Origin of the sequence: Rhodococcus erythropolis R138, from assembly GCF_000696675.2 — a bacterium.
Classification (GTDB): domain Bacteria; phylum Actinomycetota; class Actinomycetes; order Mycobacteriales; family Mycobacteriaceae; genus Rhodococcus_F; species Rhodococcus_F erythropolis.
Genome location: NZ_CP007255.1, coordinates 3,574,865 through 3,690,207 on the forward strand (window position 1 = coordinate 3,574,865; position 115,343 = coordinate 3,690,207).

At 62.2% G+C, this 115,343-nt stretch carries 104 protein-coding genes, 3 tRNA genes, 3 rRNA genes and 1 riboswitch (2 of these 111 running past the window's edge); of the genes, 73 read left to right on the forward strand and 37 right to left on the reverse strand.

Annotated features, from left to right (window positions below; all coding sequences use genetic code 11):
- Positions 1-655, forward strand: partial view of a phenylalanine--tRNA ligase subunit beta gene (gene pheT, locus H351_RS16420; protein ID WP_029255457.1) — the 3' end only. The gene continues 1,832 nt to the left of window position 1, outside the view; 655 of the gene's 2,487 nt are visible here — the last part of the coding sequence; the start codon falls outside the window, past its left edge; it ends in the stop codon at positions 653-655.
- Positions 656-713: 58 nt separating this feature from the next.
- Here the strand turns inward: pheT and H351_RS16425 are convergent, their stop codons facing one another.
- Positions 714-1,778, reverse strand: a complete 1,065-nt coding sequence (locus tag H351_RS16425; RefSeq protein WP_029255456.1) for an Lrp/AsnC family transcriptional regulator — start codon at positions 1,776-1,778, stop codon at positions 714-716.
- Positions 1,779-1,834: 56 nt separating this feature from the next.
- On the opposite strand from H351_RS16425, the gene H351_RS16430 reads away from it, so the two are divergent.
- The 14 genes from H351_RS16430 to H351_RS16495 all read left to right on the forward strand — a co-directional run bounded on the left by H351_RS16430 (position 1,835) and on the right by H351_RS16495 (position 17,585).
- Positions 1,835-3,154 carry a flavin-containing monooxygenase gene (locus H351_RS16430; protein WP_029255455.1) on the forward strand — a complete coding sequence of 440 codons (1,320 nt, stop codon included), beginning with the start codon at positions 1,835-1,837 and terminating at the stop codon, positions 3,152-3,154.
- Positions 3,154-4,065, forward strand: a complete 912-nt coding sequence (locus H351_RS16435; RefSeq protein WP_029255454.1) for a bile acid:sodium symporter family protein — start codon at positions 3,154-3,156, stop codon at positions 4,063-4,065. The genes H351_RS16430 and H351_RS16435 overlap by 1 nt, the downstream gene beginning before the upstream one ends.
- Entirely contained in the window at positions 4,062-4,997 is a 936-nt protein-coding gene (locus H351_RS16440) for an SDR family oxidoreductase (RefSeq protein ID WP_029255453.1), read from the forward strand. The genes H351_RS16435 and H351_RS16440 overlap by 4 nt, the downstream gene beginning before the upstream one ends.
- A 116-nt stretch (positions 4,998-5,113) precedes the next feature.
- Positions 5,114-5,575 (forward strand): hypothetical protein, encoded by a 462-nt coding sequence (locus tag H351_RS16445; RefSeq protein WP_021344370.1) that lies wholly within the window; start codon positions 5,114-5,116, stop codon positions 5,573-5,575.
- A 38-nt stretch (positions 5,576-5,613) separates the two neighbouring features.
- Positions 5,614-6,684, forward strand: a complete 1,071-nt coding sequence (argC, locus tag H351_RS16450; RefSeq protein WP_019748609.1) for an N-acetyl-gamma-glutamyl-phosphate reductase — start codon at positions 5,614-5,616, stop codon at positions 6,682-6,684.
- Positions 6,685-6,704: 20 nt separating this feature from the next.
- Positions 6,705-7,955 carry a bifunctional glutamate N-acetyltransferase/amino-acid acetyltransferase ArgJ gene (gene argJ, locus H351_RS16455; RefSeq protein WP_051253176.1) on the forward strand — a complete coding sequence of 417 codons (1,251 nt, stop codon included), beginning with the start codon at positions 6,705-6,707 and terminating at the stop codon, positions 7,953-7,955.
- Positions 7,952-8,875: an acetylglutamate kinase gene (argB, locus tag H351_RS16460; RefSeq protein ID WP_029255451.1), complete on the forward strand. Its 924-nt coding sequence runs from the start codon at positions 7,952-7,954 to the stop codon at positions 8,873-8,875. Before argJ ends, argB begins: the two co-directional genes overlap by 4 nt.
- Positions 8,872-10,071 (forward strand): acetylornithine transaminase, encoded by a 1,200-nt coding sequence (locus tag H351_RS16465; RefSeq protein WP_020969719.1) that lies wholly within the window; start codon positions 8,872-8,874, stop codon positions 10,069-10,071. Before argB ends, H351_RS16465 begins: the two co-directional genes overlap by 4 nt.
- Entirely contained in the window at positions 10,068-11,018 is a 951-nt protein-coding gene (argF, locus tag H351_RS16470; RefSeq protein WP_019748605.1) for an ornithine carbamoyltransferase, read from the forward strand. The genes H351_RS16465 and argF overlap by 4 nt, the downstream gene beginning before the upstream one ends.
- Entirely contained in the window at positions 11,015-11,494 is a 480-nt protein-coding gene (locus H351_RS16475) for an arginine repressor (RefSeq protein ID WP_019748604.1), read from the forward strand. The genes argF and H351_RS16475 overlap by 4 nt, the downstream gene beginning before the upstream one ends.
- Positions 11,495-11,541: 47 nt before the next feature.
- Entirely contained in the window at positions 11,542-12,741 is a 1,200-nt protein-coding gene (locus H351_RS16480; protein WP_007736221.1) for an argininosuccinate synthase, read from the forward strand.
- Positions 12,742-12,744: 3 nt separating this feature from the next.
- Positions 12,745-14,187, forward strand: a complete 1,443-nt coding sequence (argH, locus tag H351_RS16485) for an argininosuccinate lyase (RefSeq protein WP_029255450.1) — start codon at positions 12,745-12,747, stop codon at positions 14,185-14,187.
- A gap of 170 nt (positions 14,188-14,357) precedes the next feature.
- The gene (locus H351_RS16490) at positions 14,358-17,339 is read left to right on the forward strand and encodes an acyl-CoA synthetase (protein WP_019748602.1); all 2,982 of its coding nucleotides are present in this window, start codon (positions 14,358-14,360) and stop codon (positions 17,337-17,339) included.
- Positions 17,340-17,378: 39 nt separating this feature from the next.
- The gene (locus H351_RS16495) at positions 17,379-17,585 is read left to right on the forward strand and encodes a Trm112 family protein (RefSeq protein ID WP_003944045.1); all 207 of its coding nucleotides are present in this window, start codon (positions 17,379-17,381) and stop codon (positions 17,583-17,585) included.
- Here H351_RS16495 and H351_RS16500 read toward each other — a convergent pair.
- The 3 genes from H351_RS16500 to H351_RS16510 are packed head-to-tail and all read right to left on the reverse strand — an operon-like array spanning position 17,582 to position 19,688.
- On the reverse strand, positions 17,582-18,205 hold the full coding sequence (locus H351_RS16500; protein WP_019748601.1) for a TetR/AcrR family transcriptional regulator: 624 nt from the start codon (positions 18,203-18,205) through the stop codon (positions 17,582-17,584). The two genes, H351_RS16495 and H351_RS16500, sit on opposite strands and share 4 nt — an antisense overlap.
- A complete protein-coding gene (locus H351_RS16505; RefSeq protein WP_029255449.1) occupies positions 18,202-18,957 on the reverse strand; it encodes an ABC transporter permease in 756 nt (251 codons plus the stop codon). The genes H351_RS16500 and H351_RS16505 overlap by 4 nt, the downstream gene beginning before the upstream one ends.
- A complete protein-coding gene (locus tag H351_RS16510) occupies positions 18,954-19,688 on the reverse strand; it encodes an ABC transporter ATP-binding protein (RefSeq protein WP_037120370.1) in 735 nt (244 codons plus the stop codon). Before H351_RS16510 ends, H351_RS16505 begins: the two co-directional genes overlap by 4 nt.
- 86 nt (positions 19,689-19,774) lie before the next feature.
- Here H351_RS16510 and H351_RS16515 point away from each other — a divergent pair, with 86 nt between their 5' ends.
- From H351_RS16515 to H351_RS16630, 23 genes are all read left to right on the forward strand, one after another.
- On the forward strand, positions 19,775-20,383 hold the full coding sequence (locus H351_RS16515; RefSeq protein ID WP_020969717.1) for a DNA-3-methyladenine glycosylase: 609 nt from the start codon (positions 19,775-19,777) through the stop codon (positions 20,381-20,383).
- Between the two features lie 19 nt (positions 20,384-20,402).
- Positions 20,403-21,680 carry a tyrosine--tRNA ligase gene (gene tyrS / locus H351_RS16520; protein ID WP_020907871.1) on the forward strand — a complete coding sequence of 426 codons (1,278 nt, stop codon included), beginning with the start codon at positions 20,403-20,405 and terminating at the stop codon, positions 21,678-21,680.
- A gap of 573 nt (positions 21,681-22,253) precedes the next feature.
- A 16S ribosomal RNA gene (locus tag H351_RS16525) occupies positions 22,254-23,771 on the forward strand.
- A gap of 347 nt (positions 23,772-24,118) precedes the next feature.
- Positions 24,119-27,253 (forward strand): 23S ribosomal RNA (locus H351_RS16530).
- A 159-nt stretch (positions 27,254-27,412) separates the two neighbouring features.
- Positions 27,413-27,529: ribosomal RNA gene (gene rrf / locus H351_RS16535) — 5S ribosomal RNA — on the forward strand.
- The 16S, 23S and 5S rRNA genes sit together here, the layout of an rRNA operon.
- 61 nt (positions 27,530-27,590) lie before the next feature.
- Positions 27,591-28,532 (forward strand): tetratricopeptide repeat protein, encoded by a 942-nt coding sequence (locus H351_RS31445; protein WP_073513327.1) that lies wholly within the window; start codon positions 27,591-27,593, stop codon positions 28,530-28,532.
- On the forward strand, positions 28,529-29,512 hold the full coding sequence (locus tag H351_RS16550) for an HAD-IIA family hydrolase (RefSeq protein ID WP_029255447.1): 984 nt from the start codon (positions 28,529-28,531) through the stop codon (positions 29,510-29,512). The genes H351_RS31445 and H351_RS16550 overlap by 4 nt, the downstream gene beginning before the upstream one ends.
- A 76-nt stretch (positions 29,513-29,588) precedes the next feature.
- Positions 29,589-29,831, forward strand: coding sequence for a hypothetical protein (locus H351_RS16555; protein WP_019748595.1), 243 nt, complete (start codon positions 29,589-29,591; stop codon positions 29,829-29,831).
- A 1-nt stretch (position 29,832) separates the two neighbouring features.
- Positions 29,833-30,690, forward strand: coding sequence for a TlyA family RNA methyltransferase (locus tag H351_RS16560; RefSeq protein ID WP_029255446.1), 858 nt, complete (start codon positions 29,833-29,835; stop codon positions 30,688-30,690).
- On the forward strand, positions 30,687-31,634 hold the full coding sequence (locus tag H351_RS16565; protein WP_019748593.1) for an NAD kinase: 948 nt from the start codon (positions 30,687-30,689) through the stop codon (positions 31,632-31,634). Before H351_RS16560 ends, H351_RS16565 begins: the two co-directional genes overlap by 4 nt.
- 2 nt (positions 31,635-31,636) lie before the next feature.
- The gene (gene recN, locus H351_RS16570) at positions 31,637-33,415 is read left to right on the forward strand and encodes a DNA repair protein RecN (protein ID WP_003946143.1); all 1,779 of its coding nucleotides are present in this window, start codon (positions 31,637-31,639) and stop codon (positions 33,413-33,415) included.
- Positions 33,416-33,501: 86 nt separating this feature from the next.
- A complete protein-coding gene (gene steA, locus H351_RS16575) occupies positions 33,502-34,686 on the forward strand; it encodes a putative cytokinetic ring protein SteA (RefSeq protein ID WP_020969713.1) in 1,185 nt (394 codons plus the stop codon).
- On the forward strand, positions 34,683-35,636 hold the full coding sequence (locus H351_RS16580; protein WP_019748590.1) for a copper transporter: 954 nt from the start codon (positions 34,683-34,685) through the stop codon (positions 35,634-35,636). The genes steA and H351_RS16580 overlap by 4 nt, the downstream gene beginning before the upstream one ends.
- Positions 35,637-35,792: 156 nt before the next feature.
- Positions 35,793-37,553 (forward strand): CTP synthase, encoded by a 1,761-nt coding sequence (locus tag H351_RS16585; protein ID WP_029255445.1) that lies wholly within the window; start codon positions 35,793-35,795, stop codon positions 37,551-37,553.
- A 6-nt stretch (positions 37,554-37,559) separates the two neighbouring features.
- Positions 37,560-38,192, forward strand: coding sequence for an NUDIX domain-containing protein (locus tag H351_RS16590; protein WP_019748589.1), 633 nt, complete (start codon positions 37,560-37,562; stop codon positions 38,190-38,192).
- Between the two features lies 1 nt (position 38,193).
- Positions 38,194-39,117, forward strand: coding sequence for a site-specific tyrosine recombinase XerD (gene xerD, locus H351_RS16595; protein ID WP_019748588.1), 924 nt, complete (start codon positions 38,194-38,196; stop codon positions 39,115-39,117).
- Between the two features lie 143 nt (positions 39,118-39,260).
- Positions 39,261-40,274, forward strand: coding sequence for a ParA family protein (locus H351_RS16600; protein WP_020969711.1), 1,014 nt, complete (start codon positions 39,261-39,263; stop codon positions 40,272-40,274).
- The gene (locus H351_RS16605; protein ID WP_020969710.1) at positions 40,274-41,146 is read left to right on the forward strand and encodes a segregation and condensation protein A; all 873 of its coding nucleotides are present in this window, start codon (positions 40,274-40,276) and stop codon (positions 41,144-41,146) included. The genes H351_RS16600 and H351_RS16605 overlap by 1 nt, the downstream gene beginning before the upstream one ends.
- A complete protein-coding gene (gene scpB / locus H351_RS16610; protein ID WP_029255444.1) occupies positions 41,143-41,871 on the forward strand; it encodes an SMC-Scp complex subunit ScpB in 729 nt (242 codons plus the stop codon). The genes H351_RS16605 and scpB overlap by 4 nt, the downstream gene beginning before the upstream one ends.
- A gap of 77 nt (positions 41,872-41,948) precedes the next feature.
- Positions 41,949-43,394 (forward strand): pseudouridine synthase, encoded by a 1,446-nt coding sequence (locus tag H351_RS31450; RefSeq protein WP_080910933.1) that lies wholly within the window; start codon positions 41,949-41,951, stop codon positions 43,392-43,394.
- Between the two features lie 11 nt (positions 43,395-43,405).
- Positions 43,406-44,086 carry a (d)CMP kinase gene (gene cmk, locus H351_RS16620; RefSeq protein ID WP_029255443.1) on the forward strand — a complete coding sequence of 227 codons (681 nt, stop codon included), beginning with the start codon at positions 43,406-43,408 and terminating at the stop codon, positions 44,084-44,086.
- Positions 44,083-45,510 (forward strand): ribosome biogenesis GTPase Der, encoded by a 1,428-nt coding sequence (gene der / locus H351_RS16625; RefSeq protein ID WP_019748583.1) that lies wholly within the window; start codon positions 44,083-44,085, stop codon positions 45,508-45,510. Before cmk ends, der begins: the two co-directional genes overlap by 4 nt.
- Before the next feature lie 102 nt (positions 45,511-45,612).
- A tRNA-Pro gene (locus tag H351_RS16630) sits at positions 45,613-45,686 on the forward strand.
- 101 nt (positions 45,687-45,787) lie between these two features.
- Here H351_RS16630 and H351_RS31455 read toward each other — a convergent pair.
- Complete coding sequence (locus H351_RS31455; protein ID WP_075833294.1) at positions 45,788-47,104, reverse strand: tyrosine-type recombinase/integrase; 1,317 nt, start codon at positions 47,102-47,104, stop codon at positions 45,788-45,790.
- An 829-nt stretch (positions 47,105-47,933) separates the two neighbouring features.
- On the opposite strand from H351_RS31455, the gene H351_RS16640 reads away from it, so the two are divergent.
- The 8 genes from H351_RS16640 (at position 47,934) to H351_RS16685 (ending at position 55,914) form a co-directional block, all read left to right on the forward strand.
- The gene (locus H351_RS16640; protein ID WP_029255442.1) at positions 47,934-48,329 is read left to right on the forward strand and encodes a hypothetical protein; all 396 of its coding nucleotides are present in this window, start codon (positions 47,934-47,936) and stop codon (positions 48,327-48,329) included.
- 121 nt (positions 48,330-48,450) lie between these two features.
- A complete protein-coding gene (locus H351_RS16645; protein WP_051636477.1) occupies positions 48,451-48,993 on the forward strand; it encodes an HNH endonuclease signature motif containing protein in 543 nt (180 codons plus the stop codon).
- Positions 48,990-51,344 carry an AAA family ATPase gene (locus tag H351_RS16650; RefSeq protein ID WP_037119516.1) on the forward strand — a complete coding sequence of 785 codons (2,355 nt, stop codon included), beginning with the start codon at positions 48,990-48,992 and terminating at the stop codon, positions 51,342-51,344. Before H351_RS16645 ends, H351_RS16650 begins: the two co-directional genes overlap by 4 nt.
- 1,091 nt (positions 51,345-52,435) lie before the next feature.
- Positions 52,436-52,714, forward strand: a complete 279-nt coding sequence (locus H351_RS16660) for a hypothetical protein (protein WP_029255439.1) — start codon at positions 52,436-52,438, stop codon at positions 52,712-52,714.
- Between the two features lie 18 nt (positions 52,715-52,732).
- Positions 52,733-53,395, forward strand: a complete 663-nt coding sequence (locus H351_RS16665) for a hypothetical protein (RefSeq protein ID WP_029255438.1) — start codon at positions 52,733-52,735, stop codon at positions 53,393-53,395.
- 40 nt (positions 53,396-53,435) lie between these two features.
- Complete coding sequence (locus H351_RS16670) at positions 53,436-54,308, forward strand: hypothetical protein (protein WP_144440114.1); 873 nt, start codon at positions 53,436-53,438, stop codon at positions 54,306-54,308.
- 469 nt (positions 54,309-54,777) lie between these two features.
- Positions 54,778-55,107, forward strand: a complete 330-nt coding sequence (locus tag H351_RS16680; protein WP_029255435.1) for a hypothetical protein — start codon at positions 54,778-54,780, stop codon at positions 55,105-55,107.
- 51 nt (positions 55,108-55,158) lie between these two features.
- Positions 55,159-55,914 carry a hypothetical protein gene (locus tag H351_RS16685; RefSeq protein ID WP_029255434.1) on the forward strand — a complete coding sequence of 252 codons (756 nt, stop codon included), beginning with the start codon at positions 55,159-55,161 and terminating at the stop codon, positions 55,912-55,914.
- Between the two features lie 463 nt (positions 55,915-56,377).
- Here H351_RS16685 and H351_RS32300 read toward each other — a convergent pair whose 3' ends face one another.
- Both H351_RS32300 and H351_RS16695 read right to left on the reverse strand, forming a co-directional pair.
- Positions 56,378-56,539: a hypothetical protein gene (locus H351_RS32300; RefSeq protein WP_200865134.1), complete on the reverse strand. Its 162-nt coding sequence runs from the start codon at positions 56,537-56,539 to the stop codon at positions 56,378-56,380.
- A 219-nt stretch (positions 56,540-56,758) separates the two neighbouring features.
- Entirely contained in the window at positions 56,759-57,184 is a 426-nt protein-coding gene (locus tag H351_RS16695; protein WP_029255433.1) for a hypothetical protein, read from the reverse strand.
- A 337-nt stretch (positions 57,185-57,521) separates the two neighbouring features.
- On the opposite strand from H351_RS16695, the gene H351_RS16700 reads away from it, so the two are divergent.
- The gene (locus H351_RS16700; RefSeq protein WP_020969705.1) at positions 57,522-57,977 is read left to right on the forward strand and encodes a hypothetical protein; all 456 of its coding nucleotides are present in this window, start codon (positions 57,522-57,524) and stop codon (positions 57,975-57,977) included.
- Here the strand turns inward: H351_RS16700 and H351_RS16705 are convergent, their stop codons facing one another.
- The 8 genes from H351_RS16705 to H351_RS16740 all read right to left on the reverse strand — a co-directional run bounded on the left by H351_RS16705 (position 57,978) and on the right by H351_RS16740 (position 65,600).
- Positions 57,978-58,319 (reverse strand): hypothetical protein, encoded by a 342-nt coding sequence (locus tag H351_RS16705; RefSeq protein ID WP_029255432.1) that lies wholly within the window; start codon positions 58,317-58,319, stop codon positions 57,978-57,980.
- A gap of 35 nt (positions 58,320-58,354) precedes the next feature.
- The gene (locus H351_RS16710) at positions 58,355-59,035 is read right to left on the reverse strand and encodes a hypothetical protein (protein WP_029255431.1); all 681 of its coding nucleotides are present in this window, start codon (positions 59,033-59,035) and stop codon (positions 58,355-58,357) included.
- Between the two features lie 166 nt (positions 59,036-59,201).
- On the reverse strand, positions 59,202-60,086 hold the full coding sequence (locus H351_RS16715) for an SCO6745 family protein (RefSeq protein ID WP_037119509.1): 885 nt from the start codon (positions 60,084-60,086) through the stop codon (positions 59,202-59,204).
- 65 nt (positions 60,087-60,151) lie between these two features.
- A complete protein-coding gene (locus H351_RS16720) occupies positions 60,152-61,012 on the reverse strand; it encodes an ABC transporter permease (protein WP_037119506.1) in 861 nt (286 codons plus the stop codon).
- Positions 61,009-61,971, reverse strand: coding sequence for an ABC transporter permease (locus H351_RS16725; protein WP_158510646.1), 963 nt, complete (start codon positions 61,969-61,971; stop codon positions 61,009-61,011). The genes H351_RS16720 and H351_RS16725 overlap by 4 nt, the downstream gene beginning before the upstream one ends.
- An 80-nt stretch (positions 61,972-62,051) precedes the next feature.
- A complete protein-coding gene (locus tag H351_RS16730; protein WP_060939856.1) occupies positions 62,052-63,578 on the reverse strand; it encodes an ABC transporter substrate-binding protein in 1,527 nt (508 codons plus the stop codon).
- Positions 63,579-63,714: 136 nt separating this feature from the next.
- Positions 63,715-64,689, reverse strand: coding sequence for an oligopeptide/dipeptide ABC transporter ATP-binding protein (locus H351_RS16735; protein ID WP_020907850.1), 975 nt, complete (start codon positions 64,687-64,689; stop codon positions 63,715-63,717).
- A complete protein-coding gene (locus H351_RS16740) occupies positions 64,689-65,600 on the reverse strand; it encodes an ABC transporter ATP-binding protein (protein ID WP_244891362.1) in 912 nt (303 codons plus the stop codon). The genes H351_RS16735 and H351_RS16740 overlap by 1 nt, the downstream gene beginning before the upstream one ends.
- A gap of 275 nt (positions 65,601-65,875) precedes the next feature.
- On the opposite strand from H351_RS16740, the gene H351_RS16745 reads away from it, so the two are divergent.
- Positions 65,876-66,433 carry a QsdR family transcriptional regulator gene (locus H351_RS16745; RefSeq protein ID WP_020969699.1) on the forward strand — a complete coding sequence of 186 codons (558 nt, stop codon included), beginning with the start codon at positions 65,876-65,878 and terminating at the stop codon, positions 66,431-66,433.
- A gap of 84 nt (positions 66,434-66,517) precedes the next feature.
- Here the strand turns inward: H351_RS16745 and H351_RS16750 are convergent, their stop codons facing one another.
- Together H351_RS16750 and H351_RS16755 are read right to left on the reverse strand one after the other, a co-directional pair.
- Positions 66,518-67,339, reverse strand: coding sequence for a class II glutamine amidotransferase (locus H351_RS16750; RefSeq protein WP_029255424.1), 822 nt, complete (start codon positions 67,337-67,339; stop codon positions 66,518-66,520).
- Between the two features lie 21 nt (positions 67,340-67,360).
- The gene (locus tag H351_RS16755) at positions 67,361-67,804 is read right to left on the reverse strand and encodes a DUF7144 family membrane protein (RefSeq protein WP_037119503.1); all 444 of its coding nucleotides are present in this window, start codon (positions 67,802-67,804) and stop codon (positions 67,361-67,363) included.
- Positions 67,805-68,141: 337 nt separating this feature from the next.
- Here H351_RS16755 and H351_RS16760 point away from each other — a divergent pair, with 337 nt between their 5' ends.
- From H351_RS16760 to H351_RS16780, 5 genes are all read left to right on the forward strand, one after another.
- Positions 68,142-68,870 (forward strand): hypothetical protein, encoded by a 729-nt coding sequence (locus tag H351_RS16760; RefSeq protein WP_029255422.1) that lies wholly within the window; start codon positions 68,142-68,144, stop codon positions 68,868-68,870.
- Positions 68,867-69,481 carry a class F sortase gene (locus H351_RS16765; RefSeq protein WP_244891363.1) on the forward strand — a complete coding sequence of 205 codons (615 nt, stop codon included), beginning with the start codon at positions 68,867-68,869 and terminating at the stop codon, positions 69,479-69,481. Before H351_RS16760 ends, H351_RS16765 begins: the two co-directional genes overlap by 4 nt.
- A gap of 93 nt (positions 69,482-69,574) precedes the next feature.
- Complete coding sequence (gene thiD / locus H351_RS16770) at positions 69,575-70,375, forward strand: bifunctional hydroxymethylpyrimidine kinase/phosphomethylpyrimidine kinase (RefSeq protein WP_029255420.1); 801 nt, start codon at positions 69,575-69,577, stop codon at positions 70,373-70,375.
- Between the two features lie 48 nt (positions 70,376-70,423).
- Positions 70,424-72,907, forward strand: coding sequence for an aminopeptidase N (gene pepN, locus H351_RS16775; RefSeq protein ID WP_029255419.1), 2,484 nt, complete (start codon positions 70,424-70,426; stop codon positions 72,905-72,907).
- A gap of 65 nt (positions 72,908-72,972) precedes the next feature.
- Positions 72,973-74,262 (forward strand): alpha/beta hydrolase, encoded by a 1,290-nt coding sequence (locus tag H351_RS16780; RefSeq protein WP_029255418.1) that lies wholly within the window; start codon positions 72,973-72,975, stop codon positions 74,260-74,262.
- Here H351_RS16780 and H351_RS16785 read toward each other — a convergent pair.
- Together H351_RS16785 and H351_RS16790 are read right to left on the reverse strand one after the other, a co-directional pair.
- Positions 74,224-76,491, reverse strand: coding sequence for a DUF2254 family protein (locus H351_RS16785; RefSeq protein ID WP_029255417.1), 2,268 nt, complete (start codon positions 76,489-76,491; stop codon positions 74,224-74,226). The two genes, H351_RS16780 and H351_RS16785, sit on opposite strands and share 39 nt — an antisense overlap.
- 4 nt (positions 76,492-76,495) lie before the next feature.
- Complete coding sequence (locus H351_RS16790) at positions 76,496-78,631, reverse strand: bifunctional lysylphosphatidylglycerol flippase/synthetase MprF (RefSeq protein WP_020969693.1); 2,136 nt, start codon at positions 78,629-78,631, stop codon at positions 76,496-76,498.
- 139 nt (positions 78,632-78,770) lie between these two features.
- Here H351_RS16790 and H351_RS16795 point away from each other — a divergent pair, with 139 nt between their 5' ends.
- The 11 genes from H351_RS16795 (at position 78,771) to gcvP (ending at position 88,715) form a co-directional block, all read left to right on the forward strand.
- Entirely contained in the window at positions 78,771-79,385 is a 615-nt protein-coding gene (locus tag H351_RS16795) for an NUDIX hydrolase (RefSeq protein WP_020969692.1), read from the forward strand.
- 109 nt (positions 79,386-79,494) lie between these two features.
- Complete coding sequence (locus tag H351_RS16800; RefSeq protein ID WP_020907837.1) at positions 79,495-80,094, forward strand: CDP-alcohol phosphatidyltransferase family protein; 600 nt, start codon at positions 79,495-79,497, stop codon at positions 80,092-80,094.
- Positions 80,091-80,957 (forward strand): DUF881 domain-containing protein, encoded by an 867-nt coding sequence (locus tag H351_RS16805; protein WP_029255416.1) that lies wholly within the window; start codon positions 80,091-80,093, stop codon positions 80,955-80,957. Before H351_RS16800 ends, H351_RS16805 begins: the two co-directional genes overlap by 4 nt.
- 13 nt (positions 80,958-80,970) lie before the next feature.
- Positions 80,971-81,321 (forward strand): small basic family protein, encoded by a 351-nt coding sequence (locus H351_RS16810; RefSeq protein WP_003946178.1) that lies wholly within the window; start codon positions 80,971-80,973, stop codon positions 81,319-81,321.
- A 3-nt stretch (positions 81,322-81,324) separates the two neighbouring features.
- Positions 81,325-82,104 carry a DUF881 domain-containing protein gene (locus tag H351_RS16815; RefSeq protein WP_021344355.1) on the forward strand — a complete coding sequence of 260 codons (780 nt, stop codon included), beginning with the start codon at positions 81,325-81,327 and terminating at the stop codon, positions 82,102-82,104.
- Positions 82,105-82,148: 44 nt separating this feature from the next.
- Positions 82,149-82,553, forward strand: coding sequence for a glycine cleavage system protein GcvH (gene gcvH, locus H351_RS16820; protein ID WP_019748557.1), 405 nt, complete (start codon positions 82,149-82,151; stop codon positions 82,551-82,553).
- A 211-nt stretch (positions 82,554-82,764) separates the two neighbouring features.
- Positions 82,765-83,259 carry a glycogen accumulation regulator GarA gene (gene garA, locus H351_RS16825; RefSeq protein ID WP_003946166.1) on the forward strand — a complete coding sequence of 165 codons (495 nt, stop codon included), beginning with the start codon at positions 82,765-82,767 and terminating at the stop codon, positions 83,257-83,259.
- Entirely contained in the window at positions 83,259-83,996 is a 738-nt protein-coding gene (gene ftsR, locus H351_RS16830; RefSeq protein ID WP_003946161.1) for a transcriptional regulator FtsR, read from the forward strand. The genes garA and ftsR overlap by 1 nt, the downstream gene beginning before the upstream one ends.
- Before the next feature lie 93 nt (positions 83,997-84,089).
- Positions 84,090-84,563, forward strand: coding sequence for a bifunctional nuclease family protein (locus H351_RS16835; RefSeq protein WP_003946194.1), 474 nt, complete (start codon positions 84,090-84,092; stop codon positions 84,561-84,563).
- Positions 84,564-84,898: 335 nt separating this feature from the next.
- On the forward strand, positions 84,899-85,453 hold the full coding sequence (locus tag H351_RS16840; RefSeq protein ID WP_021344354.1) for a MerR family transcriptional regulator: 555 nt from the start codon (positions 84,899-84,901) through the stop codon (positions 85,451-85,453).
- A 220-nt stretch (positions 85,454-85,673) separates the two neighbouring features.
- A riboswitch (glycine riboswitch) is annotated at positions 85,674-85,803 on the forward strand.
- A 53-nt stretch (positions 85,804-85,856) separates the two neighbouring features.
- Entirely contained in the window at positions 85,857-88,715 is a 2,859-nt protein-coding gene (gene gcvP, locus H351_RS16845) for an aminomethyl-transferring glycine dehydrogenase (protein ID WP_029255415.1), read from the forward strand.
- 22 nt (positions 88,716-88,737) lie between these two features.
- Here gcvP and H351_RS16850 read toward each other — a convergent pair whose 3' ends face one another.
- The 8 genes from H351_RS16850 to H351_RS16885 all read right to left on the reverse strand — a co-directional run bounded on the left by H351_RS16850 (position 88,738) and on the right by H351_RS16885 (position 97,943).
- Entirely contained in the window at positions 88,738-89,886 is a 1,149-nt protein-coding gene (locus tag H351_RS16850; RefSeq protein ID WP_020907834.1) for a metallophosphoesterase, read from the reverse strand.
- Positions 89,886-91,580, reverse strand: a complete 1,695-nt coding sequence (locus tag H351_RS16855; protein WP_029255414.1) for a VWA domain-containing protein — start codon at positions 91,578-91,580, stop codon at positions 89,886-89,888. Before H351_RS16855 ends, H351_RS16850 begins: the two co-directional genes overlap by 1 nt.
- A gap of 159 nt (positions 91,581-91,739) precedes the next feature.
- Positions 91,740-93,923: a malate synthase G gene (locus H351_RS16860; protein WP_029255413.1), complete on the reverse strand. Its 2,184-nt coding sequence runs from the start codon at positions 93,921-93,923 to the stop codon at positions 91,740-91,742.
- Positions 93,924-94,075: 152 nt separating this feature from the next.
- The gene (locus H351_RS16865) at positions 94,076-95,326 is read right to left on the reverse strand and encodes a saccharopine dehydrogenase family protein (RefSeq protein ID WP_029255412.1); all 1,251 of its coding nucleotides are present in this window, start codon (positions 95,324-95,326) and stop codon (positions 94,076-94,078) included.
- Positions 95,327-95,370: 44 nt separating this feature from the next.
- Complete coding sequence (locus tag H351_RS16870; RefSeq protein WP_029255411.1) at positions 95,371-95,802, reverse strand: universal stress protein; 432 nt, start codon at positions 95,800-95,802, stop codon at positions 95,371-95,373.
- Positions 95,803-95,959: 157 nt separating this feature from the next.
- Positions 95,960-97,501 carry an SDR family NAD(P)-dependent oxidoreductase gene (locus H351_RS16875; protein ID WP_003946151.1) on the reverse strand — a complete coding sequence of 514 codons (1,542 nt, stop codon included), beginning with the start codon at positions 97,499-97,501 and terminating at the stop codon, positions 95,960-95,962.
- A 108-nt stretch (positions 97,502-97,609) separates the two neighbouring features.
- Positions 97,610-97,695, reverse strand: a tRNA-Leu gene (locus H351_RS16880).
- Between the two features lie 162 nt (positions 97,696-97,857).
- A tRNA-Leu gene (locus H351_RS16885) sits at positions 97,858-97,943 on the reverse strand.
- Positions 97,944-98,061: 118 nt separating this feature from the next.
- Here H351_RS16885 and H351_RS16890 point away from each other — a divergent pair.
- Both H351_RS16890 and H351_RS16895 read left to right on the forward strand, forming a co-directional pair.
- Positions 98,062-99,414 carry a M20/M25/M40 family metallo-hydrolase gene (locus H351_RS16890; protein ID WP_003946170.1) on the forward strand — a complete coding sequence of 451 codons (1,353 nt, stop codon included), beginning with the start codon at positions 98,062-98,064 and terminating at the stop codon, positions 99,412-99,414.
- 65 nt (positions 99,415-99,479) lie between these two features.
- Positions 99,480-100,016 carry a YbhB/YbcL family Raf kinase inhibitor-like protein gene (locus H351_RS16895; protein WP_029255410.1) on the forward strand — a complete coding sequence of 179 codons (537 nt, stop codon included), beginning with the start codon at positions 99,480-99,482 and terminating at the stop codon, positions 100,014-100,016.
- Positions 100,017-100,074: 58 nt separating this feature from the next.
- On the opposite strand, the gene H351_RS16900 is transcribed toward H351_RS16895, so the two are convergent.
- The 3 genes from H351_RS16900 to H351_RS16910 form a co-directional block, all read right to left on the reverse strand.
- Positions 100,075-101,145, reverse strand: coding sequence for a quinone-dependent dihydroorotate dehydrogenase (locus H351_RS16900; RefSeq protein ID WP_029255409.1), 1,071 nt, complete (start codon positions 101,143-101,145; stop codon positions 100,075-100,077).
- A 75-nt stretch (positions 101,146-101,220) separates the two neighbouring features.
- Positions 101,221-101,469 (reverse strand): DUF5703 family protein, encoded by a 249-nt coding sequence (locus H351_RS16905; protein ID WP_003946171.1) that lies wholly within the window; start codon positions 101,467-101,469, stop codon positions 101,221-101,223.
- On the reverse strand, positions 101,469-102,494 hold the full coding sequence (locus tag H351_RS16910) for an NHL repeat-containing protein (protein WP_019748546.1): 1,026 nt from the start codon (positions 102,492-102,494) through the stop codon (positions 101,469-101,471). Before H351_RS16910 ends, H351_RS16905 begins: the two co-directional genes overlap by 1 nt.
- 183 nt (positions 102,495-102,677) lie before the next feature.
- Between H351_RS16910 and H351_RS16915 the strand changes: the two genes are divergently transcribed.
- Complete coding sequence (locus tag H351_RS16915; protein ID WP_020969683.1) at positions 102,678-103,100, forward strand: hypothetical protein; 423 nt, start codon at positions 102,678-102,680, stop codon at positions 103,098-103,100.
- Here H351_RS16915 and H351_RS16920 read toward each other — a convergent pair.
- From H351_RS16920 to H351_RS16940, 5 genes are all read right to left on the reverse strand, one after another.
- Positions 103,081-103,944, reverse strand: a complete 864-nt coding sequence (locus H351_RS16920; protein WP_029255408.1) for a heme ABC transporter ATP-binding protein — start codon at positions 103,942-103,944, stop codon at positions 103,081-103,083. The genes H351_RS16915 and H351_RS16920 overlap by 20 nt on opposite strands.
- Positions 103,941-105,038, reverse strand: a complete 1,098-nt coding sequence (locus H351_RS16925) for a FecCD family ABC transporter permease (protein WP_019748543.1) — start codon at positions 105,036-105,038, stop codon at positions 103,941-103,943. Before H351_RS16925 ends, H351_RS16920 begins: the two co-directional genes overlap by 4 nt.
- A gap of 63 nt (positions 105,039-105,101) precedes the next feature.
- On the reverse strand, positions 105,102-106,109 hold the full coding sequence (locus tag H351_RS16930; protein ID WP_029255407.1) for a heme/hemin ABC transporter substrate-binding protein: 1,008 nt from the start codon (positions 106,107-106,109) through the stop codon (positions 105,102-105,104).
- Positions 106,106-106,792, reverse strand: coding sequence for a biliverdin-producing heme oxygenase (locus H351_RS16935; protein WP_003946162.1), 687 nt, complete (start codon positions 106,790-106,792; stop codon positions 106,106-106,108). The genes H351_RS16930 and H351_RS16935 overlap by 4 nt, the downstream gene beginning before the upstream one ends.
- Positions 106,793-106,884: 92 nt before the next feature.
- On the reverse strand, positions 106,885-107,820 hold the full coding sequence (locus tag H351_RS16940; RefSeq protein ID WP_003946175.1) for an aldo/keto reductase: 936 nt from the start codon (positions 107,818-107,820) through the stop codon (positions 106,885-106,887).
- Positions 107,821-108,048: 228 nt separating this feature from the next.
- Between H351_RS16940 and H351_RS16945 the strand changes: the two genes are divergently transcribed.
- Genes H351_RS16945 through H351_RS16960 form a run of 4 tightly spaced genes read left to right on the forward strand, consistent with a single transcriptional unit; the run spans position 108,049 to position 111,114 of the window.
- Entirely contained in the window at positions 108,049-108,894 is an 846-nt protein-coding gene (locus H351_RS16945) for an undecaprenyl-diphosphate phosphatase (protein WP_019748539.1), read from the forward strand.
- A gap of 58 nt (positions 108,895-108,952) precedes the next feature.
- A complete protein-coding gene (locus H351_RS16950; RefSeq protein WP_029255406.1) occupies positions 108,953-109,648 on the forward strand; it encodes a histidine phosphatase family protein in 696 nt (231 codons plus the stop codon).
- A 55-nt stretch (positions 109,649-109,703) separates the two neighbouring features.
- Entirely contained in the window at positions 109,704-110,303 is a 600-nt protein-coding gene (locus tag H351_RS16955; RefSeq protein WP_019748537.1) for a DUF3090 domain-containing protein, read from the forward strand.
- 4 nt (positions 110,304-110,307) lie between these two features.
- Positions 110,308-111,114, forward strand: a complete 807-nt coding sequence (locus H351_RS16960; protein WP_029255405.1) for an SCO1664 family protein — start codon at positions 110,308-110,310, stop codon at positions 111,112-111,114.
- Here H351_RS16960 and H351_RS16965 read toward each other — a convergent pair.
- Entirely contained in the window at positions 111,111-111,572 is a 462-nt protein-coding gene (locus H351_RS16965) for a MarR family winged helix-turn-helix transcriptional regulator (RefSeq protein ID WP_003946187.1), read from the reverse strand. The genes H351_RS16960 and H351_RS16965 overlap by 4 nt on opposite strands.
- Positions 111,573-111,602: 30 nt before the next feature.
- On the opposite strand from H351_RS16965, the gene H351_RS16970 reads away from it, so the two are divergent.
- A complete protein-coding gene (locus tag H351_RS16970) occupies positions 111,603-113,792 on the forward strand; it encodes an MMPL family transporter (RefSeq protein WP_244891364.1) in 2,190 nt (729 codons plus the stop codon).
- A gap of 10 nt (positions 113,793-113,802) precedes the next feature.
- A complete protein-coding gene (mshC, locus tag H351_RS16975; protein ID WP_020969678.1) occupies positions 113,803-115,044 on the forward strand; it encodes a cysteine--1-D-myo-inosityl 2-amino-2-deoxy-alpha-D-glucopyranoside ligase in 1,242 nt (413 codons plus the stop codon).
- Positions 115,045-115,101: 57 nt separating this feature from the next.
- Here the strand turns inward: mshC and H351_RS16980 are convergent, their stop codons facing one another.
- Positions 115,102-115,343 carry the 3' end of a TIGR02680 family protein gene (locus H351_RS16980; protein ID WP_029255403.1) on the reverse strand. 3,934 nt of this gene lie beyond the right edge of the window, so 242 of the gene's 4,176 nt are visible here — the last part of the coding sequence; its start codon lies off the right edge, out of view — the gene reads right to left on this strand; its stop codon occupies positions 115,102-115,104.

The following is a 115,343-nucleotide window of genomic DNA, read 5'->3' on the forward strand; positions in this document are numbered from 1 at the left end:
GCAGATCGCGAACCTGATCGCGTCGTTGCCGGCTCAGCCCGTGCACATCGCTGCAGTGTTGAGTGGTTTGCGTGAGCCGAGCGGCCCCTGGGGTCCTGGCCGTCAGGCCGAGGCTTCGGACACTTTTGCAGCAGTGCGGGTCATTGCAGCTGCAGCAGGCGTCGAGGTGGAACTGCGTGCGGCGCAGTACCTGCCGTGGCATCCCGGCCGTTGCGCCGAGGTTGTCATTGACGGCAACGTAGTCGGTCATGCGGGCGAACTGCATCCGGCTGTTCTCGAGCGTGCGGGATTGCCTGCGCGCACTTGTGCACTGGAGATCGACCTCGACGCTTTGCCGTTGGTCGAGAACCTGCCGGCGCCGCGCATTTCGCCCTTCCCCGCAGTGCTCCAGGACGTGGCGGTTGTTGTCGATCGCGATATTCCTGCGGCGAAGGTCCAGGAAGCTCTGCGTTCCGGCGGCGGCGAACTTCTCGAAGACATTCGCCTCTTCGACGTCTTCGAGGGCGAGCAGGTCGGTGAAGGCCGCAAGTCGCTCGCGTTCGCGTTGCGATTCCGTGGTGTCGACCGGACACTGACCGAGGACGAGGCAAGCGCGGCTCGCGATGCCGCGGTCGAGGCTGCCTCCAAGGCAGTCGGTGCGCAGATGCGCGGCTGATCTACTCAACTGATCACAGAGCCCACGTCCACTCCCGGTGGTCGTGGGCTCTGTTGTGTTATCGGTTTTCCGGTGAATCGGTGCGGCTCGGCAACCACACATCCGGGGCGATAGTCGAGGTTCTGCGCCCGTCCTGATCGAGTACGTGACCGAGCAGTTTGCGCAGGTGCAGCACGATGGATCGTTCGGTGACGTAAAGCCCCGAAATCTCCTTGCGCAGACGAATTTCGAATGCATCGAGTTCTGCAGGAGAATGCAGCCACAACTGAACCACCAGATTGTCGGCGCCCACCACCGCGAAACAGTTTCGGACTTCCGGCGCTCGGCTCAGTAATCGGCCCGCAGTATCGAGAAGTTCGGGTTCGACGCGGCACCACAGTGTGGCGAGCACGGGAAGCCCGGCCAGCGGCCGGGCAAATTCACACCGCAGCGCCACCAACCCCGAAGACGTGAGCCGGTCGATCTGGCGTTTGCACGCAGCCGGACTGACACCGATCGCGTCGGCCAACTCCTTCATGGGAGTGCGCCCGTCGTAGGCGAGGATCGTGAGAACCTTGCGATCCTGTTCGGAAATGCCGGTCGACCGAGCGCGCACGGCAGTACGGTTTTCGCTGGTGGTCAGTACACCCTTCTCGGACGGTGCCAGCGCATTGAGTCTCCATCGCCCACCTTCGGTGAACCAGCGTGTGATGATCGAGGTTCGTGTCGCGAGTACGCCGTCGATCGTTGCGATCTCTTCCGAGATGAAGCGCGACATCGACGCCAAGTCCGCAGTACCGGCTGTGACGAGCAGATCGGCTCTACCTGTTGATACTTCGATGGTCACGGCGTGGGCCAAGACGGTGAGACGTGCCGCGACGGTGTCGAGAAGTTCTGGTGAGCAATCGATTTCGATGATCGCTGTGACGATGGTGCCCAGCACCTGTGGCCCCGGAGTAACCGTGACCCAGGCCAACGACGATTCGGACAGTCGATTCCAACGCCGGGCGAGAGTCGCGGCGTCGAGTTCGAGTGGGCCGGCCAACGAAAGCCACTTCGATCGCGGTGCGAGCTGCAGCGCATTGATTATCCTCAGATCGATTTCATCTATCCCGCGATCGTTGTCGGCATCGAGTGCGCTCATAACGTCATTATCCTGCACATTGCCGCAAGATTCGAACTATCTGCGACGCTCGACCCATGAGCACAGAGGCCAAGTACGCGCTGATCGGAGCGGGTCCGTCTGGATTGGCCGGCGCGCGAAACCTCGATCGAGCCGGAATAGCGTTCGACGGCTTCGAGAGCCACGACGACGTCGGTGGGCTCTGGGACATCGACAACCCGCACAGCACCGTCTACGAGTCGGCGCACCTCATTTCGTCGAAGGGCACCACCGCATTCGCGGAGTTCCCGATGGCGGATTCGGTTGCCGACTACCCGAGCCACGTCGAACTTGCCGAGTATTTCCGCGACTACGCCGATACCCACGATCTTCGCAGGCACTTTGCCTTCGGCACTACCGTCATCGACGTTTCGCCGGTCGATTCGCTGTGGAAGGTCACCACGCGTAGTCGCAGCGGTGAGACGACAGTCGCGCGGTATCGAGGCGTGATCATCGCGAACGGAACGCTGTCGAAGCCGAACATACCGACGTTCCGGGGCAACTTCACCGGCACGTTGATGCACACGAGCGAGTACCGCAGCGCCGAGATCTTCCGCGAAGGGCGGGTACTGGTCATCGGAGCGGGCAACAGTGGATGCGACATCGCCGTCGATGCCGTCCACCAGGCCGAGTGCGTCGATTTAAGCGTTCGGCGAGGCTACTACTTCGTCCCCAAGTATCTGTTCGGACGACCCTCGGACACCTTGAATCAGGGAAAGCCTTTGCCGCCGTGGATCAAACAACGCGTCGACACCTTGGTACTCAAGCAGTTCACGGGAGATCCGGTGCGGTTCGGATTTCCGGCACCGGACTACAAGATCTACGAATCGCATCCGGTCGTGAACTCGTTGATCCTGCACCACATCGGGCACGGTGACGTGCACGTGCGCGCTGACGTCGACCGGTTCGAGGGGAAGACGGTGCGGTTTGTCGACGGATCGTCTGCCGACTACGACGTCGTTCTCTGCGCCACGGGGTATCACCTCGACTATCCCTTCATCGCGCGCGAGGACCTGGACTGGTCGGGCGCTGCCCCGGACCTGTTCCTCAACGTCGCGAGTCGCCGTCACGACAATCTCTTTGTGCTCGGCATGGTCGAAGCATCCGGTCTCGGGTGGCAGGGCCGTTACGAGCAGGCCGAGTTGGTGGCCAAATTGATCACCGCACGCACCGAAGCCCCCGCCGCGGCGCGCGAATTCTCGGCAGCGGCGGCCGGCCCTCCTCCCGATCTGTCCGGGGGATACAAGTACCTGAAGCTGGGACGAATGGCCTACTACGTGAACAAGGACGCCTACCGATCGGCGATCAGACGGCACATCGGACTGCTCGATGCCGCTCTGACGAAGGGAGGTCAGTGATGCCGATCGACGACGTGGTGCTCAACTTCAACCCGGGATCGTTGATGATCCTCAACGTGGTGCTGGCCGCGATCATGCTGGGGATCGCCCTCGACACCTCGGTCGACGACTTCCGTCGTGCGCTCACCAAACCCAAGGCGATGGCGGTGGGTATCGCTGCCCAGTTCCTGCTGCTGCCGGCAGTGACTTTTCTGCTGACGCTGATTCTCTCGCCCGCTCCTTCGGTAGCGCTCGGCATGATCCTGGTGGCGTGCTGCCCGCCGGGCAATATCTCGAATGTCCTGACTCACCGGGCGGGCGGCGACGTCGCACTCTCGGTGTCCATGACGGCGGTGTCGAACGTCTTCGCGATCTTCCTCATGCCGCTCAATCTCGCGTTCTGGGGGAGCCGACGCCCGGAGACCGACGATCTGTTGCAGTCCGTGAACCTGAATGCGCTCGAGATGGTCGCGCAAATCGCCCTGATCATCGGCGTGCCGTTCGTTCTCGGCATCTGGGCGGCACAAAAGTTCCCGGAGATCGCCGCGAAAGCGCAGCCGTGGGTGAAAAACGGTTCGTTGGTGGCGTTGTTGATCTTCATCGTCGCGGGGGTGTCAGGGAATGCGTCGTACTTCGTCGACTACATCGGGGTGGTACTGCTCGCGGTCTTCCTGCACGACACGGTTGCCCTCGCACTGGGATACTTCTGCGGCGCCGTCACCGGGTTGAACGAATACAGCCGTCGCGCCGTCTCTTTCGAGGTCGGCATCCGCAATGCCGGACTGGGGCTCGGCCTGGTGTTCACGTTCTTCGACGGGCTCGGTGGCATGGCCGTCGTGGCCGGCTGGTGGGGGATCTGGGACATCATCGCCGGGCTGGCTCTGGCGACGATCTGGTCCAAGCGACGCGCCCGAAAGGCGGTACCGGCATGACCGTCGCACTCGTCACGGGCGGGAACGGGTTCCTGGGTACCGCTGTCATCGACGCACTGATCGCGCAGGGCATCACCGTCGTCTGTGTCGACCTCACCGTCAAGGACACGCCGGACGATCGCATCCGCCGCGTTAGGGCGGACGTCTGCGACCCCACAGAATTGGGGCGGGTGTTCGGTCAGTACCGACCGAACGTCGTGATCCACCTTGCGTCCATCGTGAATCCCGGCAAGAACACGACTGCAGAGCAGGAGTACCACGTCGACGTCGACGGGACACGAAACGTGCTCGCGGCCTGCGTCGAACACGGGGTTGGACGGATCGTCGTGTCTTCGTCCGGAGCGGCGTACGGCTACCACTCCGACAACCCACCGTGGATCACCGAGGACGTACCTGTCCGAGGCAACGACGAATTCACTTACAGTCGCCACAAACGCATGGTCGAAGAGATGCTCGCCGAATATCGCGTCGAACACCCGGAGTTGGAACAAGTTGTCTTCCGGATCGGCACGATCTTGGGTGAGAGCGTCGACAATCAGATCACCGCGTTGTTCGATCGCCGCAAGCTGCTCAAGGTTGCCGGGAGCGACAGCCCCTTCGTGTTTGTCTGGCACACCGATGTCGCGGGCGCTTTTGCGGAGGCCGTGACCGGAAACCAAGTGGGCATCTTCAACGTCGCGGGCGACGGCTCGTTGACCGTCGACGAGTTGGCTTCCCGGATGGGCAAGCGCACGGTGACGCTTCCTGCATGGCTGTTGCGAGGCGTTCTACGCGTCGGACGGCGATTGGGCGTAACGGAACACGGTCCGGAGCGCGTCGGATTTCTCCAGTACCGACCCGTTCTCGACAATCGGCGGCTCAAGGAACAGTTCGGGTACGTCCCCGAATATTCGAGCGAGGACGCGTTTGCCGCTTACCTCGCCTCACGCTGACCCCTTCGGCAGACAGTCGTGGAAGGATCGGAGTTGTCCGTCGGCATTTCGAGAAGGGACTGACAGTGTCACGAAATGATGGGCCCGAACATGATGGGTCCGAGCACGATGGTTCCGTGCACCAGGTGGTCGAGGCCGCCAGTGCACTCGACGACAAGGACTTCCTCGCGGTCGTTCGCGCAGTGGTCGAGCGTCGTCCGAGCTTGTCGGTCCTTCTTTCCGTGGTGGACACCGCTGCCGCGAGCCTCGAGCCGCACCGTGTAGAGGACGACAACACGATCACCGACGCCGAAGAAGTCGAACTGCCCGACACCGTTGTGGAGGTCGACGAGATCATCGACGTCCCGGTGGTACTTGCGACCGACCCGAGAATTCCCGAACCCGACTACACCGAAGGGGGAGTCCCCACTTTCGACCGTGTTCGGGAGAAGATAGAGGGGCGCTTCGGTACTTCCATAGGTTCGGCCGAATTGGCACACGAGAGTCCTGCCGGAAAGTCCGTCGACGAGCAGTGGGACGAGCGCCAGAAGGCCGCAAAAGCCAAGCTCGAGGAGATCCGGCGATCCATGGGTAAGTAATTATGCATTCCGATGCACAATGATGCATACTGTGTGACATGACTGAAGGTGGTACGACCGAGAACGCACGCAAGCCGATCAGAGTCGCCGTTGCCGGCGCCAGTGGGTACGCGGGTGGTGAGGTTCTGCGTCTGCTCCTCGGGCACCCGTCCTACGCCGACGGCAGTCTGGTGATCGGTTCGCTGACCGCCGGTGGCAACGCCGGTTCGACGCTCGGTGAGCATCATCCGCACTTGCTCCCACTCTCTTCGCGGGTACTCGAAGAGACCACTGTCGAAATCCTCTCGGGTCATGACGTCGTCTTCCTCGGTCTCCCACACGGAAATTCGGCTCAGTACGCCAAGTTGCTGCCCGAGTCGACGGTCATCATCGACTGCGGCGCGGACTTCCGGCTGCAGGATCCCGCAGCCTGGGAGAAGTACTACAAGAGCACTCATGCCGGTACCTGGCCATACGGTCTTCCTGAATTGCCCGGTGCCCGTGAGAAATTGGTAGGCGCAACCCGCATTGCCGTTCCGGGCTGCTACCCGACGGCAGCGAGCCTCGCGCTGGCCCCCGCCGTTGCCGCGGGGATCGTGGACTCACACGTGAACGTGGTTGCGGTCAGTGGTACTTCGGGCGCCGGCCGGGCGCCGAAGGCCGATCTGCTGGGTTCCGAGGTCATGGGCTCCGTCCGGGCATACGGTGTCGGAGGTGTCCATCGCCACACCCCTGAGATCATTCAGAATCTCTCGGCCGCAGGCGGCAAGGACATCAGTGTTTCTTTCACTCCAGTCCTCGCGCCCATGCCGCGCGGCATCCTCGCGACCTGCACGGCAGCCACCACGGCCACCGAAGAGCAAGCGCGCGAAATCTACGAAAAGGCATACAACGACGAGCCGTTCATCCACGTGCTGCCTGCCGGAGTCTTCCCGCAGACCGGTGCCGTGATCGGATCCAATGCCGTGCAGATCGGGGTCACCGTTGACGCCGACGCCGGTCAGCTCGTTGTCATCTCGGCAATCGACAATCTCACCAAGGGCACCGCCGGTGGCGCGGTGCAATCGATGAATCTCGCCCTTGGCCTACCCGAGACCGCAGGTCTCTCTACCGTGGGAGTAGCTCCGTGAGCACCGACAATCCGCAGCAGATCGACAACGCAACCGAGCCTGACGCGACAGTTGCAGACGTGGTTCACGTCGCCGGGGGACGTCTGCTCCGCACACAGGGCGTTACCGCACCTGCCGGATTCCGCGGTGCCGGAATTGCTGCCGGTATCAAGAAGAGTGGCAAGTCGGACCTCGCATTGGTGCTCAACGAGGGACCCGATCTGGCCGCTGCCGGCGTCTTCACCCTGAACAAGGTCAAGGCTGCTCCGGTGCTGTGGTCTCAGCAGGTTTTGACGACGGGCAAGCTGCGCGCGGTCGTGCTCAACTCGGGCGGCGCAAACGCGTGTACCGGCGCGGGTGGATTCCAGGATGCGCACAAGACTGCCGAGGAAGTTGCCTCGGCACTGAGCAACTGGGGAACCGAGACGGGCGCGATCGAGGTCGCCGTCTGTTCGACCGGCCTGATCGGTGACCGCTTGCCCATGGACAAGGTGATCCCCGGTGTCACCGAGGTAGTGCACGAACTCGCCGGCGGAATCTCCGGCGGTACCGACGCGGCGTACGCGATCATGACCACCGATACCGTGCCGAAGCAGGCGTCGCTGCACCACGCGAACAAGTGGAACGTCGGCGGAATGGCCAAGGGTGCAGGCATGCTCGCGCCCGCACTGGCGACGATGCTGTGCGTCGTCACGACCGATGCTGTCGCAACGGCCGAGCAGCTCGATACCGCTCTGCGCGCCGCCACCCACCTGAGCTTCGATCGCCTCGACGTCGACGGCGCCACGTCCACGAACGACACGGTGCTCCTGTTGGCCTCCGGCGCCAGCGGTGTCACACCGACCCAGGACGAACTCAACGCCGCGGTCTTCGCAGTGTGCGACGATCTCGCGGATCAGTTGATGGCAGACGCCGAGGGCGTCACCAAGCGGGTCAAGGTGACGGTTCGCGGCGCAGCGTCCGAGTCCGATGCGTTGATCGGCGCCCGCACCATCGCCCGCGACAGCCTGGTCAAGACGGCACTGTTCGGATCCGATCCGAACTGGGGCCGCGTCCTCGCAGCAGTGGGTATCGCTCCCATCGAGCTCGATCCCGATCGAATCAGTGTGTCCTTCAACGGGAGTCCCGTCTGCATCGACGGCGTCGGCGCTCCGGGAGCGCGTGAGGTGGACCTGAGCGGGATCGACATCGAACTTGACATCGACCTGGGAATCGGCAACGAGTCCGTGAGCATTCGCACCACGGACCTCTCGCACGCGTACGTCGAAGAGAACTCGGCGTACTCGTCATGACCGAGACGTATCCCGTGATCAGCGAGCATCAGAAGGCGCATGTCCTCGCCGACGCGCTGCCGTGGCTGCAGCGATTCCGAGACAAGGTGGTCGTGGTCAAGTACGGCGGAAACGCCATGATCGACGAGACACTCAAGACCGCCTTCGCCGCGGACATGGCGTTCCTGCGGACTGTCGGCATCCACCCCGTCGTCGTGCACGGCGGCGGCCCGCAGATCAACGCGATGCTGGCACGCCTTGGCATGAAGGGTGAGTTCCGCGGTGGTTTCCGGGTCACGACGCCCGAGGTGATGGACGTCGTCCGGATGGTGCTCTTCGGTCAGGTGGGCCGTGAACTCGTCGGCCTGATCAACGCGCACGGTCCGTACGCGGTCGGTATCTCCGGTGAAGATGCGCACCTGTTCACCGCTACTCGACGCACTGTTGCGGTCGAGGGGGAGCAGACCGACATCGGCCTGGTCGGAGACGTCACCACCGTGAACCCAGACGCGGTACTCGATCTCATTGCGGCAGGACGCATTCCGGTGGTCTCGACCATCGCGCCCGATGCCGACGGCGTCGTCCACAACATCAACGCCGATACCGCCGCTGCCGCACTGGCCGAGGCGATCGGTGCCGAGAAGCTCGTTGTCCTCACCGACGTCGAAGGCCTGTACACCGATTGGCCGGACCGATCCTCGCTGGCCACCGAAATCGACACCGACGCCCTGGCCCAGTTGTTGCCGACTCTCGATGCCGGCATGGTGCCCAAGATGGAGGCCTGCCTTCGCGCGGTGCGCGGAGGTGTGCCGTCGGCGCACGTGATCGACGGCCGGCTCGAACATTCAGTCCTACTCGAACTTTTCACCGGTGAAGGAATCGGCACGATGGTCGTGCCCGGCTCCTCGGTCGCCGGTCCCCAGCAGGGAGCTACTTCATGAGCACGATCGATCTGCAGCAGCGGTGGTCCGCTTCGCTGATGAACAATTACGGCGTACCCCGGGTTGCTCTCGTCCGCGGTGACGGCGCCGTACTCACCGACGCCGACGGCAAGCAGTACGTCGACTTCCTTGCCGGAATCGCCGTCAACATCCTCGGACACGGACATCCGGCCGTCGTCGAAGCCGTCACTACTCAGTTGTCGACACTCGGCCATGTTTCCAACCTGTACGCCAGCGAGCCGGTCGTCGAGTTGGCGGAGCAGTTGCTCGCTCATCTCGGCAACGTCACCGGGCGCGCGTTCTTCTGCAACTCCGGTACCGAGGCGAACGAGGCTGCCTTCAAGCTCGCTCGCGCCACTGGCCGGAAGAAGATCATCGCGGCCGAGGGCTCTTTCCACGGTCGCACGATGGGGGCACTCGCTCTGACGGGTCAGCCGGCCAAACGGGCGCCGTTCGAACCGATGCCCGCCGGTGTCGAGTTCGTGCCGTACGGCGATGTCGAGGCACTGGAGCGGGCAGTCGATTCCGACACCGCTGCTGTGTTCCTCGAACCGATCATGGGTGAGGGTGGCGTCGTGGTGCCACCCGAGGGATACCTAGTCGAGGCTCGGCGGATCACCGCCGAACGCGGGGCGCTGCTCGTACTCGACGAAGTTCAGACCGGCATCGGCCGGACCGGCTGGTTCTACGCACATCAGGCAGTCGGCATCGTGCCGGACGTCATCACTCTTGCGAAGGGACTCGGCGGCGGAATGCCGATCGGCGCCTGCATCGCGACCGGGGCAACGGCAGAGTTGTTCGGACCGGGCAAGCACGGTACGACGTTCGGTGGCAATCCGGTGTGCGCTGCGGCGGCGCTTGCCGTGCTGAAAACCATTGCAGCGGAAGACCTGATCTCACGCGCCGACAGCTTGGGCAAATCGATCTCGGCGGGCATCGAAGATCTGGGCCATCCGTTGGTCGACTACGTACGGGGATCAGGACTGTTGCTGGGTGTCGTGCTGACAGAGGACGTCGCGCCGGCAGTGGAAAATGCCGCGCGCGAAGCCGGGTACCTTGTGAATGCAGCGCAACCCGGAGTGATCCGGTTGGCGCCGCCGCTCATCCTCACAGATGAGCAGGCCGAAACCTTCGTGGCAGCACTACCTGCCATCTTCGACAGTGCACTATCGGCTGACCAGCCGGGGGAGAAGTGACTACCGTGGTGAAACACTTTCTCAGGGACGACGATCTGACTCCTGCGCAGCAGGCCGAAGTTCTGGAACTCGCTGCGATTCTCAAGAAGGACCCGTTCGCTCGGCGTCCACTCGAGGGTCCTCGCGGAGTCGGCGTCATCTTCGAGAAGAACTCGACGCGTACACGTTTCTCGTTCGAGATGGGCATCGCGCAGATGGGCGGCCACGCCGTCGTCGTCGACGGGCGTAGTACCCAACTCGGTCGTGAAGAGACGTTGGCGGACACCGGACGCGTACTCTCCCGCTATGTCGACGCCGTCGTGTGGCGCACGTTCGGCCAGAAGCGCTTGGAGCAAATGGCAACGGGTGCAACGATTCCCATCGTCAATGCGTTGTCCGACGAATTTCATCCCTGTCAGGTTCTGGCCGATCTGCAAACGCTGATCGAGCAGAAGGGTGAGCTCAAGGGACTGAAGCTGACCTACCTGGGCGACGGCGCCAACAACATGGCTCACTCGCTGATGCTCGGCGGAGTCACCGCAGGCATCGACGTCACCATCGCAAGTCCCGCGGGCTTCGAACCGGCGGACTGGGTAGTAGCAGCAGCGCGCACACGCGCCGCGGAAACCGGCGCGACCATCACGCTGACGCAGGACCCGCAGGCCGGCGTCGTCGGTGCCGACGCGTTGGTCACCGATACCTGGACCTCGATGGGTCAGGAGAACGACGGGCTCGATCGGGTCGGACCGTTCCGTCCGTTCCAGATCAACAAGGAACTCCTCGCCAAAGCAGATCCGAAGGCTGTCGTCCTGCACTGCCTGCCGGCCCATCGCGGCGAAGAGGTCACCGACGAGGTTCTCGACGGACCCCAGAGCGTCGTCTGGGACGAGGCGGAAAACCGTCTGCACGCCCAGAAGGCGTTGCTCGTGTGGCTGCTGGAACAGCGAACCCAACTGGACCAGGCGTGAGCGTCGCTCCCACTCGGGCCGGTCGCCAGTCGCGCATCATCGCGCTGCTGGCGGCGCACCCCGTCCGAAGTCAGACGGAGTTGGCGGCGTTGCTCGGTGCCGAGGGCATCGAAGCGACGCAGGCCACCCTCTCGCGTGACCTCGAAGAGCTGGGAGCGGTGAAACTGCGTGCCGCCGACGGCGGCGCCGGTGTTTACGTGGTGCCGGAGGACGGGAACCCGGTACGCGGTGTGTCCGGCGGTACCGACCGCCTCTCACGGCTGTTGGGTGAGCTGTTGGTCTCCACCGATTTCAGCGGCAACATGGCGGTTCTCCGGACACCGCCGGGAGCCGCGCACTACCTCGCGAGCGCACTGGATCGGTCCTCGATGCCCGACATCGTGGGAACGATCGCCGGAGATGACACCATCTTCGTGGTGGCCCGAGAACCGCTTTCCGGAGCGGAACTCGCGGCCATGATCGAATCGCTCGCCTGACCCCTTATTCTTTGATAGAGATTTTCAACCGAAGGAGCACAAAAACCATGGCCGATCGCGTCGTACTCGCCTACTCGGGCGGGCTGGACACTTCTGTTGCCATCAGTTGGATCGGTAAGGAGACCGGCGCTGAAGTTGTCGCCGTCGCCATCGATCTGGGGCAGGGTGGCGAGGACATGGAGGTCGTGCGTCAGCGCGCGATCGACTGCGGCGCAGTCGAATCCGTTGTCGTCGACGCCCGCGACGAGTTCGCGGACGAGTACTGCCTGCCGACCATTGCGGCCAACGCCCTCTACATGGACCGCTACCCGCTGGTCTCGGCCATCAGCCGTCCGCTGATCGTCAAGCACATCGTCGAAGCTGCACGCTCGCACGGCGGCACCATCGTCTCGCACGGTTGCACCGGTAAGGGCAACGACCAGGTTCGCTTCGAGGTCGGATTCGGCGCCCTCGCGCCCGACCTTCAGGTCATCGCACCGGTCCGCGACTACGCCTGGACCCGCGAGAAGGCCATCGCCTTCGCCGAAGAGAACAACATCCCGATCAACGTCTCCAAGAAGTCGCCGTTCTCGATCGACCAGAACGTCTGGGGCCGCGCCGTCGAAACCGGATTCCTCGAGGATCTGTGGAACGCACCGACGAAGGACGTCTACGACTACACCCAGGACCCGACGGTCAACTGGAACGCGCCCGACGAGCTCATCATCAGCTTCGACAAGGGTCGCCCGGTTGCCATCGACGGCCGCCCGGTGTCGGTTCTCGAAGCCATCCAGGAACTGAACAAGCGCGCAGGCGCTCAGGGCGTCGGTCGCCTCGACGTCGTCGAGGACCGTCTCGTGGGCATCAAGAGCCGTGAGATCTACGAAGCTCCCGGCGCCATGGTTCTCATCACCGCGCACCAGGAACTCGAGCACGTCACCCTCGAACGCGAACTCGGTCGCTACAAGCGTCAGATGGAGCAGCGTTGGTCCGAGCTGGTCTACGACGGCCTCTGGTTCTCGCCCCTCAAGGACGCACTGGACACGTTCGTCAACAAGACGCAGGAGCGCGTCACCGGCGACATTCGTCTCTTCCTGCACGGTGGAGCCATCACCGTCAACGGTCGTCGTAGCCCGGAGTCGCTCTACGACTTCAACCTCGCGACGTACGACGAGGGCGACAGCTTCGACCAGTCCGCATCGAAGGGCTTCGTCGAGATCCACGGTCTGTCGTCGAAGGTCGCCGCGAAGCGCGATCTGGGACTCTGAGCCATGACGGCTCACGGTGACGGAGACGCTCAGAAACACGGCACCAACGAAGGCGCGCTGTGGGGCGGACGGTTCGAGTCCGGACCGGCCGCTGCCATGGCGGCGCTGAGCAAGTCGACTCACTTCGACTGGGTCCTCGCTCCGTACGACGTGCGTGCGTCGCAGGCGCATGCTCGCGTGCTGAACAAGGCAGGCCTGCTCAGCGAGGCCGACCTCGCAACAATGCTCGACGGTCTCGACCGTCTGGCGGCAGATGTTGCCAGTGGCGCCTTCGGACCGAGTGATTCGGACGAGGACGTACACGGCGCACTCGAACGCGGTCTGATCGAGCGTGTCGGGCCTGAGGTCGGCGGACGCCTGCGTGCTGGTCGTTCGCGAAACGACCAGGTGGCCACGCTGTTCCGAATGTGGCTTCGGGATGCGGTTCGCCGCATCTCCACCGGCGTTCTCGACGTGGTCGACGCATTGGCGACTCAGGCCGGGGCTCACCCGGATGCCGTGATGCCGGGCAAGACGCACCTGCAGGCTGCTCAACCGGTCTTGTTGGCACATCACCTGCTCGCCCATGCGCATCCGCTGTTGCGCGACGTGCAACGTCTTCGCGACTTCGACGTACGAGCTGCGGTGTCCCCGTACGGTTCCGGTGCACTCGCCGGTTCCTCGCTCGGTCTCGACCCCGAAGCCATTGCAGCGGAATTGAAGTTCGACAGCTCGGCCGAGAACTCGATCGACGCAACCGCTTCGCGTGATTTTGCGGCCGAGGCAGCGTTCGTGCTTGCGATGATCGGTGTCGATCTCTCACGCATGGCGGAAGAGATCATCATCTGGAGCACACCGGAATTCGGCTACATCACGCTTGCCGACGCGTGGTCGACAGGTTCGTCGATCATGCCGCAGAAGAAGAATCCGGATGTCTCGGAACTCACGCGCGGTAAGTCTGGTCGTTTGATCGGTAACCTCACCGGCCTGCTGGCGACGCTCAAGGCTCAGCCGCTGGCGTACAACCGCGATCTGCAAGAGGACAAGGAACCGGTCTTCGACTCGGTTGCGCAGCTGGAGATGTTGCTCCCGGCCATCACCGGCCTGGTGCAGACTCTCGAGTTCCACACCGCGCGTATGGCGGAACTTGCTCCGGCAGGGTTCACGTTGGCCACCGACATCGCGGAGTGGATGGTGCGCCAGGGCGTGCCGTTCCGGGTTGCACACGAGGCTGCTGGAGCGTGTGTGCGTGTCGCCGAAGCGCGAGGCGTCGGACTCGAAGATCTCACGGACGAGGAACTGGCCGGCGTCGACAGCGCGCTGACACCCGCTGTTCGTGAGGTGCTGACAGTCGAGGGTTCCATCGCTTCGCGTAATGCGCGAGGCGGCACCGCGGGGGTGCGGGTAGCAGAACAGTTGGACGGAGTCCGAGCAGTGGCCCAGTCGCTGCGGGAATGGACCCTCTGACCTTGCGGTCACGAGTGTTTCCTCTCTCTTTTCGGCAGTAGTCCTTCGGTCGTACGCGGTCAGGGAGCAGAATTTGCTCCCTGACCGCGTACGCGTATTCGTCGTCAGTAGGCTTGTTGCGCGCGGGAAAAATGAGACTGACGTCACATGGTGAGTAACTTGGGAGTGAAATGGTGGGATTGAATTCCAAGTCTGTGCTGGGCCCGATTCGTCGGGTGGTTGCGACAGCACAAAACGGCCTCGAGGTCGTCCGGTTGGGTGGGCTGGAAACGGATGCGACCACGTCGCCGTTCGAGATCGTCGAGCGCGCAGCGATGTACCGGCTTCGCCGCTACTTCCCGGACAGCGATCCGGAAACCGTTGGTGCACCGATCGTGCTGATCCCGCCGATGATGATGTCGGCGAACGTGTACGACGTGACCCGCGACCAGGGTGCTGTGGGAATTCTGCACGAGATGGGCCTGGACCCCTGGGTAGTCGATTTTGGTTCGCCCGACTCCGAAGAGGGCGGTTGGGATCGCAATCTCGCCGATCACATCATCGCTCTCAGCGACATCATCGACCACATCCACCGTCACACCGGTAAAGATGTTCACATCTCCGGCTATTCGCAGGGCGGCATGTTCGCCTATCAAGCTGCCGCGTATCGGCGTAGTCGAAACATCGCCAGCGTCATCACCTTCGGCAGTCCGGTCGACACACTCGCCGCGTTGCCCTTCGGTATCCCGGCCGGACTGGCCACCAAGGGTGCGGATTTCCTCGCCGATCACGTCTTCAATCGCCTGGCGGTCACCGGGTGGATGGCTCGCACCGGGTTCCAGTTGCTCGATCCCGTGAAGACGTTGAAGATGCGCGTCGACTTCCTGCTTCAACTGCACGACCGTGAGGCTTTGCTGCCGAGGGAGCAGCAGCGACGCTTCCTCGCGACCGAGGGTTGGGTCGCGTGGTCCGGGCCCGCGGTTGCCGAACTGCTCAAGCAGTTCATCGTGCACAACCGAATGATGACCGGTGGGTTTGTCATCAAGGATCAATTGGTCTCGCTCGCCGAGATCACCTGCCCCATCCTGGCATTCGTCGGCGAGGTCGACGACATTGGTCAACCTCAGGCGGTTCGTGGGATCAGCCAGGCAGCGCCGCGGGCCAAGGTCTACGAATCTACCTTGCGCGCAGGTCATTTCGGATTGGTTGTCGGTTCCACCGCGGCCAATCACACCTGGCCGACCACCGGTGAATTCGTGCAGTGGACCGAGACGGGTGGACCCCTCCCGGACCGTATCGCGAACATGGTCTACGGCGCCGACCTCGAAGACCAGACCGGTGTGTCGATCAGCAATCGGATCATCCACACTGTCGCCTCGGTCGCTGAAGTAGGTGCAGGAGTCACCAAGGGAATCAGTGACCTTGCAGCCGGTGCGTTGCGCGGGACTTTCGAATTGTCCGGCGAAGCGGCACGCGCGTTGCCACGTCTTGCGCGACTCAACCAAATTCAGCCACACACCAAGATCTCGCTGAGCCAATTGCTCGCGGAGCAGCGTCGAAAAGCACCGAACGGCGAGTGCTTCCTCTTCGACAATCGTGTGCACACCTACGAAGCGGTCAACGCCCGCATCGACAATGTCGTGCGTGGATTGATTTCCGTGGGAGTGCGTCCGGCAGCGCACGTCGGTGTCCTGATGGAGACCCGCCCCAGCGCGCTCGCGGCCATCGCGGCCCTGTCGCGCCTTGGTGCCGTTGCCGTCATGCTTCCGCCGGGGTCCGACATCTCGGCGGCGGTCAAGCTGGGATCGGTTGATCGGATCATCACCGATCCGGAGAACGTCGACGCTGCGGTGGTTACCGGTAGGCCGGTCTTGGTACTCGGCGGCGGCGATGCCCGCGGACTCGAGGTGGATCCGTCACACGACGTGATCGATCTCGAACAAATCGATCCGACGAAGGTCAATCTGCCCGGTTGGTACCGGCCGGATCCCGGCGTCGCCCGTGAACTCGCATTCATCATCTTTGCGGAATCGGGCGGTGTGCTCGAAGCCAAGCAGATCACCAACTACCGGTGGGCACTGTCTGCCTTCGGAACGGCCACGGCGGCAGATCTCGATCGCGGTGACACCGTGTACTGCCTTGCACCACTCCATCATTCGTCGAGTCTGCTCGCGACCATCGGTGGCGCCATGGCCGGTGGCTCACGGATTGCGCTCTCACGCGGACTGAATCCGGCTCGATTCGTCGAGGAAATCCATCGCTACGGTGTGACCGTCGTGAGTTACACGTGGTCGATGATGCGCGAGATCCTCGACGAGGATCTTCTTCTCATCGACGGTAGCCATCCGGTCCGACTGTTCATCGGTTCGGGAATGCCTCACGGGCTGTGGAAGCGGACCACGGAGGCGTTCGACCCCGCGCAGGTACTCGAGTTCTATGCGTCGACCGAAGGTGACGTGATTCTTGCCAATGTCGCGGGCTCCAAAGTTGGTTCCAAGGGCCGCCCGTTGCCGGGTAGCGCGCAGGTGCGGTTGGCGGCATACGACCCGCTGAGTGGTCGGCTCCTCGAAAACGGAAACGGATTTGTCCGTGAGTGCGCCGAAGACGAAGTCGGGTTGCTACTCGGGCGCGCGGGATTCACTGCCGATCTCTCGGGCGGAGCCATGCGGGGACTCTTCCAAGCGGGTGATTCGTGGATTCCCACGGAGAATCTCTTCCGCCGGGACGCCGACGGCGACTACTGGCTGATCGATCACAAGAACACGGTCATTTCGACGCTCCGCGGTCCCGTGTTCACCCAGCCGATCGTCGACGCGTTGTCGAGTGTGGCGCGGGTGGATCTTGCCGTCGCATACGGCGTCGGTGACGCGCCACATCAGCTGGCGGTCGCTGCCGTGACATGGCGTCCGGGGCGGCAGTTCCGTTCCGCCGAGCTTGCGGAGGCTCTCTCGCGCATCGCTTTTGATGCGCGCCCGGATATCGTGCACGTGGTTGACGAGATCCCGGTGGGTTCGTCGTACCGTCCGAGTTCCACTGCATTAGCTGCGGCCGGATTGCCGGCGCCAGGACCACGGACCTGGTTCCTCGATTCCGAGACGCAGTCGTACAAGCGGCTGACCAAGGCAATTGCCGCGCAGTTGATGCCGACGAGGGTGGGCACCGGAGCACGGTAGCCTGAGGACATTCTGTTTGATCGGTTCGAGAGGACTCACGTGGCTATTGATTCGACGTTGCTCAGCATTTTGGCCTGCCCCCAGGACAAAGGCCCGCTGTTGCTGGTCGGGGACGAGTTGCTCTACAACCCGCGCCTGCGGCGTGCATACCCGATCGAGAACGGCATTCCCGTTCTGTTGATCGACGAAGCACGCGATGTGGCGGACGACGAGCACGAGAAGTTGCTCGCGCGGGCTGAAGGCTAGATCGGTAATTCACCGGTCAGGTACCGCTGGAGGTTCGGAGCCACCAGCGGTACCAACGCGTCAACGCACAATGATGCGAGTGGTTCGAGTCCGAGCACATATCGCGTGACCAGCAGGCCGGCCATCTGAGATGCCACCAACTCCGCTCTGATCAAGCCGCTACCAGGTGGTGTGTCCACCCGCGGAATGATGTCGCGCAATACGACATCGAGCAGAAAGCTCTGGATCAACTGCGCTCCGTCGCCGGAAACCGCCGATCGAAAAGCCGCCAGAATCGCCGGCTGGTGTTCCGATTCCCACAACCCGATCACTGCTCTGAGTAGATTTTCGCCGAGATTTTCGGTCGGAGAGGCGTGAACCGGTCCCAATACCTGGACTGGATCGATCGGTAGCGCGATCGCAGCGGTGAACAACTGCTCCTTGCTTCCGAAATGATGATGAATCATGGCCGGATCGACGTCAGCGGCCGCAGCTATCGATCGAACGGTTGTTCGTCGAAAACCGTTCTGAGAGAACGCCCGTCGCGCCGAATCGAGGATCTGCGCGCGAGTCTCCGACTTGCCCGGTCGTCGCCCCGAACGAATCGGTGCAGGTGCAGGCGCCGTGTCGTTGTCGGTCATGGAGTGCGGCGATCGAGTGTTGCCGCGGCCAGCGAGAGCGCTGCGGCGGCGAAGCCCGCCATGACGGCGAGATCACGCCACATCTGACCCGTCGCGTCGGCATGCATCGACACTTGCTGAAGTGCGTCGACGGCGTAGCTCAAGGGGAGGACGTTGCTGATCCATTCGAGCCAGGTCGGCAATTGATCGCGGGGCACCAGGAGTCCAGAGAGGAACAGTTGGGGGACCACAACTACCGGCATGAACTGCACCGCTTGGAACTCGGTCTTCGCGAATGCGCTGGCCAACAGGCCGAGCGCAACGCCGAGTATTGCGCCGAGAACTGCAATGACGATGACCCAGGCAAGACTGCCGGCGATGGTGAGTCCGAGAAATCCGAAAGCAACCGCGCACGCGAGAGCCGCCTGAGCGGCGGCCGAGAGCGAAAATGCCGCGCCGTATCCCGCCAGAAGATCGAGTTTGCCCATCGGGGTGGTGAGCAGGCGTTCGAGTGTTCCTGAACTGCGTTCGCGCTGCATGGCGATGGACGTGACCAGGAACATGACCACAAACGGCAAGATTCCCAACATGGTGATCGCCACCCGTTGGAACAGCGAAACCTGGCCGGGCGGCGTGGGTACGTCTTGGTAGAGGAAATACAGCAAAATCATCAACAACGACGGGACCAACAAGATCATGGCCACCGTGCGATGGTCCTGGCGGAGCTGAAGCAGAATGCGTACGGTCGTAGCACCGAAGATCCTGATGCTCATGATATTTCGCCTCCGACGGGTGAAGTCCGAATCAGCTCGAGAAAGGCGTCCTCGAGCCGTTCACATCTGGTTTTGGCGCGCAATTCATCGGGTGTGAGTTGAGCGAGGAGATGCCCGTCTCGCATCAGGATCAGTTCAGCGCAGTGGTCGGCCTCATCCATGACGTGGCTGGAGACCAACAGGGTGGTTCCGCTGCGAGCAAGGTCGGCAAATCGTTCCCACAATTCGACACGAAGCACCGGATCCAGACCAACGGTCGGTTCGTCGAGGATCAACACATCAGGTGATGCCACCAACGCGCATGCCAGCGAGACTCGACCGCGTTGACCTCCGGACAGATCGGCGGCGGTCTGGTCGGCGTATCGGCTCAATCCGACGGCGTCGACCGCTGCTGCGACGTCTACGCCGGACTTGCCGTACAGAGCGCCGAAGTACTGGACGTTTCGAGTGACCGTCAGGTCGCCGTACACGCTGGGGGATTGGGTGACGTATCCGACCCGGCGGCGAAGAGCAACGGACCCCGCGAGGTCGCCCAGGACTCTGACCTCACCACTTTCGACGATCTGGGTTCCGACTATCGCGCGCATCAGGGTTGTCTTGCCGCAGCCGGACGGGCCGAGCAGTCCGGTGATCGATCCTGCCGAAACCTGCAGGTCGAGTGAGTGAAGAACTTCGTGCTTGCCGCGAATGACTCGTAGTCCGCGGATGTCTATTGCCGGCGTGGTGGTCACGGTTCGCCTCATTTCGATAATTCATCACTTGTTGAATTATGCGACTCGGCCGACCGATGAGTCAACGGCGTGGGCACAATCGAAGGGTGAGTATCGAGACCTTGGAAAATGTGAAGAACCCGTTGGAAGCGGGCCTGACAATTCTCGGCTCGACCCTGATCGTCGACGACATCTCGCTGAGGATTGTCGAGGTCGAGGCGTACGGAGGGGAGAAGGACGGGCCCTGGCCAGATCCGGCAGCACATTCGTATCGGGGGCAAACGCCGCGGAACAGCGTGATGTTCGGGCGGGCGGGCCGTCTCTACGTCTACCGCAGCTACGGAATGCACTTTTGTATGAACATCTCGTACGGCCCGGATGGTGTCGCGGGTGGTGTTCTGCTCCGAGCGGCCGAAATCGAGGCCGGTCACGATGTGGTGTCTGCTCGGAGATCGCCGGATCGACCATCTCACCAATGGGCCAGAGGGCCAGGTAATCTCGGCGCTTCCGTTGCAATCACGTTGGCGGACAACGGAACAGACGTGTTCAACCCTGCCTCGCGGGTTCGGCTCGAATTGGGGGAGTCGAAGGAATGGGTCAGTGGACCGCGGGTGGGGGTCAGTACTGCGGCCGAGGTCCCGTGGCGCCTCTGGATTCCGGACTCGCGAGCGGTGTCCGCGTACCGCCGAAGCCCGCGAGCGCCGGTCATTTCGTGAAGATGGGATGATCGAGTCCGTGACTGAGAATATTCTCGACGAACTGACCTGGCGTGGGCTGATCGCCCAATCAACTGATCTCGACGCTTTGCGTAAAGATCTCGAGGCCGGACCGGTCACGTTGTATGCGGGCTTCGACCCGACCGGACCGAGCCTGCACGCAGGTCACCTGGTTCCGCTCCTCGCGCTCAAGCGGTTTCAGCGTGCCGGTAACCGTCCGATCGTTCTTGCCGGCGGCGCAACAGGCCTGATCGGTGATCCCCGTGACGTCGGGGAACGGACGATGAACTCCGCCGATACCGTTGCGGACTGGGCAGGTCGCATCCGTGGTCAGCTCGAACGATTCGTGGATTTCGACGATTCACCGACGAGTGCGGTCATCGAGAACAACATGAACTGGACCGGCAAGATGTCGGCCATCGACTTCCTGCGTGATGTCGGCAAACACTTCTCCGTGAACGTCATGCTTGCGCGTGACACCGTGAAGCGTCGTCTCGAGTCGGACGGGATGTCGTACACCGAGTTCAGCTACATGCTGCTCCAAGCCAACGACTACCTGCACTTGCGACGCGATCTCGGCTGCACTCTGCAGGTCGGTGGGTCCGATCAGTGGGGCAACATCATCGCGGGCGTCGAACTCAACCGTCGTGTCGACGGCGAGAGTGTTCACGCAATGACCGTTCCGCTGGTGACCTCGGCTGATGGGAAGAAGTTCGGAAAGTCGACCGGTGGCGGAAGCTTGTGGCTCGACCCCGAGATGACCAGCCCGTACGCGTGGTACCAGTACTTCGTGAACACCGGCGACGCCGACGTGATCAAGTACCTGCGCTGGTTCACGTTCCTGACCGCAGACGAACTCGCGGAACTCGAGACGGCAACGGCGGAGCGTCCGCATGCGCGCGAAGCGCAGAAGCGATTGGCTGCGGAGATGACGACCTTGGTTCACGGAGAACACAACACTCGCGCCGTCGAGCTCGCCAGCCAGGCGTTGTTCGGCAAGGCGGAATTGGCGGAACTCGACGAGTCGACGCTCGCCGCGGCGCTGAAGGAAGCATCTGTCAGCGAATTGGCGCCGGGGGAGCCGCGCACGATCATCGATCTGCTTGTGACGAGCGGTTTGTGTGAGAGCAAGGGAGCTGCTCGACGCGCAGTGAAGGAAGGCGGCGCTTCGGTGAACAACCAGAAGGTGTCGGCCGACGACTGGGAGCCCGCCGCATCCGATCTGCTTCACGGCAGCTGGTTGGTCGTCCGGCGCGGAAAGCGCAATTTCGCCGGCGTGAAAATACTTTCGAACTGACGTGTGTGGGGTCACAGTTGTCTCGCGGGGCTCCTGTGGCCGTTGGTGGCCCGCCTGCGGGCGGGCTACCAGCGGATTTAACCTGACGAACACCTGCGACCTGCACGTTTGACGCTCAGTTTTCATTCGCGTAACTTTGTCCAAGTCAGAGCGACACGGACACCAACCCCGACCGAGAGGCCGGGGACACGCGGTTGGACGAAGTCGGAGACATTCACGCTCGACGGGAACTTGCTTCCTGGGAGCGAACAAGCTAAGATTGTAACCCTTGCCCCGGAGCTCTCAACCAGTTTGAAGCGATGGTGTGTGCGTGTTCTTTGAGAACTCAACAGTGTGTCGATGAATGTCAGTGCCAAATATTTTTTTGGTACTTCGCATGTCGGATGATGTTCCGGGCCTTCGGGTTTCGGTTCTGATGTTCGGGGTGTGAGTATTTTTCGTCGGTGATTGTTCATTCTTCCGTCTGAATGGTTGCCGACACATTTTTTGCTAGTTGAGTTTTTTTGCTAGTGATTTGACTCTTTTTGTCTATGACTGATTAGCCGGCCTTCGGGTTGGTGATATCTAGAGTCTTCAACGGAGAGTTTGATCCTGGCTCAGGACGAACGCTGGCGGCGTGCTTAACACATGCAAGTCGAGCGGTAAGGCCTTTCGGGGTACACGAGCGGCGAACGGGTGAGTAACACGTGGGTGATCTGCCCTGCACTTCGGGATAAGCCTGGGAAACTGGGTCTAATACCGGATATGACCTCCTATCGCATGGTGGGTGGTGGAAAGATTTATCGGTGCAGGATGGGCCCGCGGCCTATCAGCTTGTTGGTGGGGTAATGGCCTACCAAGGCGACGACGGGTAGCCGACCTGAGAGGGTGACCGGCCACACTGGGACTGAGACACGGCCCAGACTCCTACGGGAGGCAGCAGTGGGGAATATTGCACAATGGGCGAAAGCCTGATGCAGCGACGCCGCGTGAGGGATGACGGCCTTCGGGTTGTAAACCTCTTTCAGCAGGGACGAAGCGCAAGTGACGGTACCTGCAGAAGAAGCACCGGCTAACTACGTGCCAGCAGCCGCGGTAATACGTAGGGTGCAAGCGTTGTCCGGAATTACTGGGCGTAAAGAGTTCGTAGGCGGTTTGTCGCGTCGTTTGTGAAAACCAGCAGCTCAACTGCTGGCTTGCAGGCGATACGGGCAGACTTGAGTACTGCAGGGGAGACTGGAATTCCTGGTGTAGCGGTGAAATGCGCAGATATCAGGAGGAACACCGGTGGCGAAGGCGGGTCTCTGGGCAGTAACTGACGCTGAGGAACGAAAGCGTGGGTAGCGAACAGGATTAGATACCCTGGTAGTCCACGCCGTAAACGGTGGGCGCTAGGTGTGGGTTCCTTCCACGGAATCCGTGCCGTAGCTAACGCATTAAGCGCCCCGCCTGGGGAGTACGGCCGCAAGGCTAAAACTCAAAGGAATTGACGGGGGCCCGCACAAGCGGCGGAGCATGTGGATTAATTCGATGCAACGCGAAGAACCTTACCTGGGTTTGACATATACCGGAAAGCTGCAGAGATGTGGCCCCCCTTGTGGTCGGTATACAGGTGGTGCATGGCTGTCGTCAGCTCGTGTCGTGAGATGTTGGGTTAAGTCCCGCAACGAGCGCAACCCCTATCTTATGTTGCCAGCACGTTATGGTGGGGACTCGTAAGAGACTGCCGGGGTCAACTCGGAGGAAGGTGGGGACGACGTCAAGTCATCATGCCCCTTATGTCCAGGGCTTCACACATGCTACAATGGCCAGTACAGAGGGCTGCGAGACCGTGAGGTGGAGCGAATCCCTTAAAGCTGGTCTCAGTTCGGATCGGGGTCTGCAACTCGACCCCGTGAAGTCGGAGTCGCTAGTAATCGCAGATCAGCAACGCTGCGGTGAATACGTTCCCGGGCCTTGTACACACCGCCCGTCACGTCATGAAAGTCGGTAACACCCGAAGCCGGTGGCTTAACCCCTTGTGGGAGGGAGCCGTCGAAGGTGGGATCGGCGATTGGGACGAAGTCGTAACAAGGTAGCCGTACCGGAAGGTGCGGCTGGATCACCTCCTTTCTAAGGAGCATTCTCCAATCCAATGTTCACACAGGTGGATGGTTGGTTGGCAGAGCCTGTTTCGGATCCACTTGTGGTCCGGCAGGAGCTCATGGGTGGACGCTGACAAACTTCCTCGCATCACGGCAGATCACATGATCTGCCGGCGAGTGCAATATATCGACATACTGTTGGGTCCTGAGAGAACACGCGAGTGTTTCCTCTCTAGGAAGTAACGACAACACTGGAATGTGGGTCATACCGCGAATAGGTAACTGAGGTGACTTGGTTGGTGTTCGGCTGGTGCTCACGGGAGTTCTGGGGTTGTGTGTTGTTTGAGAACTGCACAGTGGACGCGAGCATCTTTGTTGTAAGTAATGAAGAGCGTACGGTGGATGCCTTGGCACCAGGAGCCGATGAAGGACGTAGGAGGCTGCGATAAGCCTCGGGGAGCTGTCAACCGAGCTGTGATCCGAGGATGTCCGAATGGGGAAACCCAGCACGAGTGATGTCGTGTTACCCGCGCCTGAATATATAGGGCGTGTGGAGGGAACGTGGGGAAGTGAAACATCTCAGTACCCACAGGAAGAGAAAACAACCGTGATTCCGTGAGTAGTGGCGAGCGAAAGCGGAAGAGGCTAAACCATGGGTGTGTGATAGCCGGCAGGTGTTGCATTCGTGGGGTTGTGGGGTTCATTTTGTCTGTTCTGCCGAGCAGGCCAACAGTAAGAAATCACAGGGTTAGTGGAAGTGGTCTGGAACGGCCTGTCGTAGAGGGTGAGAATCCCGTACACGAAAACTTTGTGACTGTTGTAATGGAAACCCAAGTAGCACCGGGCCCGTGAAATCTGGTGTGAATCTGTCGGGACCACCCGATAAGCCTGAATACTCCCTGGTGACCGATAGCGGACTAGTACCGTGAGGGAAAGGTGAAAAGTACCCCGGGAGGGGAGTGAAATAGTACCTGAAACCGTGCGCTTACAATCCGTCAGAGCCTTCGAACAGTTTACTGTTGGGGGTGATGGCGTGCCTTTTGAAGAATGAGCCTGCGAGTTAGTGGCATGTCGCGAGGTTAACCCGTGTGGGGTAGCCGTAGCGAAAGCGAGTCCGAATAGGGCGATCGTAGTGGCATGCTCTAGACCCGAAGCGGAGTGATCTACCCATGGCCAGGTTGAAGCGACGGTAAGACGTCGTGGAGGACCGAACCCACTTAGGTTGAAAACTGAGGGGATGAGTTGTGGGTAGGGGTGAAAGGCCAATCAAACTCCGTGATAGCTGGTTCTCCCCGAAATGCATTTAGGTGCAGCGTCGCGTGTTTCTCACCGGAGGTAGAGCTACTGGATGGTCTAGGGGGCCCACAAGCTTACCGAAATCAGCCAAACTCCGAATGCCGGTGAGTGAGAGCGCGGCAGTGAGACTGCGGGCGATAAGGTTCGTAGTCGAGAGGGAAACAGCCCAGATCGCCAGCTAAGGTCCCTAAGCGTGTACTAAGTGGAAAAGGATGTGGGGTCGCGAAGACAACCAGGAGGTTGGCTTAGAAGCAGCCACCCTTGAAAGAGTGCGTAATAGCTCACTGGTCAAGTGATCCTGCGCCGACAATGTAGCGGGGCTCAAGTACACCACCGAAGCTGCGGCATTCACGCAATAGCCCCCAGTTGATCCAAGGATTTTCTGGCAGGTGTGTGGATGGGTAGGGGAGCGTCGTGTGGCCATGGAAGCGGCAGGGTGACCTAGCCGTGGAGGCCACACGAGTGAGAATGCAGGCATGAGTAGCGAAAGACGAGTGAGAAACTCGTCCGCCGAATGACCAAGGGTTCCTGGGCCAGGTTAATCCGCCCAGGGTGAGTCGGGACCTAAGACGAGGCCGACAGGCGTAGCCGATGGACAACGGGTTGATATTCCCGTACCCGTGTGAACGCGCCCATGGTGAATCAGTGATACTAACCATCCTGAAGCCACGAGAAGACCTTCGGGTCTCGAGTTGGTGGATGCATGGGACCTGATCTGGTAGTAGCCAAGCGATGGGGTGACGCAGGAAGGTAGCTGAGCCAGTCAGTGGTAATACTGGTGTAAGCGTGTAGGGCGTGACCTAGGCAAATCCGGGTCACACATAGCCTGAGACGTGATGCGTAGCCGATTGAGGCGAATTCAGTGATCCTATGCTGCCGAGAAAAGCCTCTAGCGAGCTTTCACACGGCCCGTACCCCAAACCGACACAGGTGGTCAGGTAGAGAATACTAAGGCGATCGAGATAACTATGGTTAAGGAACTCGGCAAAATGCCCCCGTAACTTCGGGAGAAGGGGGGCCCTGTTTGGTGACGACATTTACTGTCTGAGCTGGGTGGGGCCGCAGAGACCAGTGAGAAGCGACTGTTTACTAAAAACACAGGTCCGTGCGAAGTCGTAAGACGATGTATACGGACTGACGCCTGCCCGGTGCTGGAAGGTTAAGAGGACCGGTTAGTTCCTTCGGGAGCGAAGCTGAGAATTTAAGCCCCAGTAAACGGCGGTGGTAACTATAACCATCCTAAGGTAGCGAAATTCCTTGTCGGGTAAGTTCCGACCTGCACGAATGGCGTAACGACTTCTCAGCTGTCTCAACCGTAGACTCGGCGAAATTGCATTACGAGTAAAGATGCTCGTTACGCGCGGCAGGACGAAAAGACCCCGGGACCTTCACTACAGCTTGGTATTGGTGTTCGGTTCGGTTTGTGTAGGATAGGTGGGAGACTGTGAAACGGTGACGCCAGTTATCGTGGAGTCGTTGTTGAAATACCACTCTGATCGAATTGGACCTCTAACCTCGGACCATGATCTGGTTCAGGGACAGTGCCTGGTGGGTAGTTTAACTGGGGCGGTTGCCTCCCAAAATGTAACGGAGGCGCCCAAAGGTTCCCTCAGCCTGGTTGGCAATCAGGTGTCGAGTGCAAGTGCACAAGGGAGCTTGACTGTGAGACTGACAGGTCGAGCAGGGACGAAAGTCGGGACTAGTGATCCGGCACCGGCAAGTGGAAGCGGTGTCGCTCAACGGATAAAAGGTACCCCGGGGATAACAGGCTGATCTTCCCCAAGAGTCCATATCGACGGGATGGTTTGGCACCTCGATGTCGGCTCGTCGCATCCTGGGGCTGGAGTAGGTCCCAAGGGTTGGGCTGTTCGCCCATTAAAGCGGCACGCGAGCTGGGTTTAGAACGTCGTGAGACAGTTCGGTCTCTATCCGCCGCGCGCGTTAGAAACTTGAGGAAGGCTGTCCCTAGTACGAGAGGACCGGGACGGACGAACCTCTGGTGTGCCAGTTGTTCCGCCAGGAGCACCGCTGGTTAGCTACGTTCGGAAGGGATAACCGCTGAAAGCATCTAAGCGGGAAGCCTGTTCCAAGATGAGGTTTCTCACCCCCTCGAGGGGGTAAGGCCCCCGGCAGACCACCGGGTTGATAGGCCAGAACTGGAAGTGCAGTAATGCATGCAGGTGACTGGTACTAATAGGCCGAGGACTTACCACAAAGAAGCTACGCGTCCACTGTGCGGTATCTGAAACAACACACAGATACTGATGAGAAACTCTGTTTTCTCCGTCATCCATCCACCCGGTAACGGGTTCGGGTTGGTGCACGGTGAAACCAGGTGATCAGAAGTTGGTTACTGTGACAGTTTCATAGAGTTACGGCGGTCATAGCGAAGGGGAAACGCCCGGTCCCATTCCGAACCCGGAAGCTAAGCCCTTCAGCGCCGATGGTACTGCACTCGACAGGGTGTGGGAGAGTAGGACACCGCCGAACACCCGTTAACCGAAAGGGGACCCAACATATTGGGTCCCCTTTCGTGCGTTGTATGAGAGGAATGACTGTGTCGGAGAATGGCGACGAGCGTCGGTCCTTCCGTGGGGGAGGAGCGCCTCGATCAGGTGGCCCCCGTCGTGACAACGACGGGCGTGGATCACGCGGCGCTGCAGGCGGAGACCGCCGCGGTGGTGCCGGAGACAACAACCGTGGCGGTGCTGGAAACAGTAACCGTGGCGGCGGATTCAACGGCGGACAGCGTCGCGGCGGCGAGGGTGGGTTCACCCCTCGTGGACGCGACGGCGACCGCAACCGTCAGCAAGCACGACCTGACGAACCGGATTTGCCCGACAACGTAGAGCCCACCGAGTTGGATCCGGCCGTTCGTCGGGATCTGCTCAGCCTCGACAAGGACAACGCCAACACAGTTGCGCGTCACCTGGTCATGGCAGGCAAGCTTGTCGACGAAGACCCGGAACTTGCACTGCTCCACGCTCGTGCTGCTCGTCAGCGCGCCGGCCGAATTGCGGTCGTTCGTGAAGCTGCTGGAATCACCGCGTACCACGCCGGTGAATGGGCTGAAGCTCTCTCCGAGCTTCGTGCTGCCCGTCGAATGGCTGGTGGACCGGGTCTGATCGCTGTCATGGCCGACTGCGAACGCGGTTTGGGTCGACCCGAACGCGCCATCGAGCTCGGCCGTAGCGACGAGGCTGCCCTGCTTTCCGGCGACGAGGCTTCGGAGTTGAGGATCGTGGTCGCCGGCGCCCGCATGGATCTCGGTCAGTTCGATCAGGCAGTTGTCACACTGCAGACCAAGGATCTGGACGCAGCGCGTACCGGTGAAGCGGCGGCTCGGCTTTTCTATGCGTACGCTGATGCCCTCGTTGCAGCAGGTCGTGTCGAAGACGGATTGAAGTGGTTCCTCAATGCTGCAGCTGCAGACCTCGAGGGTGACACGGATGCTGAAGAACGGGTGGCCGAGTTGACCGGAGAAGATCAGTGACCGTGCTTCGTACTCAGTACGACGTACTTTTGCTCGATCTCGACGGCACGCTGTACGCCGGAGCTCATGCGATTCCCGGCACCCAGGCTGCGTTGGGTCAGGGTGCGCAGGCTTTGTACTACGTGACCAACAATGCGAGTCGCTCGCCTTCGGCAGTGTCCGCGCATCTGACCGAACTCGGTTTCGATTCCGAAGACGATCGCGTGGTCACCAGTTCTCAGACGGCGGTGCGTCTGTTGGCTGAGCGTCTCGAACCCGGTGCCGCTGTACTCGTCGTCGGTACCGATGCATTGGCCGACGAGGTGACGCGCGTCGGGTTGCTTCCGGTGCGCGAATTCGCGGATTCCCCGGTTGCAGTCGTCCAAGGACATTCGACGGAGACCAACTGGTCGATCCTCGCCGAGGCATGCTTGGCGATCAGGGCCGGGGCGCTGTGGGTGGCTGCAAACCTGGACACCACACTGCCGTCGGAACGAGGTTTGGTGCTCGGCAACGGCTCGATGGTGGCGGCTCTGCGCGCCGCCACGAGGCAGGAACCCTTGGTGGCAGGCAAGCCTGCTGCTCCGCTGATGGAGGATGCGCTTGCACGCAGTGGGTGCTCGCGTCCACTGGTCGTCGGCGATCGCTTGGACACTGATATCGAAGGCGCACATGCTGTTTCGATCGACTCACTGTTGGTAATGACCGGTGTGAGCACGCCGGGCGACGTACTGCGGGCTCCGATTGAGCAGCGCCCCACCTACATTGCAGCAACTCTGGATTCGCTCAATCAGCCGGCTGTCGAATCGCTGGTCGGTGCGGACTCCAAGTGGTCTGTCTCCGTGAACGGGTCGGCGCTGGTTGTCGACGGCCCGGTTGTCGGGGACGAAATGTCACTTCTACGTGCGGTTGCGCCTGTCGCATGGGCTAATCCGTCGTTCCAGACGCTGGAAGCGTCGGATGCCGGCGTGGCGGATCTGTTTGCTTCCTGGCTGGCCTGATTTCTCGCATATGTGTTCGACTCGCGGGGGTGCGGGTGTATGCGCAACGGAGAGTCATGCACTAACGTTGTGCCCGATGAGCACGCCGACACCGCACCCCGGAAACTCGAGCAACGGATCACCGCTGCCCGGGTCACGCCCTACCGTCGATCCGGAACGAATACGTTCTGACGTCGACGGTTTGCTGGCACGCCTCGGCGGCATCGAACACGATCCGAACGATCATCACGGAGCAGGTGTGATTCCGCAGAAGGCACATATTTTGGAACAGGCACACGAGGTGCTCGTCCAGGCACTCGCCTCTGTGGACAGGGCTTGACGTGGCACGTAGAGCACGGGTGGACGCCGAATTGGTCCGTCGCGGTCTGGCACGATCGAGAGATCATGCGCAAGAACTGATCTCCGCGGGCCGAGTTCTCATTTCCGGAGCAGTTGCGACCAAGCCCGCGACGGCGATCGAAGCCGGAACGCCACTTCGGGTCGTCGAGGTGGAGCAGGAAGTTTCGTGGGCGTCGCGCGGTGCTCACAAACTGATCGGTGCCCTTGACGCCTTCGGTACCGAAGGATTGACGGTCGAAGGTCGCCGGTGCCTCGACGCCGGCGCTTCCACCGGCGGGTTCACGGACGTTCTGCTGACACGCGGTGCGAAGGAAGTTGTCGCCGTCGACGTCGGTTACGGCCAATTGGTGTGGCGCCTGCAGTCCGACGACCGAGTGCATGTCATCGACCGAACCAATGTTCGCGCTATCGATGCCGAGACGATCGGCGGAACTGTCGATCTCGTTGTCGCGGACCTGTCGTTCATCTCTCTCAAACTGGTACTCGGGGCGTTTGTCGCCTGTACCGCTGACGGCGCGGACCTGGTTCCGATGGTCAAGCCTCAGTTCGAGGTGGGCAAGGACCGCGTCGGTGCCGGTGGCGTCGTACGAGATCCGGAACTGCGAATCTCCGCTGTGCTCGACGTGTCGGAGGCTGCTGCAAAGGTAGGTCTGCGGACGTTAGGTGTCGTGGCCAGCCCATTGCCCGGTCCGTCGGGAAATGTCGAGTATTTCCTGTGGCTTCGAAAGTCGGGTACATCCGGCGACGAAGAGACGGATACCGACGCCGAGACGAACACCGAGGGAATTCCTACGGTGGAGGACATGATTCGCAAGGCTGTAGAGGAAGGGCCCCAGTGAACGCGGTCACGAACGGCGAGTCGCGCGAGATCCTTCTTGTCGCACACCCTGGTCGACGTGACATCACGGAAACTGCCAAGCGGGTCGGGAAGATCTTCGAGCGCGCGGGAATTGGACTGCGAGTCCTCGTCGACGAAGCAGACAGCTCGCGCATCGAAGCAATGACGGAACCAGAGGGTTTCTCTGCGCCGGGTCTCGACGTCACGGTTGTTCATCCCGGCCCTGATGCTGCCGTTGGATGCGAGTTGGTACTTGTTCTCGGTGGCGACGGCACGTTTCTGCGCGCCGCCGAACTCGCTCAAGAAGCGTCCATTCCTGTACTGGGCATCAACCTCGGACGGATCGGATTTCTGGCAGAGACCGAGGCCGAGCATCTCGACGAGGCTCTCGCACAGGTAGTTCGCAAGGAATATCGCGTCGAGTCCCGTATGACACTCGACGTCGTGATTCGGGTGGACGACGAGATCATCGACCGCGGGTGGGCGCTCAACGAGGCCAGTATCGAGAACCGTTCGCGTCTGGGAGTTCTCGAAGTTGTCCTCGAAGTCGATGGCAGACCGGTGTCCGCGTTCGGTTGCGACGGTGTTCTCGTGTCCACTCCCACAGGCTCGACCGCTTATGCATTTTCCGCAGGCGGCCCCGTCGTGTGGCCCGAACTCGAAGCATTGCTCGTCGTACCCAGCAACGCGCATGCGCTGTTCGCGCGGCCGTTGGTCACCAGCCCGAATTCGATCATCGCGGTGGAGACCGTCGCAGGCAGCCACGACGGCCTGGTCTTCTGCGACGGCCGTCGTACCTTGGAACTGCCTGCCGGCGCTCGCGTCGAGATCGTTCGCGGCGCCACTCCCGTCAAGTGGGTCCGGTTGGACTCTGCGCCTTTCGCTGATCGGATGGTTCGCAAGTTCGAGCTTCCGGTTACCGGATGGCGAGGAAGGAAGCCTTAATCGTGCTCGCAGAGATCCGTATCGACAGTCTTGGTGTGATCTCCGAGGCCAGCGCCCAGTTTCACGAGGGCCTGACCGTCCTGACCGGTGAAACCGGCGCAGGTAAAACGATGGTCGTCACCAGCTTGCACCTCCTCAGCGGAGCGCGAGCGGATGCCGGTCGAGTGCGGTTGGGCGCGTCGCGAGCCGTTGTCGAAGGACGATTCATCGCCGACGACGTCTCACCGGCCACCGAGCGTGAGATCGTCCGAATCCTGGAATCGTCCGGCGCCGAGCGCGACGAGGACGGGACCATCATCGCCGTGCGGACAGTCGGCAGCGATGGGCGGTCTCGGGCTCATCTCGGCGGACGAAGCGTGCCGGCGGGAGTTCTCTCCGAATTCACGGACCCACTTCTGACTGTCCACGGACAGAACGATCAGCTGCGATTGCTTCGTCCCGACCAGCAACGCAACGCGCTGGACCGCTTCGGGGACAAGGCAATCGGAACGCTGCTGACGAGGTACCGCAAACACCGTCGTGAATGGCTCGATGCTCGTTCGGAGTTGATCGAGCGCACGTCGAAGGCTCGTGAACTGGCACAAGAAGCAGATCAGTTGACCTTCGCGCTCAACGAAATCGACGGCGTGGCACCCGAGCCCGGCGAGGACACGGCGATCGTTGCCGAAGTTCGTCGACTCAGTGAACTCGATTCGCTCCGCTCGGCTGCGGAAGAGGCGCACGCTGCGCTCGCCGGTAGTGACGACATGGCAAGCGGCGACGTCGGTGTCATGCCGGCGCTAGACCTGATGTCCGAAGCGAGGGCGCGCATCGAGTCGGTCACCGACGCCGATCTGGATGGCCTCGGTTCCCGGTTGGCCGACGCTATTGCCGTCGTCACCGACGTTGCCGGTGACCTGAACACCTACCTGTCCGGGCTGCCCGCAGACCCGGGTGCTCTGGACTCTTTGTTGTCGCGGCAATCGGAACTGAAGACTCTGACTCGCAAGTACGCCGCCGATGTCGACGGTGTTCTCGAATGGGCAGATACTGCTCGCGCTCGTCTATCCAAACTCGACGTGTCCTCGGATGCGTTGTCACTGTTGGCCAAGCAGGTCGAGGAGACGGCTGGCCTGACCGCGGAAGCCGCTACCAAGCTGAGCGCCGCGCGAGTCAAGGCGGCGGCAAAGCTCGCCAAAGCCGTCAGCGCGGAACTCGCCGGTCTGGCGATGGGACGTGCGGGCCTCGAAGTGACTGTGCGTTCGCAGCCTGCCGGCCCGCAGGACTCGGCGCCGCTCAGTGTCGGGGGAGTAGACCTGCATGCCGGGTCTGCCGGCGTCGACGAGGTGGAATTTCGCCTGTCAGCGCACAGTGGGGCACCGTCACTTCCGATCAGCAAGAGCGCTTCGGGTGGCGAGCTGTCACGCGTCATGCTGGCGCTCGAGGTTGTTCTCGCTGGTAGCGACACCGGTGCGACGATGGTTTTCGACGAGGTGGACGCGGGGGTTGGTGGCCGCGCTGCTGTCGAGATCGGCCGCCGATTGGCGAAACTTGCTCGTACGCATCAGGTTATCGTTGTCACCCACCTTCCGCAGGTTGCTGCGTTTGCCGACACCCACCTCGTGGTGGACAAGGTCGACGACAAAGGCGGAGTGGTGAGCAGTGGCGTGCGGACCTTGTCGGATTCGGATCGGGTGGTCGAATTGGCCCGTATGTTGGCAGGGCTGGACGACACCGAAACCGGTCGTGCGCACGCCGAAGAACTGCTCGAGATCGCGAATGCGGCCCGCGTCACAGATTGAAGGTTCTGTGGTGTTGGTGTGACTGATGTGGTAGTTGTCGGCGCGCCTCCACCGGTCAACGCGGTTTCAGGTTCATCATCGAAGCCATGAAGATGCCCGGATTGCTCTCACGTAACACCGAATCCTTGCCTGGGATCAGTGGCATCGCCAGGGCCGATCGGAACACGGCGAAGCTTCTGCGCCGTGTCGGTCCTGGAGACATCGTGATCCTCGACGAAGTCGACATCGATCGCCGGACCGCCGATGCTCTGGTGAAAGCCGGAGTCATGGCCGTGGTCAACGCGTCGCCGTCGATTTCGGGGCGGTACCCCAACCTCGGACCGGAAGTGATCGTCGCCAACGACATCGTCCTGATCGATGCCGTCGACGGTGATGTCTTCAAGAACATCAAGGACGGAAGCAAGATCCGCCTGCACGAGGGCGAGATCTTCAACGGCGAGAAGAGCCTCGTCAAGGGTGAAGAGCAGACCGAGGCCGAAATCTCCGACCGGATGATCGAGGCCAAGACCGGCCTGGTCGATCACTTGGAAGCGTTCTCGGGTAACACCATCGAGTTCATCCGCACCGAAAGCCCGTTGCTCATCGACGGAATCGGTGTTCCGGACATCGATATCGACTTGAAGGACCGCCATGTCGTGGTCGTCTCCGACGGCCCCGAACGCGAGACCGATCTGAAGAACCTCAAGCCCTTCATCAAGGAGTATTCGCCGATCCTGATCGGTGTCGGCGCAGGTGCGGACGTGTTGAGCAAGGCCGGATACCGCCCCGATCTGATCGTGGGCGACCCGGAGGAAATCACCAGTTCCACGCTCAAGTCCGGCGCGGAAGTTGTTCTGCCTGCAGACCAGGACGGTCATGCGGCGGGACTTTCCCGAATCCAGGATCTCGGTATCGGGGCGATGACGTTCCCGGCGACCTGCTCACCGACCGACCTTGCGCTGCTGCTTGCCGATCACCACGGAGCTTCACTGATCGTGACGGTCGGCAACGTGGTGTCCTTGGACGAGTTCTTCGACCGTGGGCGTCGTGAAAGCAATCCGTCGGCGTTCATGACACGGCTCAAGGTTGGACCGAAACTGGTCGACGCCAAGGCTGTGGCAACGCTGTATCGAAGTCGAGTGTCCGGCGGCGCGATCGCGCTCCTGGTGCTTGCCGCCCTGGTGGCAGTGATCGTCGCCCTGGTCGTGTCCAATGCCGGTAGTGAAGTTCTCGACTGGGCAATCGCAACGTGGAACAGCTTCGCGCTGTGGGTTCAGGGGCTCTTCAAGTGATTTCGATGCGTCAACATGCAATTTCCATAGCGGCAATCTTTCTGGCACTCGCGATCGGCGTGGTGCTCGGTTCCGGAATGCTGTCGAGTGGATTGCTGTCCGGTCTGCGTGACGACAAGGCGGACCTGCAGAACGAGATCGAAGACCTCAATCAACAGTCCAATCAGCTTCAACAGCAACTCAATTCCGCGGACGGCTTCGATGCCGCTGTCGGCGGTCGCGTCGTGCGTGACAGTCTCGCTGGTCGCACCGTCGTCGTCATCACGGCACCGGACGCGGATCCCAGTGATCTCGACGGCGTCAACCGACTCGTCACTGCCGCCGGCGGCGCCGTGACCGGACGCGTCTCGCTCACCGATTCGTTTGTCGACGCCACCGGCGGTGACCGTTTGCGGACCGTCGTCACCAATGTCATCCCTGCGGGGATCACCCTCAAGACCGGTGCGGTCGATCAGGGCAGTCTCGCAGGTGATCTACTCGGGTCGGTCCTGCTTCTCAACGGGCAGAACAGCGAACCGCAGAGCACTCCGGACGAGATGAATCTCGCGCTCGACTCGCTGCGTAGCGCCGGTTTCATCAGCTACGACGACGGAGCGGTCAAGCCGGCTCAGCTCGCCGTGGTTCTCACCGGCGACAACAAGAGTGAATCCGACGCAGCCACGGGTAACCGCGGCGCCGTCATCGCCCGGTTTGCCGGTGCTCTCGACGGACGCGGCGCAGGAACGATTCTCGCGGGCCGGCCTGGCTCGGCCGAGGGCAGTGGTCCGGTTGCCGTTGCACGTGCGGACGCGGCGCTCTCAGCGGGCTTGACGACCATCGACAACATCGACCGGGAATCGGGCAAGATCACGACGCCGTTGGCACTTCAGGAACAGTTGAACGGCGGCGCCGGCCGCTACGGCACGGGACCGGGAGCGGCGGCGGTTACCGTCGGCGCACCCACCAACTGAACACCCCGGTATTGATACGCCGGTCACATCGGGGGCGGAAAGTCGGCGCGTTGTAGGCACCGACCCCCGATAGGTGTTACCGTGAAATCCCGTGGGTCGGCAGGCCCCAGCATGCTTCATCAGACCAAGCCCTGCACAGTCGTCACGGGAGCCCCTTTGCCACAGTCACGCACTAACACGCGTACCGCCACCAAGCACATCTTCGTCAGCGGAGGTGTAGCTTCCTCGCTCGGCAAAGGTTTGACCGCCTCGAGCCTGGGACAGTTGTTGACCGCGCGGGGAATGCGCGTGACCATGCAGAAGCTCGATCCCTATCTCAATGTGGATCCGGGCACCATGAACCCCTTCCAGCACGGCGAGGTCTTCGTCACCGAAGACGGTGCCGAGACCGACCTCGACGTCGGGCACTACGAGCGGTTCCTCGACCGTGACCTGTCCGGTCAGGCGAACGTCACCACCGGCCAGGTGTACTCGACGGTCATCGCCAAGGAACGCCGTGGCGAGTACCTCGGTGACACCGTTCAGGTCATCCCGCACATCACCGACGAGATCAAGCGTCGCATCCTCGAGATGAGCGGCCCGGATCTGCAGGGACACCGCCCGGATGTCGTGATCACCGAAATCGGTGGAACCGTCGGCGACATCGAATCGCAGCCCTTCCTCGAAGCCGCTCGCCAGGTCCGCCACGATGTCGGCCGCGACAACGTCTTCTTCCTGCACGTCTCCCTCGTGCCGTACCTCGGCCCCTCCGGAGAACTCAAGACCAAGCCCACGCAGCACTCGGTTGCGTCGTTGCGCAGCATCGGCATTCAGCCCGACGCGCTGATCCTTCGTTGCGATCGTGACGTTCCGCAGGGCCTCAAGAACAAGATCGCGCTGATGTGCGACGTGGACGTCGACGCCTGCATCTCGACGCCCGACGCTCCCTCGATCTACGACATCCCGAAGGTTCTGCACCGTGAGGGCCTCGACGCCTACGTCGTTCGCCAGCTCGGTCTCCCGTTCCGCGACGTCGACTGGACCGTGTGGGGCAACCTCCTCGATCGTGTTCACCAGCCGCGTGAGACCGTGCGGGTCGCGTTGGTCGGCAAGTACGTCGACCTGCCCGACGCATACCTCTCCGTCACCGAGGCTCTGCGCGCCGGTGGATTCGCGAACCGGTCCAAGGTCGAGATCTCCTGGGTCCCGTCGGACGCCTGTGAGACCGAAGCCGGAGCGCAGGCCGCTCTCGGTGACGTCGACGGTGTTCTGATCCCGGGCGGCTTCGGCATCCGCGGCATCGAGGGCAAGCTCGGCGCGATCCGTTTCGCACGCGCACGCAAGCTGCCGCTGCTGGGTCTGTGTCTGGGTCTGCAGTGCGTCGTCATCGAAGCTGCTCGCAGCGTCGGCCTCGACGATGCCAACTCGGCCGAGTTCGAGCCGGACACCAAGCACCCGGTCATCTCCACGATGGCTGATCAGGAAGACGTCATCGCCGGTGACGCCGACCTCGGTGGCACAATGCGTCTGGGTGCTTACCCGGCCGTGCTGACCAAGGGTTCCGTCGTCGCTCAGGCCTACGGAACCGAGGACGTCTCCGAGCGTCACCGTCACCGCTACGAGGTCAACAACACGTACCGCGACCGGATTGCCAAGTCCGGCTTGCAGTTCAGCGGAACCTCGCCGGACGGTCACCTGGTCGAGTTCGTCGAGTACCCGCGTGAGCAGCATCCGTTCTTCGTTGCCACCCAGGCACACCCGGAGCTCAAGAGCCGCCCGACGCGCCCGCACCCGCTGTTCGCCGCCTTCGTCGAAGCAGCGTTGACGTACAAGCTCGAAGAGCGCCTGCCCGTCGACGTCCACGGTGACGAGAAGATCGACACCGCTGCCACCGAGACGGCGCTCGACGCTGCAGTCGAGAACGTGGAAAAGGTCTAGCCACAGATGAGCGATCCCGGTCGGCACGAATTCGACACCCTCGGCTCCAAGACGGTCTACACCGGCGCGATCATCGCGTTGCGCGTCGACACCGTTGCGATGCCTGGTGGTCAGCGTGCCGATCGGGAAGTCGTCGAACACCACGGCGCCGTTGCTGTCGTGGCACTGGACGAGCACGACAACCTGGTGCTGATTCACCAGTACCGTCACCCGCTCGGGCACCGGTTGTGGGAAATCCCCGCTGGTCTGCTCGACGCTGCGGGGGAGAGCCCGGTCGAGGCGGCAGCGCGCGAGCTGGGCGAAGAAACCGGACTCGGCGCCGATCGATGGTCGGTGCTGGTCGATGTAGCTCTCTCACCCGGGTTCACGGACGAGGCGGTTCGCGTCTTCCTCGCCGAGGGGCTGCACGAGGTGGAGCGCGACGATCCCGAACACGAAGAAGCCGATCTCGAGATTTCGCGAGTTCCGCTCGCCGACGCCGTCGACATGGCTCTGCGCGGCGACATCGTCAATGCCACCGCGGTGTCGGGCATTCTCGCGATCGCTACCGCACGCGCGACGGGAAAGCCGCTGCGCCCGGCTGACGCACCGTGGCCCGATCGTCCTCGCGCATTCGGAGAACGCAAGTCGCGAGCCTGAAGTGCTTGCCCGACAGGTGGACTCGTATCTCGACCATCTAGCGGTCGAGCGAGGATCTGCGCGCAACACTCTGCTTTCGTATCGCCGCGACCTGAATCGGTATGCGGAGTACCTGAACGGGCGCGGCATCGACGACGTCGCGGGCGTGACGGAAAACGACGTCACCGAATTCGTGACTCATCTGCGCCTGGGTGACAAAGATGCCGGCGTCGTACCGTTGGCCGCCAGTTCGGCAGCGAGGACCCTGATCGCGGTCCGCGGATTCCACAAGTTCTCCGCCGCCGAGGGCCTGGTCGGTGTCGATGTGGCTCGAACGGTCAAGCCGCCGACGCCCGGACGCAAGTTGCCCAAGGCTCTGCCGCTCGACGACGTGATCGCCCTACTCGACGCTTCGGGTGGCGGTGCGGCCGGTGACGGGCCCCGCGACCTGAGGGATCGCGCTCTCTTAGAGCTTCTGTACTCGACCGGAGCACGCATCACCGAGGCGATCGATCTGGACGTCGACGACATCGACACCGAAACCCGTTCCGTGCTGCTCAAGGGCAAGGGCGGCAAGCAGCGGATCGTCCCCGTCGGCAGGCCGGCGATCGCCGCCGTCGACGCGTATCTCGTCCGCGGGCGCCCCAGCCTCGCGACGCGTGGTGTTCCTGCCCTCTTTCTCAACGCTCGCGGGGGACGCCTCTCGCGTCAGAGTGCATGGCAGATTCTTCAGGACGCGGCCGCGTCGGCCGGGATCAAGGCGGACGTCTCACCCCATACGCTCAGGCACTCGTTTGCCACACACCTGCTCGACGGCGGCGCGGACGTACGCGTCGTGCAGGAACTTCTCGGTCACGCTTCGGTAACCACGACGCAGATCTACACACTGGTCACCGTCACAGCGCTGCGCGAAGTGTGGGCTCAGGCACACCCACGCGCCCGTTAGGCGTTGGTTGGCTCATGCGTGTCTGCGAGACCATTCGGTGATGTAAGCGGTAGCGTTCAAGGAGCGCGAGCGGCCTCCACCGCAGTTTCGGAGGTTTGCCGGCGCCGAGAGCAACCGCCGAAAGAGTAGGGGAGCATCGGACCGTGTCGACATCGCAGCCACCAGCGGCGGAGTCCGCGCCGCCGCATGTCAATGCCCAACTCTTCGAGCGCGTGAACGAATCAGCACCAGCTGTACCCTCCGAACCAGAGGCGATGTTCGAAATAGATACGACGCCAGTAGCCTCTCCACCTGCGGAAACCCCTGCTGTTTCCACGGAAGAACTCGGTCCGACGGGCCGGCCGGTCCGCGAGGTACCCCAACCGACACCGTTGGCGCATCACGGACCCGCGATGATCATCGCGATGTGCAACCAGAAGGGCGGCGTCGGCAAGACGACGTCAACCATCAACCTGGGTGCGTCGTTGGCCGAATACGGTCGCCGAGTGCTCCTGGTGGATCTCGATCCCCAAGGAGCGTTGTCTGCTGGTCTGGGCGTTCAGCATCACGACCTGGAACTGACCGTCCACAATCTCCTGGTCGAACCGCGTGTGTCCATCGACGACGTGTTGATGCGCACTCGGGTGGACGGTCTGGACCTGCTCCCCAGCAACATCGACCTTTCGGCCGCCGAGATTCAATTGGTCACCGAGGTCGGGCGTGAGCAGACTTTGGGACGCGTGTTGCACCCGGTTCTCGATCGGTACGACTACGTGCTCATCGACTGCCAGCCGTCGCTTGGCCTGCTCACGGTGAATGCGCTGGCGTGCGCCGATTCGGTCATCATTCCGATGGAATGCGAGTACTTCAGCCTGCGCGGCCTGGCACTTCTCAACGACACCGTCGAAAAGGTGCACGACCGTCTCAATCCGAAGCTCGAGTTGGCCGGCATCGTCGTCACGATGTTCGACGCCCGGACCCTGCACGCTCGTGAGGTGATGGCGCGAGTGGTCGAGGTGTTCGGCGACGTCGTCTACGACACGGTGATCAACCGCACCGTTCGATTCCCCGAAACCAGCGTCGCCGGTGAGCCGATCACGACGTGGGCGCCGAAATCGGCTGGCGCCGAGGCATATCGAGCCTTGGCCCGCGAGGTCATTCACCGGTCTGGTCGTTAGTGGAACTGATTGCATCGCAAGAAGATCCGGTCGAAGTCGAGCCGGATTCGATCGATCCGAACGTGCCGACCGACGCTCAGACCGCAGCCAAGGCTGCCGGTTTCCGAGTCACTCTCCGAAACTTCGAAGGCCCGTTCGATCTGCTGTTGAACCTGATCAATCAACGGCAGCTCGACGTCACCGAAGTCGCCCTTCACACCGTCACGGACGATTTCATCGCGTACACCAAGGAACTCGGCAGTGCGATGGGCCTTGATCAGACGACGGAATTCCTGGTCGTCGCAGCTACGCTCCTGGATCTGAAAGCGGCCAGATTGTTGCCCGCCGGGCAGGTCGAGGACGCGGAGGATCTGGCGCTTCTCGAAGCACGCGATCTTCTCTTCGCGAGACTGCTGCAGTATCGGGCGTACAAACAGGTTGCGGCGCTGTTCGGTGAGTTGGAGGAAGCAGCGCTGCGGCGCTATCCGCGCTCGGTTGCCGTCGAGGATCAGTTCACCGAACTCCTGCCCGAGGTGTTGTTGGGCGTCGACCCTCAGCGTTTTGCGGAGATCGCGGCGACGGTGTTCACACCGCGTCCGGTGCCGACAGTGGGCCTCGATCACCTCCATGTGTCCAATATCTCGATACCCGAACAGGCCGAGCGAATTCTCGAGTTGCTGCGCGAGCGAGGCATCGGGGAGTGGACACCATTCGGGGACCTCGTTGCCGAGTGCGAAATCACCGTCGAGATAGTGGCAAGGTTTCTCGCATTGCTCGAGCTGTATCGCCGGCAGGTCATCGTATTCGAGCAATCCGAGGCTCTCGGACCGCTGATGGTGAGTTGGACCGGAGACGACCCGGCCGCGCCGGTCACAGAGGAGGACTACGGATGAATGCCGAACCGACGGAATCAGAGTCTTCGCAGCTAGACGAGATTATCGAGCCTGCCGACCCCGCCTCGGAGCCCGAAGAGTCTGCACCCGATTTCGACCTCGACGACGATCAACTCGACGCAGTGCTGGAGTCGCTTCTGCTTGTCGTGGATTCGCCGGCGGAAGTGAACCAACTCGCATCTGTCACCGGAACCGCGCCGGACCGCGTCGAAGAACGCCTGACGTCGATGTCGGCCGCATTGACCGCTCGCGGCAGCGGAATGGACCTTCGCTACGCGGGCGACGGATGGCGTCTGTACACGCGACAAGAGTTTGCCCCGTACGTGGAAAAGCTGCTATTGGACGGCGCACGCACCAAATTGACCAGGGCGGCATTGGAAACTTTGGCCGTAGTCGCATACCGTCAACCGTTGACTCGTGCGCGGATCAGTGCGGTACGAGGCGTCAACGTGGACGGGGTGGTACGCACCCTCCTTGCCCGCGGACTGATCGCGGAAGCCGGGCCTGACCCGGACACCAACGCGACACGGTACTCCACGACCGAACTGTTCCTCGAACGGCTCGGGCTGGCCTCGCTCAGCGAGCTCCCGGAGTTGGCCCCGCTCTTGCCTGATGTCGATCTCATCGACGACATCAGCGAAAGCCTGGAATCCGATCCGCGATTTGCGAGAATGAACAAGGCAGACGTGCCCACTGAGGTAGTGGACACCGAAGTCGACGACTGACCGGAATACCGGCCGTCGTCAGCACCGAGAAAGACCCGACCACGCTCGGGAAACAGTAGAAAACTGACAGGAAAAAAGTGAACAATCCCGCTCGCCGAGATGGCACACCGGACCGTAACAACTCCCGCGACAACCGCGGCGCACGCAGCGATGCCCCCCGTGGTGGTCGCAGCGACGCCCCTCGCGGCGCACGTAGCGAAGCGCCCCGTGGTGGACGCAGCAACACTTCCCGCAGTACCTCCGGATACGACCGCAACGCCGGATCCGACCGTCCCCGCACGGACGACCGTCGCGGTGGATTCAATGATGACCGTCGCCCGCCGCGCAGCGATGACCGTCGCCCGCCGCGCAGCGACGACCGTCGCCCTCCGCGCAGCGATGACCGTCGCCCCGCACGTACGGACGACCGTCGTGGTGGCTACAACGACGACCGTCGCGGACCGCGCACTGACGACCGCCGCGGACCCCGCAGCGATGACCGCCGGACCCCCCACGTAGACGCCCGTCGGGCACCGCGCGGTGGCGCCGACCGTCGCAGTGACGATCAGCGCGGCGCACGCCCCGACGCTCCTCGCGGCGGCGCATGGTCGAACGCACCTCGTGGATCCAAGTTCGACGGACCTCCGCGCAAGCGCCCGGCAGCTCCCACACCGCCGGCGACCAACAAGCGTGGCAAGCCGAAGACCGAGAAGCCGCAGCGTGTCGTCTCTCAGAACCCGTTGGTCTCCAACGCCAAGCCTGCACGTCATCAGCACGCCGAGATCACCAAGCACGACGGCCCGCCGAAGGGCGACGGCGTCCGCTTGCAGAAGGTGCTGGCTCAGGCCGGCGTCGCATCACGCCGTGCAGCTGAAGAACTGATCGACCAGGGTCGCGTCGAGGTCGACGGCCGCATCGTGGTCGAACAGGGTCTGCGTGTCGACCCCGAGAACGCAGTGGTTCGTGTCGACGGCGTCCGCGTCGTCGTGCAGAAGGACCTCGTCTACCTCGCGATGAACAAGCCGCGTGGCTGGCAGTGCACCATGTCCGACGATCTCGGTCGTCCGTGCGTCGGTGACATCGTCTCCGAGCGCGTTCAGTCGGGTCAGCGGCTCTTCCACGTCGGCCGTCTCGACGCCGACACCGAAGGCTTGCTCCTCTTCACCAACGACGGCGACTTGGCTCACCGCCTGATGCACCCGTCGTTCGAGGTTCCGAAGACGTACCTCGCCACGGTTCACGGCGTTGTCGAGCGCAGCACCGGCAAGCAGCTGCGTGACGGTGTCACTCTCGATGACGGTCCGGCCAAGGTGGACGCGTTCACCGTGCTCGAGATCAACGAGGGCAAGACGCTCGTCAAGCTCGTACTGCACGAGGGTCGCAAGCACATCGTGCGTCGCCTCCTCGATGCCGTCGGTCACCCCGTTGTCCGTCTGGTTCGCACCAACGTCGGAGTTGTCGCTCTCGGCGATCAGCGTCCGGGAACGCAGCGCGTCCTCGGACGTAGCGAGGTCGGAGGACTGTACGAGGCGGTCGGCCTGTGACCGATTCGTCCATGCCGCTGGTGGTCGCGATGGACGGACCGTCCGGAACCGGCAAGTCCAGCGTCTCTCGCGCGTTGGCGCAGCGTTTGGGTGCTCGCTACCTCGACACCGGAGCCATTTACCGGATCGCGACCCTGCACGTGCTTCGTCAGGGAATTGATCTGGCGGATTCCGCCGCGATCACTGCCGCCGTTGCGGCATTGCCGTGGTCCATCGGTACCGATCCGAGCAGCGAGCAGGTGCACCTCGACGGCGCGGACGTCAGCGAGGAGATCCGCGGCGACGCGGTCACCAAAGCTGTCTCCGCGGTGTCGGCCGTACCCGAGGTTCGCGACCTGCTGGTCGCCACTCAGCGTGAGCTGGCGGCCGGAGCGGAGCGGATCGTCGTGGAAGGTCGCGACATCGGAACCGTCGTACTCCCCGATGCAGACGTCAAGATCTTCTTGACCGCATCGGCGGAAACCCGTGCAGCACGGCGCAATACGCAGAACGTCGGCCAAGGCCGTGAAGACAATTACGAAGCGGTGCTGGCTGATGTGCAGCGCCGTGACCATCTCGATTCGACTCGGGCAGTGTCGCCGTTGCGCCCTGCCGAGGATTCCATCCTGGTGGATACGAGCGAATTGGGAATTGAAGATGTGATCGCCAAGTTGCTGTTGGTGGTCAGCGACAGAACTGGAGCAGTGCAGTGAGCGACGATCTGGTAACCGAATATGCCGGTGACGGAACTTGGTCCGAGGAATCGGAGTGGGATTACGCCGATCTCGAAGCGGACGGCGAAGGCGAAGCGCACATTGCCGTCCCGACCTTGGCTGTTGTCGGTCGACCGAACGTCGGCAAGTCGACGCTCGTCAACCGCATCATCGGCCGTCGTGAAGCGGTAGTCGAGGACATCCCCGGCGTTACCCGTGACCGCGTCTCGTACGAGGCGAACTGGGCCGGACGGCGCTTCCTCGTCCAGGACACCGGCGGATGGGAACCCGACGCAAAGGGTCTTCAGCAGGCCGTTGCCCGCCAGGCCGAATTGGCCATGGGAACGGCTGACGCCATTCTCCTGGTCGTCGACGCCGTTGTCGGCGCTACGACGACGGACGAAGCTGTCGCTCGAGTGCTTCGCCGCTCGAAGACTCCGGTCATCCTCGTTGCCAACAAGGTGGACGACGGACGCACCGAGTCCGAGGTTGCAGCGCTGTGGTCCTTGGGCCTCGGTCAGCCGTACTCAGTGAGTGCGACGCACGGACGCGGTACCGGCGACCTGCTCGACGAGGTTCTCGAGAAGCTGCCGGAAACCCCTCGCGAAGGTATCCCCGGCGGCGGTCCGCGTCGTGTTGCTCTCGTCGGAAAGCCGAACGTCGGAAAGTCCAGCTTGCTCAACAAGCTGTCCGGTGACGAGCGGTCCGTCGTGCATAATGTTGCCGGCACCACCGTCGACCCGGTCGACTCGATCGTCGAACTCGGTGGTCGCCCTTGGCGTTTCGTCGACACGGCTGGTCTGCGCAAGCGCGTCAGCCATGCCAGCGGCGCGGAGTTCTATGCGTCGCTGCGTACGAAGAGCGCGATCGAGGCCGCTGAGGTTGCGATCCTGCTGATCGACGCGCACGAGCCGATCACCGAGCAGGACCTGCGTGTTCTGAGCATGGTGGCCGACACGGGTCGTGCATTGGTGATCGCATTCAACAAGTGGGACCTCGTGGACGAGGACCGTCGACTCATGCTGGACAAGGAAGTCGACCGCGATCTGGTCCGCGTTCCGTGGGCTCAGCGAGTCAACATCTCCGCCCACACCGGTCGCGCCGTGGCGAAGCTTGTGCCGGCTCTCGACACGGCTCTGGAGTCCTGGGACAAGCGCATCCCCACGGGTCGCCTGAACACCTGGCTCAAGGAAGTTGTGGCAGCAACGCCACCGCCGATGCGTGGTGGTCGCCTGCCTCGCATCATGTTCGCGACTCAGGCAAGCACACGCCCGCCGACATTCGTTCTCTTCACCACGGGCTTCCTCGAGGCCGGCTACCGCCGCTTCATCGAGCGGCGTCTGCGTGAAGAGTTCAACTTCGACGGCAGCCCGATCCGCGTATCCGTCCGAGTGCGCGAGAAGCGTGACCGTAAGGGCCGCTGATTCTGCGTCCAATTCGGTACTGAAACGGCTCTGACCAGCCGATTGGTACTTCGGCCCGTCCCTGATGTAATCTTTCCAAGCGCCCGAAACAAGGGCGTGGGACGGGCTGTGGCGCAGCTTGGTAGCGCACTTGACTGGGGGTCAAGTGGTCGCAGGTTCAAATCCTGTCAGCCCGACGCAGATCAGAGGCACTATCCAGAACATTGGGTAGTGCCTCTACTGCTGTCTGGACCGCAGTCGGACCGCAGTAGTTTTTCCGGACCGCAATAGACCGCAGTCAGTCATCACCGATGGCTTTGAGCTTGGTTGGGTCGACGTGAGCGTAGACATCCATGGTGATGCTTGGACTTGCATGCCCGAGGATGAGCTGGACATCGACATGGTTCATGCCCTCAGCGAGAGCTTGGGTGGCCGCTGAATGCCGTAGCCAGTGGACCGTTACGTCGTCGGATACGCCCGCCAAGGCTGCAGCGGGGGAGAAGTAGCGACGGGACCAGTTCCGCAGTCGCACCGCATCACCCTTTGCTGACTGAAATAGGAACTCATCTGGCTTTTTGTCTGCGATCTGAACCCGCAGAGGCTCCACCAGCGACGAGCGGAACGGCACCCAGCGTTCCTGGTGGGATTTGGTTTCACCGACGACCAAGCCGAGCTTGTGGACCTCGACGACGCCCTCCACGACGTGAAGTTTTCGATTCACCAGGTCGATGCCGCCGACGCGCAATCCGAACAGTTCTCCAGCACGTAGACCGGTCGCGCCGAGTAATCGCACGATCAACCCGTTCGTGGTTGGCGGTGACGGGGGGATGACCGGCACACCGTCGTCGTCCGTCGGTAACTCCGCAACAGGCTTTAGGTCGGTACGCGAACCCGGCCGTTTGGTGGCCGCTCGATAGTCTGCAGCGCAAGCGACTCGCTCGACCTCTACGGGGGTCAGGAACTTAGGAGTCTTGCGCGGCAGTCGGGGGAGCGGGACGTGGTCGGCGGGGTTCGCATGAATGAATCCGTCACGCATTGCGGAGACGAGAATCTGCGAGAACACCTTGTGAGCTTGACGCACCGTGGAAGGTGCCAGAGTTGATCCTGTCTTGCTTCCGGTAGCGGAGAGCGTCGTGACCCAGCGCGCAACGGCAGAGTGTTTCACCTCCGCTATCGGCGTCGAACCCCATGTCGGCAAGATATAGGCGCGTACCAACGTGAGGTAGGTCGTGCGGGTCCCGACTGCTTTGAACTCACGGTGCGCCCACGAGTCGGCTATCTCAGCGACCGTCGTCCCCCTCTTGGCTGGGTCGACGTATCGGCCTGTTTCCAGCTTGGCTGTCTCGCTGTCTGCACAGGCTTTTGCCTCTGCTTTGGTTCGGAACGATTTGCCCTGTTCCTTGCCGTTGTCGTCTACCCACCGCGCCTGATACTGCAGGCCCTTGCCATGCCGCGCGCTTGGTTTCTTCGTTGTCCTGCACTTACAAGCGGTATGGATCGGTTCACGGTTCTCGTCGACAAGATCTTCGTGGGTGTGCCAGCGGTCAATGACACCAGCGCGTCTGTTTCGTTTGGTCTGTCGGTGGGTGCTCTGGGTGGATGGAGAATCTGTCATACCGAGAAACCTAGCAACGGTCTGATCAACATGTGACCACTTAACCTTGAGCTGCATTGTGGGATAGATCACACCACTGATATTGGGTGCATGTCCACTTGGCCAATCGGTAGTTACAAATAAGCAGATATGCAGCTCACGGTGGGTGTAGGTTCTCCCGTTGCTGGATGTCTGACGTACCTTAAGTGCTTGTGGCACAGCATAATTCGTACTTATGGGAGTTGTGGCACCATGACGCCTGTGCTTGTCTGTTGACGGCAAGCGATCAGTGGATTCTGGTCGAAAAACCGTACGAAAGGGTCGAACAAATGGTGCAAGCCTCGCCACAGCTGCCGGGCAGTTATCAGAGGTTGATCACTGATCCGGCTGAGATTGATGAGTCGACACCGGACAGTGCTCTCGTGACACTTCACGCTACGGCGGTGTTCATCGGCAAAGCGGTAACAACATGCCGCCAAGATCGCACGGATGGGAACCGCCGAGGCCCAGCATCGTTTCTACGCAACGGGCGCATTACGTGCAGGTTGGGTGACCTGCGCGCATACAACAACGCCCGTTTCGAGGCATCGCTACGCGGGGGGCACTGACATAAGCAAAATGCCGCGAACCGTAGCTCGCGGCATTCCGTTGGGTTGATCACCCTGCAAGCCCCACTCCGCCTAGAGAGATTGGAAACTCACATGCATCATGATACGCCCAGGTCACGCGCCCTAGCTGGCGTCCTGCGCTCGCTCCGTCCACGTCGCAAAGATGTCGACCACTTCGGCTCACTACTCGAGTACTCGATGACCCGACGCGACATCGGCCCCGCCAAGAAAGGGCACGAATCATGACGAACACATCCACGTTCACCGCTACGTCACCGATCGCCCCGGACCCGATGCCCAACTACTGCTTCATCGCTCTGCACAACCCGCGATTCGGAACGTTCGACAACAGGCTTCGGTTCCGGTCCAACGCAACCCGGATCGGGCTCGCGGTGGACGAAGTCACCAAGCGCATTCGGGACGAGCACGGCGCATTCGCTTTCCCCTTCGACGGAGTGTTCGACCTCATGCCCGGATGGGTGTTCGTCACGACCTTGCCCACCGACAGCAGGGGTAGCCGCGTCGTCGGCGTGATCCATCCGCGCGAATTGTCCGAAGCCGAAGTGATCGACCAGCTCGGCAAAGCCCTCAACCGGTTTGCCCTGCGGAGTTTCTTTCCGCAAGAGCGACGGACATAGCTGCCACATCTGCAGCGAGTGCTTTAACGCTCTACCCAATCTCCAGCCCCCACAGGTGACAGAACGACCGGTACCCCGGACTTCGGGACTGCCAACCAACTACCTGAAAGGGGCCTTTTTCATGCCTAGGCAACCTCACCAGCATGGCAGTCAGCCGTGGATGGCAACGATCGTGACCGCCATGACCCCCGACGAACGGGAACGTCTCGAGCGCCGGTTCACGGCGAAGATAGTGGTCGACGGCACCGGCTGCCACATGTGGCAGGGCGCTCACAACGGGCGCTACCCGACGCTGTCGCTCAACGGCAGGACTGTTTACGGTCACCAGCTCGCTTGGACCCTCGAACATGGCCGTGCCATCCGGCCGGGACATCAGATCGACCACACGTGCCGTACGCCGCTGTGCGTCAACCCGGACCATTTGGACGAGATAACCCGTCGTATGAACATCCTGCTCGGTTCCGGCCCATCAGCCCGTAACGCCGCGAAAATCTTCTGCGACCGTGGGCACCCCTTATTCGGGGACAACCTCTACACCGCGCCTAACGGCTGGCGCGTCTGCATCATGTGCCGTGACGGCCGGAACCGCAAATATGCGGCCAAAAGAAAGGTCGCGAAGCTCGAGACAGCGTGGCTGGCAGAGCACGGCGAGGCGACAGCATGACCGACGCCCGCAACACCCTCGACCATGCGACACCCAGAAGCGCCGCCAGCGCTGAGGACCCTGAGAGCACCGTGACTCAACCTGCCCCCGCATCGGTCAGCGCTGCTGCACCGACGTACGTACTGCCCGAAACTCTGCTTTCCGATGACCTCACATTGCTCGAGGCGGCGCAGGCTCTGGCCGCTGCTGGTCTCCGAGTTCTGCCGCTGACGAGTCAGCCGACGGCCAACAAGCCCGGCGAAGACGCGTCGAAGAATCCGGGCGGACTGCTCGGTCGGGGTTGGCAGAACAAATCGACGACCGATCCCGAGGTCATCGAAAAGTGGTTCACCGAACCGGACACGACGACACTCGAGGGTGTCGTCACGCAGACAGATATTTACAGGTGGGTTCCGTTCGACACGCTCGGTCTCGGCGTCCACGCCGGACCCGACATCCTGATCGTCGACGCGGACAACGCACAGAACATCCCCGAACGGTTCTGGGACGAGCTTGAGGACGCCCCCTTCCAGTCGTCGTCGACGATCGACCACCGACGCGGTCACTACTACTTCCGGCCCCGCCAGGGGTTCCACTTCGGGCACACGTCCGCTATTCCCGGTATCGACGGGATGGACTCGGCCGGTGAAATCAGGCACGGCAACGCGATCGCCGTATCAGCCCCGTCGAAGCACCGTTGGGCATCGCTCGGCCGCGCCTACCGCTGGAAGCGTGTCGGCACTATCCCCGAGATGTCCGAAGAGCTGGCGCAGTGGCTCGAATCCCGCATAGACAAGGTGGCGTGGAACGGCACCGTCATCGAGGTATCCGAGGCGACACTCGACTCGATCACCTATTTTCGTGAGAACTGCACCAACGCGTCGCACCCGGAAATAATCGACGACCACGTCGGTTTCATGCGGCAGAAGTCCGACACTAAGGGTCTGCACAACGCGTGGCTACCTGGTTTGATCAGCCTGATCGAAATGGCTTTGTTCGGGTACGTCAACGCTGCCGACGCGATCGACGCTGCAGGCGACGCGTTCGTCGCACTGCGCACCGACGACACGCGCGGCGGGAACGTGAAAGATCAGGATGGCGCGGAACGCGAATATATCGATCAGCTGAAGTGGGCACTCGGGAAAGCTCAGGCGAAGTACGCCACTCATCTTGAAATGCTGCGCTACGACACCGAAAAGTATGTCCGCAAGCATTACGTCACCGAACTTCCAATGACCAGCCTTCCACCGCTGCAGGCGTCGGTGCTAGGTGTCGGTACAGATGCCGTTATGTCCGGGATCGGGGTCGGTGACAGTCCTGGGAGCGAACTAGCGACCACCAGCAGCGCAGCGCCAGCGGAGATGGAAGCCAGACAGCTACTGATCGACGCTGCGCTCGCGCGCTTCCCAACCGTTGACCTCGACGTCCTGATGTCCGACCCACCGGAGCCGTTGGTGTGGCTCGAGGAGGGCATCATCGCGCGGGGTAGCTACGTGGGACTGACGGCTGCAGCGAAGGCCGGTAAATCGATCCTGACGTACTGGATGGCCGGGCATTGGGCGATGGGACGGTCAGCGATCGATCCCATGATCACCTTCGAACCGCCGACGATTCTGTACCTCGACTTCGAGAACGGGGACCGTTGGATGCACAGCACCCTGACGAAGATGGGCTTCGCATCTAAGGACATCAGCGAACATCTGAAAATTCTTTCGTACCCGGATTTTCACCCGTTGAACACACGTGAAGGTGCGCAGGAGCTGCACGCATTGATCGAAGGCATCAACCCGGATGTCATCGTCATCGACACCATCAGTCGCACAGTGGATGGCGATGAGAACGACTCGAAACCGTGGTCCGACCTCTACCGGTTAACGATCATGCCCATCCGTAAAGCGTATCCGGACGCGACGATCATCCGGCTCGACCACACAGGTAAGGACCCTAAACAGGGTGCCCGAGGTAGCTCGCAGAAGATGTCCGACATCGACACGCATTGGGTGTTGACCGCCGAAGCAGGTAACCGCAACAACCTTACGTTGGACCTCGAGCGGTCCAGGCTTGGTGAGCACGCTGAATCAGTCCAACTCCGTCGCGTGGACAGTCCGCTGAGGCATGAACTGAACGCCGGGAAGTCGGGGACCGGGGCGATCGCATGGGGACCGATACACGCTGTCAGCAGTGAAGTCGAGGCGGTGAATATCGCCCTCGACGAGTTGGATGCACCTGACGACATTTCAAATGCGAAGGCGAAGGCACTGTTGAAGGCGCACGGCCAGAACGTCAACTCTGAGAAAGTCCGTCAGGCTCTAGTGCTACGGAAAGAGCGTCCCAAAACAGTGCCCGACGAGATGCCGAAAGCGCTCGAATGAGAGCCGGAAGGAGCCGATTCGGTGCTGTTCCGGAACGCCGGAAAACCGTTCCGGAATGGCGCGGAACGGTACCCCCTCACGGAACGTTCCCCGGAACGGCCGGAACGGTGCGGAGCGGCCCCAAATTCTTCACCTATACGAGCAGGTCAACATATGAAAATTCGTTCCCGGAACGGTCTGGAACGAAGCGCCAATTCCGTAGCGTTCCGACGTTTCCATCCCTTAAGGGATGGAACGGGAGGACGGGATGCCCGGAAAACCTGAACTACGGGGCCTATTCGGGGGGGGGGGGGGGCAAGAGGGGGTTCCTAGGACGGCATCCATAGGGCGGGTCCATATGGCCGCATCGAGCGACCGCTGCAGGGGTGACGAAGAGAGAGGCACTCACTGTGAAAGACAAAGCAACATATACGCGCGTCTCGAGGTTGATCCTCAGGCACACAGACGGTGGCGAATGGCGACGGACATCGACTGTGAAGAAGCTCATCCACGGAACCGACAAAGAGCACTTCGACAACGTGCTTTCAGCGCTTACGTATACGGGGCTGATCCAAGTTCGCGGCACCATTGCAGGGCGGAGGGGGCAAGAGGTGCGCAAGGCGCCCAGCTAGGCATGCCAAGTCAACGGCAGGATGTGCCGCTGTCCCGGCTCGAGACCCCAGTACAGCGGCACCAAAATGGCCGGCGAATTTCACCCGGCCATCGGTGGAAAATGCGGTGTTGACCAGCACGTTAGTTCGCTGCAACTATGCGCGATCGTGCAATTAACGGCGATGCCGACAGATGGTAAGCCCAAAGCGACGCCGACCATCAGAACCGCCCGACTCGAGGGGCCTGATTAGAGGGGCCTCGCACGGTCGGAGACGCCCTGGAGGGCACCAGCTAAGCCGACCCTGCAGGACGGCAACGCCACAGAGCTGAGACCGCTTAGAACCCAAGGTCGGACTTCCCAGATTCGATCCGGTTCAGAACGCGGTACCGAAGTGATCTACGTCGACAAGCAAGTGGGTTGAGGTACCGAAAGACACCCCACCCGTTGATATTTCAGCCAACAGCATTCATCCGCACCGAGCGGATGTGGAGAGGAAGCCATGAAAACGACCAAACCGATCATCGAGGTTTTCGCGCGCAGTGGACATGCCGGTTGCGTCGACTGCACAGGAATGTTCGGCCCGCCGTCCGTCGACCCGCTCGGGTTCGTTCACGTCACCGTCAGCCACGACCCGACGTGCCCGGCATGGCGTCATCGCAACACCCCAGGGAGTGCTCTGGCCGCGAATAGTCGTCGCCCTGCACTGGTCGACGGGAAGCCCACATTCGCGGTCCTGGAGCACGTACAGGCCGCGTTCCGTGGCGGGGCTGATCGGTGACCCTTTACGCTCACCACCATGACGTTGGAAGGCATGAGATTCGAGGACGGACGGATTCAAGTCGAAGGGTTCCCGACAGCCGTCAAGCTCGCCCAGATCGAGGGGGAAGATGCGAAACGGCTCAGTCACCTTCTGCTTCACCGTCAAGACCTCGAGTTCGCTCACCAATGCGCTACAGCGTTGCAACTACCCGAAATTCAAGTGCCGGTGATCAGGCAAGCGTTGTGGCGATCTGCGATCGTGGCGTGGTCGAAATGCTTCGGGACGTCCCACGCAGGTCGGTTCCGGCTGCTGAAGGAAGATATCTACCCAGCACCGGAAGCTGACGCGGTGTTCCGGCACTTCAAAGCCCTGCGGGACAAGCACATCGCCCACGACGAAAACGCCTTCGCTCAGGCGAAGCCGGGGGTCGTGATCGGACCTGAAGACGGTGAGAAGAAAATCCTGCAGGCAGTGTGCTTCGGAATGTTCGTCCAGACGGAGAACGGGGGCACCGACCTCGAGAACCTTCAGCATCTGATCGGGGATGCAATGAAGTGGGTGCTGAATGAGATTGACACGGTGGGCGACAAGATCGCGGCCACCCTCGAGCATTGGGATTATCAACGCCTGTTGGACCTGCCCGACGTCCAGTTCAAACCGCCGAACGTCACTGACGTAGGCAAGCGGCGACGGGGATAATCACGTGGTTATCTCGAGCTGTTCAGAATACGGTCGCTCAGTGAACGCTACCTTCGAAGAACTGAGCACATTGGTGCTGACGGTTGTCGACGCATATCGCAAACATCAGGGCGATCTTGGGCCACCGTACAAGTCCCGTTGCCAAGCATGGGACGACCGCAACGCTGAGCGGCGGTTCGCGGGTGAGTGGAGTCGAATGCCGTTTCGAAATCTTCACTCTCAAGCGATTGGATTTCTAGGTCGCGCAGAAGACCACCTTCGTGGTTGCGCGCATCTTATCGCTGCCGATGGCACGGCATACAGCCCGGTGTCACTAGGTCGACCCGTGCTGACCGCAAGTGCAACCACGTACTGGATGCTCGACCCTGAGATTGATCTGACGGAGCGCATTCGGCGCAGCATGAACCTGAAACTGAGTGCATTGCAAGAGCGCGGAATGTACGCGGACGAAGACAATGATGATGTGTTTCGTGCGGAGATTGAGAAGGAGATCGAAGACATTCGACGTGCAGCACAGTCAGCGGGTTTGACGCCAAAGAAGACGAAGAAGGGGCGTCATTTCGTGGGCGAATTGGCTCCTACTGATACCCGAATGCTCCGCGAGTTGGTTGACCACCTAGACATACCGCTATCTGCAGAGTTCCTTTATCGGATCTACTCAGCTTCAATCCACGCGAACCTGAACAGCGGGGTGCATACGCAGTATGAGCCGAACGGCTCGCATCGCGATGGCGTAGGCGACTACTCGGTAACAGTTGACCTCGACAAGATGGCGCAGTACGTGCAGATACCGGCATACGCGTTCTACACGAGTTGCGTACGAACGATGACATATTTCGGTCAGCGGACAGGGCCTTTCGATGCACAGGCTCTGCCAGCCCTGACGCGACTATCGACGATCGCGGCTAGCTAGGAAACTCGCCCGCTCGCGCGCACATGTACACGCGCGCGGAGCGGGTGACCGTCCTGCCGCAATCGCCCTGAACTTCCGGTCGAACGTCGGGGATTCGCTTTGCCGAACGGACCGCTACTGAGTTCAGCTGTGTTGACGACCATCTGACTTAAGGTATCGAAAGACACTATGCACCTTCGGTGTTCAGGCTTTCACTTCGATCCGATTCCGCGCGAGCGTGACAAATATCGACACATAGCGGCGCGAAACTTTCCGGAGGTTTCCATCTGGAAACAGCCTCCGAGCTGCAGGTTTGCGGGCAATGGCCCGCTCCACGATCCCGACACCGTCATCCCGTTCGGTGAATGTCACCGAACGGCAGTCGAATTCGGCACAAATTAGCTGACCGGTCTATCTTTCGCCGCTGCCGACAACTAGTCTCATCAATATGGTTAGCAAAGCTAAGGATCGCGTGGAACAACGTCCGAAAATGACGAAGGTTCCCGCGATCATCACCAGGCCGGTCCCGGAACTTCCCGACGACCACCTGCTGCGCTGCCTCGCGTACCTTGCAGGATCGCGAAAAGGTCTCAGCCCCGTCTACGAACGACTGACTCGACTGCAGCCGATGGCCCGCTACCGGCCGATCCTCACGAAGCTGCAGGCCGACACCCGTCCGCTGCATCGCACCCGCAAAAAGGTCGACGCCCAACGTGCGCGGGAGTTGACCGACATCGCGCTGGTGGACCTGGCGTGCGCGTGTACCCCCACCGACCTCACTGCTGGCTCGATGCGCGACCGAATCCTCGAGCGTCGCTGACCGCAAACATCAGCCCGGCCCACACCGTCTACCGCGAAAGCAGGCACCAAAATGGCTACTCCTCCGCAGCATCACGTGTACGACCTTTCCGCTGCACTGTCCATCGTCGAACGGCTGCTCGCCGGGGTGAAGATCAAACCGGGAAAGCGCGTCGTCGCGTTGCACCGGAAGCTGCTCGACCTGCAGGAATCGCAGGAACTGATCCTCGCGGCACTCCGAGAGTTCACGCCCAACGACGAAGCCAAAGCGGCGATCCTCGGCAGGATCGCTGACGGACTGATCGAACAGTCTCTCGCCCCTGCAGAAGTCGTCAATCACCTGCAGACCCTCGCGGTCGGTACGGACAGGAACCTGCAGCAGCTCAGCAACGCAGTTCGGTTCCGCTACAACAAGCAAGCCACAGCGGCGATGCGAGACGTTGGGGATGTTCTCGTTCCGGAACTGTTCCGGCCATGGTGCGAACGGATCGTCGACGAATTGCGCGACATCGCACCGGTCATCGTTCAGCACGGTCCCAACCCCGCCGAACGCACCCCTGAGGTCGCAGAGGCGTACACGACGGCGGAAGCGCTGGCGCAGGAGATGCTCGGACTGTGGGAGGACGTCGACGTCCTGCGGCGACACGAAATTCTTACGGCTGGTGAACTTGTTGACCCACGGTCGTACCGATTCGGACGCCCTCATCTGAGTGCAGACCCTAACAAGGCGCACCGCGAAACCTGGTGGGTCGCCTACTCGGTGGTGAACGGTGCCCGACCGACCGTCAACACCTTCTATGAAGCGCAGGCCGGACTCGTGCCCGCCTAACCAAACTTCCCCGGCTCACGCTAGGGAAAACCCACCGAGAGGACCCTGTGCCTCATCCGGTGAACTCAGATGAAACAACTCAAACACTCTCGTTTATTCATGGACCGATTACGGAGTAACAAGGGATGCAGTTCTGAGTGGAAGGCCCCCACACTGTTGTCTCGAGCAGCGTGGGGGCCTTCTTTTAGCGCTTGTGGTTGTCTCGCCGGATGGACCGCAGAGAGACCGCAGTGCGGTCACTTAGGAGTCAAAGTTGAACAGGTCGACCTCTCGTTTCTGCTACCATTTATGCAGTTCAGACGTTAGCTACTGCAAACGGTAGCGAATCGAGAAAAACCTAGGTGAGTCCTACTTACATAACTGGGGGTCAAGTGGTCGCAGGTTCAAATCCTGTCAGCCCGACCGAAGTTAGATCAAAAAGGCAGTTTCTCAGAAATGAGAAACTGCCTTTTTTGTATGTGCCTCACAGGTTCGGCAACGGATCTCGTGGGAAGTCCTGCGGTGACGTGAGCTCCGCGTCGGCAGCATTCACGACTGCAACATATTCTTCGTCGATCTCGTACGTAATGCCCGCCGCAGTGAAGTGCGGTGTGGATGCAGTATCGACCGGGCTGAGAACGGTCATTCTCGGAAACTGGGTGAGGATCGACCTCGGCACTTTTCTGGACCGAAAGCTCGTCGACAACACGGTGATCGCCTTTCGGCTCACCACGACAAACACACTCGGTTTCGCGCTCATCAGAACGTCTGCTGGAAATACGTACCGGATCTCGTTCTCTGGATCCAGGTAAGACCGAAGGCGCTCGCGAGCATCCGCAGAAACCGGCATGCGCGGAAGGCTAGCTCAGGTTCGCTGACTGAGGCGAATATTGTGGACGGCAACGGTTGCTCCGAAGAGCGCGATCAGAATGGCGGTAAAGATTGCTGCCAACCACCACGGCGCCGAACCTGCTGTATTCAGCCAAATGATCAATGCACCGAAAATTGTAGTCGGAATGCCGACAGCACGAGACAGGTCGACGTTCCTCGGATTGACCGGCGGTGTTCTCCACCAATGAAGGCGATGTCCTCGATTCTCACGCAGCATTCGCAGGAAGGACCAGACAGTAAGCGGCAGGCCAATCGCGAGGATGACCATCCCGCCAATGATCGCCAAAGTGGACCCGTCTCGGAAGTACGTCACGGCAGCGCCCACAACACCTGCAAAACCGATGGCCGTGAATACTTTCCACGCCGGGGTTATGGACTGGCCATGCGGTTGTGTTGCCATGCAAGCACCCTTCCACAAAACATGCGCGAAAACTTGAAGCCTGTTGCGGCCGTCGATTGTGCATCAGAGTGACAGTCAAACTCGGCAGGCAGTTAACTATTCCGAGTACAGCGACTGCGATACCCGCCCTCAAAAGAGGTGCTGTCTCCCAATAGTTGTCAACGACGCGGAATGTCCCGATCAGGCTCAAAACCCAACCTGCGAGTTGAGCACGCCGAACATGTTGTGCCACTCCTGTCGAGAACCGCTCCGACGCAAGAGGTCGTTTTGTCCATTTCGAGATTTGATTACTTTCTGCTTCGGAGCGCAATTTTCCTTACTGGCATGATCTCTTCGTATGACGGGGATTCGGATCGCGTGGGTTGTACTAGCGGTTGCCACCGGGATTCTAGGATCCGCGACGGCACAGTGGCCGCTCTACGAGATCACCGATTGCGAAATAGGTCTCGGCCCGCTCAGTTCTGCTGATTGCTACCGCTCGATTCACGACTATTTCGGGCGGGAGCTCTTCTTGGTGCTCGCCTTACCGGTGGCCCTGTGCGTCATTCCAGCCGTGATTCCGCGACCATTAGTTTCCTGGATCGTCTCGGCGACAATGCTCTGCGCTGCAGTAGTGGGTTTCTTTACCGCTTTCAGCTCGGATATGCCTTCTCTGCTCTCGATGGTGGGGAGCCTCCCTGCGGCAGTGCTGGCATTGGTACTTGCTGCGGTGCATCAGGGGATCGCATTGCGCAACAAGGGCGCCATTGCGCGTGCGCGCGGTGTAGTTCTCGATCCGCGGTCGAGTGAGTGATCAGTCGGGGCTGAAGAACAGTTCCATCGAGATCCAGAACCACGCCACCATTGCCGCGACCGGCAGGAACGCGAGCACTAATGGCAATGCAAATTGCCGGCCGGTGCGGCTGGGAATAGTCACAAGTCCGAGCAAGACGAACACGGCGGCAGGCGCCGCCCAACTTATCCAGTAGGTGAGCGGTGGTGGGTTGGGCCCGAACGACGTGAACGAACGGTTCGGATAAAGCTGCTGCTGCGGGACATCCGCGAAGTGCTGCCACAGGAGTACCAATGGCAGGTAGCCGAACAGCCCCAGTAGGAGGCCGACAACGAGTCCCGCGAAGATTCGTTCGCCCCTCATCTCGACGCACCCGTCCGAATCAATCGTCCCACTGCCTATGCGCCTTCTGGTAAGTCACGAGGCTGAATCCGTAGGGCCCACGCCCGGGCCGCAACGAACGTCATGGCCAATACGAGAACCACCAGCAGTACGACCGCGATCCAGGTGGGAGCGGCGGTGGAAAAGCCCAGCCTCCACGCAGTACCGACACCTACAGTCGTCGCCGCCAACGCCCCGACCGGAAGCATCGCCGCCACCGCCTGCGCCGTGCGCGTAGTAAGTCGATCCCCGGCAGCGCGAAGAACTCCGAACACGGCGGCGACCGCCAGACCGTAGGCCAGGAAACCGCTGACGGCATAAACCAGGAGCGGGGACCATCCGATGTCAACCGACCTGGTGAATGCCATGCTGATCAAGACCAACAGGGGCGTCAACCCAAGCGTGACTCCCACGAGGCCTGCCACCACAGTTCGAAGCATTCGATTGTCCTGACCTCCGGAGATTCGCACACCCGCGAGGTGGAGTACGAGCCCGGTCAGCGCGCCCAGAACGGCGCCGATCACCGCAGCCTCGATGGGCCAGGTCCATTGCGATTCACCCGCGAAGCCCGAGATTGTCGTGCCACCCGAAAAGAGGGTGATCGTGGCCGACGCCTGTGACGATCCTTGTGTCAGCGCCGCCGTGACGATGGCAACGGTCGCACCGAACAAAGCAAACCCGAGTGCCTGTTTCCACATCAAGCCATCTTGACCCATCCTGCGCGAGGATTCGGCACAACGGCAGTCTCATTCGGATGACGACCTGCTGCGCAGGTTCGGGGCTCAGTCGAATTCCGGTGAACGGGCTGGTGGTAACGCCCTCGTCGTATTACCACCAGCCACGTTCGACACTCACCGCTTGTTGTCACGCACGCAATCGGCGACGCGCTGCCAGAGCTGCCGGGAATCCGAGATCTGCATCGATCACTTCACCGGAGAGACGTTCCGAGATTTCGAGGAGTCGACTGCATCCGGTTTCACCGATCGCTTCGTACGGGTACGACCCCAGCACGTCAGTCTGATGCTCAACCCTCTGCCGGCGATCACGACCCACCTCGTTCAGGTGAAGCTCGGGACCGTCTTCGAGCCATCCACGCGCCCGCACACTGGCGACGCCTTCCGCCCACTGATCGTTGTCCCATGCCCGGCTCATTTGCAGAGCAGCAGCAGGAACATCACCGGTTGCGGCGTGGACTACCAACGCTTCGACACCGTTGAGTCCTTCGGTGTGAAGAAGTGCGACATGAGAATCTCCGCGAAACTCCCGGAGCAAGGATTGGGCATGCCACAACACGAGATGAGGCTCATCAGGCCACGGCAATGATGCGTGCCCACCGAACAGGGGTCGCCCTTGTGGTCTGTTGCAGGCGCGTTCCGCGGCTCGACGTGCGAGTTCGGCAGCTTCGCGAACTTCGGTGCCGTCGACATGTTCTCCCCAGGCCTTGCGCAGCGAACGGTCGACAGCGTCGAGTCGAGCGGTGAGGATCTGTTCGGGGGTGGCGATTGTCCAGGCTTCCGGCAGCACCGCGTGTACCAGTGCTGGGTTGAAGTTGAAGAACGTAGCGATGGTGACTTCAGCCGCTACTGCGCCCATGGGCGCAGACCGCGAAGCGAAGTAACCCATTCGAGGGTGTGTAAAGCCCAGTGCGGCATATGCTTCCACGCCGAAAGGGGTGAAGTAGATCATGCCGTGTATCGGTTCGGCTCCACGGAAGACGCGGCGCGCGGTTTCTGGTGCGATCGAGGTCATCGATATTCCTTCATGCTGGTGGTGTGGTCTTCGAACAGTCGAGTCGGATGGTTGTTCTACGCCAGCTATCTCCCTCTGACATACATGCGGTCCCGGACGGCATCACCCACTCGGTAGACGGCCAGGACGACCAGTGAAATCAGAATGCCGGAGGGGAGAATCTGTTGTGGTGCACTCAAGATGTGCAGGTACGCATCGGATAAGTCACCGCCCCAACTCGGAGTGGGGGGCTGTATTCCCAACCCCAGGAATGAGAGTGCCGCCTGCGCGAGAAAAGTCAGGCCGGTAAGCACGGTCACCTGAACGACAACCGGCCCGATTGCGTGCGGAAGAAGATGACGCACGAGCACTACGTGCGGTGGGCATCCTGAGAGTCTCGCGCTCAGAACGAAGTCTCGGTTCCTCGTTTCGCTGACCCCGGCAGCCAGAATTCTTGCAATTGTGGGTGCATAGACGACTCCGAGGGCGGACATCGACGTGATCAGGCTCGGTCCCAGAACACCGGTAATAGCCACTGCGAGAACCAAACCTGGGAATGCCAGCAATGCGTCCGCCACCCGGAGGAGTGACGCGCCGATCCAACGTGGCCAATATCCGGCGATCAACCCCCACGGAATTCCCAACAGCAGACTGACAGCGACAGCGATCGCGACGCCGAAGAAGGCGGAGCGTCCTCCCCAGATCAATCGACTGAGCACGTCACGACCGAAGCCGTCAGTGCCAAGCAGGTGCTGTGCACTCGGACCGGCGAACGTGTTGGTCAGGTTCTGATCGGTCGGACTGTGCGGAGCCACGAACGAGGCCAAGACGGACGCCGCTATCAGCGTTCCGAGAAAGCAGTAGCTGAGCCATAATCCGGGGTGCAGTCGAGGGCGAGCCCACTTGGAGCGGGTCTCGCCTGCGGTGGTCAGCGCGAGTTGGCTCACGAGATCGTTCCCTTTCTCAATTGTGGGCTGATCATGTTGTTGACGACGTCGACCAGGATGTTCACGAGAAGCACGATCACGACGAACAGCAACACAATGCCTTGAAGCATCGGATAATCTCGCGTGTCGATCGCAATGACGAGAGCGCTCCCGAGGCCCGGCAGCACGAAGATCTGCTCGAGAATGACCGTCGCACCCAGCATCGCCACGGCGAGCAATCCATAGACAGTGACAATCGTGGGAACGATGTTTCGTAGCGCGTAGCGCCACACGATCTTCCGCTCGTCGATACCCATCGCACGTGCAGTTCGCACGTAGTCACTTGACAGTGTCTCGATCATCGCAGCCCTGGTCTGCCGAACCGCAATCGATGCTGCGCCGGCAGCGAGCGCCGTTGCAGGTAGAACCAAATGGCTCAGGTTGTCGATCACACTGTTCTCGAGAGGAACCCAGCCGAGCACCGGTAGAACTCCCAAACCGAGGGCGAAGACATCGACCAGCACGATAGCGAGGAAGAAGTCCGGTACCGCGAGTCCGATCCCCGAAACCGTGCGAGTCAGACCATCGCTGCGTCGTCCCTGCCGCGTCGCGGTCCACACACCGAGCGGTATGGCGACGACGGCGGACAGTAACAGTGCGAGTACAACGAGCTCGGCGCTCGCCGGCAGGCGCGCAAGGATCTGTGGGCCGACGGGGGCGCTGTTCTGTAGCGACGTTCCCAGATCTCCGTGCAGAGCCGACACCACCCAGTTCCAGTACTGGACCAGCAGAGGTTGATTCAATCCGAGGCGCTCGTTGAGTGCCGCGATCGCTTCATCACTGCCGTTCGGACCGAGAAGTGCCTCGGCTGGTCCACCGGGGATTATCCGGATAAGGGCAAAGGTTATGAAACTAGCGATAATCGCGGTAGGAATAATCTGTGCGAACCGGACGCCGATCATCCGTATGTAAGGATTCACCGGCGATCGGTGAGAGTTTCGGGTCGGAACTCTCTCAGGCTCGGGGGCCAACGAATTCTCTTGCGATACAACGGTCGTCGTCATGACTTCGAGAGGTACGTCAGATTGGGGGAGCCGTTCAGTGCAGGAACGGCCCCGTGGACGTTCTTCGTGTAGGCGACCACGTCGGGAGTGAAGTACAACGGTACGTACTCAGCGGACTTGATCACGACTTGATTGATCTGTTTGACGATGTCGAGCTGAGCGGTTTCGTCATACGTGTTGTTCAACAGTGCGATCAACTTCTCCAACTCCTCGTTGGGGACGGAATTCTGCCGGAAGTACGACCGCGAACCCAGCGAGGCTTCGAAATTGAGCGGTGCGGATGCTCGCGTGGGCCATCCCACGCTGAAGACGTCCGCGCTGTTGTGTGCGACGAACTCCGTAATCGCCTGAGGTCCACTCATTTCGACGAAGTCGACCTTGATGCCGACCTTCTCCCATTGTTCTCCGACAAGGACCGCGTTGGTCGAGTACGGCGGTAGATTGCCTGCTAATCCGCGCACGGTGACCCCGTTCGGATACCCAGCCTCCGCTAGCAGCGATTTGGCCTTCTCCGGGTCGTACGGCCATGCATCTTCGGTTTCCTCGTCGTAGAACTGCGAACCGGGAGGATATTGACCGAAGGCCGCAGTACCTTCCGCGCTGTCCAGTGCAGCTCGCGCAATTGCTTTGCGGTCGAGCGCATACTGCATCGCCAGACGAACCCGGACGTCGTTAACCACGGGGTTCTTGTTGTTGATCACTACGAGCGCAACTCCGAGTCTCGGGTCGTGACTGACGTTCAGGTTGGGATTCCGTTCGAGGATCGGAGCACTCGACGGTGTGAGCCCGTATGCAAAATCCGCGGCGTTCGATGTAAGGGCATTTGTCAGCGCTGTGGGGTTGGAGATCACCTGGATCTGGATCTTGGCGAGCTGGGGGTTGGGAGGACCTGCCGGTTTGTAGTCGTCGAATCGACTGAATGTGTACGAACTGTTCGGGACTGCGCTGGTGAACGTGTACGGCCCGGCGCCTACAGGCTTGTTGGCGAAGTCCGTCCCGGCCGCTGTCAGTGCAGTGGGGGAGACAATCATTCCCAGTCTGCCGTTGAGCCACCCTGGTAAGCCGGAGGTAGGTGCGCTCAACGAGATCTTTATCTGATCCGGGGACGTTGCTTCGACGCTCTTGATCGTCGGGACGGAAACGATTCCGAGACTCAAGCAGTGTTCCATGCTTGCCTTGACTGCTGCTGCATCGAGAGTTGTTCCGTCGTGGAAGGTCAAGCCGTTCTGCAACGTCATCTCGAACGTGAGGTTGTCCGGTCCGGAGAAACCCCACTCGCTGGCGATTCCGGGCCGCAGTTTCTGGGTGGCAGGTTCAGCATCGATCAGTGGTGCATACATCAACTGTAGGTAGTCGATGTCGTATCCGATGTTTCCCGCACACGGGTCGAGCGAAGCTGGGACGTGTGAAGTCGCGACCTTCAGTTCGGCGTTCGGATCAGCAGGTCCGGTACCGCCGGCGGTACCGGTGGCGCTGCTCGAACAGCCGCTGAGCACGAGGGCAGAAAGTGCGAACGCAGCCACGAGGACATGGGGTCCACGCTTCCCATGATTCTGGAAGCGTGTGATCGGATATCGGGATCGCAAAGACAGACGTGGATTCATATGGTGGACTTTCGCTTTGGTCTTCTCGGAATGGGGAGACTGACGCGGCACGCATTTACTGCGGCAGGTTCGAGATGCCGGTCGATGTGGCCGGGGACGATAGATGGCACGCGGAGCTGTGTGCGGAATTCGAGGCCGCGCGAAGTGCCGGCGATTCCGACGCGCAGCGATCCATCGCAAACGGACAGCGGGTGCGGAATCGACAGCCCGAGGGTGGATTACGCGGGTCGGGTAACTCCCCGCGCACCAATGCTTTTCGACGACTGCGGCGCTCGAGTTCGATGTGCGGGGCCGCGGCGAGAAGTGCCTGCGTGTAGGGGTGCGACGGAGTCCTCAGGACCGTGGCAACCGGTCCGATCTCGACGATTCGCCCGAGGTACATCACCGCGACGCGATCGGCGATCCGTGCCACCGAACCCAAATCGTGCGAAATGAAGATGTACGTGAGGTCGTGCTCATCCCGGAGCTCGGCAAGAAGTTGCAACACCTCTTCCTGCAGTGAAACATCGAGGGAAGCAACAGGTTCGTCGCAGAGAATCAAGGGTGCCTTGGAGGCAAGTGCGCGAGCGATGGTCACGCGTTGGCGTTGGCCGCCGGAGAGCTGGGTCGGGAGACGGTCGGCAAGCTCGGCGCCGAGACCGACCCGACGCAACAGCTCGACGGCTTTCGGCCGCAACGACTGCGGGATGCGTACGCGTCCTGGCGCCATCGGCTCGGCCACGCAAGCCCAAGAGGCCATCCGTGTGTTCAATGCCGACGTGGGATTTTGAAAGATGAGATGGGACGATCCGCCCTTGCCGAAAGCCGGGCTGTCGAGGTTCGTCGTGATGGAGCCTGCGGCCGTACCGACCAGGCCGGCCAGAGCGTGGGCCGTCGAAGATTTTCCCGACCCTGATTCACCGATGATCGCCAGGGTTTCACCTCTGTGCACGGAGAAGCTGACGTCGTCGACCGCTCGAAGAGTTTTGCGCCCTCGTCCGTACTCGACGGCCAGATTCCGAACATCGACGATGATGTCGGTGTTGCGCATCAGCTCACCAGTCCGAGCAACTGGAGTTCGGAACTGCGATGACATCTCGTTGCCGATTCCGGTGATCCGATCAGAAGTGGATGATCGGATGCGCAACGCTCCTCGGAGTAGTTGCACCGGGCGACGTATCGGCAACCCACGCCGTCAGCACGGGCGCTGGTGGTGAAATCGCCTCGAAACTTGGGTGATCGGTAGGAGATGTCTTCGAAGGTCGATCGTGCCGCCTCGAGAAGGCTGAACGTGTACGGATGCGCGGGCCGGCGAAGCAGCGCGTCCCGCGGCGCGACGTCAACGATCTCGCCGCGAAACATCGTGACTACTCGATCCGCGACCTCGGCGACAACCGCTAGGTCGTGACTGATCAACAACACGGCAAGATCGCGTTGTTCGGCCAGTTCTCGAAGGAGATCGACAATCTGAGCTTGGATCGTCACGTCGAGCGCTGTTGTCGGTTCGTCTGCGATCAGCATCTTCGGACCGCACGCCAGGGCCATCGCGATCATCACCCGCTGACACATCCCACCGGAAAGCTCGTATCCGTACGACTTCAAGGTTCTGTTCGGGTCTGCCAGACCGACCTGGTGGAGAAGATCTGTAGCTACGTCCTCCGCGTCGGCCTTCGTGATGTCGCGGTGGGCCTTCAACACATCGACGATCTGGCGACCGATGCTGACGGAGGGATTGAGAGCCGAACTCGGGTCCTGGAACACCATACTGACGTCGCGACCGCGTATTTTCCTCAACTCGGCGGCGGGCAGGCCGACAAGTTCCCGTTCCTCGAAGCGGATACTTCCGTTGACTGTCGCCGTGCGTGGCAAGAGCCCGAGCAGAGCGAGTCCGGTCAGCGTCTTTCCGCTCCCACTCTCGCCCACGAGGCCGGTGACCTCGCCGGCTCCCAACTCGAAGCTCACTCCGTCGAGGAGCTTGTTCGAAATCGTTTCTGTCCCAATGTCAACCGTGAGATCTCGGACTTGCAGAAGTGGGCTCATCGTCGAGTCGTCCACTGGTGATCGTTCATCGCATTCCTCCGTAAACAACTGAATTGTTGTGACTGGAATCACGTACCGGGGAACCATAAACACTCACCTGCAACAAAGTCAATGAATGTTGCAACGATTGTCGTTGATGGCTCTCGTTTACTGTCTCCGGCTACCGACCAGCACGTCGTCAGGGATACATTCACTGCATGGCCGAGACACGTGACGTTCGCGCGGAGGCGTTGAGCGCTGCCCGCCGACAGTTCGCAGCCGGAAAACCGCTCGATGTGAATGCTTTGGCTACCGAGTTGGGCGTGGATCGGACTACGTTGTTCCGGCGCGCAGGGAATCGCGACACGATTACCGGGGACGTGCTCGATTCTCTGGCGCGTCGAACGTGGCGAATGGGCCTCGCGGAGTGCGGCGGAAGCGGAGCGTCAAGGGTTGTCGACGTCCTCACTTACCATGCGCGGGCGACGATCGAGACCGAATTCTTCCGGGCATATTTGACTCGCGAGCCGCAAAAGGCGCTATGCATACTCACTACTGGACTCGGGCCGATTCAGGGGACGATGGTCGAATCCGTGCGGAGGCTGATCGAAGCCGAAATACCGGAGCAGATTCGGCCCGACCTGCCCGTCGAGGACATGGCATATCTGCTGGTTCGCGTGGGTGAGTCGTTCATCTACAACGATTTGCTCACCGGTGGCACTCCGGACGCAGAGAAGGCTCGCCTGGCGTTCCGGCTCATCCTCTCGCGTGACTAGCGCGCCGAGTTTTCGTTTTCTAAGTTTTCGTGAAAGCGCTTCGAATGCAAGCTATTTCACAGCTATGCTGGTTGTGTGGCAAACTCAGGCGGGTGGGATCGGCGCGAAGTTCCGCATCTCGTCCCGTCCGGGCCGAATGACGCCTGCGGCGGACTCGGGAACCTCGTTCCATGCTCCAGGAAGGTCGCGCAGAGGCTCGGATACAACGATTCGGGTCTCCTCACTCAGATGGTGCAGGGCATCCACCTCAGGATGGAGCTTGCGCAACGTGGAGATCTCGGTGGAGAAGAACAGTGACCTCGATCGGTTCTCGCTCGAATAGCGAAAGATCCAGGTGGAGATGCCATCCGACGTGGCAACGGTCATCTGCACCGGATTGTCGATTCCCTGCGAGCGAGCCGTGTGCTCGACAAATCCGACGGCCCTCGCGACACCTTCGAACGGATCGTCGGTCAGGCCGAACGTCAGCGCGAGGAAGAACAAGGTTTCCGAGTCCGTCGATCCTTCGAGATCCGGAAAGAGCGACGGATCGATGGCAGTCACCAATTCCCTTTTCATGTCGTGGAATCCGCGTAGTGAACCGTTGTGCATCCACAACCAATTGCCGTGCCGAAATGGGTGGCAGTTGCTGCGCTGCACCGCAGTTCCCGTCGAAGCGCGCACGTGGGCGAACATGAGAGGGGTGCGCAGTTGAGAGCTGACCTCGCGCAGGTTCGAGTCGTTCCACGCGGGTTCGATGCTCTTGAACACTGCTGGTTGGGACCCCTCCCCGTACCAACCGATTCCGAAGCCATCACCATTCGTCGTCGTTGCCCCGAGTTGAGAATGCAGGCTCTGGTCGATCAGCGAGTGCTGTGGCCTGAACAGCAAGTCATGGGCCAGTATCGGCTCTCCCGAATACGCCATCCACCTACACATGCTTTCAACTCAAACAGATTGAGTCGGCGTTGACGGTGCATGCGCAGCGGCGTGCGTCGTCTGGGCGGGCTTCCATGTCGACACAGCCCAGATTACGACGATGTTCAGGGCGATGATGAGAGTCGACCACCAGGGGTAATACGGCAGCCACAAGAAGTTCGCGATGATCGAGATCGCACAGATCACGACTGCCGATACCCGCGCCCACGCCGTTCCGGTGAACAGTGCGAGACCGACGAGAGCGACGAGCGCGCCCAGCACGAGATGGATCCAACCCCACGTCGTCAGGTCGAATTGATAGACGTAGTCGATCCCGACTACGAACACTTCGTTCTCGGCGACGGCAGCGAGTCCTTGAAAGAACTGCACGATACCGACCGTCACCAGGATGACTGCTGCCCCGATTGATGTTCCTACCGCGAAACCCTGCTTGACTGACGTTGTATCCGACATGGCGGTTTCCCTTGATTCGGTGGGGTGACCGGACACGTGCCCGGCACGTTGTACCGATCGTTGTTCCACCGGCCGACTGTCGTGAAACGGAAATGCCGGTCCGGTTCGGTGAGAAATCAGTGCGTTCTGCTCCGATGTACGGGCGAAATGTAACTTCTGGCCCCTGTTGATGCGATGTACCCCTTGCCGGAACGCGTGTGCGGAGGAATTGCTCGTAACCGAAGTTCACAGAAAACAAGAAGAATTCGGCACGGAATTCGACCTATTTGTCCATCTGTACTGGTATTTTGACTGAATTGACCGGAAGCTACGGTCCGCGGAAAAGAGTAGCGAGAGAATGACGATCTTCGGCAGGCGTTCCGCGGGCATCTCCGCGACGGCCTTCGTCTTGGCAGCTGTTGTATCGACGGCACTTCCCGCGGTGGGATCGGCAGCACCAGTCGCACTGACCCACGCGTGCACTCCCGAGATCAACGACAATTCGATGTCACTTGATCCGGCAGTGATCGACGGTTGGTACGACATCTCGACTGGTTCGCCGGGAACGAAGATCAACTCGATCGAGGCTTGGCGGACAGTGCCGGGAGACATTCTCGAGTTTCGCGCAGCGGTGACGATCAGAGCCCACGGAAGTCCCGTCCGAGGGACCCTTCGGATCGACGGCGCCGGCTTGACCGGAGATCAGGATCTGATCTCCAGAATGACGTTGACCCAAGATCTCGGTCGCTCAGGATCAACGGTCACCGATGCCGACGACGGCTCGGTCATTCCGGTTCGTGCCAAGCTCGCATTCGACGTCACAACGCCTGGACAAGTGGCACGGAACCAGACGGTCAACCTCTCGGCAGTCAAGATTGTCTTGGCAGGCGACACCACCGATCCGGGAGGTGAATGCCCCGGCCCCGGCCCGGGCCCCGGCGGTGGGAATGGAAGCGGCGGCGGGAATGGCGGTGGTGACGGTTCCGGTGGGAACGGTGGGGATTCCGGTGACGCACTTCCCGGTCGTGACGTAGGAAACCGCGTACCAATTTCCCAGATTCCGTCCGGCCCGACTTCTCGCCCGTGACAGCGGCACCTGGATTCACGGTCCGTCGCACATGGGCCGCTGTAGTAGTGGCGACAATGCTCTTGATCGGCGGATGTTCCGACGACGGTGACTCGCCGAGCCGCGTCCTCGCGACCGGCCAACAAGATTTGCCGCCAGAGATTCGCGCTGTGGTCGACGGTCCGGATGTCCCGACCACGCTTCGCATAGTCGACAGCACCGCTGACGTTCTGTCGATCAAGACGACGACAGACGGCTCGCTCATTCCGCCCGAGGATGTCAGTGAGATCGGATGGTGGGCAGATTCGGCATTCCCGGGTTCGGGCGCGGGCACCGTGGTGATCACCGGACACATCAACGACATCTATCAAGGTGACGGTTTCGGAAAGAAGTTCTCGACACTGGAAATCGGCTCGATCGTGACCGTGGCGGGCGCCGGGGGACAGACCTGGAACTACCGTATCGATGCGGTCGATCACTACGGCAAGGACGGCGAGCTGCCGGTCGAGCGATTGAACAGCCTCGACGGACCGGAAACCCTCGCGCTGATCACCTGCGGGGGCGAGTTCGTCGGTCCACCCTTCGGTTACGAGGACAACGACGTCGCGTGGGGAACTCCGGTGCCCGCATAGCCGAAAACCAGACGTCGGAACGGTTGATAAACTGAGCCCCGCGTTCGTGGCCATCCACGCACGTTTCGAAAGTCCGAATAAGGAGATTGTGCTGTGGTTGACCTCGCCTATGTCATCGCTGGGTCCGAAGCGACTGGCGGTGCCGGCCTGCAGGTCGACCTGAAGACGTTCCAGGCATTGGACGTCTACGGCGTAGCGACCACCACATGCATCGTCTCGTTCGATCCCAAGAACAACTGGGGTCATCGCTTCGTGCCGATCGCTCCTGACGTGATCGCTGATCAGATCGAGGCTGCCACTGCGGCTCACGATCTGGACGTCGTCAAGATCGGCATGTTGGGCACGCCCGCCACGATCGAGGTTGTGGCAGAGGGCCTGCGTCGGCAGTCCTGGCGCCACGTCGTCCTCGACCCGGTCCTGATCTGCAAAGGCCAGGAGCCCGGCGCGGCTCTCGATACCGATACAGCACTTCGTGATTCGATCCTCCCGCTCGCCACCGTCGTCACACCCAACCTGTTCGAGGCACGCACCCTCGCCGGAATGGACAGCATCGAAAGCGTGGACGACCTCATCGAGGCCGCACGTCGTATCCACGACCTCGGACCCAAGTACGTGCTCGCAAAGGGTGGTGTCGAACTCGCCGGTGACGACGCCGTCGACGTGTTGTTCGACGGGACCGACGTGACGGTTCTCTCGGCCCCCAAGGTCGGCGAAGAGCGCGTCTCGGGTGCCGGTTGCACGCTGGCCGCCGCAGTGACCGCCGAACTGGCAAAGGGCGCCGACGTGGGAGAAGCCGTCGCTCTGGCCAAGAAGTTCGTCACGGCGGGCATCGAAGGCCGCGTCTCGGCACACACGCCGTTCGACACCGTCTGGCAGGGCGCTTTCAAGGGATAGGCACACTGCGGCTCACATCGCCGCGCGCGGCCTGGCAGGATCGAGTGCGTGAGTACTGCGAACCTGAATCGAAGCGAAGTCGCCGAACGATCTCGAACCATCGACGTCACCGGGTACCGGGTGGAGTTGGATCTGCGATCGGCGGCGGACTCTGCCGCGAAGACCTTCTCGACCGTCACGACAATTGATCTGACGTCGTCGGCGGAGTCCACGTGGCTCGACTTCATCGGTGCTGCAGTCGATTCCGTAGAGGTCGACGGTGCGTCGATTCCGGTGGAGTACGACGGATCCCGGATTGTGCTGCGCGGACTCGGCGGATCGAACGTCGTTCGGGTGGCAGCTCACGGCCACTACAGCCGTTCCGGTGAAGGGCTGCACCGATTTGTCGACGACGCTGACGATCAGACGTATCTGTACACGCAATACGAGCCCGCCGATGCCAGGCGTGTTTTCGCCTGCTTCGAGCAACCGGACCTCAAGGCGCCCTTCACATTCGAGGTGACAGCACCTGACGGCTGGGAAGTCCTGTCGAATCAGCCCGCGACACAGACGCTCTCCGTCGACGGTGCGCAACGCGTCACTTTCGCACCGACGCTGCCGATCTCGACTTACATCACCGCGATCGCGGCCGGGCCGTATCACCGCGTGGCCTCGTCGTGGAGTCGCGGCGAACTCACGGTCGAGTTGGGCGCTTTTTGCCGGGCGTCGTTGGCTCCTCATTTCGACGCGGACAACGTTTTCGACATCACCCGTCAGGGGTTGGACTTCTACGCCGAGCACTTCGACTATCCGTATCCGTTCGGCAAGTACGACCAGATCTTCGTCCCCGAGTACAACCTCGGCGCCATGGAGAACCCGGGACTGGTGACCTTCACCGAGGCGTACGTGTTCCGCGGCACCGCAACCGACGAGCAGCATCAGCGTCGCGCCAACACGATCCTGCACGAAATGGCGCACATGTGGTTCGGCGATCTCGTGACCATGGTCTGGTGGGATGACTTGTGGCTCAAGGAATCCTTCGCCGACTTCATGGGATCGCTGGTCAGCGCCGAAGCCACTCGCTTCACCGATGCCTGGGTAGCATTTGCCATCAAGCGAAAGGCGTGGGCGTACCTCCAAGATCAGCTGCCGACCACGCATCCCATCGTCGCCGACATCGTCGATCTCGAAGCTGCAAAGCTGAACTTCGACGGAATCACCTACGCCAAGGGCGCCAGTGTCCTCAAGCAACTCGTGGCGTTCGTCGGCCGTGACGCGTTCTTCGAAGCGGCACGACGGTACTTCAAGGCCCACGCATTCGGGAACACCACGCTTGTTGATCTGCTCGACGTGCTCGCGGAGACTTCCGGACGTGATGTGCGCGAATGGGCCCGAATCTGGTTGCAGACCACCGGAGTGTCCACGCTGTCGCTCGACGGAACAGACTTGGTCCAGACGGACCCGAGGCCGCATCGGCTCGCAGTCGGAATCTACGACTACAACGAGTCCGGAGATCTTGTTCGCACCGAACGCGTCGAACTCGACATCACCGAATCCCGCACGCCGGTCGACCTTCCGCCCGGAGCGCTCACACTGCTCAACGACGAAGACCTCACCTACGCGAAGGTGCGACTGGACGCGGAATCTCTGTCCACGGTCGAGGCGTCCTTGGACCGCGTGAGCGATCCGCTTGCGCGCGGTGTGATCTGGTCTTCGCTGTGGAACTCGGTGCGCGATGCGCAGCTCTCGGTGTTCCGATACCTCGACATGGTGGAACGATTCGCTCCCGCAGAGACAGATCTTGCGATTCTCAGCGCGATCCTGACCGATGCCCAATACGCGGTTCTTCACTACGTTCCGAAAAGCTTGCGGCCCAATGTCAGTGCGGGCTGGTTGGAAACGACCTGGAAGGCGTTGTTCGAAGCCGAACCGGAGTCCGGAAGACAGCTGGCATGGGCACGGGCTCTGTCGGCCGCCGCAGCGGTCAACGATGCTCGCGCCGGCGAGTTGCGGTCGATACTCGACGGCACGTGCCCGGGACCGGTCGGACTGGCTCTCGATCCTGATCTGCGGTGGGCATTGTGGATCGCCCTGTCCGCGACCGGGCATGCGAGTGTGAGCGACTTCGACGGTGAGCTGAGCAAGGACAGCACGTCAGCGGGTCGAACGGCGTATGTCCGCGCCGCGGCGTCGATTCCCGATGCCGAGACCAAGGCGGCTGCCTGGGCGTCGGCGACCACCGATGCCTCACTCTCGAACGACCGCCTGGATGCGACGATCGCCGGATTCCGTTCGGGCACGGACCCGTCGTTGATCGAGGGATATGCGGTCGAGTACTTCTCGTCCCTGGGGAAGTGGTGGTCCGAACGCAGCATCGAGATCGCGCGACGGTTGGTGAACGGGCTCTTCCCGGCAGCTGAAGACACCTCTGCTGTCGATTCCTGGATCCAGGCCAATGCGGAGGCGCCCGCGTCGCTGCGGAGGCTTGTTCTCGAGCGTCGGGATCACCTGGCCCGAGACCTACGTGCCCAGGCGTCGAACGCAGTGATCTGACGCCATCAGCTCCGAAATGTCCTGTTCTTGGATATTGTCTAAACAGGGCTGCGACGGGAGACGACGTGCACACGATCACGGATCTTTCGCTGGTCACGGGCCCGGTTCCGCCCATGGTGACGGTGCTCGGAATTCTGGCACTTCTGTGGCTGATCTTCTCGAGATCGAGGCGTCATGTGCTGATCTCGATTCCGGTCTGCATCGTCGCGGCAATTGCGATCACTCTCGTGCTGTACTGGCTGATCGAGAAGGTGTGGCACCCGTTCCCCGATCCGATTGCCCGTCCGGTCTACGTGTGGATCGGGTTGGGCATTCTCGGCGTGCTGCTGGGTGTTTCGCGGGTCTTTGCGGCGACGCGGATCGACGGCCGCGTGCTCACCGTGGTCTCCGTGCTCCTGGTGGTCGTGTCGAGCGCGGCTCACGTGAATCTGCAGTTCCAGTCGTATCCGACGTTGGGAACAGCGCTGGGACTCTCGGACGCGGAGAAGGTTTCACTCGCCGACCTGGACGACGGCAAGGACGGGGCGGTACCGGTTTCGCAATGGAAGGCTCCAGCGGACATGCCGTCGGCCGGCAAGGTCAGCACGGTCACGATTGCGGGGACGGTCTCCGGATTCAGCGCCCGCGACGCCGAGATCTACCTACCGCCCGCGTATTTCACCAACCCACGACCGGAGTTGCCCGTGTTGGTCCTGCTTGCCGGCCAACCAGGCGCGCCCGAGGACTGGTTACAGGGCGGACGTCTCGTCCAGACCATGGACGCCTACGCCGCTGCGCATTCGGGCTTGGCTCCCGTTGTCGTCGTTGCTGACGGGACCGGGTCGGAACTGGCGAATCCGCTCTGCGTCGATTCCCAACTCGGGAACGTCGCAACGTACCTTTCGCACGATGTTCCCGACTGGGTGCGCGGGAACCTCCAGGTGGATCCCGACCCGAGGAAGTGGGCGATCGGGGGACTTTCCTACGGCGGTACCTGCGCGTTCCAGATGGCAACGAACTTCCCCGCGGTGTATCCGACGTTCCTGGATCTGTCCGGTCAGATCGAACCCACCCTCGGTGATCGGAAGCAGACGGTCGATGCAGCGTTCGGCGGTAACGAAGCCGCGTTCGTGGCAGTGAATCCGCAGGATCTGCTCCGGGAGAAGAAGTTCCCCGACAGCGCCGGAGTGTTCGTAGTCGGCAAACAGGACAACGACTACCGCCCAGGTCTTCAAACGCTCTACGAAGCCGCAAAAGCCGCAGGGATGGACGTCCAGTACGCCGAGGTCGACGGAGGACACAGCTTCCAGGTGTGGTCGGCTGGATTGGCGAGTCAATTAGGTTGGCTGGGAACGCGACTCGGCCTGCCCGGATGAACGTTCGTCTGGAAGTTCCGAAGACCCGATGATCAGCGGGTGAATTCTTCCGGTCGCCCCGGCTTCGGAGCCCAATCCCTGCGGATCTGCCACACTCGCGAGCCGAAGGTCGAGTGCGCCGGTCCATTCTCGGGTCAATTGCGCATCGAGTGCGTCGACGCGCTCGAGTAGCGGAGGGTGCTGGTCCGGCGGGCAGGCTTCGAGCAAGGTCGCGAATACCGCGCGTAGACGGCGCTGGACCTGCGCGGAATTGGTACTGAAGTGCCGGATCTCGTCGGTGGCGACGGACACGTAATCGGTCCAGGTGCGTTGCTGCCCTCGGATCAGCGTGAGATCCGAGGTTGACGTGTCGAAGCGGACCCGCGGGGCGAGAAGTACCAGAAGATCTTCGATGTGGTCGAGAGCCTGCACGGCTCGGCCCGGGTCGTTGATGGCGGGTGACAGTGCCTTGAGCGCGATGTCCACGATCGACTGAAGCGCTGCACCGGGGCTGACGACCGGGCTGTGCGTGTCACCGAAGATCAAGCACGACATCAAGGTGTCCGGACGTACCTTCAGCGACGGTCCGCGTACCTCGAAGAGGGGCGCGTTCTGGGCGACGAACTCGCCGATGCTGGGGACGACCTCGACCGAGACGTCCCAGCGGCTCGCCAACCGCTGCAGTCGTGCGAGATCGATCGCCAGCAGAATCCGGCCGTCGGGTGAGAGGTGGCGCAGGCGAATCACCAGTGCGTCGGCGCTCTCGGAGGTTTCGGACTCGCGCGGTTGGGGGAAGGGGAGCGGCTGACTGGGTTTCGGTGCGCCGGAAGGTAAGTCCTCGTACAGCGGATAGGCACGAATCGTCGCGCTGCGACCCTGGGCCGCTATCCAACGCAGCAACCGACTGGAATTGAGGATCGACCCGACCTTCGCCACCAACGCGATGAACAGGATCGCACTGGCCAATGCCAGAAGGAGTGCGATCGCCGTGGAGATGGTCGGTGAGGAATTCTCCGAATCGAGCGCCAGATCGAGCGCAATGATCAAGGAGAAGACGAACGTGGCCAGAAACATGCCGATCGACCACCGCATCACTCGCTGTTGCGCAAGCATCGGGACCACCCGCACCGAAATCTGCGAGGCGCCGAACTGCATTGCGAGGGTGATGGCCGTGAACACCAGACCGGTGAGAGTGATCATCCCGCCGGCGATGACGCTGAGCAGCGTTGCGGTGGCCCCGGCGTCCACGCCCTCGGAAATGGTACCGACGTCGCCGTCGCTCACCAGGTCTCCGTCGATCCCGACGAGGATGTTCGCGGTGACGACGGACAGAACGACGAGGATCACGGGGAGGCGCCAGACCGGGACTGTTCGTAATCGTCGGCGAGTTCGGCGCCAGCGAATTCTGTCCGAAAGCCGCCGTGATAGTCCGACTTTCGTCGTAGGCGTCGTGGTGTCGACGATGGGGAGCGGTGGTGGGGGCGGGGGAGTGGAACCGAAACTTCCCGACACCGTTTCCTGAACGTAGATCTTCGCGTGGATCATCGGCTCGCGATACCGCTGCTCACGGGCGACTGCCCGGCTCATCTTCGCGGGCTTGTCGCGGTAACGCGAACGCGCCCACGGCGCACCCGGGCGACTCAATCGAATTGCTCCGACCAACAGAAGCGGGGTGAAGAACAGTCCGATCAAGCCGGTCCAGAGTTTGCCCTTCATCAACGTGATCACGGCGAGTCCGAGTTGGATCACGATCGCGACGACAACGCCGATCAACGTCGCCAGGCTACGGTCCTGCTCATACGGGTCGAACTCTCCCGCGAACCCGATCGGGTGGACTCCGAGAAGGAAAAGGAACGAGATCGCGATGGCAACGAACACCGCGTCGATGGACGAGCGACCCTCCTCGGCCCAGTAGACGTCGCGCAGATGTAGCACGAGTGCGTACTCGTCGAGGACCAGCGCGCTGCCGATACCGAACACCGACGCAAGAACACAGTTGGCGATCGGGGTGTGATAGTCGGCCAGAGCGATGAAGGCAAAGCCGGACACGAGCATCATCATCAAACCGAAAACCATGTGGTGGATGTGCATTCCACCGGGCGTGACATTGCCCGGCCACCACGAGACCTCAGCTCGGATCATTCGAACGCTGAACCGAATGAACAGGAACGTCAGGACAAAGGCGAGCAGAAGGAAGAACAGTGGGAGTCTGCCGGTGTCGACGACCGTGTGCTCGAACCAGGACCGCACGGCGTCAGCTCTTGCTGGTGGCGAGCTTGATCAGCTGAGGAGCTGTCGCGTCCGGAAGGTAAGCACGCGTGAGCGCGATTCCGATTCGAGGCAGGTCGGCCTCGTCGCGGAAACACAGGAAAACGGGTTCGTATCTCGGCTTGAACTTCTTCTTGAATGCGTGAAGAGACCGGAAGCCGTAGAGCGGTTCCATCGCGGCTCCGAGCATGTCGAGCAGGCGGTCCATCGATGCGGCGTCGGCGCCGTCGTCGCTGCGGGCCAGTGGCGCGCCGGACAGTGAGACGAATTGGGCACCTTGTTCTTTGAACTCGAGGGCCGACGATGCGATGAGGAACTCGACCACCGGCCGGAAGCCGTCCGGGCGTCGACGCATGACGTCGAGCGTCCAACCCCGGACCACGCCGCCTTCGCCGTACACCGGCAACCACGAGGTGACGCCGTGAATACTTCCCGTCGGGTCGACGGCCAAACCGACCCGGACGTCGCGATCGAGCGCCTCCTCGACGCTGCCGAGGGTGAACCCCATCTCGGGGAGTCCCTTGTCGCCCACCCATTCCTCGGATATAGCGCGCACTTGAGCCAAGACGGAAAACGGCTCGTCTGCCAGTGTTGTCATCCGGAAGGTGATGTCGTCCTTCTTGGCCTTGTTGAGCGCCGAGCGGATGTCCTGCCAGGACTTTCCGGTGAACTGCAATTCCGGCAGGTCGACGATCGTGTCCTCGGCGACCTGAACGGTGCGCCACCCGCGCCGTGTGGCGGCATCGGCTGTTTCCTTCCCTACGGAGAACAAGCAGGGAGTGAGGCCGTTGGCTTCGGACATCGTCGTGAATTCGTCGACCGCCGCGGCAAGTCGGTCGGGGCTCGCTATCGGATCGGCCAGCACTACGACGACACCGACATGCCGTTGGAATGCAACGACGCTCTCACCCGACTCGCCGAAGTAGTAACTGTTGCCGTCCCACGTCGTCATCCACGACATGGTTCCGCCGCCGTGCTGTTTGAGCAGTTCCCGAGCAGTGGCGCGAGGATCGTTCCCGGACAGCGGTCCGCCTCGAATCTTGCGCCGCATCGGCACGTGAAAAGCGTGACGGCCCTTGATCAGCAAGATGAGTTCGAGAAGCCAGAGCAGCGCGGTACCGACCGTGACGGCTCCGGCGCTTTCGTAGTCGAAGAAGATGACCGAACCGAGGACGAGGGCGGTGGCCAAGACCGTCAGAGAGCCGAACACCACGGCAACCCACCAGGCCCAGCGGCGACCTCGTCGCAACTGATCCGCGATCAGTGCAACGATGATCACGTCGACCAATGCGGTCCAGCCCGAACCGGTTTCGGCTTCCGTCGGCCCGAAGGGTCCACTGCCGGGGAACAACCACACGGCGATCTCGACCACTCCGATCAGGAGCAGGCCGATGAATCCGAGCAGACGGATCTCGCGTCGGGTTCGGGGGATGAAGCCGCGCTCTCCGTCACCGAAGAACTTTTCGCCGACCGGAAGGAAGATCGCAACCGCGATGAGGTGCTGTACGTCGGCGAGGCGACCTTCGAAGAGAAAGGCGATCGCGATGTACGCGCACAGGATGGCGCGCACTCGCATTCGCCAGGGCGAGCGCAGAGTTGCGGTGGTCGCGGCGAGTGCGGCGATGATTGCGGTGGTGACACCGACGTCGCGGTGGGTGGCGAGGTTGCGAGCCCAATCCCAATCGGTGTGGCTGCCCGCCCAGAGGAGGAGCGATGCACCCAGTTCGCCCGCCAACTGACCGCTGATCGTGACGATGGCCGCGTTCTTGGTTCCCAGGCGCCACTCGCACCAGCCGACCGCGAAGGCAAAAACGACGATGATCGAAACATACTGACCCGGCGTCAATCCGAAGAACCAACCCGTGACGAGAGTCCACCACTTACCTTCCTGCAAGGCAGGGACTCCGTAGGCGATGTCGTCGAACCACGAGTAGGTACGGACGTGATTCCACAAGGCGCCGGTCGCGATCCCGACGACGGTGATGGTGAGCACGACGATCGAGGTGAACGGCACGCGCCGCAGGACGCTCAGCGCGTCGGAGGCAAAGCGAGAGGCCCGATTCGGCGCGCCTGGCGCGCTCTGGTCGGTCTGCGGGGTGGGGGTCTGGGACTGCTCAGCCATCGAGGTTCTCTTCTCGCCATGCCGCACGGTGGATTCTGCCTGTTCAGCATGACAGGAATACAGACCGATAATCAGGCGAAGCGGTCAAAATGGACGAGACTGGCTGGGGGTCTCAGTCTCGTGGCGCTACTGTCGAGCCATGGTGAACGGAGATTTACTGAATCGGGACCACCTGGTCGCCTCACTTGCCGCTTTCGAACCTCGGTCGGTCGAATTGGACGGAAGGCGCTCGGCGTCGGTGGTCATCGTCGTCATGCGGACTGCGGACGGAACACCCGTGTTCCCGGTGACGAAGCGGCCGAGCAAGATGCGCGCTCACCCCGGTCAGTTCGCGTTGCCAGGCGGAAGCGTCGACCCGGGTGAGTCTTCCGAACAAGCAGCGGTTCGGGAGCTGTCCGAAGAGTTGGGCGTCGACGTCCCTGAGTCGAACATCATCGGCCGGCTCGACGACTACGTCACCCGTTCGGGATTTGTGATCCGACCGTTCGTCGTCTGGTCCGGTGAGGACATCGGGGGACTGGTACCCAATCCCGACGAGGTGGCCCAGGTGTATGCCGTGACGTCGGAGGAACTCGACGTGGACTCGCGATTCGTCACCATCGAGGAATCACCGAACCCGGTTATCCAATGGCCTTTCCGAACGAGCCTGATCCATGCGCCGACCGGAGCCGTCATCTATCAGTTCCGCGAAGTGCTGAACGGACGGAACACGCGCATCGACAACCTCGAGCAGCCGGTGTTCGCCTGGCGATAAGGTCGGCTCGACACGCTCGGGACAGTTCGGGCTACGGCGCCTCGGCGAATAGTCCGTCGTGCTGTGGAAAGCTGGCCGCACGGCAATCGAAAGACGCGAGGTGTGTGCAGTGAACTCTGGCGAACAAGAACTGGTCCCCACGGATCGGATTCTCACTGTTCCCAACGTGCTCAGTATCGTGCGTCTACTCGCTCTGCCGCTGTTCGCCTACCTGCTGCTCGTCACGCACTCGGACGGCTGGGCATTGGCGCTGCTGATGCTCAGCGGGTTCACCGACTGGCTCGACGGCAAGTTGGCCAGGGTGCTCGGGCAGACCTCGCGTCTGGGAGCGCTTCTCGACCCGTTGGTCGATCGCCTGTACGTCGTGACGACACTGGTCACCTTCGTTGCCCGCGATTTCATTCCCTGGTGGGTCGCGGCGATTTTGATCGGCCGTGATCTTCTACTCGCGTTGACGTTGCCGATCTACCGCCGGCGTGGACTGCCGCCGCCCGAGGTCATCTACCTCGGCAAGGCCGCGACCTTCCTGCTGATGTTCGCTCTGCCGTTGATTCTTGCCGGGCATGGAGACTGGGCCATCGGACCGTTCACCCATGCCTTCGGTTTCGCTTTCCTGATCTGGGGAACCGTCCTGTACGTGTGGACTGCCGCGATCTACGTGCTCAAAGCCGTTGACGTTGCGCGAACGCACGAGGTCGTGCGCCGATGAAGTCGACCGGGGAGGACGTCCGTCGTAACCCGGTACCGTCGCTGCTTCGGTCGCTCATGACCGAACATCTCGATCCGGGCTACGAAGCGACGGCATTCGAACGCCAACACGAGCACACGACGAATAGATCCTCGAAGACGGGGCCGTGGCTGGCCCTCGGTGCACTGTTGATCGGGTTCATTGTCGCGGTCTCTGCAGTTCAGGCCACCAAGCAGGTGACCGGCACCGAGGAGGTTCGAAGCGAGTTGGTCGCCAAGGTCCGTGACGCGGAGGATCGAATCGATTCGCTGGCCGCGTCCCGCGATTCACTCGGCGGCGACGTCGACGCCGCCCGTGGCTTGGCGCTCGAAGGCGATGCCAGAGGCAGCGCGGTCCTCGATCAATTGCGAGCGGTCGAATCCGGCGCAGGAGCCGAAGCTGTTCACGGGGAGGGGCTGGTGGTGACGTTGACGGACCCGGCCGGGCGCCCGAACCTCTCGGATGCGTCCCAGCGCAGCGTCGGTGGTAAGACAGTTGTCCTCGATCGCGATCTGCAGACCGTCGTCAACGCCCTGTGGGCTGGCGGCGCGGAGGCAATCGCCGTCGGCGGCGTGCGAATCGGGCCGACGGTGACCATCCGTCAGGCCGGCGGCGCGATGCTCGTCGACAACCAACCTGTCTTCTCGCCGTACCGCGTCGAGGCGATCGGCGACACGCGCGCGCTGCAGCGAGAGTTCGTCGTGAGCGACGCCTACGTGAGAATGTCGAGCGTCTCGCAACTGTACGGAGTCGGTTTCGCAGTGGCCGAGGACGACTCGTTGACACTGCCGCCCGCGACGCCTCGTGCGGTCCGGGTGGCAACAGAACCCACAGAACCCAAGTGACAGAAGGAGTTCGATGAAGGCCGGTTCCGCCCTGTACGGACTCGCAGCACTGGTCGTCGGCATCGTCTTGGGCGTCGTTTTCAGCCCGCAGGTCCCCGACGTCATCCAGCCCTATCTTCCGATCGCTGTCGTTGCGGCACTCGACGCCGTCTTCGGCGGACTACGCGCGTATCTGGACGAGATCTTCGACGCAAAGGTGTTCGTGGTCTCCTTCGTCTTCAACGTGCTCGTCGCGTCGTTGATCGTCTGGCTCGGCGATCAGTTGGGTGTGGGTACTCAACTCTCGACGGCAATCGTCGTCGTGTTGGGTATCCGGATCTTCGGCAACGCAGCGGCATTGCGACGACGACTGTTCGGAGCGTGAGCCATGTCCGACCACGCCACGACTGACCCCGAAGAACCACCAGTCACGACTACGGGTGAAGGTCGTCACGAGTTGCGTTCGCCGTCGAAACATCGCACGAACGTGGTGTTCGCGATCCTCGCCGCCGTGCTTCTGGGTGTGCTCGGTGTCGCGATTGCCACACAGGTACGCAGCACCGTGGCCGGAGATTCACTCGACGCTGCGCGCCCTGCCGACCTCCTGGTGGTTCTCGACAACTTGAATCGGCGTGAAGCCGCGCTGAGGCAGGAAGTCGCGAATCTTCAGGAATCGCTTGCCACTTTGGAAGCCGGCGGCAACACCGGAGCAGCGCTCGACGAGGCGCGGGCGCGGCTGACCTCGCTCTCCATTCAGGTGGGGACCGCTCCTGCTACCGGACCAGGTGTGACGATGACCCTGACGGATCCAGCAGGGGGCGTCGGCTCCGAAGTGATTCTCGATCTCATCCAGGAACTACGCGCTGCCGGGGCCGAAGCCATCTCGATCGCAGGTGCGAACGGCGAACCCATTCGTATCGGCGTGAACTCGTGGGTGAGCGGGCGCGGCGGCGAGATCGAATTGGACGGAACCCGGATCGAGCAGCCGTACACTGTGACCGCGATCGGGGATCCACCGACGTTGGCAGCAGCGTTGAACATTCCCGGAGGCGTTTTCGACAACGTCGCACGCAACGGCGGAACTTCCTCAGTCGACCAATCGCAGCAGGTCACGATCTCCGTCTTGCGACAATTGAATCCGCGCCAATACGCTCAACCCGGAAATTGATCTTTTGCGTCCGACTTTCGGACGGCCTGTGAAAGGAAGCCACTGTGAGTGAGCTCGATACACCTACCGATCTGCGCTACACCGCGGAGCACGAGTGGGTGAAGCGGACCGGCCCGACCTCAGTTCGAGTCGGTATCACCGACTTTGCTCAGTCGCAGCTCGGTGACGTCGTGTTCGTCCAGCTTCCTGCTGTCGACGAAGACGTGACCGCCGGTGAATCGCTCGGTGAGGTCGAGTCGACCAAGAGCGTCTCCGACATCTTTGCTCCGTTCACTGCGAAAGTTCTTGCAGCCAACGGTGAATTGGACGGACAGCCTGACCTCGTCAACACCGATCCGTACAACACGGGTTGGTTGGTCGAGCTCGAGGTCGCCGACGAGGCCACACTCGACGCCGCACTCGCGGCAACGCTGGACGCGGAGGCATACAAGGGACTCACGTCCGAGTAGAAAACCTGCGCGTGGACCGGCCAACTCGTGTTGTGTCGCGGCCTGTCTCGCTGCACGCGGCGGTCTGCGCAGGGTACGGTCGTTAGGTACGCATGTGCCGAGTCGGGGCGCAGGGCCGTATCGAACGTGACTGTGAAAGATGCTCGTGAAGAAAGTGCACTGCGTAGTCCAGTGATTCATGATCTGGATGATTGACCCAGGAGGAGAAACAGTGAGCGAGAACGGTAACGACGCGGGCTATGGGGAGTCGCCGGCGGAGACCACTTCGGTTTTCCGTGCGGACTTCCTCAATGAGCTCGACAACACCTCCTCTGCAGCACCGGCCGCCGAGCAGCCGGTTTCGGGCGTGGAAGGCCTTCCCGCCGGAGCCGCCCTTCTGGTGGTCAAGCGGGGACCGAATGCAGGATCCCGCTTTTTGCTCGATCAGCCGACGACGTCGGCAGGTCGGCACCCGGACAGCGACATCTTCCTCGACGACGTGACCGTCAGCCGTCGTCACGCCGAGTTCCGTCAGGAAGATGCAGATTTCCACGTCGTCGACGTCGGAAGCCTCAACGGCACCTACGTCAACCGTGAGCCTGTCGATTCGGCAGTTCTCGCGAACGGTGACGAGGTTCAGATCGGCAAGTTCCGTCTGGTGTTCCTCACCGGCCCTCGTGCCGGCGGTTCGCAGGTCGGCGAGTCGTCAGCAGGTGCGGGTAGCTAATGACGGCAGTGCGGCAGCAGAGCCAGCCCGGAATGTCGATTGGTTCCGTGCTGGATCGGTTGCGTCCAGATTTTCCCGACGTGACGATTTCGAAGATCCGTTTCCTCGAGTCCGAGGGTTTGATCAGCCCACAACGGACACCGTCGGGATACCGCAGATTCTCTGTCGAGGACTGCGAGCGTCTTCGCTTCGTGCTGACCGCTCAACGTGATCAGTACCTGCCGCTCAAAGTGATCAAAGAACAACTCGAAGCGATCGACAGCGGCGCAGCGACGGTGAGTGCAGAAGTTCCTGCGCCTCGTCGTGCTCGCGTCCTGTCGATCGCTACGGGCGATGTCTCACCCGAGGCTTTCCGGGTCGATCGCGAAGTTCGAGTCGGTCGTCAGGACCTTCTCGCTCGCGCCGACATCGACGATCGGTTTCTGACCGATCTGATCCGTACCGGTTTGGTCGTTCCCGGCGCAGCGGGCTTCTTCGACGAGGACGCCGTGACGCTGGCGCGCACCGCGAAGGCGATGTCCGAGTACGGCTTGGAGGTTCGTCATCTGCGGGCGTTCAAGTTGGCTGCTGATCGTGAAGCGGGACTCGTGACCCAGATCGCCGGACCGGTTGCCAAGGGTCGTGACGCCGGAGCACGTGATCGTGCCGAGGAAATGGTCCGGGAACTGGCTGCGCTGTCGCTGACATTGCACACATGTCTGGTCAAGTCGGCGGTTCGGGGAAGTCTCGATCGCTGAGTTCCTCGATCAGCGGGGCACACTCGAATAGAATTTCAGTACGACCGCATCGGAGTCGGTCGGCTGGATCACGTCAGGTTGGAGGCAAGCTCGATGGGCGAAATGCGTGTGATCGGAGTTCGTGTCGAGCAGCCTCAGAATCAGCCGGTCCTGTTGCTGCGAGAGTCCGACGGCGATCGGTACCTGCCGATCTGGATCGGGCAAACCGAAGCTACCGCGATTGTTCTCGAACAACAGGGAGTCGAGCCGGCGCGACCGCTGACTCACGACCTGATCAAGATCTTGATCGAATCATTCGGTCGGAGCCTCAAGGAAGTGCGGATCGTGGACCTGCAAGAGGGCACCTTCTACGCGGATCTCGTCTTCGACGAGCAGACCACCGTCTCGGCACGTCCGTCGGACTCGATTGCATTGGCCCTGCGCATCGGCGTTCCGATCTTCGCGTCGGAGGCTGTTCTCGCCGAGGCCGGTCTGGTCATTCCCGACGAGCGTGAAGACGAGGTCGAGAAGTTCAAGGAATTCCTTGACACCATCTCGCCGGACGACTTCAAAGCCACTGACGGTTAGTCCTGTTTGTCCGTAATCAGGCTTTAGTCTTCAACTCTCAAGTAGAGGTTGAGTCTCGGTCGGCGTGTTGCGTTGACCGAGCACCCTCGTGGTCTTACCGTTGCGTGCGGTGGAGATCTTCTCGCCTTGTCGATCGAGGCGTACTCTGGGTAAGTCCACTCATGGAATTACCTGCCTTGGATTCACATCTGAAAGTTCGGTCGGCACGGGATTCTCGTGACTGCTGATAGCACAGGTTGGTTACATGATGGCGAAGCGAGAGGGAGACGGCAGTGGAAGAACAGTCGAATGAGCGCGGAACGGGCATAGCCGATAGTGCCGAGCCGACTGCAGAAATGTCTTCCGAAGAGCTGCAGCCAGGCCTGTTCCCGGACGATTCCATCCCCGACGACCTCGTCGGATATCGAGTACCCAGTGCGTGCCAGATCGCCGGGATCACGTACCGCCAACTCGACTACTGGGCACGGACGTCGTTGGTTGTTCCGTCAATCCGCGGCGCTGCCGGATCCGGTAGCCAACGTCTGTACTCCTTCAAGGACATCCTCGTTCTGAAGATCGTGAAGCGTCTGCTCGACACCGGCATCTCACTGCAGAACATTCGCGTTGCCGTCGATCACCTCCGTAAGCGCGGCGTCCGCGATCTTGCCAACATCACCCTGTTCTCCGACGGCACCACCGTGTACGAATGCACGTCTCCCGAAGAGGTCGTCGACCTCCTCCAGGGTGGTCAGGGCGTATTCGGCATCGCCGTCAGTGGAGCGATGCGTGAACTCACCGGAACGATCGCCGACTTCCCAGCCGAGCGGGCTGACGGCGGCGAAAGCGATCCCAACCCGGAAGACGAGTTGGCTTCGCGACGCAAGAATCGCGCCAGCCGCAAAACCGGATAACGCACGTCACATCTCTTTGGAGGATGCCACGGTGCAGGTAGGCGTTTCGGTCAACTAGACTGGGCCTGCGTCGCCGGCGTACGGGAGAGCCTCGGATACCGATTCACCGAACTTGTCTTTGTTTCAGTCTTTGTCTCAAAGGCCAGTCGTGAGCGGGATCAGGGCGCCGAAGGAGCAATACCTCCCCGTCAATCTCTCAGGCACCAAGGACCGTACGGGCTCCGACGCCTCTGGAAAGCGGTGGGACAACCCACCCGCCGACGGGGAAAGGCTGTGGCTTCCGTCTATCGGCGGATCACTACCGAATCTCTCAGGCGCTCGGGAATCGAGCATGCGACAGAGGGGGAGGAACGCACCGCAGTTCGGTGTGTGTCCTGATCCTCCGATCTGTCTGGGAGTTGTCGTGATCGACGCTGCAAGCCGTATATTTGCCGACCGCCATGTCGGTCCGAACGCCGCGGAACTCGCGCGCATCCTCGAACTCGTCGGTGTCGATTCACTCGACGAACTGGCAACCAAGGCCGTTCCCTCCGTCATCCTCGACGCTGCCCCGAACGGCATCGCGGCCGGACTCGACGCTCTGCCGCTTCCGGTCGGAGAGCACGAGGCACTTGCCGAACTGACTGCACTCGCAGCCCAGAACACTGTCGCGACGTCGATGATCGGCCTCGGCTACTTCGACACGTTGACGCCGCCGGTGTTGTTGCGCAACATCATCGAGAACCCGGCCTGGTACACCGCGTACACCCCGTATCAGCCGGAGATCAGCCAGGGCCGCCTCGAAGCCCTCCTCAACTTCCAGACCATGGTCGCCGATCTCTCCGGCATGGAACTGGCCAACTCGTCGATGCTCGACGAGGCCACCGCCGCTGCCGAAGCCATGACGCTCCTGCGCCGCGCGAACCGCAGCAAGTCCCCACGCTTTGTCGTCGACGCGGACCTGTACCCGCAGACCCTCGCCGTCATCGAGACACGCGCCGAGCCGCTCGGCATCGAGATCGTCTCCGCAGATCTCACTGCCGGACTGCCCGAGGGTGATTTCTTCGGTGTCATCGCACAGATCCCGGGCGCTTCGGGACGCGTCGTGGACTACACCGCGATCATCGCGCAGGCTCACGAGCGCGGCGCACTGGTTGCCGTCGGCGCCGACCTTCTTGCGATGACGCTCATCACCTCGCCGGGTGAACTGGGTGCGGACGCGTGCTTCGGCACCACCCAGCGCTTCGGTGTTCCCATGGGGTACGGCGGACCGCACGCCGGTTACCTGGCCGTGCACTCCAAGCACGCGCGTCAGCTGCCCGGCCGTTTGGTCGGCGTCTCCATCGATGCCGACGGAGACAAGGCATACCGCCTCGCGCTGCAGACACGTGAGCAGCACATTCGCCGTGAGAAGGCGACATCCAACATCTGTACCGCGCAGGTGCTCCTCGCGATCCTCGCTGCGATGTACGCGAGTTACCACGGCGCCGAGGGGCTCAAGGCGATTGCGTTGCGCGTCGCTGCCCGCGCACACGCGTTGGCAAACGGCCTGCGCGAGGGCGGCGTGACCGTAGTCCACGATTCGTTCTTCGACACCGTGCTGGCTCAGGTTCCGGGCAAGGCAGCCGACGTCGTCGCTGCGGCCAAGGAATCCGGGATCAACCTGCGTTTGGTCGATGCCGATCATGTCGGTATCTCCTGCGACGAGGCCACCACCGCCGACCACGTCCTTGCCGTGCTCGACGCGTTCGGTATCGAGGATGCTGTTGTCGCCATCGAAGCCGAGGGCAACTCGGTTCCGGCTGCTCAGGAGCGCACGTCCGACTACCTGCAGCACGAAGCCTTCACCCGTTACCGTACGGAAACGGCAATGCTTCGCTACCTGCGCGCGCTCTCCGACAAGGACATCGCCCTCGATCGCAGCATGATCCCGCTGGGCTCGTGCACCATGAAGCTCAATGCGACCGCCGAGATGGAATCCATCACCTGGCCGGCGTTCAACGCGATCCATCCGTTCGCGCCCACGTCGGATGCACCCGGTCTGCTGAAGATCGTCAAGGATCTCGAAGACTGGCTGGTCGCGGTCACCGGCTATGACAACGTCAGCCTCCAGCCCAACGCCGGCAGCCAGGGGGAGTACGCAGGCCTGCTCGCAATCCGCAACTACCACCTCAGCCGGGGCGACGACCACCGCGACACCTGCCTCATCCCGTCGAGCGCTCACGGCACCAACGCGGCGTCTGCCGTCATGGCCGGGATGCGCGTCGAGGTTGTTGCGTGCCGCCCCAACGGTGACGTCGACGTCGACGATCTGCGCGCGAAGATCGCCGATCATGCCGAGCGTCTCGCCGCGATCATGATCACCTACCCGTCCACCCACGGTGTCTACGAGCACGAGATCTCCGACATCTGCGCAGCGGTACACGACGCCGGTGGCCAGGTGTACGTCGACGGCGCCAACCTCAATGCGCTTGTCGGCCTTGCCCGTCCGGGCCGATTCGGCGGCGACGTCAGCCACCTGAATCTGCACAAGACCTTCTGCATCCCGCACGGCGGCGGCGGACCCGGCGTCGGCCCGATCGGTGTGCGCTCGCACCTGACGCCGTTCTTGCCCGGACACCCGATGGCCCCCGAACTCGGTGGTAGAGGAACGATCTCGGCAGCGCCGTACGGCAGTGCGTCCATTCTGCCCATCACCTGGACCTACATCCGGATGATGGGTGCTCAGGGCCTGCGCCGCGCCAGCCTGACCGCCATCGCGTCGGCCAACTACATCGCGCGTCGACTCGACGAGTACTTCCCGGTTCTCTACACCGGCGAGAACGGCATGGTCGCGCACGAGTGCATCCTCGACCTCCGTGGGTTGACCAAGGACACTGGCGTCACCGTCGACGACGTGGCAAAGCGTCTGGCCGACTACGGTTTCCATGCACCGACCATGAGCTTCCCCGTGGTCGGCACACTGATGGTCGAGCCCACCGAGAGCGAGAACCTCGAAGAGATCGACGAGTTTTGCGAGGCGATGATCGCCATTCGCGGCGAAATCGATCGCGTCGGCGCCGGCGAGTGGACGGTGGAGGACAACCCGCTACGCGGTGCTCCCCACACTGCCGGAAGCATTGCAGCGCAGTGGGATCACCCGTACTCGCGTGAGATCGCCGTCTTCCCGCGAGGCAAGGCTCGCCCGAAGGTGTGGCCGTCCGTGCGTCGTATCGACGGTGCACATGGCGACCGCAACCTGGTCTGCTCGTGCCCGCCGATCGAAGCGTTCGCAGGCAACTAAGGCGTGTGCCCGCCGGAGATCATCACCTCTCGCGTACGAGTTCGAGAACGGTGATCTCCGGCGGTGCGCCGACGCGTACCGGCGGGCCCCAAGCCCCGGCGCCACGCGTCGTGTACAGCACTGTGTTTCCGACCTTGTCCAAGCCTTGCACCGAAGGCTGCTGCAGCGGAACGAGATACCTCAGCGGCCACATCTGACCGCCGTGAGTGTGCCCGGACAGCTGCAGATCGATACCCATCTCGGACGCCTCGATCGCCTGACGCGGTTCGTGCGCGAGAAGCAAGGCGAAAGTATTCGGATCGCGACCTGCGAGCGCGGCAGTAAGGTTCGGCTCGTACGGGGCCGGCGACGTGTAGTCGTGGATGCCCACGATGTCGATGGTGTCGCCGTCATGCTGGATCGAGGCGCGACTGTTGCGAAGTGTGGTGATCCCCAATGTTTCCCACACGTCGAGCCATTTGCCACCGTCGTCCGCGTAGAACTCGTGGTTTCCGCTGACTCCGAAGATTCCGTCCGGCGCCTGAAGATCGGCGAGCGGAGCAAGATCGGGAGCAACTTTTGCGACGGTGCCGTCCACGAGATCGCCGCCGATCGCGATCAGATCGACATTCTGCGCGTTGACGATTTCGACCACCTTGCGGGTGAAGTCGACCCCGCGGGCCGGTCCAACGTGCAGGTCGGTGATCAAGGCGATCCGGTATCCGTTGAAGCCCTCGGGCAGGCGAGCAAGCGGCACGCGGACGCGTGAAATCTTGGGGCCCGACGCCTCGTAGACGCCGTAGCCGGCGGTGCCGATCGCCGCGAGAGTGACTGCTGCTGTAGCCAACTGCAACGTACGACGCTTGGCCGGGTCGACTTCGGTCGTGGTATCCGTGCGGCGTGCACGTAGTCGACTGATCCCGGCAAACAGGCCGATCACGAGCAGTCCGGGAATCAGGTACAGCCACGAAGCCAGCCAGACCCATCCGAGAAATCCGATCGGTCGCGCCCAGGACGTCGGGAAGATTTCGCCGCTGCCGACCCCGATGAGCGTCGAGACCGCCAAGACGACAAGCGCAGTGTCGGCAAGACGAGCCCATCGCCTCGGGATGCCGGTGGCGCGAACGAGTCGGCGGTGCAGGAACCAGGTCAGAAGGGCGAGAAGGACTGCAAAAACCGCGACGCGCCCCATCAGGACAGCATCTTGGTCACTGTGGCCGCGAGAGCGGGGTCGGACGTCGAATCGACGCGAACCAAGGTTCCGCCGGTCCGATCCGAGACGTCTTGGAGTGTGGAGACGTCGTCGCCCGCACCGACGACGATCACGTCGACCTGTACCGGACGCGACGGATTGCCCGCAGCGGCGATCGCGCTGAGCAGTTCGGCTCGCGTCGTGGTGGATTCGTCAGGCGTACTCGAGGTGATCAGCAGCACCGAGTTGACTCGCCCCGCGTCGAAACCGTCCACGGCGGCTTTGTAGGAGCTGGCAAGCGCCGGGTACTTGGAGGTCTTTCCGCCGGCCCGAAGCCCGTTGAGGAAATCGGTGATGGTGGCACGCCGATTCGGCTCGGACAGTGAACCGCCCGGAACCAGGATGCGCTCGGACGGTTTTCCGTCGGTGCCCGTGCTGAACTCGCGAAGGCCGATGTCCGAAGCGTCAGGGCTGCGACCCAATTGGGTGTTCACTGCCGCGGCAACGTTCGCCAAGCGGGTAGTGCCACCGTCGTCGGTCCCCATCGACGCTGACGTGTCCATCAGGATGGTGGCACTACGCGGAGAGACCGGATTGGCGACGATGTCACCGAGCGCAGCTGCGGTTTCGGCCGAAGCCGGTTTCAACGTGGACGAGATCTTGGCCGGAGACGCCGCACCGAGATCGGGAAGATCTTGACCCTCGACCCGGAAACCGGCGCCGACGAACAACTGTGACTGATTCGGCTCACGCATGAAATCGGCAAACTGTGCCGCTGCGCGCGAGGCGGTTTCGTCGATCCCGCTGCCCGAGACGATGACCGCCGGATAGTCCGCGACTGGCGTTGCGCCGGCGGGGGAGTACGTCGTCATCGCTGCGTTCGCGCTCTGCGCTATCGACTGTTCCGTGGCCGGAACGGCTTTCACCGAATCCGGTGTTCCGGCGCTCAGTGCTCCGAGGGCTTCGGCGGTGGACGTGGGGGGAGTCGGTAAGGATTGGAACTGCAACGCCCGCGCACTGAGCGCAGCGTTGACCTGCGCGGACTTCGCCTGATCCGTCGTGACCGGACCGGCACCCGCATCGGCGACGTCGGCAGCGATCGCCTGTGCGGCCATCGAGGTTTCGGTGCTTCCGACCGGCAGGGCGACCGTCAGATCGGAAGGCAATGACTTCCAACTCGATGCTGCGCCGACCAATGTTGCCGCGGTCTCGGGGCCGGCTGCCAGAACGATCGGGGAACTCGCGAGCGAGCGAGGATCACCGTTGATCACGGCCTTGCCCGCCAGCGGCGCGAGTTCGAACGAGCTCGTCGGGATCCACAGGGAGGGACGCGGTCCCAATGCTGCGTCGTCCCAGGATGCCGCCGGACCGGCTTCGAGTGCCGTCGAGACCGACGCGGACGGCGCACCGTGCACCACGACGGTGATGCAGTGATCGCGCACGACCGGAGAGGTCTGGGTGTACCGCTTGGCCAGTTCCTCGATCTGTGGGGCGATGGACGGATCCGCGGTGACGTCGAGTGTCTTGTTGCCTTCGACGCACGTACCTGCTGCCTGCTGGCCCTGATCGTCGATCCGGTTGCTGAGGGCCTTCCACCCGAAGAAGCCTGCAACGATCAAGACGATCAGCACGACGACGAGAATCGGCCCCTTGCTGATACCTCTGGCGCCTGACCCGCCGCGATGTTCGCCCACGTACCTTGCCCTACCTTGGTCACTCGAAGAATGTCTGCTGAACGGACTGTGTCCTCGGCCAGTCTAGTGACGAATCTTCGGGGCCTACGCGAACAGCCTCGACACCGGTAGCGGTGCCGAGGCTGTTCGGGTTCAGCTTCGAGTTCGAAGAAGGTGAAATCAGGCGTTGGCAGCCTTGTACTCGCGGCGGCGGCGATGCAGGATCGGCTCCGTGTATCCGCTGGGCTGCTTCGCGCCTTCGAGGATGAGTTCCTTGGCAGCCTGGAACGCGATGTTGGAATCGAAATCAGGTGCCATGTTGCGGTACTCGGCGTCGCCCTCGTTCTGACGGTCGACAACCGGGGCCATGCGCTCGAGTGCACTGACAACGTCGCTCTCGCTGACGATGCCGTGACGCAGCCAGTTGGCGAGCAGCTGGCTCGAGATGCGCAGGGTGGCGCGGTCCTCCATGAGCGCGACATCGTGGATGTCGGGAACCTTGGAGCAGCCGACACCCGCGTCGATCCAGCGGACGACGTAGCCGAGGATGGACTGGCAGTTGTTGTCGAGCTCTTCCTTCTTCTCCGCGTCCGTCCAGTCGGTGCTGGGAGCGAGCGGGATGGTCAGGATGTCGTCGACGCTCGCACGCGGCTTGCCCTTCAGGCTGTCCTGAACAGCGAACACGTCGACGCGGTGGTAGTGCGTCGCGTGCAGCGTTGCGCCGGTCGGCGAAGGAACCCACGCGGTGTTGGCGCCGGCCTTGGGGTGGCCGATCTTCTGCTCGAGCATGTCTGCCATCAGCTCGGTCATGGCCCACATGCCCTTGCCGATCTGCGCCTTGCCCTGCAGTCCGCAGGCCAGTCCGGTGTCGACGTTCCAGTCCTCGTACGCACCGATCCACTTCTGCTTCTTCATCTCGGCCTTGCGCACCATCGCGCCGGCTTCCATGGAGGTGTGGATCTCGTCGCCGGTGCGGTCGAGGAAGCCGGTGTTGATGAACACGACGCGGTCGACGGCTTCCTTGATGCAGGCAGCGAGGTTGACTGTCGTGCGACGCTCCTCGTCCATGATGCCGACCTTGAGCGTGTTCTCGGGAAGCCCGAGGACCTGCTCGACGCGGCCGAACAGTTCGGTGGTGAAGGCAACTTCCTCGGGGCCGTGCTGCTTGGGCTTGACGATGTAGATCGAGCCGGTGCGGCTGTTGTCGAGCGGGCCGTTGGCGTCACTGATCGAGAGGCCGTGCACTGCACAGGTGCTGGTGATCAAAGCGTCGAGAATGCCCTCGGGGACCTCGTTGCCGTCGGCATCGAGGATCGCGGGATTGGTCATGAGGTGACCGACGTTGCGGACGAACAGGAGCGAACGACCGTGCAGGCTGAGTTCGCTGCCGTCGACGGCGGTGTACTTACGGTCGCCGTTGAGCGTACGAGTGAAGGAACTGGCGCCCTTCTTGATCTCCTCGGACAGATCACCGCGATTGAGGCCCAACCAGTTCCGGTAACCGACAACCTTGTCGTCGGCGTCGACAGCGGCGACCGAGTCCTCGAAGTCCATGATGGTGGTGACGGCCGATTCGAGAACGACGTCCTTGACACCGGCGGCGTCGGTGCTGCCGATCGGGGAGGACGCGTCGATCTGGATCTCGGCGTGCAATCCGTTGTTGAGCAGCAGGATGCTCGTCGGTGCGTCCTTCTCGCCGAGGTAGCCGACGAACTTCTCCGGCTGGGCGAGGGTGGTGACCGTACCGTCTGCCAACGTGATCTTCAGTTCACTGCCGTCGATCACGTACTTGGTCGAATCTGCATGCGACCCCGACGCGAGAGGTGCTGCCGCGTCGAGGAATTCACGCGCCCAGGCGATGACCTTGTCGCCTCGGACCTTGTTGTAGCCGGAACCCTTCTCGGCGCCGTTCTCCTCCGAGATGGCGTTGGTGCCGTACAGCGCGTCGTACAACGAACCCCAGCGGGCGTTGGACGCGTTGAGAGCGAAGCGCGCGTTGAGGATCGGCACGACCAACTGCGGGCCGGCCGTCGAGGTGATCTCAGTGTCGACGTTCGCGGTGGTGACCGAGAACTCGGCAGGCGTCGGCAAGAGGTAGCCGATCTCCTGCAGGAACGCCTTGTATGCGGCAGCGTCGACGGGAGCGCCGGCATGATCGCGATGCCACTGATCGATCTGAGCCTGGAGATCGTCACGCTTGGCAAGCAAATCGCGGTTCTTCGGTGCGAGCTCGGTGATGACCTTGTCGGCGCCGGCCCAGAACGTCTCGGCGTCTACACCGGTGCCGGGAAGAGCCTCCTCGACCACGAAGTCGTAGAGAACCTTGGCAACCTGAAGACTGCCGACCTGAACGCGCTCAGTCATGAATAGCCTCACTTTTCCGAAAGCGGAGCACCACATATGGATGCCATGAACCAACATCAATGTTACCTGGGAGTATTCCCACCGCTGTCCGCGCCCTGAGCTGCGATAATCGGGCGCGAAGAGCTGAAACGATCAAGTGAAATTCGTTCTGTCTAGAGTTTGCGCGCGGAAATCTCGAAACCGGCCTTGCGTAGACGCTCGACCAGGACGTCGCCGAGCGCTGTCGATGGAGTCAAAACGCCGGTGGCCGGGGGGAGATCCTGTTGGTCCTTCGCCAATGACAACGCAGATTCGCCGAGCATTACCGCCGTCGCGCTGTATCCCGGGTCGCCCTTCGCCTTCACTCGTGAGGTGTATCGAGCGCCGGTCGTGGTCATGGTGAACACATCGAGCGTGAAGTGCCCCTTCCTCTGGGTGCTCTCGCTCGGGCCCTCGCCGGGCGCAGGCAATACCTTGTCGAGAAGGAAACGCGTCGGAGGTAGAGCGAGTCCGGCGACCAGCGCGCCGAGGCCGACTGCGACACCGCCCGCGATTACCGGTGACACCACCGATGAGCCGACGCTCATCACCTCGCTGTACTTGAACTTCTTGCCGTACGCCCACTCTCGTAGCGCATTGCTGCGACGGACGACTCGTGTGTTGTACGACGCCATCACGAACGGTGCCTTCCAACCCTTCAACGAAGGATCGATCTTCTTGCCGTCGACCACGCTCACGTCGCTCTGTCGTCCGAGGTCAGGCTCGCGGTCACGATCGGGGCTCAATGAATACGGCGAGGCCGCGAGTTTCCTTAGGCGCGCATCGTCTTTCGACACGTCGATCTGATTGCGAAGCGAATCGATCGTGCCACCGCTCACTCCGCCGCGCAGCGCCGTGACCACCAGCGTTGTGTCGGTGAGCTCACCGGCGCCGTCGGCAGTGACCTTCTCGTGGAGGACGTGAACTCCGAGATCGGAAGGGATGGAATCGAATCCGCAGGAATGGACGATCTTTGCGCCGGTCGAGACCGCCAGCTCATGGTTGGCGTCGATGCTCTCGCGGTGGAACAGCACCTCACCGGTGAGGTCAACGTAATGAGTTCCGGCGGAGGCGCATTCGTGAACAAGGGTGTGACCGTACTTGGCGTACGGGCCGACCGTGGTGGCGACGACCCGAGTTCGCTGCGCGAGCGCTTTCAATGCGGTGGCGTCGTCGGCGTCGGCGATGATCAGGGGGAGATCGGCAGCGGCGGTACCCAGATCGGCGCGAGTGGCTGCCAACTTCTCGAGGGAGCGGCCACCGAGGCCGATCTTCGTGCCTTCGGGAGCGTGTTTGACGAGGTAGTCGGCGAGTAGCTTTCCGACGAAGCCGCTCGCTCCGTAGACGATGATGTCGAGTTCTCGGGCGGGCGAGGTTCCAGTCATGGAGCCAGCCTACAAACGCGCACTCGAAAGTGATGTGACCGAGGTCACTCGGCGGGGAGGGGTTCCTTGACGACGAGGATCGGAGCCTCCACTTCGAGCAGGAGACGCTGCAGCGGGCGTTCGAGGAGGAACTTGCCGATGGGGGACATCCGGCGTGTTCCGACGATCAGGAGCTCGACACCCGCGCCGTGGACCAGGTTCACGAGCGCGGTCACCGGATCGCCGTCGTGCTCGGTGGTGCGCAGATCCCACTTCGTCTCCGAGAATCCACCGGCGTCGAGCGCTGACTGAATCTCGCCGCGAAGAGCGGCCCGATCGTCCTCGGTGTCTCCGGTGTCGGCCGTGTCCCCGATGTTGACATCGTCCAGGACGTGCAGAACCAGCAGTTCCTCGCTTCGACCCACGGATTCCCGTGCGGCGGCCACGATTGCGGCGCGGCCTTCCGGGCTGTCCTTGTGTACGACGGCGATCGTCATGGTTCCTCCGAGTCGGTGAGCAGGTTCGCAGTCCATTATCGCCTGCAATGCTGTGCCCTACCTGAATTGAGCTACTCGACACGGGGGTTTGGCGGTGACGAGATCGCCACATCGGGGCGCCTAGGTGCTGCCTGTCACCACTGCGGGGTGCCGCCCATCACCACGGCGAGGGTTTGTAATCCTTGAGGAAGCAGCCGTGCAGGTCGACGCCCAACTCGCCCTGAACGATTGGGTCGTAGACGCGGGCTGCACCGTCGACAAGGTCGAGCGGCGCGTGGAAACCTTCGTCGGCCAACCGCATCTTGGTGAAGTGCGGGCGTTCGTCGGTGATCCAGCCGGTGTCGACGGCGGTCATGAGGATGCCGTCGTCGAGCATTTCCTTGGAGCTGGTGCGGGTCAGCATGTTCAGTGCTGCCTTGGCCATGTTGGTGTGCGGGTGGCCAGGGCCCTTGTACGCGCGGCTGAACTGGCCTTCCATGGCGGAGACATTCACGACGTACTTGCGTCGCGCAGCTGCCGCGGCCATCGACGGGCGCAGGCGTGAAACGAGGATGAAGGGCGCGACCGAGTTGCAGAGCTGGACTTCGAGAAGCTCGATCGGATCGACCTCCTCGACGGTCTGGACCCAACTGTTGGTGTGCGCGAGGTCCGGCAGCAGCCCGCCGGCGTCGATGGCGATGCCCTGCTCGATGCGATCGGGTGAAGCCGACTTGGCGACGAGTGCGAGCGAACTGACCGCGTCGGCGGACAGATTTCCGGAGGTGATGCTTGCGACGTCCGACAGCGATCCGGCCAGAGCCGCGGGGTGGGCGTCGCTCGTCTTGCCGAAGGTCAGGACATCAGGGAGTTCACCGGCGGGCAGTGCTCCGGACTCGGCGTCAACCAGAGCGCCGTAGGCACCGGGGGAGCGTCGGACGGTCTGCGCGGCGTTGTTGATGAGGATGTCGAGCGGACCCTGTGCGGCAACGGAATCCGCGAGTGCAACAACCTGGGCGGGGTCGCGGAGGTCGATGCCGACGATGCGCAGACGGTGAATCCAGTCGTTGCTGTCTTCCATCGCCTTGAATCGGCGGATCGCGTCGTTGGGGAATCGCGTCGTGATGGTCAGATGTGCGCCGTCACGCAGCAGGCGCAGCGCGATGTACATACCGATCTTCGCGCGGCCGCCGGTCAGAAGTGCGCGTCGGCCGGTCAGATCAGTGCTCGCATCACGTTTGCTGCGGCTGGTGGCAGCGCACTCGGGGCACAGTTGGTGGTAGAAGGCGTCGACTGCGGTGTAGCGCTGCTTGCAGATGTAGCACGGTCGCGCCTTGATGAGCGTGCCGGCGGAAGCGCCGGCGGTGTTCGACTTGATCGGAATGCCCGCGGTCTCGTCGTCGATGCGATCGGGTGAACCTGTGGCAGTCGCGGCGACTACTTGGCGGTCCGCTTCGTTGACGGCTGCGCGCGAGGCGAGGCGGCGCTTCTTCTTGAGTCGCTTGAACAGATGGCCGACAGCGCGCTGCATGGTGATCGAATCGGGATGCTCGTCGTCGAGTTCGGCGGCTTCGGAAAGGACCTTCAGGCAGATTTCGAGTTCTGCGGGGTCGAGTCCGGTGAGTTCGGCTCGAGCAGATTCTGAATCGGCTGTTTCCAGCGAATCTGCCTGCAGTGCATCCGACTTCTTGGTGTCTGTATCCACTTCGAACTTCTGTTCCATCTCGATCGCCGCTCGCGCGGACTGTTCCCTGGTGCGGGAACTTCGCCAATTACGAGAAAAGCTCCGGTTCGATGAACCGGAGCTTTTCCTGTCTGTCTCAACACAGAGTGTCCGAGGGGGGACTTGAACCCCCACGTCCGTTAATAGGACACTAGCACCTCAAGCTAGCGCGTCTGCCATTCCGCCACTCGGACTCGGCCCCGATTTCTCGGTGCTGGGAAAGAGTATCCGATGCCATCGCCAGGTCCCAAATCGCCCCACTGCTGTGCGCCTTTATTAATCGCCGGGGGTTAATAAAGGCGCACAGCAAAAAGACCCCAACCTGATCAGGCTGGGGTCTTTTTGCTGTATTCGAGTGTCCGAGGGGGGACTTGAACCCCCACGTCCGTTAATAGGACACTAGCACCTCAAGCTAGCGCGTCTGCCATTCCGCCACTCGGACTCGGCCCCGATTTCTCGGTGCTGGGAAAGAATATCCGATTAGGTGAGCTGCCCCAAATCGCCAGGTTGCGGGGCATTCCGGTCGCCCGCGTCGTTTGATTCGATGGTAGGAAAGTGGAATGACCACAACCCCGAATAATCCGAATCCGAGCAGAGCCGAAGCAGAAGTAGTCGAACTGGTCAGTTCTCTCATCCGCTTCGACACCTCGAACACGGGAGAACTCGAAACCACCAAGGGTGAGCGTGCGTGCGCGGAGTGGGTTGCCGCGCAGCTTCAAGAAGTCGGCTACGAGACGGAATACGTCGAGTCCGGTGCACCCGGACGCGGGAACGTCTTTGCCCGCTTGAAGGGAGCTGAGTCGGGTCGAGGCGCATTGATGCTTCACGGTCACCTCGACGTCGTTCCGGCCGAGCCCGCCGACTGGAGCGTCCATCCCTTTGCCGGCACCGTCCAGGACGGTTACGTCTGGGGGCGCGGAGCCGTGGATATGAAGGACATGGTCGGGATGATCTTGGCCCTCGCCAGGCAGTTCAAGGCGGAAGGCGTCGTACCGCCGCGTGATCTGGTGTTCGCCTTCGTGGCGGACGAGGAAGCGGGCGGCAAGTACGGATGCCAGTGGCTGGTCGAGCACCGCCCGGATCTGTTCGAGGGAGTGACCGAAGCCGTCGGTGAGGTGGGCGGTTTCTCGCTGACGGTTCCGCGGCCGGACGGAACCGACCGCAGGCTCTACCTCGTGGAGACTGCGGAAAAGGGCCTCGGTTGGATGCGTCTGACGGCCAAGGGACGCGCCGGGCACGGCTCCTTCCTCCACGACGACAACGCAGTCGCGACACTCGCCGGCGCGGTCTCGAGACTCGCTGCTCATCAGTTCCCGATCGTGATCTCGGATTCGGTTGCCGAGTTCCTCACCGCCGTCGGCGAAGAGACCGGATTGGACTTCGATCCAGGATCACCCGACATCGACGGGACTCTCGCGAAGTTGGGGACGATCGCCAACATCATCGGGGCGACCTTCCGTGACACGGCGAACCCGACGATGCTCAAGGCCGGATACAAGGCGAACGTCATTCCGCAGACTGCCGAGGCAGTCTTCGACTGCCGCGTGCTGCCGGGACGGCAGGCTGAATTCGAGCGCACGGTGGACCAGCTGATCGGCCCCGACGTGACCCGCGAGTGGATCACCAAGCTCGATTCGTACGAAACAACATTCGACGGCCACCTCGTAGACGCCATGAACGAGGCGATCCTCGCCCATGATCCGGAGGCTCGCACAGTTCCGTACATGCTCTCCGGCGGAACCGACGCGAAGGCATTCGCGAAACTGGGCATTCGCTGCTTCGGCTTCGCGCCGTTGCAGTTGCCGCCCGAGCTCGATTTCAGTGCGCTGTTCCACGGCGTCGACGAGCGAGTTCCGGTGGACGCACTACTGTTCGGGACACGTGTTCTGGAACATTTCCTGCTCAATTCCTGACGAGCACGTAGATAGATCCGTGAGCTCGACGCACATCGAGCTCTCTTGTCACAGAAAGGATTCGCATGGCGCACGATCCGTACGAACCATTGCCGAAGTTGCCGAGTTTCGAGCTGACCAGTGACGACATCACTGCGGGCCAGCCGCTGAAGCTTGCTCAGGCCAGTGGAGCCTTCGGAGTTCCCGGTGGCGAAGACATCTCACCGCAGCTCTCGTGGTCCGGCTTTCCGGCCGAGACGAAGAGCTTCGTGGTGACGGTGTTCGATCCGGACGCACCGACGGCGTCAGGATTCTGGCACTGGGCCGTGGCGAACATCCCCGCTTCCGTCACCCAACTCCCGGCCGGTGCCGGCGCGGCGGACAGCGATGTCCTGCCCGCCGGAACCGTCACCCTCCGCCACGACGGTGGCGGGTTCGGTTTCATCGGCGCAGGCCCGCCTCCCGGGCACGGTCCGCATCGCTACATCGTGGCGGTGCATGCCCTCGACGTGGAGACGCTCGACGGAGTCACCCCTGACTCGTCGCCGGCGTTCCTCGGTTTCAACGTGTTCCATCACGCGATTGCGCGTGCAACCCTGACCGGGACGTTCGAGGTCGAATAGTCACTTTGCTGTGCGCCTTTATTAACCGCGGGCGGTTAATAAAGGCGCACAGCAGTTTCTAGCGAGGGTTCTCAGCTCCCACAGCCTGGGCGATCGACGAGAAGCCGGCTGCGCGGACGCGCTTGGCTATGCCCTTGTGGATGCTGCGAGCCCAGAACGGTCCGCCGTAGATGAAGCCGGTGTACCCCTGCACCAGCGTCGCGCCGGCGAGGATGCGTTCCCACGCCTGGTCGGCTGTCTCGATACCGCCGACCGAGATGATGGTCAGCTTGTCGCCGACTCGGGCGTACAGGCGCCGGAGCACCTCGAGCGAGCGGTCGGCCACCGGTGCACCCGACAGCCCGCCAGCGCCGAGTGCAGCTACCTCGGCATCCGGGGTCTTCAAACCGTCGCGGCGGATCGTGGTGTTGGTCGCGACGATTCCGGCAAGCCCGAGTTCGACTGCCAGATCGGCGACAGCGTCGACGTCCTCGTCCGAGAGATCGGGCGCGATCTTCACCAGTACCGGCACGCTGACGGTTTCGAGCACGGCCTGCAGGATCGGGCGCAGAGATTCGACGGCCTGCAGATCACGGAGTCCGGGTGTGTTCGGCGAGCTGACATTCACGACCATGAAGTCGGCCAGCGGACCCAGAAGCTGGGCGCTGGCCGTGTAGTCGGCAGCGGCGTCGGCAGCTTCGACGATCTTGGTCTTGCCGATGTTGGCACCGATCGGCACCGTGACGCGGCGCTGTCGCAGGAAATTCGCCGCGTGACCAGCGCCGTGGTTGTTGAAGCCCATTCGGTTGATCAGAGCGCGGTCGGCCGGAAGTCGGAAGAGACGTGGCGCGGGATTACCGGGCTGAGCTTGGGCTGTCACTGTTCCGACCTCGGCGAAACCGAAGCCCAACGGGCCCCAGGCGTCGACTCCGGTGGCGTCCTTGTCGAATCCTGCGGCCAGGCCGAGAGGTGCCGGGAACGTCAGACCGAAAGCCTGACTGCGCAGAACCGGGTCTTCGACGACAAGGACTCTTGCGACCAGCCAGCGAAGGGGAGCGAACCGTGTCACCAGTTTCATCGCGGTGAAGGCAATGTGGTGGATGCGTTCCGGTGGGACCCGGAACATCAGGCTCAGCAGCAGTTGGTACACGATTCTCCAGCTCTTCGATGGTGTGATTTTGTCAGCGGTTTCGATAGCGGCGGGTTCTGGTCGTCTGTTGAACGATCAGTGCTGAATGCCGTCCGGATCGGTCACGTGCAGCGGCGTCTTCTTTCGCTTGAGGAGCACGCGACGACTGCCGTCGGGGTAGAGACGGACTCGGGAGAGTTCCCACCCGCCGAACTCGGCGGAGATCGCCAGGCGCATCGACGCCGTGACCCGCGAAACGTTCGGCGGTAGCCGGAGCGGCACATAGTCGAACTTGTCGTCCGACGTCTCCCACTGCGCGGGGATCCCGCGCGTACGCTTTTCCATCAGTTCTCCCGTGACGGGATGACCTGCAGCCCGTCACCGGTTGCCGATCCGACGATCAGATTGCCGTTGGAAGAGTCTACGGCCAACGAATTCGGCTGTCGCACCGTCTTGAACCGTCCGGTCTCCACGGGGATGCCGGACGACAGATCGAAGCCGACCACTTCGTTGGTCGCGGTCAGTGTCACCCACACCCGATCCGCGGTCTCGTCGTAGGCGACGGCGTATGGCGACTCGCCGACGGGGTAGCGCTGGTGCATCAGGAGCGGATCGGCCGTGAAGACGAGCAGTTCGTTGCCGGTGGTGTCGGTGACAAGGATGCGTCCGAAGCGATCGGTGGCCAGATGAGTTGCGCCCTCACCGGCGCGAAGAGCGACGCCGAGTTTGCCGTCTTCGAGATTGATCGCCGTCAGCGAGGTCTGACGGTGATCGAGGGCGCTCAGGTTGTCGCCGGTCACCGCAAGTTCGTCGACGGATGCAAACCCCGAAACCGTCTGTGACTGATCGGTCTTCGGGTCGACGATGTGAACTGAACCATTGTCCGTGCCGATCGCGATGCGGCCGTCGGTCAGCTCGACCGCGGAGTTCGCCTGGCCGTCGACCGGTATGGACGTCTGTTCACCCGATGTCAGATTCAGCTTCACTACCTGGCGATCCATCGCCAGCAGAGCGCTACCGTCGGAGCCGATCGAAACGTCGCGTACGTCTGAATCCAGAGCTATCGGACGACCTGCGGAGGCGGGGTCGGCGCCGGCCAAACTGTCCGAAGGAACGACCAGCACCGATCGTGGGTCGTTGGCAACCAGAACAGCGCTGCGCGTGATCGGGTCGAATGTGATGGAATCGATCAGACCTGAATACGGGTGAACCACGCCGTCCGGGGTGCTGGTGGTGGCCGGTGAGACCGCTGCAGTAGCGGGATCGATCGTGATGAGGTCGTCTCCGCCATCTCCGGAAGAACATCCTGTGACCAGCAGAACCGCCGCCCCCATTGCTGCTGCAGTGGTGCGGATCCCTAGGCGAGCCATGTGTAGTTCCTCTTTTTCTTGTCATCTGTTCTTCACGCAGTGCGACTGTCATCGATCATCCCTGATCGCAGTCGGGCGCCGTTCATCGCGTCGAGGAACTACCGACCATTCCGCTCACACCCTTGACGCGATACCGTACGAACAGCGGTTGCGGTTGACGCTGCAATCACCGAGGAGATCATTGTGATTCCCACAGAACCCACCGATTCCGGCGCACAGCCGCCCGAACCGGCGCGGCCGGGCTTCGAGATCGAGGACCTCACCGTCGGCGCTCATGCACACGGTTTCGGCAGGTCCGACGGTCGAACTTTCGCGTTCCGCGTACGCAAGAGCGTGCTGTTCGTCGAGGTTTACGGCGAATACTGCGAGCACAGTGTGCCGACCCCTTCGGACGTTGTCGCCACGGCGGAGCGATCGGTCACCGACATCGATCTGACCGACGAGCGAAGCATCGCCGGTGTGGTGCGCGACGCAGTTCTCTCGACCGAGACTGATTGGTCACATCCGGACGTCGGTGACGGCGTTCGTCAGGGCGAGGGTCGCAGCCTGCCGACGGTGAGAGCAGTCCTGAACAGGCTGGGATCGATCATCGATTCTGTTCGGTGAATTCTCGGCGCGGGATAACCAGCGTTGCTCCGGTTGTCGGATGCGGGAACACCTCGACCGGATAACCATAGACGCGGGTCAGAAGCCCTTCGTGTAGCACCGATTCCGGGGGACCGTCGGCGGCGATGCGTCCATTCTCGAGTACGACGATTCGGTCGGCATACGCCGCTGCCAACGCGAGATCGTGCAAAACGACGACGACGGCATCGCCGTCCGCAGCGCGAGCGCGCGCCACGGACATCACCGCTTCCTGGTGTCCGAGATCGAGTGCTGCAGTCGGCTCGTCCAGCAGGATGGTCGACGTTTCCTGTGCCAGTACCCGGGCAAGAGCGACCCGCGCCTGCTCGCCACCGGACAGCACGGCGAACGGCCGATTGGCGAACCCCTCGACATCGCAGGTCTTCATCGCCGCGGTGATAGCAGCGCCGTCGCGGTCTTCTCGGCGCGTTCCGGCCCATGGCGCACGTCCCATGCGAACGACCTGGCGAGCGCTGAACGAAAATCCGATCGTGTGTTTCTGGGGGAGAACCGCGCGTCGGCGCGCCATGTCGATCGGCGCCCACTGAGTGAGGTCGGTGCCTTCGACGTCCACCCGCCCAGCGATGACGGGCTGATCACCGGCCAACGCCGCAAGAAGAGTCGACTTACCGGCGCCGTTCGGTCCGACGAGGACGACGAGCTCGCCTGCCCGGACTTCGATGGATACGCCTTCGAGAATGTGTCGACCACCGCGTTCGACGGTGATGTCGCGCGCTTCGAGGGTGACATCACCGACGCCAGGGCTTTCCGGTTCGGGGGTGACGCGGCCGAACAGTTCGCGCCAGTTTCTTACGAGGCTGCTCATGCCCACCCGCCCTGTTGCGCGCGTGTTCGTCGGAGAAGCCAGAAGAAGAAGGGGCCGCCAACCAGAGCGGTCAGCATTCCGAGGGGCAGGTCTGCGTTGTCGATCAGCGACCGCGAGCCGAGATCTGCGACAAGCAGAACCAGTGCGCCGGCAAGGGCGCTCGCCGGAATCAGCGCGCGGTGGCCGGGGCCGACAAGAATGCGCATCAGGTGCGGAACGATCAGTCCGACGAAGAGGATGATGCCGGTGAAGGCAACACTCGCCGAGACCAGGAGAGCGACGATCAGAACCGCGAACTGGCGCAGCCGTTCGACGTTGACACCCAGGTGACGAGCTGCATGTTCACCGAGTGCGAGAAGGTCCAGACGCGGAGCGATCATGACCGTCGCGGCAATTCCGACAACGGTCATCGGCGCCACGATCATGACGGCATTCCACGACGCTCCGTTGAGTGAGCCGAGTTGCCAGAACACGATCTGATCGCGAGCGGACGGGCTGGCGACGAAGGTGAAGAACGCGATGAGTCCGCCGGCGAACGCATTGATCGCGACGCCGGTCAGCACCAATGTCACTACTTCGGTTCGGCCTTCGTGGCGCGCAAGCAGGTAGACCGCCGCGGTGGTGAACAGCCCGGCGACGAACGCTGCCGCAGCAACGGCCCAGCCGGCCACGAACGTGCCGCCGACGACGATGACAGCGCTCGCGCCAACTGCAGCGCCCGCGGACACTCCGATCACCCCGGGCTCCGCGAGTGGATTGGAGAACACACCCTGCAGGAGCGCACCGGAACATCCCAGCGCCGCGCCGACACAGATGGCGAGCACGACGCGGGGGAAGCGAACCTCCCACAAAGTCACTTCACCGCTGGGATGGGCGGGCATCGGACCGAGATCGATCCCGATGCGGTGCAGGATGCTGCCCAAAACCTCGAGAGGCGATGTCGGAACTTGACCGATGCACGCCGACAGCACTGCGACGATCACCAGGGCGAGAGTCAAGCTGACCAGAACCGCACTCACCCGCGACCGCGACGCGGGGCCAGACGCCGACTTGTCGGCGCCCCCGACATCGTGTGAATCCTCGGCTGCGGACACAGACTTACCTGCTTCGGAACTACCTGTTTCTGTACTCACGAATCAGCACTCACAAATCTTTGCTCACGATCCACCGGGCTCGTAGATCGCTTCGGCGAGTGCCGCCATGACGCGTCCGGTGTTCGGCCCGAAGCTGAGCAGGACACCGTCCTCCATGTCGACTACTCGTTTGTTCTTTCCGGCCGGCGTCTGAGCGATGCCAGGGACCTTTTCGAGGCCGTCGATTCCGCCGATCGATGCCAATCCGTCCGTCATCATCAGCAGGGCGTCAGGCGCTGCGGCGATGAGCGCTTCGCTGGTGATGGGTACGAACTGTTGTGTGATGCCCGAGGCGGTACCCGCATCTGTGGCGCCGAGGGCCTCGATCAAGGAATCGGCACCCGAACCTTCACCGCCGATCATGGTGATGGCCGATCCGCGCATGTAGAGGAACGCGATCTTCAGTGGATCGCCGTCGTTGGGAACCAGATCGCGCGCAGCAGCGATCTCCGATTCGGTTCGATCGATCAGCGCTGCGCCCTGGGCCGGAACGCCGAGCGCGTCGGCGACTGCTTGGATCTGCCCCGGCACACCGTCGAGGGTTCGGGTCGGGTCGAAGAACACCACGGGAACACCGGCGGCGCGCAACTGATCCTGGACGCTCTTGGGCCCGATGCTCGTGTCAGTGAGAACCACGGTGGGATTCAAATCGAGGATGGCTTCGGTATTGAGCGATTGGCCGCCGACCGTGACAACCGGTACGTCCGCGACCGCGGGGAACTTGGCGGCGGTGTCGCGGCCGACAAGGTTGTCACCGAGGCCGAGCGCCACCGTTGTCGTTGCGAGCGTCCCGTAGCGGTCGGCCGCAACGATCCGGCTGTTGTCGGTGATGGTCACGTCGACGCCGTCGAAGCTCTTCACCGTCACGGGCAGCGTTGCGGTCGGGTTGTCGGACACGGGAACCGGGCTGGAATCTTCGAGTACTGCGGTCCGGGCACCCTGAGATGTCGTGGAGTTGTCGCTGGATCCGCAAGCCACCAGACCGAAACCGGCTGCTGCGACCAGTGCCGCCGCGGCCAAGCGCTTCATCATTTGACGAGGTAGCTCTCGATGTCGCCTTCGAGGTCGGCGAACAGGTCACCGTTGAGGCGGTACGCCAGATTCACCTCGTCGATGAAACGCTGCTGTTCTTCGGCCGGAATCTGCAGCGCATCCAGATTCGAGCGGTAGTCGTCCTTGAAAGGCTTCGGCTTGGGGATGCCTTCGAAGATGTAGAAGCGAAGTCCGTCGGTCTCGAATCCGTAGGCGCGCTCGAGCATCCGGCGGATGATCTGTCCGCCCGAGAGGTCACCCATGTATCGCAGGTAGTGATGTGCGACGAAGCCGGCGGGCCAGTCGAACGCCACTTCCTTCAGGCGGGCGATGTAACGCTCGGTTGCCGGCAAGGCCACGAGTTCGTCGCGCCAGTTCGGTCCGCCGAGGAACTCGAGATCGGCTTCGAGCGAAGCCACCCGCAACAGATCCTCGGACAGGAACGGAGCGACCAACTCGTTGTCGGCGTGTGTGCGGCCGGCCTCTTCGAGGCTCGTGTAGACGAGGTACGTCTGTCCCAGAAGAGCGGCGTAGCCAGCCGTGGTCAGCTCACCGCCGAGAAGCGCGCCTACGAATCGGGACTGCTCCGTCTCGCGGTGTGCTGCGTCCGTCTCGGTCTTGATTCGTTCGGAGAAGGCGGGGCCTGCGTCTGCGGAAAGGCTGTCTACGTCGAGCGTGGTCATTGATTCTCCTGAGGCTGTAGTCAAGCGTTGCCTACTAGGTTAGCCTGCCCTCGCCAACACGATACCTTCGGTATTTCGATCAGCGGGACAGATCAAGCGCTCACATCGTCGAGAGCCGCGGCAATCGCTTTCGGAAGTTCCAATTCTTCGGTTGCCAGTACTCCTGTCAACTGGGCGAGATCCCGCGTGCCGACGACGGCGCTGGCCACCCCGGCGCGATCGCGCGCCCAGGCCAGTGCCACCGCCAGTGGGGAAGTACCCAGACCGTCGGCGGCGGTAACGACGGCGTCGACCACCCGGATCGAGGAATCGGTCAGATAACTCTGCACATCCTGCGAATGTGCTTCGTCGGCGCCGCGGGAATCGACGGGAATGCCGTCGCGGTACTTGCCGGTCAGAACACCGCCCGCCAGGGGTACTGCGGCGAACACTCCGACGCCGTGGTGGGCCGCCGCTGCGAACAATTCTTCCTCGACGCCGCGCGCGAGCAACGAGTACTCGGCCTGCGTCGCGGCGAGTGTTGTTGCGCCACCGGCTCCGACGGCCGTCGCGAGCTGCCAGCCGAGGTAGCCGCGCACGCCCACATACCGCACCTTGCCGCTCGAGACCGCGTAGTCGAGGGTTGCTGCAACCTCGTCGACGGGCGTGAGCGGATCCCAGGTTGCGACCTGCCACATGTCGAGGAAGTCGGTTCCGAGTTCACGAAGAGTCGCGTCGAGCTGGCGGAGCAATCCGCGCCGCGAGCAGTCGACGCGGTCGGTGCCGATCGGAGTGGGATCGATGCCGGCGCTCGAGCTGATGATGAGTTCGTCACGTGGAACGACGTCGTCGAGCAACTCGGCGAGGATCCGTTGCGCCGCACCGGCGCCGTATGCGGGCGAGGTGTCGACCAAGGTTCCGCCGGCCTCGGCGAATGCGAGCAGCTGCGCCGCAGCCTCGTCGCCGTCCGTGTCGCGTCCCCATGTCAGTGTGCCGAGCCCAAGTCGCGAGACCCGAAGTCCGCTCGTTCCGACAGATCTGTGCTTCATAACCGCCTGCATCTCGCGCCCGACTCGTGTGCGCAAGTGCGGCACCCGAGAGATCTCACCACGTGCAGACTAGTAGGCGCTCGCCTCGAGTCGGGGTATTCGGACACGGACGTGCCGGGCGCGGCGCGGCGCCGTGGGCCCCGGTAGCGTGGCGCCGGTGAAACGTGAACCCGACACACGAAACCTGTGTGCAGTAACCCCATTCGAATCAGCCGGGATCGGTGAGTGATGGGCGAAGCGATGACCTGGCTCCAGGCCGTGATCCTGGGCCTCGTGCAGGGATTGACCGAGTTCCTGCCCATCTCGTCTTCCGGACATTTGCGAATCGTGTCGGAGATATTCTTCGGCAGTGACGCCGGTGCGTCGTTCACCGCGGTGACGCAGCTCGGCACCGAACTGGCTGTGTTGATCTACTTCGCGCGCGACATCGTGAGGATCATCACTGCCTGGTTCCGGGGTGTGTTCAATGCCGAGCACCGGGGCGATCTCGATTACCGGATGGGCTGGTACGTCATCATCGGTACCATTCCGGTCGGCATCCTCGGGTTTCTGTTCAAAGACCAGATCCGTACCGGCGCACGCAATCTGTGGCTGATTGCCACGATGTTGATCGTGTTCGCGCTCGTCATCGCCGCTGCCGAGTACTACGGACGCAAGACGCGCCCGATCGAATCGCTCACAGCGCGCGACGGCATCATCATGGGTTCGGCTCAGGCGCTAGCGCTCATCCCGGGTGTCTCACGTTCGGGTGGCACGATCAGTGCCGGTCTTTTCCTCGGACTCACCCGCGAGGCCGCGGCCCGTTACTCGTTCCTGCTGGCGATCCCGGCGGTTCTCGCCTCCGGTTTGTTCAGCCTCCCGGATGCCTTCGAGCCGGCCGGTGAGGGTCTGAACGCGAGCGGTCCGCAGTTGCTGGTGGCAACCGTCATCGCTTTCGCGGTCGGTTACGCAGCGATCGCCTGGCTGCTTCGATTTGTTGTCGATCACTCCATGTACTGGTTCGTCGGATACAGAATCGCTCTCGGCGTAGTCGTCCTTGCGCTGCTGGCCACAGGGGTCGTGTCCGCGACATAGAGCCCGTTTCGACGTCGACCACCCGTCCGTGCGGCCACCGCCCCATTAGGGTTGTGGAATGACAGTTGTCCTACTGCGGCACGGGCGGTCGACGTCCAACACTGCCCATACCCTGGCCGGTCGAACGCCGGGTGTGGAACTCGACGACCACGGCCGGAAACAGGCCGAAGGCGTCGTCGATCGGCTGGTCGGTCTGGACATCGCGGAGATCGTCCGCTCGCCGCTGTTGCGGTGCGAGCAGACGGTCGGCCCCATTGCCGTCGACCGTGATCTGACGCCGGTGGTCGAGGATCGCCTCATCGAGGTCGATTACGGCGACTGGACGGGTCGCCCGCTCAAGGAGCTGTTGGAAGAACCGCTCTGGAAAGTGGTGCAGCGCCACGCTTCCGGCGCAGTCTTTCCCGGCGGTGAAGGGCTGGCCCAGGTACAGGCGCGAGCCGTTGCCGCGGTCAGAGAGCACGATGCACGGCTGGCCGAAGAGCACGGCAAGGACGTCGTCTGGATCGCCTGCACACACGGTGACGTCATCAAATCGGTTCTCGCCGACGCGTTTGCGATGCACCTCGATTCGTTCCAGCGGATCGTCGCCGAGCCGGCCTCGGTCAGCGTGATTCGCTACACGGCCACACTGCCGTTCGTTCTTCGAGTCAACGACACCGGAGACGTTCTCGCAGCGATCAGTGCAGCGAAGGCCGCGACCAACGGTTCGGCTCCCGCGCAGGAGTCCGTCCCCGGTGGAGAGGTCGGTGCGTGAGCTGTGACGGATAATGGGTATTCAGTGATGTTCTGCTCGAACTCGAGGAGGTGCAATGTCGCGCGCGATTCACGTATTTCGCACTCCTGACCGATTTGTCGCAGGAACGGTGGGCGAGCCCGGTGACAGGTCTTTCTATCTCCAAGCCGTGCACGATTCACGGGTGGTGAGTGTGCTGCTCGAGAAGCAGCAGGTTCAGGTCCTCGCCGATCGCATGGGCCTTCTCCTCGAAGAGGTACATCGACGCTTCGGAACCGAGGTTCCGCCGCAGGCCGACGATGTCTCCGATCTCAGCCCGCTGGTCACACCGCTCGACGCGGAGTTCCGGGTCGGCACGATGGGGCTCGGTTGGGATGCCGATGCCGGCGCGGTCGTCGTGGAGTTGCTTGCCGTCAGCGAGACGGAGTTCGACGAATCGGTTGTCCTCGACGACGCCGACGACGGTCCGGACGCGGTCCGTGTGTTCCTGACCCCGGAGCAAGCGCGCGAATTCTCGCTGCGGTCCGAACGCGTCATCGCGGCGGGACGCGCGCCATGCCCTCTGTGTGGTGAGCCGCTGGCGCCCGAGGGGCACGTGTGCATCCGAACCAACGGATACCGGCGCGGCGAGTCCTTCGGTTTTGCGATCGACGACGCAGACGACGACGAGGTCTGACGTCGTGTCCGAACCTGGAGTGCCGGACGTTCTGCTCGAGGGTGATCTGACCCTGATCGGCCAGATCACCACGGCAAGCAACGCCACGCTGGTGTGCGAGTCGACTCTGGGGGAGCAGTCCACCCGTGTGGTCTACAAACCGGTGCGGGGTGAACGCCCACTGTGGGATTTCCCGGACGGCACACTGGCCGGGCGTGAGGTTGCGTCGTACCGCGTGTCCGAGGCGCTGGGCTGGGGAGTGATTCCGCGAACAGTGTTGCGGGACGGCCCTTTCGGACCAGGCATGGTGCAGCGCTGGATTGACACCGTCGATCGCCGCGCGGATGGATCTGGCGGACTCGAGATGGTCGACCTGTGCAGTCCCGGCAATGTTCCGCCAGGGTGGTTCGAGGTCCTGCAGGCCTTCGACTCGGAGGGCGAACCAGTCTCTCTGATCCATGCGGACGATCCACGGCTGCAGCGAATGGCCGTTCTGGACGTCCTCATCAACAACGCCGACCGCAAAGGTGGTCACGCCCTCGAAGGCGTCGACGGGTCGGTGTACGGCGTTGACCACGGAATCTGTCTTCATTCGGAGAACAAGCTGCGGACCGTGTTGTGGGGGTGGGCCGGGCAGCCCGTACCCGGTGCTTTGATCGCCGACGTCGCCGAATTCGCGACAACTCTCGATGGAGATCTCCGGGACGAGTTGTCCGAACTGATCACCGAAGAGGAAATCGTGGCCTTGGCGGTCCGGGCGATGCAGTTCGCCGAGTCCGCGGTAATGCCCGAACCGAACGGCCATCGAACGATTCCCTGGCCGGCTTTCTAGTCTCGAGACGTTTCCTGCTGTTCGCGAGTTGCCGTCTTCAATCCGGGTGAGCGAACCAATCGCAGTAGTTGTTCGCGCAGCGCGGCGACGTCCCCGACGCCGACGGTCAACGCCGCATCTTCCTTCTCGAGCGTCAGTAGTCGCTCGTACGTCAGTCTTCCGGCGTCGGTTATCGCGATCACGCGCCGACGCTCGTCCCGCGGATCGGTGTCACGCGTGACGTAACCCGCTCGTTCGAGACGGTCGATCGTGCGGCTCATCGTCTGATCGGTGACGCGGGCGTTCTTCGCGATGTCGCGTTGAGACGCCGCCCCACCGGCGATCGAGTGGAGCACGATCAGGCCCGCGTGCGTCATGTCCTGAGACCGCAGAACCTTCTCCCACGAGTGCTCTACCAGCCGCGCAGCGGTGGACAACAGCCGGCCGGTTGGCCAGTCGTCCAGGCCGTCGCTGCTCATGTTTTTGCCTTCCGTTTGCAATTACTCAGCATGCTGAACAAAATAGTCGGCAAGTCCTCTCTGCTGCCGATCCCTGGAGACCCAGTGAGCACACCAGTACAAAATCGTCCTGTTCGTCGCCTTCGATGGATTGTGCCAGCTCTCCTCGTCATCGGCTGGCTGGCAATCGGAGGATTCGGCGGCCCGTTCGCCGGAAAGCTCAGCACGGTGCAGCAGAACGACAACACGTCGTTCCTGCCGGCGTCGGCCGAAGCCACCGAAGTGGCAAAGCTTCAAGAGAGCTTCACGGACACCCGCTTCGTGCCGGCCATCGTCGTGGCGGAACGACCAGGTGGCCTCGAGCCCACCGACTCCACCTTCCTGTCCCAGACCGTCGATTCGTTTGTCGGTACCGAGGGATTCGGTGACGCGTCATCGCCGCCGATCCCGTCGGCCGACGGCCAGGCGTTGCAGATGTTCCTGCCGGTCGACAGCACCCTCGAGGTCAAGGACAGCGTGAAAGCGCTGCGCGCGGCGCTGGAGTCGAGCCCTGACGGACTGACAGTCAAGGTCACCGGCCCCGCTGGGCAGGTTGCGGATCTGTCGGCAGCATTCGCCGGTATCGACGGACTGCTGTTGTTGGTAGCCGGATCCGTCGTGATCCTGATCCTGATCATCGTCTACCGGAGTCCGATCCTGCCGTTCGTGGTGATCTTTTCGGCGATCTTCGCACTCGGATTGTCGAGCTTGCTCGTGTATCTGCTCGCCGACGCGGACGTCATCGCACTGAACGGTCAGAGCCAGGGCATCCTGTTCATCCTCGTGTTCGGTGCCGCCACCGACTACGCGCTGCTTCTGGTCTCTCGCTACCGGGAAGAATTGCGGATCGAGAAGGACAAGTACGCAGCAATGCGGACTGCGTGGCGCGCGACGCTCGAACCCGTCGCGGCGTCTGCCGGAACGGTCATCGCGGGCGTTCTGTGCCTGTTGCTCTCCGACCTGAACTCGAACCGCGGACTCGGTCCGGTGGCCGCCATCGGTATCGCCGCGTCCTTCCTCGCATCGATGACGTTCCTACCCGCTGTCCTCGTTCTGTTCGGGCGGACTGCGTACTGGCCGACCAAGCCGAAGTTCGACGCCGACCGCGAGCACCACGACGAGGCGAACGATCACCGGTTCTGGGCCGGGCTCGCTGCTCGAATCGGACGGCACCCGCGCCGCTTCTGGGTGGCGTCGACGCTGGTGCTTGTGATCTTCGCGCTGATGATGCCGCAGTTCAAAGCCAGCGGTGTCTCTTCGTCCGACATCTTCTTGCTCGACGTCGATTCGGTTGCAGGCCAGGAGATTCTCGGCGAGCACTTCGACGCGGGTTCGGGTTCCCCGGCCGTGGTCATCGCGAATGCGGATCAGGTGGACGCCGTCGCGGCAGCCAGTCGCGTGGAGGGCGTCAGCGACGTAAGCGTCGTACAGAACGGGGGAGTCCCTCTGGTTGTCGACGGACGAGTCTCACTGCAGGCGACGTTGACTGACGCTGCCGACTCACTCGAGGCCGAAGACACCATCGTGCGACTACGTGATGCAGTTCACTCCGTGGACGGCGCCGACGCGTTGGTCGGTGGCGTCACTGCGACCGACCTCGACACGAAGACCACCTCGACACGGGACCGGACACTCATCATTCCCGTGGTGATCATCGTGGTGTTCGTGATTCTCTCCCTGTTGCTGCGTTCGCTTCTCGCACCGCTGCTTCTCATGGGCACCGTTGTGCTCTCGTTTGCTGCGACACTGGGCATTTCGTCGCTGGTGTTCGACCACGTCTTCGGGTTCCCCGGCGCGGATCCGGTGGTCCCGCTGTTTGCGTTCGTGTTCCTGGTGGCTCTGGGAATCGACTACAACATCTTCCTCATGACGAGGGTGCGTGAGGAAGCGCTGAAGATCGGCACTCGGGCGGGTGCGCTGCGGGGACTCACCGTGACCGGCGGGGTGATCACGTCTGCCGGAGTTGTTCTGGCAGCAACCTTCTCGGCGTTGGCGGTGATCCCGCTGTTGTTCCTCGCGCAGATCGCGTTCATCGTGGCGTTCGGTGTCCTGCTCGACGCTCTGATCGTCCGATCCTTGCTGGTCCCGGCCCTGACCTACGACATCGGTCAGAAGATCTGGTGGCCGAGCAAGCTCGCGTCGACGCCCGAACCGGAGCAGGATCAGCCAGCACCTTCCCAGCCTCAGAGCAGTCTCCACTAGGCTCGGCAGCATGCAGTCTTGGTCCGATACCGCACTCCCGTCCGTTCCCGGTCAGGGGCCGCCGTTGCGGCTGTACGACACAGCCGACCGTCAGGTTCGCCCCGTCACCCCGGGCAAGAAAGCGACGATGTACGTCTGCGGCATCACCCCGTACGACGCCACCCACCTCGGTCACGCCGCCACCTACCTCACGTTCGACCTCGTGAACCGCATCTGGCGCGACGCCGGACACGACGTCCATTACGTCCAGAACGTGACCGACGTGGACGACCCGCTGTTCGAGCGGGCCAATCGCGACGGCGAGGACTGGATCGTCCTCGGCATGCGTGAGACCGCGCTCTTCCGGGAGGACATGGAAGCGCTGCGCGTGCTTCCGCCGAAGGACTACATCGGGGCCGTCGAATCGGTGAACGAAGTAGTCGAGTTGGTGGAGAAATTCGTAGCGTCCGGCGCCGCGTACATCGTCGACGACGCGGAGTTCCCCGACGTCTACTTCCGCGCCGACGCGACCGAGCAGTTCGGCTACGAGTCGGGCTACGACCGCGCGACGATGGAGAAGTTCTTTGCCGAACGCGGCGGAGATCCCGATCGCGTCGGAAAGCGCAATCCGCTCGACGCTCTTGTCTGGCGGGCGGAGCGTCCGGGCGAGCCTTCGTGGCCCTCACCCTTCGGACCGGGGCGCCCCGGTTGGCACATCGAGTGCGCGGCCATTGCTCTCAACCGCATCGGCTCCGGCTTCGACGTCCAGGGCGGTGGCAGCGACCTGATCTTCCCGCACCACGAGTTCTCGGCAGCACATGCCGAATCGGCAACGGGGGATCGCCGTTTCGCGCGGCACTACGTGCACACCGGCATGATCGGCCTCGACGGCGAGAAGATGTCGAAGAGTCGCGGAAACCTCGTCTTCGTCTCGAAACTGCGCGGTGAAGGGGTCGATCCCGCAGCAATTCGTCTCGGATTGCTTTCCGGCCACTACCGCCAGGATCGCGCGTGGACCGATCAGGTCCTCGAGGATGCTCAGTCGCGTCTGAAGGTATGGCGCGAGGCAGCGGCTCTCGATTCCGCGCCGTCAGCCACCGACACTGTTGCGCGGTTGCGTCAGCATTTGGCCGACGATCTCGACACCCCGAAGGCGCTCGACGCGCTCGACGGTTGGGCACGCCGCGCCATCGAGGGCGGCGGATCCGACACGCAGGCACCCGGCGAGTTCGCCGATGCCGTCGACGCCCTGCTGGGTATTTCGCTTCGCTGAATCCCTGCTGTGCGCCTTTATTAACCGCGGGCGGTTAATAAAGGCGCACAGCAGTTTCTAGGCGTAGTCCAACGCACCTTCGGCTGGTGTCGGCACCCGGCGCCGTAGCGGCGAGCCCAATGCCCGCGCCAGATCCGTTCCGTCGTGCTCGGCGAGTAGCTCACCGTTCGACCACACCAGCAGCGCGGCGCTGACAGCTTGTTCGGCCGTGGAGTGCGCGAGGTCGTAGTGCGCACAGCCGGGGACGTCTGCGTACGTGATCCACAGGTCGTAGCCGGTCATGAAGAGATCCAGGTCGA

What these genes read in the sequence shown, in the direction of transcription:
- H351_RS16895 (WP_029255410.1), top strand. Translation starts at nt 99,480, where the DNA reads ATGGCGCACGATCCGTACGAACCATTGCCGAAGTTGCCGAGTTTCGAG.
- H351_RS16955 (WP_019748537.1), top strand. Translation starts at nt 109,704, where the DNA reads ATGTCGCGCGCGATTCACGTATTTCGCACTCCTGACCGATTTGTCGCA.
- H351_RS16645 (WP_051636477.1), top strand. Translation starts at nt 48,451, where the DNA reads ATGCCTAGGCAACCTCACCAGCATGGCAGTCAGCCGTGGATGGCAACG.
- H351_RS32300 (WP_200865134.1), bottom strand. Translation starts at nt 56,539, where the DNA reads ATGACCGTTCTCAGCCCGGTCGATACTGCATCCACACCGCACTTCACT.
- H351_RS16425 (WP_029255456.1), bottom strand. Translation starts at nt 1,778, where the DNA reads ATGAGCGCACTCGATGCCGACAACGATCGCGGGATAGATGAAATCGAT.
- H351_RS16705 (WP_029255432.1), bottom strand. Translation starts at nt 58,319, where the DNA reads ATGAGGGGCGAACGAATCTTCGCGGGACTCGTTGTCGGCCTCCTACTG.
- H351_RS16950 (WP_029255406.1), top strand. Translation starts at nt 108,953, where the DNA reads ATGACAGTTGTCCTACTGCGGCACGGGCGGTCGACGTCCAACACTGCC.
- H351_RS16790 (WP_020969693.1), bottom strand. Translation starts at nt 78,631, where the DNA reads ATGGCTGAGCAGTCCCAGACCCCCACCCCGCAGACCGACCAGAGCGCG.
- H351_RS16660 (WP_029255439.1), top strand. Translation starts at nt 52,436, where the DNA reads ATGAAAACGACCAAACCGATCATCGAGGTTTTCGCGCGCAGTGGACAT.
- H351_RS16840 (WP_021344354.1), top strand. Translation starts at nt 84,899, where the DNA reads ATGTCTTCCGAAGAGCTGCAGCCAGGCCTGTTCCCGGACGATTCCATC.
- H351_RS16680 (WP_029255435.1), top strand. Translation starts at nt 54,778, where the DNA reads ATGACGAAGGTTCCCGCGATCATCACCAGGCCGGTCCCGGAACTTCCC.
- H351_RS16910 (WP_019748546.1), bottom strand. Translation starts at nt 102,494, where the DNA reads ATGGCTCGCCTAGGGATCCGCACCACTGCAGCAGCAATGGGGGCGGCG.
- H351_RS16970 (WP_244891364.1), top strand. Translation starts at nt 111,603, where the DNA reads ATGCTGAACAAAATAGTCGGCAAGTCCTCTCTGCTGCCGATCCCTGGA.
- argC (WP_019748609.1), top strand. Translation starts at nt 5,614, where the DNA reads ATGACTGAAGGTGGTACGACCGAGAACGCACGCAAGCCGATCAGAGTC.
- mshC (WP_020969678.1), top strand. Translation starts at nt 113,803, where the DNA reads ATGCAGTCTTGGTCCGATACCGCACTCCCGTCCGTTCCCGGTCAGGGG.
- steA (WP_020969713.1), top strand. Translation starts at nt 33,502, where the DNA reads ATGAAGATGCCCGGATTGCTCTCACGTAACACCGAATCCTTGCCTGGG.
- H351_RS16865 (WP_029255412.1), bottom strand. Translation starts at nt 95,326, where the DNA reads ATGACTGGAACCTCGCCCGCCCGAGAACTCGACATCATCGTCTACGGA.
- H351_RS16685 (WP_029255434.1), top strand. Translation starts at nt 55,159, where the DNA reads ATGGCTACTCCTCCGCAGCATCACGTGTACGACCTTTCCGCTGCACTG.
- H351_RS16795 (WP_020969692.1), top strand. Translation starts at nt 78,771, where the DNA reads ATGGTGAACGGAGATTTACTGAATCGGGACCACCTGGTCGCCTCACTT.
- H351_RS16440 (WP_029255453.1), top strand. Translation starts at nt 4,062, where the DNA reads ATGACCGTCGCACTCGTCACGGGCGGGAACGGGTTCCTGGGTACCGCT.
- H351_RS16920 (WP_029255408.1), bottom strand. Translation starts at nt 103,944, where the DNA reads ATGAGCAGCCTCGTAAGAAACTGGCGCGAACTGTTCGGCCGCGTCACC.
- H351_RS16805 (WP_029255416.1), top strand. Translation starts at nt 80,091, where the DNA reads ATGAAGTCGACCGGGGAGGACGTCCGTCGTAACCCGGTACCGTCGCTG.
- H351_RS16940 (WP_003946175.1), bottom strand. Translation starts at nt 107,820, where the DNA reads ATGAAGCACAGATCTGTCGGAACGAGCGGACTTCGGGTCTCGCGACTT.
- H351_RS16710 (WP_029255431.1), bottom strand. Translation starts at nt 59,035, where the DNA reads ATGTGGAAACAGGCACTCGGGTTTGCTTTGTTCGGTGCGACCGTTGCC.
- argH (WP_029255450.1), top strand. Translation starts at nt 12,745, where the DNA reads ATGACGGCTCACGGTGACGGAGACGCTCAGAAACACGGCACCAACGAA.
- H351_RS16890 (WP_003946170.1), top strand. Translation starts at nt 98,062, where the DNA reads ATGACCACAACCCCGAATAATCCGAATCCGAGCAGAGCCGAAGCAGAA.
- H351_RS16835 (WP_003946194.1), top strand. Translation starts at nt 84,090, where the DNA reads ATGGGCGAAATGCGTGTGATCGGAGTTCGTGTCGAGCAGCCTCAGAAT.
- H351_RS16760 (WP_029255422.1), top strand. Translation starts at nt 68,142, where the DNA reads ATGACGATCTTCGGCAGGCGTTCCGCGGGCATCTCCGCGACGGCCTTC.
- H351_RS16850 (WP_020907834.1), bottom strand. Translation starts at nt 89,886, where the DNA reads ATGGGGCGCGTCGCGGTTTTTGCAGTCCTTCTCGCCCTTCTGACCTGG.
- ftsR (WP_003946161.1), top strand. Translation starts at nt 83,259, where the DNA reads ATGACGGCAGTGCGGCAGCAGAGCCAGCCCGGAATGTCGATTGGTTCC.
- H351_RS16650 (WP_037119516.1), top strand. Translation starts at nt 48,990, where the DNA reads ATGACCGACGCCCGCAACACCCTCGACCATGCGACACCCAGAAGCGCC.
- H351_RS16500 (WP_019748601.1), bottom strand. Translation starts at nt 18,205, where the DNA reads ATGACCGACAACGACACGGCGCCTGCACCTGCACCGATTCGTTCGGGG.
- H351_RS16590 (WP_019748589.1), top strand. Translation starts at nt 37,560, where the DNA reads ATGAGCGATCCCGGTCGGCACGAATTCGACACCCTCGGCTCCAAGACG.
- H351_RS16745 (WP_020969699.1), top strand. Translation starts at nt 65,876, where the DNA reads ATGGCCGAGACACGTGACGTTCGCGCGGAGGCGTTGAGCGCTGCCCGC.
- H351_RS16755 (WP_037119503.1), bottom strand. Translation starts at nt 67,804, where the DNA reads ATGTCGGATACAACGTCAGTCAAGCAGGGTTTCGCGGTAGGAACATCA.
- H351_RS16735 (WP_020907850.1), bottom strand. Translation starts at nt 64,689, where the DNA reads ATGCGCAACACCGACATCATCGTCGATGTTCGGAATCTGGCCGTCGAG.
- H351_RS16435 (WP_029255454.1), top strand. Translation starts at nt 3,154, where the DNA reads ATGCCGATCGACGACGTGGTGCTCAACTTCAACCCGGGATCGTTGATG.
- H351_RS16815 (WP_021344355.1), top strand. Translation starts at nt 81,325, where the DNA reads ATGTCCGACCACGCCACGACTGACCCCGAAGAACCACCAGTCACGACT.
- H351_RS16945 (WP_019748539.1), top strand. Translation starts at nt 108,049, where the DNA reads ATGGGCGAAGCGATGACCTGGCTCCAGGCCGTGATCCTGGGCCTCGTG.
- H351_RS16700 (WP_020969705.1), top strand. Translation starts at nt 57,522, where the DNA reads ATGACGGGGATTCGGATCGCGTGGGTTGTACTAGCGGTTGCCACCGGG.
- H351_RS16480 (WP_007736221.1), top strand. Translation starts at nt 11,542, where the DNA reads ATGGCCGATCGCGTCGTACTCGCCTACTCGGGCGGGCTGGACACTTCT.
- H351_RS31445 (WP_073513327.1), top strand. Translation starts at nt 27,591, where the DNA reads ATGACTGTGTCGGAGAATGGCGACGAGCGTCGGTCCTTCCGTGGGGGA.
- H351_RS16750 (WP_029255424.1), bottom strand. Translation starts at nt 67,339, where the DNA reads ATGGCGTATTCGGGAGAGCCGATACTGGCCCATGACTTGCTGTTCAGG.
- cmk (WP_029255443.1), top strand. Translation starts at nt 43,406, where the DNA reads ATGCCGCTGGTGGTCGCGATGGACGGACCGTCCGGAACCGGCAAGTCC.
- H351_RS16810 (WP_003946178.1), top strand. Translation starts at nt 80,971, where the DNA reads ATGAAGGCCGGTTCCGCCCTGTACGGACTCGCAGCACTGGTCGTCGGC.
- H351_RS16860 (WP_029255413.1), bottom strand. Translation starts at nt 93,923, where the DNA reads ATGACTGAGCGCGTTCAGGTCGGCAGTCTTCAGGTTGCCAAGGTTCTC.
- H351_RS16965 (WP_003946187.1), bottom strand. Translation starts at nt 111,572, where the DNA reads ATGAGCAGCGACGGCCTGGACGACTGGCCAACCGGCCGGCTGTTGTCC.
- H351_RS16490 (WP_019748602.1), top strand. Translation starts at nt 14,358, where the DNA reads ATGGTGGGATTGAATTCCAAGTCTGTGCTGGGCCCGATTCGTCGGGTG.
- H351_RS16695 (WP_029255433.1), bottom strand. Translation starts at nt 57,184, where the DNA reads ATGGCAACACAACCGCATGGCCAGTCCATAACCCCGGCGTGGAAAGTA.
- H351_RS16505 (WP_029255449.1), bottom strand. Translation starts at nt 18,957, where the DNA reads ATGAGCATCAGGATCTTCGGTGCTACGACCGTACGCATTCTGCTTCAG.
- H351_RS16555 (WP_019748595.1), top strand. Translation starts at nt 29,589, where the DNA reads ATGAGCACGCCGACACCGCACCCCGGAAACTCGAGCAACGGATCACCG.
- H351_RS16875 (WP_003946151.1), bottom strand. Translation starts at nt 97,501, where the DNA reads ATGGAACAGAAGTTCGAAGTGGATACAGACACCAAGAAGTCGGATGCA.
- H351_RS31455 (WP_075833294.1), bottom strand. Translation starts at nt 47,104, where the DNA reads ATGACAGATTCTCCATCCACCCAGAGCACCCACCGACAGACCAAACGA.
- H351_RS16430 (WP_029255455.1), top strand. Translation starts at nt 1,835, where the DNA reads ATGAGCACAGAGGCCAAGTACGCGCTGATCGGAGCGGGTCCGTCTGGA.
- H351_RS16715 (WP_037119509.1), bottom strand. Translation starts at nt 60,086, where the DNA reads ATGACCTCGATCGCACCAGAAACCGCGCGCCGCGTCTTCCGTGGAGCC.
- H351_RS16665 (WP_029255438.1), top strand. Translation starts at nt 52,733, where the DNA reads ATGACGTTGGAAGGCATGAGATTCGAGGACGGACGGATTCAAGTCGAA.
- H351_RS16905 (WP_003946171.1), bottom strand. Translation starts at nt 101,469, where the DNA reads ATGGAAAAGCGTACGCGCGGGATCCCCGCGCAGTGGGAGACGTCGGAC.
- argB (WP_029255451.1), top strand. Translation starts at nt 7,952, where the DNA reads ATGACCGAGACGTATCCCGTGATCAGCGAGCATCAGAAGGCGCATGTC.
- scpB (WP_029255444.1), top strand. Translation starts at nt 41,143, where the DNA reads ATGAATGCCGAACCGACGGAATCAGAGTCTTCGCAGCTAGACGAGATT.
- H351_RS16640 (WP_029255442.1), top strand. Translation starts at nt 47,934, where the DNA reads ATGACGAACACATCCACGTTCACCGCTACGTCACCGATCGCCCCGGAC.
- H351_RS16930 (WP_029255407.1), bottom strand. Translation starts at nt 106,109, where the DNA reads ATGATGAAGCGCTTGGCCGCGGCGGCACTGGTCGCAGCAGCCGGTTTC.
- H351_RS16465 (WP_020969719.1), top strand. Translation starts at nt 8,872, where the DNA reads ATGAGCACGATCGATCTGCAGCAGCGGTGGTCCGCTTCGCTGATGAAC.
- H351_RS16935 (WP_003946162.1), bottom strand. Translation starts at nt 106,792, where the DNA reads ATGACCACGCTCGACGTAGACAGCCTTTCCGCAGACGCAGGCCCCGCC.
- H351_RS16870 (WP_029255411.1), bottom strand. Translation starts at nt 95,802, where the DNA reads ATGACGATCGCCGTCGTACACAAGGACAGCCCGGAAGGCCGCGCCGCA.